This window comes from Staphylococcus simulans, from assembly GCF_002994445.1.
In the GTDB taxonomy this organism is placed as follows: domain Bacteria; phylum Bacillota; class Bacilli; order Staphylococcales; family Staphylococcaceae; genus Staphylococcus; species Staphylococcus simulans_B.
Genome location: NZ_MRZJ01000001.1, coordinates 56,797 through 172,139 on the forward strand (window position 1 = coordinate 56,797; position 115,343 = coordinate 172,139).

General features: G+C 36.9%; 101 protein-coding genes, 2 riboswitches and 2 other annotated features (2 of these 105 only partly in view). Of the genes, 80 read left to right on the top strand and 21 right to left on the bottom strand.

From position 1 onward, the window contains the following. On the top strand, positions 1-274 hold the end of the coding sequence (locus tag C7N65_RS00440; RefSeq protein ID WP_105992496.1) for a transaldolase. The gene continues 443 nt to the left of window position 1, outside the view; only the last 274 of its 717 coding nucleotides appear in the window; its start codon lies off the left edge, out of view; the stop codon is at positions 272-274. Between the two features lie 142 nt (positions 275-416). Continuing rightward, complete coding sequence (locus C7N65_RS00445) at positions 417-869, top strand: hypothetical protein (protein WP_105992497.1); 453 nt, start codon at positions 417-419, stop codon at positions 867-869. Here C7N65_RS00445 and C7N65_RS00450 read toward each other — a convergent pair. Next, positions 853-1,293 carry a hypothetical protein gene (locus C7N65_RS00450; RefSeq protein WP_105992498.1) on the bottom strand — a complete coding sequence of 147 codons (441 nt, stop codon included), beginning with the start codon at positions 1,291-1,293 and terminating at the stop codon, positions 853-855. The two genes, C7N65_RS00445 and C7N65_RS00450, sit on opposite strands and share 17 nt — an antisense overlap. Beyond that, the gene (locus C7N65_RS00455; RefSeq protein WP_158698087.1) at positions 1,290-1,790 is read right to left on the bottom strand and encodes a sigma factor; all 501 of its coding nucleotides are present in this window, start codon (positions 1,788-1,790) and stop codon (positions 1,290-1,292) included. Before C7N65_RS00455 ends, C7N65_RS00450 begins: the two co-directional genes overlap by 4 nt. 203 nt (positions 1,791-1,993) lie before the next feature. Between C7N65_RS00455 and C7N65_RS00460 the strand changes: the two genes are divergently transcribed. The 7 genes from C7N65_RS00460 to ribE all read left to right on the top strand — a co-directional run bounded on the left by C7N65_RS00460 (position 1,994) and on the right by ribE (position 8,753). Continuing rightward, positions 1,994-2,215 carry a hypothetical protein gene (locus C7N65_RS00460; protein WP_105992500.1) on the top strand — a complete coding sequence of 74 codons (222 nt, stop codon included), beginning with the start codon at positions 1,994-1,996 and terminating at the stop codon, positions 2,213-2,215. Between the two features lie 286 nt (positions 2,216-2,501). Beyond that, a complete protein-coding gene (locus tag C7N65_RS00465) occupies positions 2,502-3,347 on the top strand; it encodes an N-acetylglucosaminidase (protein WP_105992501.1) in 846 nt (281 codons plus the stop codon). Positions 3,348-3,477: 130 nt separating this feature from the next. Next, a complete protein-coding gene (locus tag C7N65_RS00470; RefSeq protein WP_105992502.1) occupies positions 3,478-4,959 on the top strand; it encodes an FAD/NAD(P)-binding protein in 1,482 nt (493 codons plus the stop codon). Between the two features lie 97 nt (positions 4,960-5,056). After that, a riboswitch (FMN riboswitch) is annotated at positions 5,057-5,192 on the top strand. A gap of 169 nt (positions 5,193-5,361) precedes the next feature. Further along, a complete protein-coding gene (ribD, locus tag C7N65_RS00475; protein ID WP_105992503.1) occupies positions 5,362-6,411 on the top strand; it encodes a bifunctional diaminohydroxyphosphoribosylaminopyrimidine deaminase/5-amino-6-(5-phosphoribosylamino)uracil reductase RibD in 1,050 nt (349 codons plus the stop codon). Between the two features lie 4 nt (positions 6,412-6,415). After that, positions 6,416-7,048 (top strand): riboflavin synthase, encoded by a 633-nt coding sequence (locus C7N65_RS00480; protein ID WP_105992504.1) that lies wholly within the window; start codon positions 6,416-6,418, stop codon positions 7,046-7,048. Positions 7,049-7,063: 15 nt separating this feature from the next. Continuing rightward, positions 7,064-8,245, top strand: coding sequence for a 3,4-dihydroxy-2-butanone-4-phosphate synthase (ribB, locus tag C7N65_RS00485; protein WP_105992505.1), 1,182 nt, complete (start codon positions 7,064-7,066; stop codon positions 8,243-8,245). Positions 8,246-8,288: 43 nt separating this feature from the next. Continuing rightward, positions 8,289-8,753 carry a 6,7-dimethyl-8-ribityllumazine synthase gene (gene ribE, locus C7N65_RS00490; protein WP_105992506.1) on the top strand — a complete coding sequence of 155 codons (465 nt, stop codon included), beginning with the start codon at positions 8,289-8,291 and terminating at the stop codon, positions 8,751-8,753. A gap of 92 nt (positions 8,754-8,845) precedes the next feature. Here the strand turns inward: ribE and C7N65_RS00495 are convergent, their stop codons facing one another. Beyond that, positions 8,846-9,838, bottom strand: a complete 993-nt coding sequence (locus C7N65_RS00495; protein ID WP_105992507.1) for a proline dehydrogenase family protein — start codon at positions 9,836-9,838, stop codon at positions 8,846-8,848. Between the two features lie 265 nt (positions 9,839-10,103). On the opposite strand from C7N65_RS00495, the gene C7N65_RS00500 reads away from it, so the two are divergent. Next, complete coding sequence (locus C7N65_RS00500) at positions 10,104-10,934, top strand: alpha/beta fold hydrolase (protein WP_105992508.1); 831 nt, start codon at positions 10,104-10,106, stop codon at positions 10,932-10,934. Positions 10,935-11,114: 180 nt separating this feature from the next. Then, positions 11,115-12,071, top strand: a complete 957-nt coding sequence (locus C7N65_RS00505; RefSeq protein WP_105992509.1) for an L-lactate dehydrogenase — start codon at positions 11,115-11,117, stop codon at positions 12,069-12,071. A gap of 90 nt (positions 12,072-12,161) precedes the next feature. Here the strand turns inward: C7N65_RS00505 and C7N65_RS00510 are convergent, their stop codons facing one another. Continuing rightward, complete coding sequence (locus tag C7N65_RS00510) at positions 12,162-12,719, bottom strand: class I SAM-dependent methyltransferase (RefSeq protein ID WP_105992510.1); 558 nt, start codon at positions 12,717-12,719, stop codon at positions 12,162-12,164. Then, positions 12,716-13,678 (bottom strand): TIGR01212 family radical SAM protein, encoded by a 963-nt coding sequence (locus C7N65_RS00515; protein ID WP_105992511.1) that lies wholly within the window; start codon positions 13,676-13,678, stop codon positions 12,716-12,718. Before C7N65_RS00515 ends, C7N65_RS00510 begins: the two co-directional genes overlap by 4 nt. 272 nt (positions 13,679-13,950) lie before the next feature. Here C7N65_RS00515 and C7N65_RS00520 point away from each other — a divergent pair, with 272 nt between their 5' ends. The 4 genes from C7N65_RS00520 to C7N65_RS00535 all read left to right on the top strand — a co-directional run bounded on the left by C7N65_RS00520 (position 13,951) and on the right by C7N65_RS00535 (position 19,033). Continuing rightward, on the top strand, positions 13,951-15,129 hold the full coding sequence (locus C7N65_RS00520) for an MDR family MFS transporter (RefSeq protein ID WP_105992512.1): 1,179 nt from the start codon (positions 13,951-13,953) through the stop codon (positions 15,127-15,129). Positions 15,130-15,274: 145 nt separating this feature from the next. Further along, positions 15,275-15,991, top strand: coding sequence for a sugar transferase (locus tag C7N65_RS00525; protein ID WP_105992513.1), 717 nt, complete (start codon positions 15,275-15,277; stop codon positions 15,989-15,991). Positions 15,992-16,040: 49 nt separating this feature from the next. Continuing rightward, positions 16,041-16,229, top strand: a binding site (T-box leader). 51 nt (positions 16,230-16,280) lie between these two features. Continuing rightward, positions 16,281-18,695, top strand: a complete 2,415-nt coding sequence (gene leuS, locus C7N65_RS00530) for a leucine--tRNA ligase (protein WP_105992514.1) — start codon at positions 16,281-16,283, stop codon at positions 18,693-18,695. Positions 18,696-18,715: 20 nt separating this feature from the next. Further along, positions 18,716-19,033, top strand: a complete 318-nt coding sequence (locus C7N65_RS00535) for a rhodanese-like domain-containing protein (protein WP_105992515.1) — start codon at positions 18,716-18,718, stop codon at positions 19,031-19,033. Between the two features lie 83 nt (positions 19,034-19,116). Here C7N65_RS00535 and C7N65_RS00540 read toward each other — a convergent pair whose 3' ends face one another. Then, positions 19,117-20,382: an NAD(P)/FAD-dependent oxidoreductase gene (locus C7N65_RS00540; RefSeq protein WP_105992516.1), complete on the bottom strand. Its 1,266-nt coding sequence runs from the start codon at positions 20,380-20,382 to the stop codon at positions 19,117-19,119. Positions 20,383-20,645: 263 nt separating this feature from the next. Here C7N65_RS00540 and C7N65_RS00545 point away from each other — a divergent pair, with 263 nt between their 5' ends. From C7N65_RS00545 to C7N65_RS00580, 8 genes are all read left to right on the top strand, one after another. Next, on the top strand, positions 20,646-22,280 hold the full coding sequence (locus C7N65_RS00545) for a polysaccharide biosynthesis C-terminal domain-containing protein (RefSeq protein WP_105992517.1): 1,635 nt from the start codon (positions 20,646-20,648) through the stop codon (positions 22,278-22,280). Further along, on the top strand, positions 22,280-22,975 hold the full coding sequence (locus C7N65_RS00550; protein WP_105992518.1) for a pseudouridine synthase: 696 nt from the start codon (positions 22,280-22,282) through the stop codon (positions 22,973-22,975). The genes C7N65_RS00545 and C7N65_RS00550 overlap by 1 nt, the downstream gene beginning before the upstream one ends. 28 nt (positions 22,976-23,003) lie before the next feature. Beyond that, complete coding sequence (locus C7N65_RS00555) at positions 23,004-23,420, top strand: YtxH domain-containing protein (RefSeq protein ID WP_105992519.1); 417 nt, start codon at positions 23,004-23,006, stop codon at positions 23,418-23,420. Between the two features lie 200 nt (positions 23,421-23,620). Further along, positions 23,621-25,030: a dipeptidase PepV gene (pepV, locus tag C7N65_RS00560; protein WP_105992520.1), complete on the top strand. Its 1,410-nt coding sequence runs from the start codon at positions 23,621-23,623 to the stop codon at positions 25,028-25,030. Positions 25,031-25,032: 2 nt separating this feature from the next. Continuing rightward, positions 25,033-25,881, top strand: coding sequence for a D-amino-acid transaminase (dat, locus tag C7N65_RS00565; RefSeq protein ID WP_105992521.1), 849 nt, complete (start codon positions 25,033-25,035; stop codon positions 25,879-25,881). Between the two features lie 269 nt (positions 25,882-26,150). After that, positions 26,151-26,942 (top strand): phosphotransferase family protein, encoded by a 792-nt coding sequence (locus C7N65_RS00570; RefSeq protein ID WP_162912131.1) that lies wholly within the window; start codon positions 26,151-26,153, stop codon positions 26,940-26,942. A 13-nt stretch (positions 26,943-26,955) separates the two neighbouring features. Continuing rightward, a complete protein-coding gene (gene trmB, locus C7N65_RS00575; RefSeq protein ID WP_105992523.1) occupies positions 26,956-27,594 on the top strand; it encodes a tRNA (guanosine(46)-N7)-methyltransferase TrmB in 639 nt (212 codons plus the stop codon). 107 nt (positions 27,595-27,701) lie between these two features. Continuing rightward, positions 27,702-28,526, top strand: a complete 825-nt coding sequence (locus C7N65_RS00580) for a YtnP family quorum-quenching lactonase (protein WP_105992524.1) — start codon at positions 27,702-27,704, stop codon at positions 28,524-28,526. 103 nt (positions 28,527-28,629) lie between these two features. Here the strand turns inward: C7N65_RS00580 and C7N65_RS00585 are convergent, their stop codons facing one another. Further along, on the bottom strand, positions 28,630-28,941 hold the full coding sequence (locus C7N65_RS00585) for a hypothetical protein (protein ID WP_105992525.1): 312 nt from the start codon (positions 28,939-28,941) through the stop codon (positions 28,630-28,632). Positions 28,942-29,025: 84 nt separating this feature from the next. On the opposite strand from C7N65_RS00585, the gene C7N65_RS00590 reads away from it, so the two are divergent. From C7N65_RS00590 to ccpA, 10 genes are all read left to right on the top strand, one after another. Then, positions 29,026-30,102, top strand: a complete 1,077-nt coding sequence (locus C7N65_RS00590; protein WP_105992526.1) for a M42 family metallopeptidase — start codon at positions 29,026-29,028, stop codon at positions 30,100-30,102. Between the two features lie 25 nt (positions 30,103-30,127). Then, a complete protein-coding gene (locus tag C7N65_RS00595) occupies positions 30,128-30,436 on the top strand; it encodes a thioredoxin family protein (protein WP_105992527.1) in 309 nt (102 codons plus the stop codon). A gap of 93 nt (positions 30,437-30,529) precedes the next feature. After that, on the top strand, positions 30,530-31,396 hold the full coding sequence (locus C7N65_RS00600) for a DUF1444 domain-containing protein (protein ID WP_105992528.1): 867 nt from the start codon (positions 30,530-30,532) through the stop codon (positions 31,394-31,396). A 12-nt stretch (positions 31,397-31,408) separates the two neighbouring features. Then, positions 31,409-32,008, top strand: coding sequence for a YtpR family tRNA-binding protein (gene ytpR / locus C7N65_RS00605; protein WP_105992529.1), 600 nt, complete (start codon positions 31,409-31,411; stop codon positions 32,006-32,008). Positions 32,009-32,031: 23 nt separating this feature from the next. Beyond that, complete coding sequence (locus C7N65_RS00610) at positions 32,032-35,634, top strand: DNA translocase FtsK (protein ID WP_105992530.1); 3,603 nt, start codon at positions 32,032-32,034, stop codon at positions 35,632-35,634. Positions 35,635-35,652: 18 nt separating this feature from the next. Beyond that, on the top strand, positions 35,653-36,966 hold the full coding sequence (murC, locus tag C7N65_RS00615; protein ID WP_105992531.1) for a UDP-N-acetylmuramate--L-alanine ligase: 1,314 nt from the start codon (positions 35,653-35,655) through the stop codon (positions 36,964-36,966). A 70-nt stretch (positions 36,967-37,036) separates the two neighbouring features. Beyond that, on the top strand, positions 37,037-37,477 hold the full coding sequence (locus C7N65_RS00620) for a DUF948 domain-containing protein (RefSeq protein WP_105992532.1): 441 nt from the start codon (positions 37,037-37,039) through the stop codon (positions 37,475-37,477). A 126-nt stretch (positions 37,478-37,603) separates the two neighbouring features. Continuing rightward, positions 37,604-38,764: a hypothetical protein gene (locus C7N65_RS00625; RefSeq protein WP_105992533.1), complete on the top strand. Its 1,161-nt coding sequence runs from the start codon at positions 37,604-37,606 to the stop codon at positions 38,762-38,764. Between the two features lie 230 nt (positions 38,765-38,994). Next, a complete protein-coding gene (locus tag C7N65_RS00630; protein ID WP_105992534.1) occupies positions 38,995-40,083 on the top strand; it encodes a bifunctional 3-deoxy-7-phosphoheptulonate synthase/chorismate mutase in 1,089 nt (362 codons plus the stop codon). A gap of 207 nt (positions 40,084-40,290) precedes the next feature. Then, entirely contained in the window at positions 40,291-41,280 is a 990-nt protein-coding gene (gene ccpA, locus C7N65_RS00635; protein ID WP_105992535.1) for a catabolite control protein A, read from the top strand. A 72-nt stretch (positions 41,281-41,352) separates the two neighbouring features. Here the strand turns inward: ccpA and C7N65_RS00640 are convergent, their stop codons facing one another. Both C7N65_RS00640 and C7N65_RS00645 read right to left on the bottom strand, forming a co-directional pair. Beyond that, positions 41,353-42,507: an acetoin utilization protein AcuC gene (locus C7N65_RS00640; protein WP_105992536.1), complete on the bottom strand. Its 1,155-nt coding sequence runs from the start codon at positions 42,505-42,507 to the stop codon at positions 41,353-41,355. 13 nt (positions 42,508-42,520) lie between these two features. Next, positions 42,521-43,153 carry a GNAT family N-acetyltransferase gene (locus tag C7N65_RS00645; protein ID WP_105992537.1) on the bottom strand — a complete coding sequence of 211 codons (633 nt, stop codon included), beginning with the start codon at positions 43,151-43,153 and terminating at the stop codon, positions 42,521-42,523. 213 nt (positions 43,154-43,366) lie between these two features. Between C7N65_RS00645 and acsA the strand changes: the two genes are divergently transcribed. Both acsA and C7N65_RS00655 read left to right on the top strand, forming a co-directional pair. After that, complete coding sequence (gene acsA, locus C7N65_RS00650) at positions 43,367-45,082, top strand: acetate--CoA ligase (RefSeq protein WP_105992538.1); 1,716 nt, start codon at positions 43,367-43,369, stop codon at positions 45,080-45,082. Between the two features lie 382 nt (positions 45,083-45,464). Beyond that, entirely contained in the window at positions 45,465-47,132 is a 1,668-nt protein-coding gene (locus C7N65_RS00655) for a formate--tetrahydrofolate ligase (RefSeq protein WP_105992539.1), read from the top strand. A gap of 67 nt (positions 47,133-47,199) precedes the next feature. Here the strand turns inward: C7N65_RS00655 and C7N65_RS00660 are convergent, their stop codons facing one another. Next, on the bottom strand, positions 47,200-48,105 hold the full coding sequence (locus tag C7N65_RS00660; protein ID WP_105992540.1) for a biosynthetic peptidoglycan transglycosylase: 906 nt from the start codon (positions 48,103-48,105) through the stop codon (positions 47,200-47,202). A gap of 363 nt (positions 48,106-48,468) precedes the next feature. Here C7N65_RS00660 and tyrS point away from each other — a divergent pair, with 363 nt between their 5' ends. Continuing rightward, the gene (gene tyrS / locus C7N65_RS00665; protein ID WP_105992541.1) at positions 48,469-49,731 is read left to right on the top strand and encodes a tyrosine--tRNA ligase; all 1,263 of its coding nucleotides are present in this window, start codon (positions 48,469-48,471) and stop codon (positions 49,729-49,731) included. Positions 49,732-49,797: 66 nt separating this feature from the next. Here the strand turns inward: tyrS and C7N65_RS00670 are convergent, their stop codons facing one another. Then, positions 49,798-50,979, bottom strand: a complete 1,182-nt coding sequence (locus tag C7N65_RS00670; RefSeq protein ID WP_105992542.1) for a S1C family serine protease — start codon at positions 50,977-50,979, stop codon at positions 49,798-49,800. A 198-nt stretch (positions 50,980-51,177) separates the two neighbouring features. On the opposite strand from C7N65_RS00670, the gene C7N65_RS00675 reads away from it, so the two are divergent. The 3 genes from C7N65_RS00675 (at position 51,178) to C7N65_RS00685 (ending at position 54,602) form a co-directional block, all read left to right on the top strand. Then, entirely contained in the window at positions 51,178-51,789 is a 612-nt protein-coding gene (locus C7N65_RS00675; RefSeq protein WP_105992543.1) for a lysophospholipid acyltransferase family protein, read from the top strand. Between the two features lie 110 nt (positions 51,790-51,899). Then, positions 51,900-53,369, top strand: coding sequence for an N-acetylglucosamine-specific PTS transporter subunit IIBC (gene nagE, locus C7N65_RS00680; protein WP_105992544.1), 1,470 nt, complete (start codon positions 51,900-51,902; stop codon positions 53,367-53,369). 111 nt (positions 53,370-53,480) lie between these two features. Then, positions 53,481-54,602 (top strand): HAD family hydrolase, encoded by a 1,122-nt coding sequence (locus C7N65_RS00685; RefSeq protein ID WP_105992545.1) that lies wholly within the window; start codon positions 53,481-53,483, stop codon positions 54,600-54,602. Positions 54,603-54,686: 84 nt separating this feature from the next. Here C7N65_RS00685 and serA read toward each other — a convergent pair whose 3' ends face one another. The 3 genes from serA to C7N65_RS00700 all read right to left on the bottom strand — a co-directional run bounded on the left by serA (position 54,687) and on the right by C7N65_RS00700 (position 58,048). Continuing rightward, positions 54,687-56,279 carry a phosphoglycerate dehydrogenase gene (gene serA, locus C7N65_RS00690; RefSeq protein WP_105992546.1) on the bottom strand — a complete coding sequence of 531 codons (1,593 nt, stop codon included), beginning with the start codon at positions 56,277-56,279 and terminating at the stop codon, positions 54,687-54,689. Then, entirely contained in the window at positions 56,272-57,429 is a 1,158-nt protein-coding gene (locus C7N65_RS00695; RefSeq protein WP_105992547.1) for a pyridoxal-phosphate-dependent aminotransferase family protein, read from the bottom strand. The genes serA and C7N65_RS00695 overlap by 8 nt, the downstream gene beginning before the upstream one ends. Before the next feature lie 178 nt (positions 57,430-57,607). Then, positions 57,608-58,048, bottom strand: coding sequence for an SACOL1771 family peroxiredoxin (locus tag C7N65_RS00700; protein WP_105993047.1), 441 nt, complete (start codon positions 58,046-58,048; stop codon positions 57,608-57,610). 70 nt (positions 58,049-58,118) lie between these two features. On the opposite strand from C7N65_RS00700, the gene C7N65_RS00705 reads away from it, so the two are divergent. Continuing rightward, on the top strand, positions 58,119-58,868 hold the full coding sequence (locus C7N65_RS00705; RefSeq protein ID WP_105992548.1) for a glycerophosphodiester phosphodiesterase: 750 nt from the start codon (positions 58,119-58,121) through the stop codon (positions 58,866-58,868). 280 nt (positions 58,869-59,148) lie between these two features. On the opposite strand, the gene C7N65_RS00710 is transcribed toward C7N65_RS00705, so the two are convergent. From C7N65_RS00710 to C7N65_RS00720, 3 genes are all read right to left on the bottom strand, one after another. Continuing rightward, a complete protein-coding gene (locus C7N65_RS00710; RefSeq protein ID WP_105992549.1) occupies positions 59,149-59,655 on the bottom strand; it encodes a hypothetical protein in 507 nt (168 codons plus the stop codon). 203 nt (positions 59,656-59,858) lie between these two features. Then, complete coding sequence (rpsD, locus tag C7N65_RS00715) at positions 59,859-60,464, bottom strand: 30S ribosomal protein S4 (protein WP_105992550.1); 606 nt, start codon at positions 60,462-60,464, stop codon at positions 59,859-59,861. A gap of 243 nt (positions 60,465-60,707) precedes the next feature. Next, positions 60,708-61,181 carry a GAF domain-containing protein gene (locus C7N65_RS00720; RefSeq protein WP_105992551.1) on the bottom strand — a complete coding sequence of 158 codons (474 nt, stop codon included), beginning with the start codon at positions 61,179-61,181 and terminating at the stop codon, positions 60,708-60,710. A gap of 173 nt (positions 61,182-61,354) precedes the next feature. On the opposite strand from C7N65_RS00720, the gene ezrA reads away from it, so the two are divergent. The 7 genes from ezrA to C7N65_RS00755 all read left to right on the top strand — a co-directional run bounded on the left by ezrA (position 61,355) and on the right by C7N65_RS00755 (position 69,386). Further along, positions 61,355-63,058, top strand: a complete 1,704-nt coding sequence (ezrA, locus tag C7N65_RS00725) for a septation ring formation regulator EzrA (RefSeq protein WP_105992552.1) — start codon at positions 61,355-61,357, stop codon at positions 63,056-63,058. Between the two features lie 138 nt (positions 63,059-63,196). Next, positions 63,197-64,336, top strand: a complete 1,140-nt coding sequence (locus C7N65_RS00730; protein WP_105992553.1) for a cysteine desulfurase family protein — start codon at positions 63,197-63,199, stop codon at positions 64,334-64,336. After that, positions 64,333-65,556 (top strand): tRNA uracil 4-sulfurtransferase ThiI, encoded by a 1,224-nt coding sequence (thiI, locus tag C7N65_RS00735; protein WP_105992554.1) that lies wholly within the window; start codon positions 64,333-64,335, stop codon positions 65,554-65,556. Before C7N65_RS00730 ends, thiI begins: the two co-directional genes overlap by 4 nt. Before the next feature lie 25 nt (positions 65,557-65,581). After that, on the top strand, positions 65,582-66,343 hold the full coding sequence (locus tag C7N65_RS00740) for a TSUP family transporter (RefSeq protein ID WP_105992555.1): 762 nt from the start codon (positions 65,582-65,584) through the stop codon (positions 66,341-66,343). A gap of 204 nt (positions 66,344-66,547) precedes the next feature. After that, entirely contained in the window at positions 66,548-67,048 is a 501-nt protein-coding gene (tpx, locus tag C7N65_RS00745; RefSeq protein WP_105992556.1) for a thiol peroxidase, read from the top strand. Between the two features lie 110 nt (positions 67,049-67,158). Then, positions 67,159-68,106, top strand: a complete 948-nt coding sequence (locus C7N65_RS00750) for a class I SAM-dependent methyltransferase (RefSeq protein WP_105992557.1) — start codon at positions 67,159-67,161, stop codon at positions 68,104-68,106. Positions 68,107-68,189: 83 nt separating this feature from the next. After that, positions 68,190-69,386, top strand: coding sequence for an acetate kinase (locus C7N65_RS00755; protein WP_105992558.1), 1,197 nt, complete (start codon positions 68,190-68,192; stop codon positions 69,384-69,386). Positions 69,387-69,530: 144 nt separating this feature from the next. Here C7N65_RS00755 and C7N65_RS00760 read toward each other — a convergent pair whose 3' ends face one another. Beyond that, positions 69,531-70,034 (bottom strand): universal stress protein, encoded by a 504-nt coding sequence (locus C7N65_RS00760; RefSeq protein WP_105992559.1) that lies wholly within the window; start codon positions 70,032-70,034, stop codon positions 69,531-69,533. Positions 70,035-70,229: 195 nt separating this feature from the next. On the opposite strand from C7N65_RS00760, the gene ald reads away from it, so the two are divergent. Continuing rightward, on the top strand, positions 70,230-71,345 hold the full coding sequence (gene ald / locus C7N65_RS00765) for an alanine dehydrogenase (RefSeq protein ID WP_105992560.1): 1,116 nt from the start codon (positions 70,230-70,232) through the stop codon (positions 71,343-71,345). Positions 71,346-71,529: 184 nt separating this feature from the next. Here the strand turns inward: ald and C7N65_RS00775 are convergent, their stop codons facing one another. Continuing rightward, entirely contained in the window at positions 71,530-72,585 is a 1,056-nt protein-coding gene (locus C7N65_RS00775) for a M24 family metallopeptidase (RefSeq protein ID WP_105992562.1), read from the bottom strand. 143 nt (positions 72,586-72,728) lie between these two features. On the opposite strand from C7N65_RS00775, the gene C7N65_RS00780 reads away from it, so the two are divergent. Continuing rightward, positions 72,729-73,418: a metal-dependent hydrolase gene (locus tag C7N65_RS00780; protein ID WP_105992563.1), complete on the top strand. Its 690-nt coding sequence runs from the start codon at positions 72,729-72,731 to the stop codon at positions 73,416-73,418. Positions 73,419-73,476: 58 nt separating this feature from the next. Here the strand turns inward: C7N65_RS00780 and C7N65_RS00785 are convergent, their stop codons facing one another. Next, positions 73,477-73,890: a universal stress protein gene (locus tag C7N65_RS00785; protein ID WP_105992564.1), complete on the bottom strand. Its 414-nt coding sequence runs from the start codon at positions 73,888-73,890 to the stop codon at positions 73,477-73,479. 222 nt (positions 73,891-74,112) lie between these two features. Between C7N65_RS00785 and C7N65_RS00790 the strand changes: the two genes are divergently transcribed. The 10 genes from C7N65_RS00790 to C7N65_RS00835 all read left to right on the top strand — a co-directional run bounded on the left by C7N65_RS00790 (position 74,113) and on the right by C7N65_RS00835 (position 89,004). Next, a complete protein-coding gene (locus C7N65_RS00790) occupies positions 74,113-75,408 on the top strand; it encodes a DRTGG domain-containing protein (protein WP_105992565.1) in 1,296 nt (431 codons plus the stop codon). 43 nt (positions 75,409-75,451) lie between these two features. Next, on the top strand, positions 75,452-76,390 hold the full coding sequence (locus C7N65_RS00795; protein WP_105992566.1) for a DHH family phosphoesterase: 939 nt from the start codon (positions 75,452-75,454) through the stop codon (positions 76,388-76,390). Positions 76,391-76,425: 35 nt separating this feature from the next. Further along, on the top strand, positions 76,426-79,626 hold the full coding sequence (locus C7N65_RS00800) for a DNA polymerase III subunit alpha (RefSeq protein WP_105992567.1): 3,201 nt from the start codon (positions 76,426-76,428) through the stop codon (positions 79,624-79,626). 281 nt (positions 79,627-79,907) lie between these two features. Continuing rightward, positions 79,908-81,137, top strand: coding sequence for an NADP-dependent malic enzyme (locus tag C7N65_RS00805; protein ID WP_105992568.1), 1,230 nt, complete (start codon positions 79,908-79,910; stop codon positions 81,135-81,137). A 65-nt stretch (positions 81,138-81,202) separates the two neighbouring features. Beyond that, entirely contained in the window at positions 81,203-82,075 is an 873-nt protein-coding gene (gene accD / locus C7N65_RS00810; protein WP_105992569.1) for an acetyl-CoA carboxylase, carboxyltransferase subunit beta, read from the top strand. Next, positions 82,068-83,015 carry an acetyl-CoA carboxylase carboxyltransferase subunit alpha gene (locus C7N65_RS00815; protein WP_105992570.1) on the top strand — a complete coding sequence of 316 codons (948 nt, stop codon included), beginning with the start codon at positions 82,068-82,070 and terminating at the stop codon, positions 83,013-83,015. Before accD ends, C7N65_RS00815 begins: the two co-directional genes overlap by 8 nt. A gap of 300 nt (positions 83,016-83,315) precedes the next feature. After that, the gene (pfkA, locus tag C7N65_RS00820; protein ID WP_105992571.1) at positions 83,316-84,275 is read left to right on the top strand and encodes a 6-phosphofructokinase; all 960 of its coding nucleotides are present in this window, start codon (positions 83,316-83,318) and stop codon (positions 84,273-84,275) included. A gap of 37 nt (positions 84,276-84,312) precedes the next feature. Continuing rightward, positions 84,313-86,073: a pyruvate kinase gene (gene pyk, locus C7N65_RS00825; RefSeq protein ID WP_105992572.1), complete on the top strand. Its 1,761-nt coding sequence runs from the start codon at positions 84,313-84,315 to the stop codon at positions 86,071-86,073. 288 nt (positions 86,074-86,361) lie between these two features. Continuing rightward, positions 86,362-87,729: an MDR family MFS transporter gene (locus C7N65_RS00830; protein WP_105993048.1), complete on the top strand. Its 1,368-nt coding sequence runs from the start codon at positions 86,362-86,364 to the stop codon at positions 87,727-87,729. A 33-nt stretch (positions 87,730-87,762) separates the two neighbouring features. Next, positions 87,763-89,004, top strand: a complete 1,242-nt coding sequence (locus C7N65_RS00835; protein WP_105992573.1) for an ArgE/DapE family deacylase — start codon at positions 87,763-87,765, stop codon at positions 89,002-89,004. 77 nt (positions 89,005-89,081) lie between these two features. Here C7N65_RS00835 and C7N65_RS00840 read toward each other — a convergent pair whose 3' ends face one another. Further along, on the bottom strand, positions 89,082-90,443 hold the full coding sequence (locus C7N65_RS00840; protein WP_105992574.1) for an amino acid permease: 1,362 nt from the start codon (positions 90,441-90,443) through the stop codon (positions 89,082-89,084). Between the two features lie 361 nt (positions 90,444-90,804). Between C7N65_RS00840 and C7N65_RS00845 the strand changes: the two genes are divergently transcribed. The 21 genes from C7N65_RS00845 to yihA form a co-directional block, all read left to right on the top strand. Continuing rightward, complete coding sequence (locus C7N65_RS00845) at positions 90,805-91,923, top strand: citrate synthase (RefSeq protein WP_105992575.1); 1,119 nt, start codon at positions 90,805-90,807, stop codon at positions 91,921-91,923. Positions 91,924-91,984: 61 nt separating this feature from the next. Beyond that, on the top strand, positions 91,985-93,250 hold the full coding sequence (gene icd / locus C7N65_RS00850; protein WP_105992576.1) for an NADP-dependent isocitrate dehydrogenase: 1,266 nt from the start codon (positions 91,985-91,987) through the stop codon (positions 93,248-93,250). A gap of 182 nt (positions 93,251-93,432) precedes the next feature. Beyond that, positions 93,433-94,149: a response regulator transcription factor gene (locus C7N65_RS00855; protein ID WP_105992577.1), complete on the top strand. Its 717-nt coding sequence runs from the start codon at positions 93,433-93,435 to the stop codon at positions 94,147-94,149. Next, positions 94,146-95,864 (top strand): two-component system histidine kinase PnpS, encoded by a 1,719-nt coding sequence (gene pnpS / locus C7N65_RS00860; protein WP_105992578.1) that lies wholly within the window; start codon positions 94,146-94,148, stop codon positions 95,862-95,864. Before C7N65_RS00855 ends, pnpS begins: the two co-directional genes overlap by 4 nt. A 92-nt stretch (positions 95,865-95,956) precedes the next feature. After that, positions 95,957-98,587: a DNA polymerase I gene (polA, locus tag C7N65_RS00865; RefSeq protein ID WP_105992579.1), complete on the top strand. Its 2,631-nt coding sequence runs from the start codon at positions 95,957-95,959 to the stop codon at positions 98,585-98,587. Between the two features lie 15 nt (positions 98,588-98,602). Continuing rightward, the gene (gene mutM / locus C7N65_RS00870) at positions 98,603-99,475 is read left to right on the top strand and encodes a bifunctional DNA-formamidopyrimidine glycosylase/DNA-(apurinic or apyrimidinic site) lyase (protein ID WP_105992580.1); all 873 of its coding nucleotides are present in this window, start codon (positions 98,603-98,605) and stop codon (positions 99,473-99,475) included. A 24-nt stretch (positions 99,476-99,499) separates the two neighbouring features. Then, complete coding sequence (gene coaE, locus C7N65_RS00875; RefSeq protein ID WP_105992581.1) at positions 99,500-100,114, top strand: dephospho-CoA kinase; 615 nt, start codon at positions 99,500-99,502, stop codon at positions 100,112-100,114. 160 nt (positions 100,115-100,274) lie between these two features. Then, positions 100,275-101,297 carry a glyceraldehyde-3-phosphate dehydrogenase gene (locus tag C7N65_RS00880; protein WP_105992582.1) on the top strand — a complete coding sequence of 341 codons (1,023 nt, stop codon included), beginning with the start codon at positions 100,275-100,277 and terminating at the stop codon, positions 101,295-101,297. A 144-nt stretch (positions 101,298-101,441) separates the two neighbouring features. Continuing rightward, positions 101,442-101,915 carry a transcriptional regulator NrdR gene (gene nrdR, locus C7N65_RS00885; protein WP_105992583.1) on the top strand — a complete coding sequence of 158 codons (474 nt, stop codon included), beginning with the start codon at positions 101,442-101,444 and terminating at the stop codon, positions 101,913-101,915. Positions 101,916-101,917: 2 nt separating this feature from the next. After that, a complete protein-coding gene (locus tag C7N65_RS00890; RefSeq protein WP_105992584.1) occupies positions 101,918-103,345 on the top strand; it encodes a replication initiation and membrane attachment family protein in 1,428 nt (475 codons plus the stop codon). Between the two features lie 2 nt (positions 103,346-103,347). Further along, positions 103,348-104,268: a primosomal protein DnaI gene (dnaI, locus tag C7N65_RS00895; protein ID WP_105992585.1), complete on the top strand. Its 921-nt coding sequence runs from the start codon at positions 103,348-103,350 to the stop codon at positions 104,266-104,268. A gap of 319 nt (positions 104,269-104,587) precedes the next feature. Further along, positions 104,588-106,531 (top strand): threonine--tRNA ligase, encoded by a 1,944-nt coding sequence (gene thrS / locus C7N65_RS00900; RefSeq protein ID WP_105992586.1) that lies wholly within the window; start codon positions 104,588-104,590, stop codon positions 106,529-106,531. Between the two features lie 58 nt (positions 106,532-106,589). Continuing rightward, positions 106,590-106,765, top strand: a riboswitch (Lysine riboswitch). Positions 106,766-106,858: 93 nt separating this feature from the next. Beyond that, positions 106,859-108,346: an amino acid permease gene (locus C7N65_RS00905; RefSeq protein ID WP_105992587.1), complete on the top strand. Its 1,488-nt coding sequence runs from the start codon at positions 106,859-106,861 to the stop codon at positions 108,344-108,346. 64 nt (positions 108,347-108,410) lie between these two features. Next, positions 108,411-108,549: a sequence feature (ribosomal protein L20 leader region), on the top strand. Between the two features lie 22 nt (positions 108,550-108,571). Continuing rightward, positions 108,572-109,099 (top strand): translation initiation factor IF-3, encoded by a 528-nt coding sequence (infC, locus tag C7N65_RS00910; RefSeq protein ID WP_105993049.1) that lies wholly within the window; start codon positions 108,572-108,574, stop codon positions 109,097-109,099. Positions 109,100-109,130: 31 nt separating this feature from the next. Continuing rightward, positions 109,131-109,331: a 50S ribosomal protein L35 gene (gene rpmI / locus C7N65_RS00915; protein ID WP_105992588.1), complete on the top strand. Its 201-nt coding sequence runs from the start codon at positions 109,131-109,133 to the stop codon at positions 109,329-109,331. A gap of 112 nt (positions 109,332-109,443) precedes the next feature. Beyond that, positions 109,444-109,800 (top strand): 50S ribosomal protein L20, encoded by a 357-nt coding sequence (gene rplT / locus C7N65_RS00920; RefSeq protein ID WP_105992589.1) that lies wholly within the window; start codon positions 109,444-109,446, stop codon positions 109,798-109,800. 134 nt (positions 109,801-109,934) lie between these two features. Then, the gene (locus C7N65_RS00925) at positions 109,935-110,546 is read left to right on the top strand and encodes an NUDIX domain-containing protein (RefSeq protein WP_105992590.1); all 612 of its coding nucleotides are present in this window, start codon (positions 109,935-109,937) and stop codon (positions 110,544-110,546) included. Positions 110,547-110,560: 14 nt separating this feature from the next. Continuing rightward, positions 110,561-111,499, top strand: coding sequence for a hypothetical protein (locus C7N65_RS00930; protein WP_105992591.1), 939 nt, complete (start codon positions 110,561-110,563; stop codon positions 111,497-111,499). Between the two features lie 163 nt (positions 111,500-111,662). Continuing rightward, positions 111,663-112,985: a trigger factor gene (gene tig / locus C7N65_RS00935; protein WP_105992592.1), complete on the top strand. Its 1,323-nt coding sequence runs from the start codon at positions 111,663-111,665 to the stop codon at positions 112,983-112,985. A 402-nt stretch (positions 112,986-113,387) separates the two neighbouring features. Next, on the top strand, positions 113,388-114,650 hold the full coding sequence (gene clpX, locus C7N65_RS00940) for an ATP-dependent Clp protease ATP-binding subunit ClpX (protein WP_105992593.1): 1,263 nt from the start codon (positions 113,388-113,390) through the stop codon (positions 114,648-114,650). Between the two features lie 147 nt (positions 114,651-114,797). Continuing rightward, positions 114,798-115,343, top strand: partial view of a ribosome biogenesis GTP-binding protein YihA/YsxC gene (yihA, locus tag C7N65_RS00945; RefSeq protein ID WP_105992594.1) — the 5' portion only. The gene runs 42 nt beyond the window's last position; 546 of the gene's 588 nt are visible here — the first part of the coding sequence; it begins with the start codon at positions 114,798-114,800; the stop codon falls past the right edge of the window.

Consider the following 115,343-nt stretch of genomic DNA (forward strand, 5'->3'; position numbering starts at 1 on the left):
CCGTATCGCTGATACAGGTGTAGATCCATTACCGCTTATGAAAGAATCAGTAGAAGTTACTCATTCTAAAGAAGGTGTTAAATTATTATGGGCTAGCTGCCGCGAATTATTTAATGTCATTCAAGCAGACGAAATCGGTACTGATATTATTACTTGCCCAGCAGGTGTTATCAGCAAAATTCCTAATATCGGAAGAGATATCAATGAGTTATCAGTAGATACTGTTGAAGGATTTGCGAAAGATATTAAAAAATCAGGACTTTCAATTCTTTAATTCTATCAAAATTTAAGGTATCGAAACCTTTTAAGGTAGTATAAAATAAAGGCAGAAATAATCTTTTCATAAGGTAGATTCCCTTATTAAAAGTTATTTCTGCCTCTTTTTTAAATAAGATTCGGGCAGGTGTATAGGTGTAGTGAAAAAAGAGCATTTTGAAACAAAAGTAAAAAAGCAGCTTTGGTTCTTGAATAATAAAGAAAAAGCACAGCTGAATCAAATTTTATCTGAAGTAGAACAAAATCAGGATCCTCAAGCAATTTACAAGAAGCCGATTAAGTTTTCTAATCAGTTTTTGCGTACGCACATTTTTCGTGAACGCAACCAAGGAACAGCCTCATTCTTCTTAATTATTGCAGGAATGCTGTTAATCAATGCATTATTACTTGGTTTGTTTTTATTCGGCTTATTATCAAGCCTGAATGTTGTTCAATATTTTGTACATCCTCAAGTTGATTTATCGATGCTGCAACTTATATTGATTTTAACAGGCGGAATATTAGCAATCATTGTATCTAGTATTTTAATGAAGAAAGTTACTGCGTACTTTACCAAAAAGCTGCTTGAATGTCGTTTTAATCAGCAGCATTAAAAGTAAGGTTATATAGAAAGATACATTCTAACCACTTACGGTGAATCAACGCATAATGGGCATCCACTATGAGTTGTTCGCCATTTTTGAAAATCAATCGTGTCATAGAGTAATGGCACTGCACACCAGAAATTTCCAGTCCGTTAATAAAGTGCTGGATAGGAGAGCGTTTATTACGGATTGGGAACAGAATGGTTTGCTGATTAATGATCAAAGGCAAATGTTTACGTATGTTCAGCATACTTTTGAGTTCATGAGATGAATATTTCGGAGTGTAATGATAGTGTCTGAGCAGCGCATTCATATATGAACTCAATGGAACTTTCGTTAATTCATGAAACAAATTATAAGCACATTCGATTTGAAACGTTTGATGCGGATAAGATGTGAAATATAAAATTTTTGGTCTGCGATAATTGTTCATGCATGCGACGCTCCTTTTAGAAATTTTTTCAAAGGTGCTAATTTAGTGCGTGCCTGTGTTTGATATTTGCGGATGCTTGTCGCAGATTTTTTCATCAGCGTTTGAATTTCGAATTGTTTATAACCGCAAAGTTTTAGGTTCAGCCACATTCTTTCGCAATCATTCAACAATGCATAATACTCAGATGTAATGAGTTGCGATAAGTGATTTTTAGTAGCGTTAATTGCGCCATGATTTTCAATAAGAGTAAAGTCTCCAATCGTATCCTCCAGGCATTTTCCTTTCTTTCGGAACTGGTCTACTAAATAAAAATTAAGCCTTTGAAATAAATATCCGCTCATGCTATTATGAATAGACATGTCGAATTGTCGCAATAATGACCACATTTTAATGGAAAGTAATTGGGCATATTCATCGACATCATACTTGATATTATATTGCTTCAACAATGTGTAAATAATCCCTTGGTTACGGATGATTAATGTCTCTATATTCATCTCGTACCTATTCAATCTATGTGCATAACATGTTATTTCCAGTTGAAATAAGTTTAACGAAGTTTATAAATTATTTCATTTGCTTATTGTACAAAATAAGTGTTAAATAGAAGGGTAGAAATAAATTTTTAACTGAATTTGATTGCAGAAATGAACCGAAACATAACGATAAAGCATAATTCACTATAAGACGGGAGGATTCTATGGATTACGCACATTTAAATTTGGAACACTTTTTTGCACGCCATGATGAATTGGACATGATTAAAGATAGTTCAGATTTTGTAATGATTAATAATATGACGAATGAAATGATGTATCGCGATGGAAAAATAGAAGGAACGATTGATTTGAATCGTTACTATTATAAGAATAGATCAGAAGCAGCCAGCTTTATTATGATGGAGTATAAACGTCCGGAATAATAAACGTGCTTTTATAGAATTCTGCCTGTTTATTACAGTTTCACTGTAGATAAATAGGCTGTTTTTATTTTGTAATGTTATATTGCACTTAATTATTACTGACGTTATAAAAATATTATATGAAGACTACAGCAATATTACATTCTGACTTCATTCCAGTCACATTTCAAAAGGTATGATAAAATGTGGAGTGGACAACTTTGAATTGTTATACACTTAAAAAAGTGTTAAGATTTAGAATCAATACGCATCAACTTTAATTTAACTTGACCTAAGAGGTGTAATTATGACAAAGCACAAGAAGGGCTCTATCTTCGCTATAATAGGGCTGCTTGTTATTTTGGCTGTTACCGGCTTTATTTTCTTTTCAATGATTTCAGATCAAGTATTATTTAAACATGTTAAGAAAGTAGAGACAGTTGAACATTTAGATGTAACATTAGAAAAAGCAGCTAAAAAACAAATTGATAACTATACAAGCCAGCAGGTTTCTGACAAGAATGATAGATGGCATGATGCTACTGGTACAGAAATTAAAAGAGCGATGGATAGTAAAAACTTCATAGACGATGATATTCAAAAATATCAATTTTTAGATTTATCTAAGTATCAAGGTATTGATAAGAATAGAATTAAGCGTATGCTTGCGGATCGACCTACCTTGCTATCACACACAGAAGACTTTATACATGCAGCGAAAAAACGCCAAGTAAACGAAGTCTACTTGATTTCGCATGCAGTCTTGGAAACAGGTGCTGTTAAGAGTGAATTATCAAAAGGTGTTGAGATAGACGGTAAGAAATATTATAACTTCTACGGTGTAGGCGCATTAGATAAAGACCCTGTGAAAACAGGTGCAGAATACGCTAAGAAACATGGATGGGATACACCAGAAAAAGCCATAGACGGCGGTGCAGAATTCATTCATAAACATTTCTTATCCAACCCAGATCAAAATACATTATACAGCATGAGATGGAATCCTAAGAATCCAGGTGAACATCAATATGCGACAGATATAAAATGGGCGGAAAGCAACGCATCATTGATTGCGAACTTCTATGAAAAAATCAACACTGAAGGCAAATACTTCAAATTATTTGTTTATAAAGACGATAAAAAACACCAATAATTGTTTAATATTAAATAAAGTTAAAGCGGAATGATTAAATGTTTGAGATTTAATTGTTTCGCTTTATTTTTGTTTATAGCATAATAGACAGTGAATAAGAAAAAGTGTTGTTAAGAGGAGGTTATCAACGATGCGCGTTGCAATTATAGGAATGGGTACGGCAGGTGTCAGTATCTTAAGACAATTAGAGCAGCATTCATACTTTAAAGAACTAGAAATAGATGTGTATGATAATGCGAAAAATATGGGGCAAGGTGTGCCTTTTCAAAACGACAGTTCGCAATTATTAATCAACTTGCCGAGTAAAGATATGTCTTTGAATTTAAAAGACCAAGAAGAATTTTATAAATGGTATGAAAGCCAAGATGAATTTAAATTCGACAACGCTGCGTATTTGCCGAGATTTGTATTCGGCCATTACATGAAAAGCTATTTGGAACGTTTCAGCAATCAGTATGACAACATAAATATCATTACTGAAAAAGCGACTGAAATGTTTTTAGAAAAAGGATTTGAAAAAGATGCACAGATTCAATATTTTGTGTGTACGAATCATCAGCATGAAGCATGCCGACAATATGATTATGTCTTCTTGACTGTCGGAACGATGTCGTATCATGACCCATACCAACTTAAAGGACTAAAAGGATTTATCAAATCACCGTATCCGACATATGAAACACTGAATACAGTTAATGATACAGATGATATCGCAGTTATCGGTACAGGTTTATCCAGTTTAGATGTTATTCGTTATGTTGTTAAACATCATCCAAACTTGCCTTTAACGGCTGTAAGCAGAAAAGGAGAGTTGCCGAGTGTCAGGGGTGAAATGCCTGATATTACATTGAAATATGTAACAAAAGACAACTTTAACAAGATCATCAAATCTCATTTTGGCGTAGTACCGTTAGAATCTGCCATTCAATTGTTTAAACAAGAGTGCGAAGAATTGAATATTCCGTTAGAACAACTCGTACATCGTCGTGTCGGAGATCCAATCAAAGATTTGAAATATGATTTGGCGCATCCTGAAATATTAGGCGTTTTCCAAAGTTTGTTAGAAACTATCAAAGAAAATATGAACTGGATTTGGAATAGTTTGAGCATCGAAGATCAAAAGATTTTCATGAAAGAATACATGCCGATACTTAAAGCCAATTCTAATCCGATGCCGCCGCGTACTGCGAGATTATTAATTGAAGAGATTGAAAATGGTCATTTAATTATTAAAAAAGATTTAGCAGAAGTGACACAAGAAAATGATACGTTTATCTTCAAATATAATGATGATACTAAAACAGAACAATACAATGTTGTGATTAATGCGACAGGACCGCGCACACAACTGAAAGATTTAGATGAAGATGATGCGTTCTTAATTGATATTGCGAATAGACAAATTGTTCAAGCACATCCTATGGGCGGGATTCAAATTGTGCCTGAGACCAATCAAGTAATTAGCCCAAGATACGGGACTTTGCCGCACTTAATTGCGATCGGTCAAATCACTAACGGTATCAACCAAGCACGCAACGGTGTCAATATGATAGTGCGTCAATCTGTACAGGCTGTTGAGAGTCTGTATGAATATCATGCTGAAAACAGATAACAAATAAGTTAAAATTATTGTCATATAAAATAAAGTAAGCTATGATATTCTTATGAGCACAAAATACATGCTCGATCGATTCAGAAACAATTTCATAATATTCTTTCGGGGCAGGGTGAAATTCCCAACCGGCAGTAAATTATAAGCCTGCGACCTGTACTCATTTGTTGAGTATGGCTGATCTAGTGGAAATCTAGAGCCGACAGTTAAAGTCTGGATGGGAGAAAGAATCAAGACGTCATTAAATATTAATTTTAATTGGTATTTAAGTGGGGTCTAGTTCGCTATACAGAAATCAGCTTTCTTATTATAGGGACTGGTCTGCTTAATTATCCAACGTTGATATATTCTAATCCGCTGCCTCTTTATTTGAGACAGCGGATTTTTTAATGAGGTGATTGTTTGAATCGTTTTTTACAAAATGCTATACAATTAGCAAAAATGGCTGAAGGCCAAACAGGTGTTAACCCTGCAGTCGGTTCCGTGGTTGTCAAAGACGGCAAGATTGTCGGGCTCGGCGCACATTTGAAGCAGGGAGAAAAACATGCTGAAGTACAAGCATTAGATATGGCTGGATATGCAGCAAAAGGTGCAACAATTTATGTATCTTTAGAACCTTGTACACATTTTGGATCTACACCGCCTTGTGTCAATAAAATTATTGAAGCGGGGATTAAAAAAGTTGTCTATGCTATGAAAGACATTACTTTGGATTCTCCTGGAGATGATATTTTAGCAGCGGCAGGTATTGAAGTGGATTATCAGCATCAACCTGAGGCAGAAGCAATGTATACAGACTTTTTTAAAGCTAAACAAGCACAAATACCAAAAGTAACATTGAAGGTGAGTGTGAGTTTAGATGGCAAACAAGCTACGGATGAAGGTCAAAGCAAATGGATTACCAATCCTGGTGTTAAACAAGAAGTGTTTTTGCAGCGTGCACGTCATGATGCAATTTTGACAGGTGCAGGTACTGTTGCTGCGGATAACCCGAGTTTAACGGTGAGGTTAGAAGGTGAACGCCAACCCGTTCGCGTGATATTAGCGCGCAGCGGTAATTTGGATTGGAACCAGAAAATATTTCATGATCCGATTTCGCCTGTCTATGTATACACAGAAAATAACCAAATAAAAGCAGATGAACTTCAATCTCATGTACAGGTGATTGTACTTGATGATTGTTCAATTGAAACTGTTTTAAAAGATTTATATAAGAAAGGTATCGGCTCAATCTATGTTGAAGCCGGTCCTAAAGTGACTTCCCAATTTCTCCAATCACAGTGTGTACAAACACTGATTATTTACTACGCCCCGAAAGTAATTGGAGGTTCCGGCGCTTATCAGTTTTATCAAACTGACAGCATTTTACCGCTGGAACAAGTTCCTCAATTTGAAATTGACCATTCTGAAATCATTGATCAAAATATCAAAGTTGTATTAAGAAAGAAGTGATTTCATGTTTACCGGTATTGTAGAAGAAATCGGTACCATTGACCGAATGACTACAGAACAAAATGTCATCAAAATGACGATAGCATGTCAAACTATCATAGAAGATATGCATATCGGTGATTCAATCAGTGTGAATGGTGCATGTTTAACAGTAACTTCCTTTGATTCATCTACCTTTGATGTCAATGTCATTAAAGGAACCGAAGACAAAACTTATTTATCGCAGCTGACTAAAGGCAATCACGTGAATTTAGAGCGTGCTATGCACAGTCAAGGCAGATTTGGCGGACATTTTGTGTTAGGACATGTAGATGAAGTGGGGTCGATTATCAAAATCAGACCTTCTTCAAACTCTAACATCGTAACTGTACAATGTCCTGCATCGATTACAGATCAAATGGTTCAGCAAGGTTCTATCACTGTTGATGGAACAAGTTTGACGATTTTCAGACTTGACCATGGACAATTTGATATTCATTTGATTCCTGAAACTAAACGATCAACTGTTTTAGGTCAGAAACGTGTGGGCGATAAAGTTCATTTAGAAGCGGATATGTTATTTAAATATGTACAAAAAGCAATTTCAAATGACAAGTCGGAATTGACTAAAGAGAAACTTATGCAATTCGGCTTTTAAGAGGAGTGTTGATAAATGCAATTTGATTCTATAGAAAGTGCTGTTGAAGCACTTAAACAAGGTGAAAGTATCATTGTTGTCGATAATGAAGATCGTGAAAATGAAGGTGATTTAGTTGCGATTACAGAATTAATGCATGATAATACCGTGAATTTTATGGCACAAGAAGGCCGCGGATTAATTTGTGCACCGATTTCACTATCATTAGCTAAATCATTGAATCTAGAGCCGATGGTTAAAGAAAATAGCGATGAGTTCGGTACTGCGTTTACTGAAAGCATTGATCATATTCATACTACAACAGGTATCAGTGCTAATGAACGAATGATGACAGCTCGTGCATTGATTGATGAGAACAGTACCGCAAGCGACTTCAATCGACCAGGGCATTTATTCCCGTTAATAGCAAGAACGGGCGGAGTGCTGGTTAGACAAGGACATACAGAAGCAGCTGTAGATTTAGCTGAAATGACAGGTTCGAAACCTGCAGGGTTAATATGCGAAATTATGAATGAAGACGGCACAATGGCAAAAGGCGAGCAGCTGCAAGCATTTAAAGAAAAACATCAGTTGAAAATGATTTCCATTGAAGCCTTGATTCATTACCGCAAAGTACATGAAACGCATATGCATGCTAAAGCAAAAGTTAAGATGCCGACAGATTTCGGTATGTTTGATATGTATGGCTTTGAATCTGATTATTCGCATGATGAAATTGTAGCTATTGTAAAAGGCGATGTTCAAAATGTAGAAAATGTACGGATTCATTCCTCTTGTTTAACAGGCGATATTTTCCATAGTCAGCGATGTGACTGCGGAGCGCAATTAGAAGCAGCAATGAAATACATCAATGAGCATGGCGGTATGATTATTTATTTACCGCAAGAGGGCAGAGGTATCGGTTTAATTAATAAATTAAAAGCTTATGAATTGATTGAAAAAGGTTACGACACAGTCACTGCCAATTTAGCTTTAGGATTTGATGAAGACTTGCGTGACTATTACCATGCGGCTGAAATTTTAAAACATTTCGATATAGAAAAAGTCAATTTACTCAGCAATAACCCTGAGAAATTCAAAGGTTTAAAACATTACGGAATTGATGTGGAAAAACGTATTGAACTGATTGTTCCTGAATGTGAACATAACCATGATTATATGCATACTAAGAAAATCAAAATGGGACATATGATTTAAGTAAATGAATCAATCAATCATTAAATAATTGGAGGAATTAACAATGAACTTTGAAGGAAAATTATTAGGACAAGATTTAAAAATCGGTATCGTTGTGAGCCGATTCAACGACTTTATTACAGGACGTTTATTAGAAGGTGCAAAAGATGTTTTGGTACGTCATGAAGTAGATGGCGACCAAATCGATGTAGCTTATGTACCAGGTGCATTTGAAATTCCGTTGGCAGCGAAAAAATTAGCACAAACCGGCAAATACGATGCAGTGATTACATTAGGATGTGTCATCAGAGGGGCAACTTCTCACTATGATTATGTCTGCAACGAAGTAGCAAAAGGTGTATCTAAAGTAAGCGATACAAGCGGATTACCAGTCATTTTCGGTGTATTAACAACTGAAACAATTGAACAAGCTGTTGAACGTGCTGGAACTAAAGCAGGTAATAAAGGTGCTGAAGCGGCTATGGCAGCAATTGAAATGGCTAACTTATTAAAATCAATTGAAGGCTAAGGCTGATACAAAAGATAATTAAATAGGATACAGCAACAAATGAAAAGCAAGGACGCGCGTCCTTGCTTTCTTTAATGATGTTTGAGTCTTAATTATTTCTTTTTTAAACCTTTGAATAGGAAACTTAAACCGATACATACAGATAAGATGCCTGCACCTACAGCAAGTGTTCTTGGTTTTACGAATTCTTTAAAGGCTAAATTCAAGTTTTGCGGTCTTTCTGCTAAACGGCGCATGAAGTAACCAAACCAATCTTCGCCATAGGGTACATAAATACAGAAGTTGTAACCTTCATCTGCAATTTCATAGGCTAAGTCAGAGCGGAAGCCGTATAACATTTGGAACTCGAATTTATCTCGATCGATATGATTGTCCTTCACAAACTGCTTTACATGGTCGATGATTTTGTCATCATGTGTCGCAATAGATGTTATATTCTTCGCACTTTTCAGTCTTTTTTCGATAAGACGAATATAGTTTTCATCAATATCTTCTTTCGTTTGATAAGCAATTGATGCATTTTCTTTATAAGCACCTTTTACTAAACGCAAGCGGATATGTGGATAGTTTTCAATCATATTATCTGCAGAATATAAATATGCTTGAACAACAGTTCCGATATTGTCATATTCTTCAGATAATTTGTCCAATACATATAGAATATTGGATAGCCCTGCAAACTTTTCAGTGTCGATATTAATATGGATATTGCCTAAATCTTTTGCTTTTTTTGCAATTTCTCTTAAATTCTCTTCAGCTAAGCCTAAATCGAATTCAGCCCCCAATTGACTGATTTTAACTGAAAGGTGTGCTTTTAAATTATTGTCGTAAATATTTTGAAGCACAGTTAAAATAATGTTTTTCTCTTTAAGACTTTGCTCCTTTGAATCTACAAATTCACCAAGACAATCGACAGTCACTGTAATCCCCTTATCGTTTAGTGTCTTGATTGTCTCAATGACTTCATCAATGGAATTGCCGACAACAACTTTGTGCGCCCCAAGTACAGGTCCGTATTTTCTAGCTGCATTGTTCAAAAAAGTGTTATTTGACAAACCTATAAAAAAATCTTTGACTAGTGACATGTAAATTCCTCCCATACAACTCTGTTTCAATTAGTGTATCATGTTTCTTTAAGGTATGAAAACGTTAACAATATATAATAATACACATTATAATAAATAATTACATAATGAGGAAACAATGTAATTATACTTTCTGTAGTTATTGTGTTTGAAATCTATTCAAAAATACTTCTTTCATATTTTGGCGTGAGTTCTAAATAGATTTTAGATGTCTGCTTTTGATACAATAAAATAAACTAATTTTATTAGAAGGGTAGTCGTTGATATGTGGAAGTGGGAAACAGAAAGCGAAGCAAAAGGCGTTATAGTCATTGCTCATAATTTATTAGAACATACAGGTAGATATGCATATGTCATTACATCTTTAAGACGTAACGGTTATCATGTCATCATGGGAGATTTGCCTGGACAAGGTCAGACATCAAGATCTAATAAAGGTCAAATCGACAACTTTGAAATTTATCACGAACATATCTTAGAGTGGCTAAGAATCGCGAGTGAATATAAACTTCCGACATTCTTGATGGGCGTCGGTCTGGGTGGACTGATTACCTTGAATTTAATGGAGCGTACAGAACTGCCGATTGAAGGCATCATTTTAATTTCACCTTTAACAGCATTCCAAAAAAATGCTAAAACGCGCAAAAACATGTTTACATCTAATATCGGTTCAAATGTTAAAGATATGCGCTTCAATCTAGGGATTGAACCCGAACATTTAACAAGAAATGAAGAAGTGATTAAAGAAACTAAAGAAGATGGATTGATGTTGACAAAGGTTTCATACCATTGGTACAAAGAAGTTGTAAATATAATGAAACAAACTATGGAACACTTAGAAGATATTCAAAGTATTCCGATGTGTTTGATGTATGGTACAGAAGATCAAATCGTTGACACAGAAACAATCATAGATATAAAGAAACGTGTTAAAACAGAAGAATTATATTATAAAGCTTGGGAAGGTTTATACCATGAAATTCATAATGAGCCGGAACGTCCATTAGTAATGCGTTATGTCCTAAGTTACTTGAATAATAAAGTTAATGCATTAGGGTTTATTCCAAATGATATTGATGATCAAATTGAAATTTAAAAACGCTTGAGGTTGAGATACAAATTGTATCTTGACCTTTTTTGATTCACATTGTAAAAATTTGTTCACTTGTATGAAGATTTTTGAGTTCAACACATTGCAATTATGCAATGAAGTTGGTATGTTTAATATGTGAAATATATCACATGAAGATATTCCATAATGGAGAGGGTAAGTAATATGAGTAATGTAAAAGCTAACAAAGTAGTTTTAGTAGGCGATGGTGCAGTAGGTTCTAGTTATGCATTCGCCATGGTAGCACAAGGTGTTGCTGATCAATTAGTCATCATCGACTTAGTTGAAGAAAAAGTAAGAGGTGACGTTTTAGATTTAAATCATGGTATGCCATACGGTGAATCACCAACTCAAGTTTCTGCAGGTACTTATGCTGACTGTTCAGATGCTGACTTAGTAGTCATCACTGCAGGTGCACCTCAAAAACCAGGTGAAACACGTTTAGATTTAGTTGAAAAAAATACTAAAATCTTCAAATCAATCGTAGGTCAAATCATGGATAGCGGTTTCGATGGTATTTTCTTAATTGCTGCAAACCCAGTTGACGTACTTACTTATGTCACTAAAAAAGTATCAGGCTTACCAAAAGAACGTGTTATCGGTTCTGGTACAATCTTAGATACTGCACGTTTCAAATATGAATTAGGTGCAGAATTCGGAGTTTCACCAGACAGCGTAAACGCAAGCATTATCGGTGAACACGGCGACTCTGAATTAGCAGTTTGGTCTCAAGCAAGTATTGCTGGTCAAAACTTATATGATATTTTAAACAATGATCCAGAAAGAGCAAAACGTATTGAAGAAATCTTCTTAAACACACGTGATGCTGCATATGACATCATCAAAGCTAAAGGTGCTACTTACTACGGTATCGCTATGGGCTTATTACACATTTCTAAAGCGATTTTACGCAACCAAAACCTTATATTAACTGTATCTAGTTATTTAGAAGGCGAATATGGTCAAAAAGATGTGTACATTGGTGTACCAACATTAGTAAACCGTGCCGGCGCTGTTAAAATTTATGAAACACCTTTAAATGAAAAAGAAACTGAAGAGTTCAATCACTCTGCAAGTGTATTAAAAGAAACAACTAAAAGTGTAGATAAATTATTCAACTAATTATATATAAAACAAGAGCCATTGCCGCTTCAACACGGTAATGGCTCTTGTTTTTTGAATTTTTTCTAGATTGCTTTGCTCAATACTTGTTTATCGCTTTTCAATTGCACAAATATAAGGCGGATTATTTTGCTGATTAATAAATCCGTACTGCAATATATGTGCTTTTTGCTGATCGAAGTTTTGAAGATACTGAAAAACTGTCTCGCTTTCTACTTGTCCTTCTGGATGGCCAGGATAGATGACTAAGACAATAATACCTTCTGTTGAAAGCATTTCAAATATCGCTTCAATTGCTTGAATCGTAGTTTCTGAAGTTGTCACGATATGTTTATCGCCTTTAGGCAAGTAGCCGAGATTAAAGATAGCCGCATCTACAGGCAAATCAGCTGCTTTAATATGTTTCGCAACGTTTTCATGACCATCATGAATCAATGTTGTATTATCGAAATCTGCGACTTTTTCTTTGGCTGCTTCAATTGCTTCGGCTTGGATATCAAACCCGTAAACATGTCCATTCGGTACATGCTGAGCTAAAAACAACGTGTCATGTCCGTTGCCGCATGTTGCATCAATGACTGTACTCTTACTATTGATATGAGACTGAATCAAGGACTTTGCAAACGGCAAAATACGTTCTACTATCATGATTGATGCGCTTCCTTTGCAGGTTGGTAGTGCTGACCTTGTGCTGAATTTCTTCGTGCTAATTCAGCATCAATCGCATTCAATACTTCCCACTTATTGACACTCCACATAGGTCCGACCATCAAATCGATAGGGCCGTCGCCGGTAATTCGGTGAATAATCATTTCAGGCGGCAGTATTTCTAATTGATCGCATACTAAGCTGACATATTCTTCTTGCGACATAAAGTTCAGCATGCCTTTTTCATATTGCTTGACCATCGGTGTTCCTTTAAGCAAGTGCAGCAAATGAATTTTAATTCCTTGTACATCCATTTGTGCCACTGTTTTGGCAGTTTCCATCATCATGTCGTAATCTTCGCCCGGCAGTCCGTTAATAATGTGCGAACATACATTAATGTTGTGCTTTCTTAATTTAGCCACACCATCATAATACGTCTGCATGTCATGTGCGCGGTTGATTAAATCTGAAGTTTCTTGATGCACTGTCTGTAATCCAAGTTCTACCCATAAGTAAGTACGTTCGTTTAAATCTGCTAAATATTCAACGACATCGTCCGGCAGACAGTCTGGTCTTGTTCCGATAGATAAACCGATAACACCAGGTTCTTTTAAAACCGGTTCGAATTTCTCTTTTAGTACTTCTACTGGCGCATGAGTGTTAGTAAAGGCTTGGAAGTATGCGATATATTTGCCTTCATGCCATTTCTCATGCATACGTTCTTTGATTTCTTTGAATTGTACTTCAATAGGATCTGCACGATTGCCCGCGAAATCACCGCTGCCGGCAGCAGAACAGAATGTACAACCGCCATGTGCAACAGTACCGTCTCTGTTTGGGCAATCGAAACCTCCATCTAATGCGACTTTAAAAATTTTATGTCCGAATTTATTTTTTAAATGGTAATTCCATGTATGATAGCGTTTATCTTCAAATGCATACGTAAAATATCGACCCATATGACATTTTCCTTTCTTAAATTAATCCATTGTAAGATTTTACCATAATTTAAGGTAACTTGTTGAGAAGAAAATCCGAAATAGGTCTTTTCTTAATATAGAAATTATAGTAAGATTGTCTGGTTGCAAAATCTAAGTACTAAATAAATAGATGTAAAATGTGTTTTCGCTTCGCTCATTTTGATGAGTAGGCGAAAATTTTTAATTGGCAAAAAAGCAGAGGTTATAAACTTGAATCTGAAAAAAAGAAAAGAGAAAGCAGGTGTATAAGTATGAACATTCCCAAATCAATTTGGTGGCTTGTTGTAGGAATGGCAATCAACATTATGGGTGCCAGTTTTTTATGGCCTTTAAATACAATTTATATGAGTCAGGAATTAGGTGAAAGCTTAACAACTGCCGGGTTAGTTTTGATGATTAATTCATTAGGAATGGTCATCGGCAACTTGCTTGGCGGTTTATTATTTGATAAGTTAGGCGGCTTTACAACAATTATCAGCGGTGCAGTCATTTGTTTATGTGCTACAACTTTATTAAATTTTTATCACGGCTGGCCGTTATATGCGGTGTGGCTTGTTATGTTAGGTTTCGGCGGGGGTGTAATCGTACCTGCGATTTATGCGATGGCCGGAGCAGTGTGGCCGAATGGCGGACGTCAAACCTTTAATGCGATTTACTTAGCACAAAACTTAGGTGTGGCTTTCGGGGCAGCCATGGCCGGTTATGTAGCAGAACTTAGTTTCAATTATATCTTTATCGCAAACTTATTAATGTATGTCGTGTTCTTCATAGTAGCTGTGACACAATTTAATGTGCAATATCGCGGTAAAGTCAGAATCCCAGAGACGAATCAATGGGCACAAAAGAAATATCGCAAACGCTTTGTTGCATTATTACTGTTATGTGTAATGTTTGCGATATGTTGGATTGCTTATATTCAATGGGAGAGTACAATCGCATCATTTACGCAGCAAATGAACATTTCGTTATCGCAATATAGTGTATTATGGACTATCAACGGGATCATGATTTTAGTTGCACAGCCTTTGATTTATCCTGTTATACGCTTATTAAGAGGCAATTTAAAGAAACAAATGTTTGTCGGTATTTGTATTTTTATTTTATCGTTCTTTGTTACAAGTTTTGCGCATCAATTCTCTGTCTTTGTAATCGGTATGATTATCCTTACATTAGGGGAGATGTTTGTATGGCCGGCTGTACCTACGATTGCGAACCAGTTGGCACCTGAAGGGAAACAAGGTGCATATCAAGGTATTGTTAATTCAGCGTCAACGGTCGGTAAAGCGTTCGGCCCGTTAATCGGCGGTATTTTAGTTGATACTTTCAACATGCAAGTGATGTTCTTGTCAATGATGGGCTTATTAATCATTTCAATGTTCTTTTTATATATTTATGATAAACATTTAACACCAAGTGAATTTGATGTTTAAACAAGATATGGTTACCATGTCTTGTTTTTTTACACTTCTAAAGTATTTCGCAACATTTAATTGTTTATTAATAGTATTGTATTAAATGAGTTGAAGTGTTAAGCTACTTTTAGGAAATATTTATTACAACTTAGAGGTACACAACATGACAAAAACAACTGAAGAATTTAACAGCGACGTGCTGCATACGCCTTTAAAAATTAATAAAGGCGAAATCACACTGGATTTAGGTGTTTATGAGTATCAATTTCAAAAGAAATTGAATTTGCAACATCCGGTTGAAAAACCATACTTTGCATTAAAAAGAATCGTAGACATTGTATTGAGTTTCACTTTGATTCTCATCACTTTGCCGATTATGATTTTATTTTCGATTATCATTTGTTTGGATAGTTTCGGCAGTCCGATTTATTCGCAGATGCGTGTGGGTAAAATGGGGAAACTATTTAAAATATATAAATTAAGATCCATGAAGAAAAATGCGGAATCAAACGGCATGCAGTGGGCGGAAAAAGACGATCCGAGAATCACACGTGTCGGCCACTTTATCCGAAAAACAAGAATTGATGAATTGCCGCAATTATTTAACGTGTTAAAAGGTGAAATGAGTTTTATCGGTCCTAGACCTGAACGGGCTGAATTTGTGGAACTTTTCAGTTCTCAGTATCAAGGATTTGAACAACGCTGTTTAGTTTTGCCTGGTTTAAGCGGCTGGGCACAAGTATGCGGCGGTTATGATTTAAAACCGAATGAAAAGCTGAAATACGATATGAGTTATATCCGCCATGCATCTATTCCTTTGGAGTTATTTATCGCTTTCAAAACAATAGGTGTGTTGTTCACAGGTTCTGGTTCTAGATAGTATTGGCAAAGTATTTAGGACTTGCATAAAAGGTTAGAATAAAATATAGTTATAGATGTATATGGAGTAGTAATTTAAATTGCTTATTAAGAGAGCTGGTGGTCGGTGCGAACCAGTTTAGGAATTTAAGTGAACTTACCAACGAATAATATTAAGAATAAGTACAGCTCGAGCTATTATGTATGAGGTGCGTAGAAATACGAATGAAGGTGGTACCGCGGCGTCAGTCGTCCTTCATAAAGCAATCATAATAGTTTGAGTTGTATTTTTTTATTAGGAGGAAAGCAAAGTGAGTTTTAATCATCAAGAAATTGAGAAGAAATGGCAAAATTATTGGGCTGAACACAAAACGTTTAAAACTAGCGATAATTTAGGTCAAAAGAAATTTTATGCATTAGATATGTTCCCGTATCCATCAGGTGCAGGTTTGCACGTAGGACATCCTGAAGGCTACACAGCAACAGATATTATTTCACGCTACAAACGTATGCAAGGGTATAATGTCTTACATCCGATGGGATGGGACGCTTTTGGTTTGCCGGCTGAACAATATGCATTGAACACAGGTAATGATCCGCGTGAATTTACTAAAGAAAATATCAAAACATTCAAGCGTCAAATTCAAGAGCTTGGTTTCAGTTACGATTGGGATAGAGAAATCAGTACAACAGATCCTGATTATTATAAATGGACACAATGGATTTTCATTCAACTTTACAACAAAGGCTTAGCTTATGTGGATGAGGTTGCGGTGAACTGGTGTCCTGAATTAAAAGCGGTATTATCTAACGAAGAAGTTGTAGACGGTGTTTCTGAACGTGGCGGATATCCTGTTTATCGCCGCCCGATGAGACAATGGGTATTGCGTATTACTGAATATGCTGATCGTTTGCTTGAAGATTTAGATGACTTAGATTGGCCTGAATCTATCAAAGATATGCAACGTAACTGGATTGGCCGTTCTGAAGGTGCGAAAGTTACATTTGATATCGAAAATAATGACGGCAAAATCGACGTATTCACTACAAGACCGGATACGATTTACGGTGCAACTTTTGCGGTATTAAGTCCAGAACATGAATTAGTAGATCAAATTACAACAGAGGATCATAAGGCAGAAGTTGAAAATTATAAAAAAGAAGCATCTATGAAGTCTGATTTGGAACGTACAGACTTAGCAAAAGATAAAACTGGTGTATTTACAGGCGCATATGCGATTAATCCATTATCTGGCGAAAAACTTCCGATTTGGATTGCGGATTATGTATTGTCTACTTATGGTACAGGGGCTGTAATGGCTGTACCGGCACATGATGAACGTGACTATGAATTCGCACAAAAATTCGACTTGCCGATTAAAGAAGTCATCGAAGGCGGAGACATTGCGAAAGAAGCATATACAGGCGACGGCCCGCATATCAACTCAGGTGCATTAGATGGCTTAAACAATGCAGAAGCGATTCCTAAAGCAATCCAATTGCTTGAAGAAAAAGGTGCCGGCGAGAAAAAAGTCAATTATAAATTACGCGACTGGTTATTCAGCCGTCAACGTTATTGGGGCGAACCTATTCCAATCATTCATTGGGAAGACGGTACAATGACAACTGTTCCGACAGAAGAATTACCATTGTTATTACCTGAAACTGATTCAATCGAACCATCAGGTACAGGCGAATCACCGCTTGCTAATATTGATGAGTTTGTGAATGTAGTTGATCCTAAAACAGGTATGAAAGGCCGCCGCGAAACAAATACAATGCCGCAATGGGCAGGCAGCTGCTGGTATTATTTAAGATATATTGATCCGAAAAATGATGAAATGTTAGCGGATCCTGAAAAATTAAAACACTGGTTGCCGGTTGATTTATATATCGGCGGTGTAGAACATGCGGTACTTCACTTGCTTTACTCAAGATTTTGGCATAAAGTACTTTACGATTTAGGCGTTGTACCTACGAAAGAGCCATTCCAAAAATTATTCAACCAAGGTATGATTTTAGGTGAAGGTAATGAAAAAATGAGTAAATCTCGCGGTAACGTAGTCAACCCTGACGATATCGTACGTTCTCACGGTGCAGACACATTACGTCTATATGAAATGTTCATGGGACCTTTAGATGCGGCAATCGCATGGAGCGAAAAAGGTTTAGACGGTTCTCGTCGTTTCTTAGACCGTGTATGGAGATTGTTCGTAAATGAAGATGGCACACTATCTTCTAAAATTGTAGATAATGATGATAAATCATTACAAAAAGTTTATAACCAAACTGTGAAAAAAGTAACAGAAGACTATGACACATTAAACTTCAATACTGCTATCAGTCAATTGATGGTGTTCATTAATGAAGGTTACAAAGCAGATCAGCTTTACAAACCTTATGTTGAAGGATTTGTGAAAATGTTATCACCGATTGCACCGCATTTAGGTGAAGAATTATGGTCTAAACTTGGACATGATGAAACAATCAGTTACCAACCATGGCCAGATTTCGATGAATCATTACTTGTTGATGATGAAGTTGAAATTGTTGTTCAAGTCAACGGCAAAGTCAGAGCGAAAGTCTTCATTCCAAAAGATGCGTCAAAAGAAGAAATGGAAGACATTGCTTTAAAAAATGAAAATGTTAAATTAGATATAGGGGAAAAAGACATCAAGAAAGTCATCGCTGTTCCGCATAAATTAGTGAACATTGTAGCTAAATAATTAAGGAAGGTGATTAAGTGATGGAATCAATTACAACAGATGAACTTAAAAAGAAAATGCTAGAACATTCACCTGTTCATATTGTTGACGTCAGAGAAGATGAGGAAACAGCTACAGGTATCATTCCTGGAGCAACAACAATTCCTATGAATCAAATTCCTGACCATGTCAAAGACTTTAATGAAAATGATACGTACTATATTATTTGCGCAGGCGGTGTACGCAGTGCAAATGTAGTCAATTATCTTAAGCAGCAAAACCCTAACATTCATGCTGTAAATGTAGAAGGCGGTATGAAAGCATGGGGCGATGAAGGTTTAGAAGTCGATAGTATTTAATAAGTTTTTAACATAGTAATAGCCGAAACAGGGCACTTTATCAGTGTGCTGTTTCGGCTATTTTCATTATGTGTGTGATGTTATTACAATGTGTTGTTGTAGATGCCTGCGTTAAGACCTGAAACACGTCCGGTTACTAAAGCGCTGGTAATATTATAGCCGCCAGTATAACCGTGTATATCAAGTACTTCGCCGCAAAGGAAAAGGCCAGGTGTAATTTTAGACATCATCGTATGCGGTTCGATTTCTTTAATAGAGACACCGCCACCTGTGACAAATGCTTTTTCTATCGGCAAAGTGCCATTTACAGTAAACGTAAATGTTTTGAACAGATGTGCGATTTCCAAGATTTGCTGATTAGAGATATGATGTCCGGTTGTGTCTTCAGCTACGCCAGCTTGTTCTAAAATAAAATTCAGATAGCGTTCTTCAATGATGCCGCGCAAACTGTTCTTTATAAATTTATCCGGTGCATCCTTAATTAATTTCTTAATACGTGCTTGCACTTCATTTTCTTTTTCTTCAGGGAAGACATCTAGCTGCATTTTGATGTCTTGTCTCTTTTGAGATTTTTGTTCTTTGTATACAAATTGGCTGCAGCGTAAAGCAGCAGGTCCGCTGACGCCGAAGTGTGTGAAAATCATATCCATTTGATGGGTGATACGCGGCTTCTCGTTTTTTCTTAATACAGATAAAGCGACATCTTTTAGGCTGAGGCCTTTGAGTGTCTTTCTGATTATAAAGGGTTCTTTAGAAGTAATCGGAACTTCTGTCGGGAACAGTTCTGTAATGGTATGGCCTAAACTTTCCGCAAATGCATAACCATCACCAGTTGAACCTGTGTGCGGTACACTTGTGCCGCCTGTAGCGATAACTACTGATTTGGCTAGGTATTCGCGGTTGTCTTGATCTGTAACGCTAAAGCTTCCGTCATCATTCTTTTGGATGTGTTTGACTGCTGTTTCTTCTTTAACTTCAACATGATTTTGAGCAAGTTCTTGAATCAAGGTATCCACGACATCTTGTGCGCGGTTAGAAACCGGAAACATTCGGCCGTGATCTTCTTCTTTAAGTTTTACGCCTCTTGATTCAAAGAATTCTATAATAGACTCATTGTCGAAAACTGAAAAGGGACTGTAAAGAAATTTTCCGTTGCCTGGAATATGACGGATAATTTCATCATAAGGCAATCGATTGGTGACATTGCATCTGCCTCCTCCTGAAATTTTAAGTTTTCTGCCGAGTCCTTTTTTCTTTTCTATCAGCAAAACCTTTTGTTTGTCTTGGCTTGCGGCTGCTGCGGACATTAAACCGCTGGGACCGCCGCCTATGATTATTGTTTGGTACATATCGATTATCACGCAATAAATTATGCGTGATTACCTCCTTTAATTTGATTTGAAATAAGTATTTAGGTTATTGTGAATGCTTAGACTAGTATTCCGTTTACTTTCGTAAGATTATATGGCATAGTCTACTCTGTTGTTAAATTCTTTATAATATCTTTCCTGTTAACACAATTTTAAGCTATAATACTAATGAAAAAAAGTAACTGCTAATGAATGTTGGTAGTGGGATAAGATTAAATTAATTTTCAGATAGGAAGAGTGTTATGAATGAAAGTCAAGAATTAGTGAGAGGGACCTTTCTCTTAACAGTAAGTATTTTGATTACCAAAATACTGGGTGTGCTGTTCATTATACCGTTTTATGCAATTATCGGCGGTGAGGAGAATTTGGCCCCATTCAACTATGCATATGCACCTTACAACATTGCGATTGCTGTAGCAACCGCTGGTGTTCCGCTGGCTGCTTCTAAGTATGTAGCAAAGTATAATGCAATCGGTGCATATCATGTAAGTCAAAAGCTTTATAAATCAAGTTTTATTGTCATGTCGATCAGCGGTATTATCGGGTTTATTATCTTATATACTTTATCTCCGTTTATCGCTAATGTCACATTGGCACATAAATCAAACGTAAAAGGCGGATGGACTGTTGATGATATTACATGGATTATCCGTATTATCAGTACAGTTGTTATCTTCATTCCGCTATTAGCGACTTGGCGAGGGGTATTCCAAGGTTTCAAATCTATGGGTCCTACAGCTGTTTCAGAGGTAACTGAACAAGTAGCTAGAATTATCTTTATTTTAGGCGGCAGCTATGTTGTCTTGCACGTGATGAACGGTACAGTCTTAATGGCCAATGGTGTAGCTACATTTGCGGCAGCAATCGGTGCAATTGTAGGTATCTTTACACTATGGTATTATTGGCGCAAGCGTAAACCATATATAGATGAAATGGTTGCGTCTGATACAACCGGTTTGGATGTTCCGTATTCAAAAATGTATAAAGAAATTATTTCGTATAGTATTCCTTTTGTAATTGTCAGCTTAAACTTCCCGCTTTTCAACATTGTGGATCAGCTGACGCATAATAATGCTTTAGGCATTGCAGGCGTACCGCAGCAATTACATGACTATTTCTTTACAATATTGAATATGACAACAAACAAAATTGTGATGATCCCCACTTCATTAGCAGCAGGCTTTGCGATCAGCTTGATTCCTTATATTACAAAGACATATGAATCAGGCGAGCTAAGCGAAATGCACAGACAAATCAGAACATCGCTTGGTGTATTAATGTTTATTACAGTTCCTGCAAGTTTAGGGATTATGGCGTTAGCCTCTCCGTTATATACTGTGTTCTACAGTAATAACTTTGACGGCAGCCGTTTGTTATTCTTCTATGCACCCGTGGCAATGCTGATATCTTTATTAAGTATTACTGCATCAATGCTGCAAGGTATAGATAAACAAAAACTGACAGTATTCGTTATTTTAGCGGCAGTTGTATTGAAAATTGTATTAAACTTCCCGCTTATTGTTATGTTCCATACAGCAGGTGCAGTACTAAGTACGGGTATCGCTTTATTATTCGCGAACATCTGCAACTTCTATATCTTGAAGAAATATGCGAAGTTCACATTTACAGAAACTTGGATTCAATTTGCGCAAATCTTTATCTACGGCTTCATCATGATGATTTGTGTCGAAATCGGTTATTGGTTGATGCAAATGGTTGTATCGCCGCAAACAAAATTCGGCAGTTTAATTATTTTAATCGTAGGAGTTGTGATTGGTATGGCAGTTTATGGCGGTATCACGCTGAAAACAAGACTTGCGGATCAATTCCTTGGTGAATTGCCAAGCAAATTACGCAGAAAGTTGAGAATCTCATAATGAGATTAGATAAATTTTTATCAAATATGGGTGCAGGTACACGCAGCGAGGTCAAACAACTGTTAAAGAAAAATGCAGTGATGGTCAACGGAAAGAAAGAAAAACAAAGCAAGCGTCAAATCAATCCAGAAGCAGATGAAATCAGCGTTAACGGTGAAGTCATTGCTTATATTGATAAAATCTATTTAATGCTGAACAAACCTGCCGGCTATGTTTCTGCGGTTGAGGATGCAGAACATAATACAGTTATTAGCTTGATTGAACAATATCAATATTTAGACCTTTTTCCTGTTGGAAGATTAGATAAAGATACAGAAGGGTTGTTGTTGATTACAAACGATGGGCAATTCAACCACGATGTAATGAGTCCGAATAAGCATGTTTCAAAAGTATATCAAGTCCAAGCAGCACAACCAGTGACGCAAGATGATGTACAAAGATTCGAAGAAGGTATAGAATTATCGGATGGTAAAGTCAAACCGGCAAAACTCGAAATAACAGAAGATCCTCAAGTTGTATTTGTAACAATTCATGAAGGTCGCTATCATCAAGTAAAAAGGATGTTTCATGCGATTGATAATGAGGTAACTAAGTTAAAGCGAGTTAAAATCGGAAATTTAAAACTAGATGACAATCTGTTAAAAGGCGAGTATCGCGAATTAACCGAAACAGAATTGGAATTAGTTAAAAACTAAAATTTTAAAAAGGACAAGGTGATTATTTATGGCTAAATCAAATAACTTCTTAAAAGCAGTACTAGGAATCGGCGCAGCAGCAGTTGCTGTAGTGTTAAGCAGAAAAGAAAGCAGAGATCGTTTAAAACAAGAATATGATAAATATAAAGAAAACCCTGAATCATATAAAGAAAATGCTAAAGAATTAGCAAACCAAGTTGCATCAAAAGCAACTGAAACTTTCAACGAAGTAAAACAAGATCCTAAAAATTATGCTGAAAAAGTAAAACAAGACCCTAAAGGCTTCTTGCAAGAACAAAAAAATCGTTTCTCTAATTCAGGAGATGCGCCATCACCAACATTAAAAGATGTTAAAGGTTCAGATGAAGCGCAAAACAACATCAGAATCGTTACTGATGAAGATTTAAAACAAAACGAAAACAAAGATTCTAACGACAACAAATAAGATAGTTTTCATTTTAAGTACCTTAGCGGATTCGCTAAGGTGCTTTTTTAGTACCAAAAATTATTTTGGCGTTTTAAGGCTTGCAATGACAACACTTTTGAAAAGTTGACAGAAAATTTATGGGGTTCCCACTGTTGTTTAAGAATCAGTTAGGGTAAAATAAATAGTGAACTAAAAAATGAGAAGGAAGTTGATCACGAATGTGGAAAGAAAAAGTGCAAGAATATGAAGATCAAATTATTGCTGATTTAAGCGGCTTACTATCCATTGAAAGTGTAAGAGACGATAGTAAAGCAACATCTGATGCACCAGTCGGTCCGGGTCCAAGAGCGGCACTTGATTATATGTATCAAATTGCTGAACGTGATGGATTCACTGTCCACGATGTCGATCATATTGCAGGCAGAATCGAAGCAGGTAAAGGAGAAGACTTATTCGGTGTATTATGCCATGTCGACGTAGTACCTGCAGGAGAAGGTTGGGATACACCGCCGTTTCAACCTACTGTAACTGATGATGCAATTATCGCACGTGGTACTTTAGATGATAAAGGACCTACAATCGCAGCTTATTATGCTGTTAAAATCTTAAACGAGATGAATGTAGATTGGAAAAAACGTGTGCATATTATCATCGGTACGGATGAAGAATCTGATTGGAAATGTGTCGACCGTTATTTCAAAACTGAAGAAATGCCGGTATTAGGTTTTGCACCTGATGCTGAGTTCCCAGCAATTCATGGTGAGAAAGGGATTACTACTTTCGACATCAAGTTTAATGCTGATGCTGCTTCTGATGATGACGCAGAAGTGACACTTTTATCACTTGAATCAGGCCAACGATACAACATGGTTCCTGATGAAGCAGTAGCAAAACTTAGCGTTAAAACAAGCAATTCTGATGTAACAGAACGCTATCAGCAATACCTGGAAGCGCATGAATTAACAGGCACAAGCGAATTAGAAGGAGATACATTAGTATTACGTTTAAAAGGTAAAGCCGTACACGGTATGGACCCTTCAATCGGACTTAATGCAGGGTTATATTTAATTCACTTTTTAAACGGCTTGGAATTAGATGCTAACGCCTCACAATTTGTGTATTTAAGTGAACGTTATTTATTTGAATCACACTTCGGCGAAAAAATGGGCATGAAATTCCATACCGATAAAATGGGAGACTTAACAACTAATATCGGTATTATTTCTTATGAAAAAGGCAAAGGCGGCGAATATGGTATTAATTTGCGCTACCCAGAAGGATTTGAATTTGATGAAGCTATCGAAGGCTTTAAACACGAAGTAAATGAATTAGGATTTGAACTTGAATTAGGCAAAGTACAACGTCCTCATTATGTGGATAAAGAGGATCCGTTTGTACAATCTTTAGTTCAAGCATATCGCAACCAAACAGGCGATATGACTGAGCCATACACAATCGGCGGAGGTACTTATGCACGTAATCTAGATAAAGGCGTAGCATTCGGAGCGATGTTCAGCGACTCAGAGGACTTAATGCATCAAAGAAATGAATACATCACTAAAAAACAATTATTTAATGCTACAAGTATTTATTTAGAAGCGTTGTACGCATTATGTGTGGAGGAATGACTATGACTAATAAAGTGTTGCTAAACGGCCGATTTGTAGAGGAACAAGAGGCACTTGTGCCTTATAATGACAGAGGTTATAACTTCGGGGACGGTATTTATGAATACATCCGAATTTATGATGGTCACTTCTTTACTTTACAAGAACATTTTGAAAGATTTTTAAGAAGCGCATCTGAACTGAATATTGATTTAGATGAAACGATCGAATCACTAACAGAAAAAGCAGAAGCACTTGTTAAAGAAAACAACGTAGAAAACGGCGGCGTTTATATGCAAGTGACACGCGGTGCTGCACCGCGCGACCATGCGTTCCCTGGTCCGGATGTCAAACCGCAAATGATGGCATTCACAAGAAGTTACGGCAGACCGTTAGAAGCATTAGAAAACGGAATCAACGCTGTAACAGTTGAAGATATCCGCTGGTTGCGCTGTGATATCAAAAGCTTGAATTTGCTTGGTAATGTATTATCAAAAGAATATGCTGTGAAATATAATGCTTCAGAAGCAATCCAACATCGCGGCGAAACTGTCACTGAAGGAGCATCAAGCAACGTATATGCAATTAAAGATGGTGTGATTTATACTCATCCGACTGATAATTTCATCTTGAATGGTATAACTAGAAAAGTAATCAAACGTATTGCAAATGAGCAAAATATTCCATTTAAAGAAGAAACATTTACTGTAGATTTCTTGAAACAAGCGGATGAAGTTATTGTTTCAAGTACTTCAGTTGAAGTCATGCCGGTAATTAAATTGGATGGAGAAGCGGTTGGAAACGGACAAGTCGGTCCGATTACTCGCCAATTGCAAAAAGGATTTGAACAAAAAATAAATGAGAGTCATTAATTTAATGATTTTTACCAACTGACATTAAATTTATGGTATAATTTTTAATTGTCGCCGCTAAAAAACTGAAATGTTTTCATTAGCGAATAAGAAAGTAAAATGTGTCTTTTTGTTTCTCATTTTTGGTTGAAAAGAAATGTTAAAAATTATAGAATTAACAATGAGTGCTACGAACGGATAATTGTTAAAAATTGGTAAAAGAAATGTAAAATATGGCTCTTGATCTACGATTCTAGAGCCATTTTCTAATTGAAAGCGAGGTGAACGTGTTGGAGCAGTTCTATCAGTTAGGATGGACTTTAGATTCTGCTGGAGGAGCTTCCGGAGAGGCTTACATGGCTGAACAAGATGGCCAAAAGCTGTTCTTGAAAAGAAACTCAAATCCATTTATAGCAGCATTGTCTGCTGAGGGTATTGTCCCTAAGCTAGTTTGGACGAAACGAATAGAAACAGGGGAAGTTGTCACAGCGCAGCATTGGAAGAATGGCAGAGAATTAACATTCGAAGAAATGACGCAAACAAGAGTTGCCAAGCTGTTGAAGAAAATTCACAGCTCAAAAACATTGTTAACAATGTTAAAAAGAATGGAAATGGAACCAATCACACCTGACATTCTTTACAATAAAATCAATACCTCGCTTTCAAGACAAGTGCTTTCGCATCATGTCATACGAAAAGCTTTGACTTATCTTGAAGAACACAAGCCTCATTTGGACCCTCGCTTTTATACAGTTGTTCATGGTGATGTGAATCATAATAATTGGTTATTATCAGATCGAGATGAACTTTATTTAGTAGACTGGGAAGGCGCAATGTTAGCAGATCCGGCCATTGATATTGGAATGCTGCTTTACAATTACGTTCCTCACAGTGAGTGGTCAGAGTGGCTTGAAAAATACGGCTGTAAAGAGTCTATTGATTTAAGCAAGAGAATGAAATGGTATACAGTGATACAAGCAATCGGTCTTGTAGAATGGTCTGAAGAACAAAAACGCTTTAAAGATATGAATATTTGGCTGAAATTCTTAAATGAAGTTATGAACAGCAACGTATTTATTTGAGGAGACAAATTAAATGAGATTAAGAAATAAACCTTGGGCAGAGGATTATTTGCGCAAACATGATAATGTGGTAGATATAGACGGCGCACATGCTGGCGAGATGTCTGCTTGGTTCGATAAAGAACAGCCGATTTATATCGAAGTCGGTTCTGGAATGGGGCAGTTCATTACTGAACTTGCTGCGTTGCATCCAAACATCAATTTTGTTTCTTTAGAAAGAGACAAGAACGTAATGATTCGTGTTTTAGATAAAGTACTGGAAAAAGGCTTAACTAATATTAAATTGATTTGCAATGATGCAATGGAACTGACAGACTACTTTAAAGAAAGCGAAATTGATCGCATTTATTTAAATTTCTCAGATCCATGGCCTAAGAAACGTCATGCAAAGCGCAGATTGACGTATCACACATTTCTAGCGTTGTATAAAACAATTTTGAAAGCAGAAGGCGAAATTCACTTTAAGACAGATAACAGAGGATTATTTGCTTATAGTTTAGAAAGCATGTCCCAATTCGGCATGTACTTTACAAAAATCAACTTGAATCTTCATGATGAAGACGATGAAGATAACATTGAAACTGAATATGAAAGAAAGTTTGCGGACAAAGGTTCTCGTATTTACCGAATGGAAGCAAAATTTCATCAATAAGCACTGCATTCTTATGAATGCAGTTTTTTTGTGCGTTGATAAAGTTTGAAAATACGCAATAATCGCCCTATACTTATACTATATAACTGAACGTAAGGGTGATGCAGGTGAAATTAGGTAAATACGAATTGCATTATTTAAATGGCGGAATGACAAATATGGATGGTGGTACGATGTTCGGACCTGTACCAAAACCATTATGGGAAAGAAAAATACCGGTTAATGATAAGAATCAAGTTCCAATGACAACACATCCTATTTTAATCCGTACCGGCGAACAGAATATTCTTATTGATACAGGACTTGGAGAAGGAAAGCTTACGGACAAACAAAAACGCAATTTCGGGGTTGAGAATGAAAGCCTCGTTGCGCAAGATTTGAATGAGCTGGGTCTTAAGCCGGAAGATATTGATATTGTATTAATGACGCATTTGCATTATGATCACGCTTCAGGATTAGCGGATTTAGACGGTAATGCAATATTTAAAAATGCAATACATTATATTCAACAAGATGAGTGGCATGAATTTTTAGCGCCGAATCTTAGAAGTAAAGCTACATATTGGCCGATGAATCAAGGTGATTACCAAAAACGCATGATTTTATTTGAAGATGATATTGAAGTTGTACCTGGTATTCATATGTATCATACAGGCGGACACAGTTTTGGCCATAGTATTATCACGATTGAGAGTGAAGGAGAAAAGGCGGTACACATGGCTGATATTTTCCCATCTCATGCGCATTTAAACCCGTTATGGGTAACTTCTTACGATGATTATCCGATGCAGTCTATAAGAGAGAAAGAAAGATGGCTGCCTTGGTTGATAATGCAGGATTATTGGTTCTTATATTATCATGATGCTGCGTATTTTGCGGTAAAATTTGATAAAGACGACCATACCATCAAAGCAGCGGTTGAGCGAAATTAGTGGAAAAGCATTTAAAGGGTGGAAAGGTTAGAAAAGGGCATAAAAAAACAATGTTTCCGTTTTTTCGGAAACATTGCAGTAATAAGTATGCATACCAATATCATTAAACTTCTTTTATGTTAATGATTTTACCATTTGCGGCATCGGCGATGAATTCATAATTACTAACTTTGCCGCGGTTTTCAGTTGTTACACCGCCGCGATAGATTTCGTACTGAATCCCGTCTTGTTCAAATGGTTGAGGTTCTGAGACAATGTATGACCCTGTGACATTCATGAAGTAGCTTTTCACTTCTTCAATCAGCTTTTGAGGGTTATACTTTTTAGTGCCTAAAATAGTGAGGTAAGCTATTACACTGCCCAATAAAACTGTAATTGGTAATACTATCAATAACAAAATTTTTCTTCGAGACATCTCAATTTATACCTCCACTTACGTTATATAAGTATTCTACCATAACATAAGGGAGATAATGAATTATTAAGGAGCGATGACATAATGGAAATTGCAAGACAAGATACTTTAAAACATATTAAAGCTTTAACAGAATTTCATGGTGCCCCAGGTTTTGAACAAGACCTAAAAGCGTACATAAAAGAACAAATGGAACCCTATGCAGATACATTTATTTATAATCATATGGGCGGATTTTATGCGGTTAAAAAATCTAAAAAAGAAAATGCGAAAAAAGTTATGGTCGCAGCACATATGGATGAAGTAGGTTTCATGATCACTGATATTACGAAAAACGGTATGCTGCACTTTACCAATTTAGGCGGCGTTGCTGCTGATATTTGGCAAGGACAACGTTTAAAAGTCAAATCACGCAAGAATGAAATCATTACTGGTGTAGTTGCGAGTATTCCAAAACATTTCAGAACGGGAAATGAAGGACAGCCGCAGATCAAAGATTTAATGTTAGATATCGGCAGTGATTCAGCTGATGAAGTCAGAGCGAGAGGTATCGAAATCGGAGATTCAATCGTACCTGATACTGAATTTATTCAATTATCCGAGCATCGCTTTGCAGGAAAAGCATGGGATAATCGTTATGGTTGTTTATTGGCTATTGAAATTTTAAAATTATTTAAAGACCAAGAACTAGATGTAGATTTATACGTCGGCGCAAATGTTCAAGAAGAAGTCGGTTTAAGAGGTGCCCGTGCAGCAGCGGAACAAATCAATCCGGATATCGCATTTGTGGTGGATTGTTCGCCAGCGAATGATATGAAAGGTGTACAACAGCTGTCAGGCCAATTAGGCGGCGGTACTCTAATTCGTATCAAAGACGGTACAATGATTCTTAAACCGGCATTTAGAGACTACTTATTAGAACAAGCTCAGCAAAATGATATCAAAACACAATATTACATTTCTCCTGGTGGTACTGACGGCGGTGAAATTCACAAAGCCAACATTGGTATCCCGACTGCAGTTATAGGTGTGTGTGCAAGATATATTCACAGTTCTGACTCTGTATTTGATATCAGAGATTATTATTCTGCCAGAGCGTTGCTCAAAGCATCTATTTCTGCATTAAATGATGAAACAATCGAACGTTTACAATATTCATAAAATATAAGAAAGAAGTGAAGGATTTATGAAACAATTAGAATCAGTAGAAGCGTTTAATAATCTTAAAGAAGGTAAAACAGTCTTTATGTTTACAGCAGATTGGTGCGGCGACTGTCGTTTTATCGCACCGAGACTTCCAGAATTAGAAGAAAAACATCCTGAGTATACATTTGTTTCTGTAGACCGTGACCAATTTATTGATTTAGCTGCAGAACTCGGTATTATGGGTATCCCAAGCTTTTTAGTTTATGAAAATGGCGAACAAGTGGGCAGCTATGTAAGTAAAGACAGAAAAACAATCGAACAAATAGATGAATTTATCGCGAATATTTAAATAAAAATACCCTTAGGAAATTAACATTTTTTCTGTTCCTAAGGGTATTTTTACGGTAAACTATAAAAAGGTATGTAATTAGGAGTGTTAATTATGAATGTCTTTCAAATGAGAGATAAATTAAAAGAACGTTTAAACCATTTAGACGTAAACTTTACATTTAATAGAGAAGAAGATACCTTGCGCATTGCACGTAAAGATAATGGGAAAGGTGTAACGATTAGATTAACACCCATCGTTGCAAAATATAACGATCACAAAGAGAAGATTGTAGATGAAATTGTTTATTATGTTAACGAGACAATTCATCAAATGAGCGATCAAGCACATCAAGATATGAAAGATTTAAAAATTATGCCTGTCATACGTGCAGCAAGCTTTGAAAAAGAAACAAAAGAGGGCCATCCGTTTGTAATCGATAAACATACAGCAGAAACCAATGTTTATTACGCATTAGATTTAGGGAAGTCCTATCGATTAATCGATGAATCAATGTTAAAACAATTAAATGTCACTGCTCAACAAATTAAAGAGATGGCATTATTCAATATCAGAAAATTAGATACGCCTTATAAAACTGATGAAGTTAAAGGCAACATCTTCTATTTCATTAATACCAATGATGGATATGATGCAAGCCGCATTCTCAATACACCATTGTTGAATCAATTTGAAGAAAAATGCGAAGGCGAAATGTTAGTGGCCGTTCCGCATCAAGATGTTTTGATTATTGCTGATATCAGAAACAAAACAGGCTATGACGTCATGGCGCATTTAACTATGGAATTCTTCACAAACGGTCTTGTACCGATTACTTCATTGTCCTTAGCTTATGAAAAAGGACACTTTGAACCTATCTTTATTCTTGCGAAAAACAATAAAGACAAAAAAGGAAAAAGTCCTAATGTGGTTCAAGAATTAAGCGCAGTTAAAGATAATAAGAAAAATGACAAGAAATAAGGAGATCATACTATGAATTTATTTTATAACTTAAACGGTGTTGGAGATGTAGCATTTTTACAAGTTGAACCTGCAGAAGGCGACTTTGAATATACGACACATGGCGATGTTGTCAGAATTACTTTAGACAATAAAGCGGTCGGTTATAATATCTTTAATGCTTCTAAGCATTTATCAATTGAAGGCAACGGCTTTATTAAATTAACACCTGAATTATTAGAAAGTCTTCAAAAAGTTCTATCAGATGCAGGTGTTGAAGATCAATTAGATTCAGATTTATCACCTAAATTTGTAGTAGGTTATGTTAAAACAAAAGAAAAACATCCGAATGCGGATAAATTAAGCATCTTAAAAGTTGATGTCGGAGACGAAACACTGCAAATCGTCTGCGGTGCACCAAACGTTGAAGCTGACCAAAAAGTGGTTGTAGCTAAAGTAGGTGCAGTAATGCCGAGCGGTATGGTAATCAAAGATGCTGAGCTTCGCGGTGTACCATCAAGCGGTATGGTGTGCTCAATGAAAGAATTGAATCTGCCGAATGCACCGCAAGAAAAAGGTATTATGGTTTTATCTGATGATTACCAAGTTGGGCAACCATTTTTCGAAGAATAAAATGATTGGAAGGAAGTGACATTATGAACTGGTTTGATAAATTATTCAGCGATGAAGACGAAGAAGAAGTCTATCAAAGAAAATACAGCCAACGCAGACAAAAGTTAGAAGAAAAAGAACGTCGCCGTCATGCATTGCTGCCAGAAAATAATGATATTTACGAACGTCCAAAAGGTAATTTCAGATTTCCGCTGCATGTCAATGATGACGATAATCAAAGTGATGAATCAGAGACAGCATCCAATCATTCTGAACCAGGTTATGAACAAGCAGCACATACTGAAGAAGCTGCTTATCAAAAGCCCGACCATCGCCGTCATAGAAGACGACGTACATTTCATGATGATACACAAGAAGATAGTTCATTTCGAACTACACGCAGTTCACGTAAGGCATCACAAGCATCTGCACAGCGCACACAACCTGCATCAGAACCACCGAAAAGAGAAAACCAAAGCAGACGTGTGCAAAATTATTCTACGCGCTATAATACTAAAGATATCTATTATAAAAGCGGAGAATTTAAAGCAGAAGAAGTGCCTTCGGCTATTTTCGGTACGAAAAAGCGTCATCCATTAGAAAATGGTGTGATTCAACGTTCAAATCAACCATCTGAAGAAACACCAAAACAACATGGCAAGATTCCGACAGATCCTTTAAATGGTATGAGAAAATCTCAAGTTGATGCACAGACTGAAATGCATGAATCTAAAGATGAACAGCATGAGTCAGTGAATACACCGACTAACAATGCGAAAACAAATCGTACACCTAATTATTCTAAGGCAGATAATACGATTAACATCAATAACATTTATGCGTCTCAAATCGTTGAAGAAATCCGCCGTGAACGTGAACGTAAAGTCTTGCAGCGTAAAAAGTTCAAAGAAGCACTGCAGCAAAAGCGTGAACAAGAAGATACAAGTTCGATTCAAAAAGCAATTGATGATATGTATGCTGAACAAGCAAAACAGTATGTTCAAGATCCTGTTTTCCAAGAAAACGGCTTTGAAAAAGAGATGGAAGCCGAATCATCTCAACAAGAAACACCAGCTGAAACTGAAGAAACTAATCAATCTGAAACATCAATTGACACTAATGTATCAGCATCACAGTCTTCAGATGAAAATACTGTGTCAGAAGAACCGCAAGAAGCTTTTGATTATGAAGAAGTTGACTTGAACCAAGTTCAGAGTGTCCAAACATTGAATGAAGAAGATGTTAAAGTGGTGGATGATGAAACATTTGAAGCACAAAATGTTTCAGACGAAGTGTTAGCAGAATCTGATGCATCATCTGAAACTCAAGAAACAGAGTCTCAAGTCCAACCAGAAGTAGCAGATGCACAATATACTGAGTTAGCAGAATCTGATAAGGATAGTGACGCAGAAACACAAGCGGCTGCAGAGGCAGAAGCTGAAACTGCGGAACTTGAGGATGAAACAGAACCAAAAACATCTTCAGACGAAGACGATATTGATACAACGGAAACTTCAAATGCTGAGTATGCAGCACATGAAGATGAAGAAGTAACGCATGAACCTGTGTTAGCACCTGACAATAAAGAAGATCAATCGCAATCTATTTCAAACACGGATGAATCAGAAACAGAGTCAGAACATAAAGAAGAAAAAACAAATTATGAACCGCAGCTTAAACCAGATACTGTATCAAATGAGGCAGAAGCACAGCCGAAAGCAAATGCTGAAGATGTTTTAGAGTCAGAACCATCAGACGATGTACAAGAAAATCAAGATGATACTGAAACATCATCTGGTAACTCGACATCGCAAGCATCAGAACAAGTTTCAAAAGCTGAAGAAAAGCCGAAGGTTTCAAAACCAATTCGTAAAGGTGCAAAACCATTCAACGTGATGATGACGCCTTCAGACAAACGCAGAATGATGGATGCACGTAAAAGAAAGGCTGAACCTGTATTAAGACCTGATGACAAGGATAAGACACCTCAACAGCAATCAGCACCAACAGAAGCATCACAAGCTGCACAATCGTCTTCTGAAACGCAAACGCATCAAACGGAAGACAATGACCAGCAAGGTGAACAAGGTCACATCACAACAAGTGTGAATACCCAAAGAACAACACAAAATGGTGAACGTCATGATCAAAGCAAAGCACAAGCTGCTCAACAAGAAAATGCACATGTGCATGACCCTAAAGCAGTTTCAGTAAATGCGCCTAATGAACACCATCACGAAGGTATTCGCAGAGGACCTAATCTGAAATTACCGAGCCTAGACCTTTTAGACGAACCGGAAGTGCATGAAGTCGACCAAGAGTGGATTGATGAGAAGAAACAAGAACTTAATGATGCGTTCTTCTATTTCAATGTACCGGCTGAAGTTAAAAATGTTACGGAAGGTCCAAGTGTGACACGCTTTGAATTATCAGTAGAAAAAGGTGTGAAAGTTTCAAGAATCACTGCTTTGCATGATGACTTGAAGATGGCGCTTGCGGCTAAGGACATCCGTATAGAAGCACCGATTCCTGGTACAAGCTTAGTAGGTATTGAAGTGCCGAATGTATCTCCTACAAAGGTCAACTTAAAATCAATCATTGAAAGTTCTAAATTCAAGAACGCGGAATCAAAATTAACCGTAGCAATGGGTAATCGTATAAATAACGAGCCATTATTAATGGATATTGCGAAAACACCGCATGCCTTGATTGCAGGGGCAACAGGTTCAGGTAAATCAGTATGTATTAATAGTATTTTATTATCATTACTGTATAAAAATCACCCTGAAGAATTGAAGTTGCTGCTGATTGATCCGAAAATGGTTGAACTTGCACCTTATAACGGATTACCGCATCTGGTTTCACCGGTTATAACTGATGTCAAAGCAGCTACACAAAGTTTAAAATGGGCAGTAGATGAAATGGAAAAACGCTATAAATTATTTGCGAAATATCATGTGCGCAATATTACAGCGTTTAATAAAAAAGCACCATATGAACACCGATTGCCGAAAATCGTCATTGTCATCGATGAGTTAGCAGACTTAATGATGATGGCACCGCAAGAAGTAGAACAATCTATAGCAAGAATTGCGCAAAAAGCACGTGCTTGCGGTATTCATATGCTTGTCGCAACACAACGACCGTCTGTAAATGTAATTACAGGATTAATCAAAGCGAATATTCCAACTCGTATCGCATTTATGGTATCATCTAGTGTGGATTCTAGAACGATACTTGACAGCGGAGGCGCAGAACGTCTGCTTGGTTATGGCGATATGCTATATTTAGGTAATGGTATGAATAAACCAATCCGTGTACAAGGCAGCTTCGTTTCGGATGAAGAAATAGATGCAGTCGTTGATTTTATTAAAGAACAACGCGAACCTGAATATTTATTTGAAGAGAAAGAATTACTAAAACAAACAAAAGCGCAGCCGAAAGACGATTTGTTTGATGATGTCTGCAGATTTATGGTTTCAGAAGGCAATATCTCTACATCATCTATCCAACGCCACTTCCAAATCGGATATAATAGAGCGGCACGTATTGTTGACCAATTAGAAGAATTGGGATATATCTCAGGTCCAAACGGTTCTAAACCACGAGAAGTTTATTTAACTGCAGCTGAAATTAATGAGGAATAAGAAAGAAGGAGTTTAAGTATGACACACTATCATTTTGTCGGAATTAAAGGATCTGGTATGAGTTCGTTGGCTCAAATCATGCACGATTTAGGCCACGAAGTTCAGGGCTCCGACATCGACCAATATGTGTTCACCGAAGAAGCATTAAGAAATAAAGGGATTAAAATCTTACCTTTTAATCCAGATAACATTCAAAAAGGCATGGTTGTTATTCAAGGCAACGCCTTTTCAGATAAACATGAAGAAATTGTACGTGCAAAAGAATTAGGACTGGAAATTATCGACTATCCGACATTCTTAGGACATGTGATTGAACAATATACATCTGTTGCTGTGACAGGGGCACATGGTAAGACTTCTACAACAGGATTGCTTTCGCATGTGATGAATGGAGATAAAAGAACTTCTTTCTTAATCGGAGATGGCACAGGCTTAGGAATTCCTCAAAGTGAATATTTTGCATTTGAAGCTTGCGAATACAGACGTCACTTCCTAAGTTATCATCCTGATTATGCGATTATGACGAATATTGACTTTGATCATCCTGATTACTTTAAAGATGTTGATGATGTTACAAGTGCTTTCCAAGAAATGGCGCATAATGTTAAGAAAGCTATTATTGCGTGGGGCAAAGATGAGCACTTGCGTATAATTAAAGCAGATGTACCGATTTATTACTATGGATTAGAAAAAGATGAAGATATCTATGCAGATAATATCCAAATTACTGAACATGGTACACAATTCGATGTATATATAGATGGAAAATTTTATGATCAATTCTTATCACCGCAATATGGCGATCACAATATTTTAAACACACTTTCTGTAATCATGGTTTGCCATTTAGAAGGTTTAGATGTTCATAACATCAAAGAAGCATTAGAAACATTCGGTGGTGTAAAACGTAGATTTAATGAAACAAAAGTTAATAATCAAGTAATAGTAGACGATTATGCCCACCATCCTAGAGAAATTAATGCTACAATTGAAACAGCAAGAAAAAAATATCCGCATAAAGAAGTAGTTGCTGTTTTCCAACCGCACACTTATTCTAGAACGCAAGCATTCTTAAATGAATTTGCTGAAAGTCTGAATAAAGCGGACCGTGTTTACTTATGTGATATTTTCGGTTCAATTCGTGAACATGAAGGCAGCTTAACGATTCAAGATTTAATTGATCGCATACCAGGTGCGCAATTAATCGGGGAAGATAACGTTAATATCTTAAAATCATTTGATGGCGCAGTTATATTGTTTATGGGTGCAGGAGATATCCAAAAAATCGAACGTGCATATTTAGACAATCACGGCGTTACTAGTGAATTTTAATATGTTTATGTTAGAATATGTTTGGGTATTATGAAAAAATAAGACATAAGCAATTTAGGAGGCGTTTTTAATGGATTGGATTTTACCTGTAGCTGGTTTAGTTGCAGCTATAGCATTTTTAGTATTAGTAATCGGTATTGTAGCTGTCCTATTCTCAGTTAAGAAAAACTTAGACTATGTGGCTAAGACTCTTGACGGAATTGAAGGGCAAGTACAAGGTATTACAAGAGAATCAACTGATTTACTTCATAAAGCTAACCGCTTAACTGAAGATATTCAAGATAAAGTGGATCGCTTAAACTCTGTAGTTGACGGAGTGAAAGGCATCGGTGACTCTATCCAAGACTTAGATGGATCAGTGGACCGAGTAACTAACTCAATTGCACATAACATTTCTCAAAACGAAGACAAGATTTCACAAGTCATCCAATGGTCAAATGTTGCAATGGAAATTGCTGATAAATGGCAATACAGAAAGCAACGCAGAGAAAGTGCAAACTACAGAGGCTAATAAGATATTATTGAATTGATATCTTATCAGTCAGCTCACATTATCAATTAATAGACGAACAAATTGCACTTAAATGAGGTTAATCAACTTTGTTTAAGTGCTTTTATTTTACTAGGAGGCAAATACATGAGAAAGAAAAACGATGAGGCAAAATTAGAGATTTATGAAGTCGAAGCAATGTCTGACACAGTGCGCAAAGACTTTGTATACGGATTTATTGCAGGTGCATTTATCGGTACAGCAGCAGGATTCGTCATCAATCAAGTGAAACGACGCAAAGCAATCGAAAAACAACAAGAACAGCAAGTACAACAAGAATCTGATGAAAACAAAGCATCTGTCAAAGAGAAAGTTGCAGCTCAAACTAACGCATTAAAAGCGAATGCGCAAAACCAATTGCAAGATATTAAGGATAAAGCGCAGCAGCTTAAATCAGATGTTAGACAGAAATTCAACAAAGATGAACAAGAAACAGATCCGAAAGCTTTAAGAGCTGAAAAACAAGCGATTCGTAATGAAGCAGCTGCACATGATTTATCTGATGTGTCTCCAAAAGCTCAAGAAGCACAAGTGGATAACAATCCATTAAAATCATCACAATCAGTAACAACGCCTGCACACGAGTTCACAGCAACAGGCATTGCAAAAGCAGCACATGACAAAGCAAAATTAATTGAAAATGATAACACAGTGGCAGCAAAAGTCGCTGAACTGTTCAAAGCAAGCCCAATTAAATCAAGTGCTTATGCAACAGTTCCGGTATTAGTTTCAGCAGCCGCAGCAACAGTTGCAGTTAAAAAAGCAGACGATAAAGATGCTAAGAAAGCAGACAAAGCAGTTTCAAAACCAAAAGATGCTGAAAAACGTACCAACCAAACACATGAAAAAGCATCATTTGATAAAGGTGTTATCACGCATGATAAAGCAACAGCTAATCATTCAGCGGATGAATCTAAAGCACCAAAAGCAACAGGCAAAGTAGAAACTAAAACAGTCAACAATACAACAACTACAAAATCAGAAACAACAAAAACAACAAACACACCTAAGAAAAAACCATCATCAACAACTAAAACTGCGAAAGCAGCTTCAGCAAAAGATGCTACAAAAACAACTACAAAGACAACAAAGCAGCCTGCAGCAAAAGGCAGCAAAACAACAACACAAAAAACAACTACGAAAACAACTAAGTCAGCAAGCAGCAAACCAAATACAAAATCAAGCAGCCAGCCAAAAGGTGAAACAACAAAGAAAAAAATAGAAAAGAAAACATTCGATAATAAATAATGTCTCTCAAGAAGGTCAACCTTGTTCTTTGAGGTTGATCTTCTTTAATTATTAATGAACTTGGTAACATTATTGTAAGAAAATTAAAAATAGTCAAAAAAGTTAAGAAAATTGGATGAACCTACTTGATAAATTCGTAACTTCTTGCTAGAATTACTGATAAATTCAATTTTTTATCGCTTTAAAGTGTAATAAGTTGGATGCAAATAATTACATAGAGGTGACCAGTAATGAATAAATTAGAACAGTACAGAAATGAAATTCAAGACATTAACGAACAAATTTTAGATTTACTAGAAAAGCGTGGTAATTTAGCGCAAAAAATCGGTGAAGAAAAGCGTAAACAAGGAACAAAAGTTTATGATCCTGAACGTGAAAAAGAGATGTTGAATGCTTTAATCGAGAAAAATAATGGTCCATTTAACGACAATGTAATTAAACAATTATTCAAAGAAATATTTAAAGCATCCACTGACTTACAAAAATCAGAAAACGAAAAACATCTTATTGTTTCAAGAAAACTAAAACCGGAAGATACAATCGTTCAATTTGATAACGGCGGTATTATCGGCGACGGCAATAAATCATTCATCTTCGGTCCATGTTCAGTTGAATCACAAGAACAAGTAGACGCTGTAGCACAAGACTTGCAAAGCAAAGGCTTGAAATTTATCCGAGGCGGCGCATTCAAACCGCGTACTTCACCTTATGATTTCCAAGGTTTAGGTTTAGAAGGCTTGAAAATCCTTAAAAATGTGAAAGATAAATACAACTTGAATGTTGTAAGTGAAATCGTAACACCTGCAGATTTCGAATTAGCAGATCAATACTTAGATGTGTTCCAAATCGGAGCGCGCAACATGCAAAACTTCGAATTATTAAAAGAAGCAGGGCGTACTAACAAACCAATCTTATTAAAACGCGGAATGTCCGCAACAATTGAAGAGTTCATTTTTGCGGCTGAATACATTGCATCGCAAGGTAATCAAAATATTATCTTATGCGAACGTGGTATCAGAACTTACGAAAAAGCTACACGTAATACATTAGATATTTCTGCAGTACCAATTTTAAAACAAGGTACACACTTACCAGTAATGGTAGATGTTACACACAGTACAGGACGTAAAGACATTATGCTTCCGACAGCTAAAGCTGCTTTAGCTGTTGGCGCAGATGGGGTTATGGCAGAAGTACATCCAGACCCTGCAGTAGCATTAAGCGACAGCGCACAACAAATGGATTTAGAGCAATTCGATAAATTCTATAATGAGTTGAAACCATTAGCTGATATGTACGATAATAATCAATTACGCTAATCAGATGATTGAAATCAAGCCTTCTCGGTCAATGTAAGTTTTGTTGACCCAGAGGGCTTTTTGATGTGGTACAATAAATATTCAGTGACAAAACAGTGACATCAGAAACTTTTATTTTGAGTTTTTAACGATTTATGGTAAACTTTGAAAATGTTATGAAAACTTATTATAATAGTGTTTGAAACGCTTTCAGAAAGGGTGAATCATATGACCGTTACGATTTATGATGTTGCAAGAGAAGCACGTGTTTCTATGGCAACAGTCTCTCGTGTAGTGAATGGCAACCAAAATGTAAAACCGGAAACAAGGGATAAAGTAAACGCAGTCATTAAAAAGCTGAACTATAGACCGAACGCAGTTGCCAGAGGTTTAGCAAGTAAGAAAACAACAACCGTCGGAGTTATCATTCCAGATATCTCAAATGTCTATTATTCTCAATTAGCTAGGGGCCTTGAGGATATTGCGACGATGTATAAATATCATTCTATTATTTCAAACTCAGATAATGATACTGAAAAAGCGAAAGAGATCTTTAATAATCTTTTAAGCAAACAAGTAGATGGTATTATTTTCCTTGGCGGCACATTAGATGAAGAATTAGAATCAATGATTGAAAAATCTTCGATTCCTGTAGTTGTTTCAGGTACCAGCGATGACGACAACAAAGTTGCTTCTGTCAACATCGATTATAAACAAGCGGCTGCTGAAGTAACAAATCACTTAATTGAATCCGGTGCTGAAAAATTTGCCTTTGTGGGCGGCAATAACTCAGAAAAAGCTGAGAATGATGTATTATCCGGATTAAAAGATACATTGTCAGAACACGGCTTAAATTTAGATGACAACCTTACTTTCAGAGGTAAAGAAACGTATAAAGACGGACTTAAAGCTTTTGAGGAAATCAAAGACTTAAAACCAGATGCAGTATTGTCTATCAGTGACGAACAAGCTATTGGTATCGTTCATGCGGCTGAAGATGCGAATGTTAATGTGCCTTCAGACATGCAGATTGTCAGCTTTAACAATACACGTCTTGTAGAAATGGTACGTCCGCAATTATCAAGCGTGATTCAACCGCTTTATGATATCGGGGCAGTAGGTATGCGTTTACTTACTAAATACATGAATAATGAAACAATTGAAGATTCAACGGTCATTTTGCCATATCGCGTAGAATATCGTGGAACAACGAAATGATAATTAAAAATGTCTGGAAAAGCAGCGCAATTTGCAGCGTGCCTCCAGACATTTTTGTTTTGTCTCAAGTCTTTAAAACCAGCTGGCGACTTGATTGGCATGTTTTAAATTTTTCTCAGTAATTTCTTTAGTTCTTGGTATTTCCATATAATCTAAGCGCTGATCATCCCATGTCGTCGGCAGTTCGGTCGGACAATATTGTTTCCATTTATCTACCCAATCTTTCGGCAAATCACCATGTTGAATAGGAACATCCATTAAACTTAAAAAGACATGGCTCCATGCTCTCGGCACAACACGCCAGATATTATAACCGCCGCCGCCGAACATTAAAACTTTGCCATCTGTATATTTATCAGCAAGTGACTTAATGTAATAGGGAACAGCGTTTAGAGAATCAAGTGTACAATTCATATGCGTAAGCGGATCTAAGTAATGTATATCCACACCATGCACGCTTAAAATAATATCAGGCTGATATGACTGAATCACAGGAGTAACTGTGCGCTTGAAACAATCGATATAAGAATCGTCTTCTGTATAAGGTTCTAACGGTACATTAACAGAATAGCTGAAACCTTGTTCTTTACCGCGTTCTGTATAATGGCCAGAACCAGGAAAGAGAAATTTGCCTGTTTCATGAATAGAATAATTCAAGATTTCATTTTGTGTATAAAAGCTCCATTGCACACCGTCCCCATGATGCGCATCTGTATCAATGACCATGACTTTCATCTGATATTTCTCTGAAAGATACTTTGCGGTAATTGCGACATCATTGTAGATACAAAATCCGTTAGCACGCCCAGGCAATGCATGATGCAGACCGCCCCCTAAATGACAGCCGTTTTTGACTTCGCCATTGACTATCATATCTGCTAATTTCAATGCACCGCCTACAATGCGTGCACTGTGCTGATGCATATGTTTGAATTGTGAAGTATCTTCGTTCGCAAATCCATATTTTTTAGATTCAACTTCGCTGAGAATACCGCGAGATGCATGTTTGATTGCATTGACATAATCATATGTGTGAATCAATGTAAGTTCTTCATCTGTGGCGATTCTTGGTGTGATAATTTGGCTTGAATGCAGCAAGCCGGCATCAATCAAGAGTTCCGTCGTCAGCTTTAAGCGCATCTGATTGAAAGGGTGGTCACTGCTGAAGCGGTACTGCATTAATTGATTGGAATAGACATACCCCGTTTGTTTATAATTTTGACTCATATCATTCTCCCCTTTAGTAGAAGAAGCGGTTCATGAAGCGAATATCATCAAACGCTTCCATCTGGTCTAGTGTAATGCGCGAACCGATTCTTGCCATTAAACAGTTTGCAGGATGACCTGTAATTTCAGGATCATCTGTCGCAAAGATTTCTAAACCTCCGTGCGACATCAGTTTCTGCATTAATTTCTTATATTCGTATACATCTAATTTCGAATTTTTTAAATCCCAATGCCAATAATATTCTGTTGTGAGGACGATATAGTCTTCGAATTCATCCTCACTCAGACTGAGTTTAATCAAATCATTGCCTAAACCTGTGCCTCTGTGCGGCAAGGCGATTTCAACTGCTCCGAGTTCGATTAAATAGGGCAGATTACCTGTCGACCATCGCTCTAACGGATCAGGATAATGGTAAGTAACATAGCCTACAATTGTGTTATCTAAGCGCAAAACATAAATACGTCCTTCAGGCAGTTCACTGATTTCTTGAATGGCTTCAAATTGTTCAATCGGCCGTCTGAACGCATCTAACCCGTCATCATAATACATTTGTTCTAGTTGTTTGCGTGGTACAGGGCCTTCAATGACATACGTAGTATCGTTGCGTGTATAGGTATTTTTGACATACGTTTTGACATGTTCCATATTGCCACATCCTTTTTAATATTCTTCTTAGTTGTAATGTGTAATTCCGATTTTGAAGTAAATTGATATAAATCTACGTATTAATTCTTATTATAATAGTTTTAAGCAGTAATTTACACACAAATCAGAATTATCGCAATAATTTTTGAATAATGGGTATAACTTTTGTATAATGGTTTTTGAAAACGATTTCAAACGAAGGGGGCAATTCAAATGAAAGTCGATATTTATAAAGGGGGAGAAGGTAATTACAACCTTCAAAACTACGAAGAAACATATAATAATTTTGACTGGAAAGAAGTAGAGAAAGCATTCTCTTGGTACGAAACTGGAAAGGTCAACATGGCTTATGAATGTATTGATCGCCATGTAGATAATGGTCTCGGGGATAAAACGGCCTTAAACTACAAAGATGCAAAACGTAAAGAAAGTTATACATTCAAAGAAATGCAGGCACTGACAAATAAAGCAGCCAATGTCTTAAAAGATGAAGCCAACGTAGAAAAAGGGGATCGTGTCTTTATCTTTATGCCGAGAACACCGGAACTTTATTTCGCATTCTTCGGGATTTTAAAATTGGGTGCGATTGTTGGTCCATTATTTGAAGCGTTTATGGAAAAAGCAGTCGCAGACCGTTTAGACAATAGTGATGCGAATGTAATCGTTACAACCAAAGATTTAAAATCCAGAATTCCGAAAGATGATTTACCGAAGTTAGAAAAAATCGTCGTTGTTGATGAAAATGGCGATGTTGAAGAAGAAGATGTAGATTTCAACAAAGCACTTAAAGATGCAAGCGATGAATTTGATATCGAATGGTTGGACCGCGAAGATGGTTTAATCTTGCATTATACTTCTGGTTCAACTGGACAGCCAAAAGGGGTATTGCATGTTCAAGATGCAATGATTGTACATTATATTTCTGGTAAATATGTATTAGACTTAAAAGAAGATGATGTTTACTGGTGTACTGCAGACCCAGGCTGGGTAACAGGCACATCTTACGGTATTTTCGCACCATGGTTAAACGGTGTTACAAATTGTATCGCAGGCGGACGTTTCTCACCAGAAGCTTGGTATGGAATGATTGAAGAATTCGATGTTACGATTTGGTATACTGCACCGACTGCACTGCGTATGCTTATGAGTGCGGGTGATGATATCGTGAAGAAATACGATTTATCATCATTACGTGAAGTATATTCAGTAGGTGAACCGCTTAACCCTGAAGTTATCAAATGGGCAAAAGAAGTGTTAGGCCATACTGTACTTGATACTTGGTGGATGACAGAAACAGGCGGTCATATGATTGTCAACTATCCTTCTATGGATGTGAAACTTGGTTCAATGGGTAAACCATTGCCAGGTATTGAAGCAGCGATTGTAGATGATCAAGGCAACGAGTTGCCGCCGAATCGCATGGGTAACTTAGCTATTAAAAAAGGCTGGCCGTCAATGATGCGTAAAATCTGGAAGAACCCGGAAAAGTATGATTCTTACTTCATCGGCGACTGGTATGTTTCAGGCGACTCTGCATACCAAGATGAAGATGGCTACTTCTGGTTCCAAGGCCGTGTAGATGATGTCATTATGACAGCAGGCGAACGTGTCGGACCATTCGAAGTAGAATCTAAGTTAGTAGAACACCCAGCAGTAGCAGAAGCAGGGGTAATCGGTAAACCTGATCCGGTCCGCGGTGAAATTATCAAAGCCTTTGTCGCATTAAATCATGGTTATGATCCAAGCGATGAAGTGAAGGAAGACATCAGAAAGTTCGTTAAAAATGGATTATCTGCACATGCAGCACCAAGAGAAATCGAATTTAAAGAAAAATTACCTAAGACACGTTCTGGTAAAATCATGAGACGTGTATTAAAAGCTTGGGAACTTGATTTGCCTGAAGGCGATTTAAGTACTATGGAAGATTAATTCCCTTTTCTGCCATAATATATTTCTAATTGAATAGGCAATAAATCAAAGCGGTATCGAAATGTGGTTTAAAGCATTTCGGTACCGCTTACATTGTTGCAATATAAAGGGTTTTCATAAAATAATATCTACGATTTTTGTAAAATTACCAAAAAAGTATGAATACTAAAAAAATATAGATGAATATGTTCGACATTAAATCTATATTTCGATATGATTGATGATGTAAAAGGTTTTCATGCAGTTGAAACAAGGTCTGTTTGTGATGCTTCATTGAAAAGTGCTTTCGTTTATGAGGGAGCTTGAGTACTACTGCTATGAAATAAAACAAAGAGACTGTTGCGCAACTGTAAATAAAATACTTAATAAGGGGCTGAATGAATTGAGTCATTTATCAGATTTGGATATTGCTAATCAAGCAACATTACAACCAATTAAAGAAATTGCGGAAAAGGTTGGTATTCCAGAAGATGCTTTAGAACCTTACGGTCATTATAAAGCTAAAATTGACATCAACAAATTAGAAGATAAAGGGGAAAAAGGTAAAGTAGTTCTTGTTACTGCAATGAGTCCTACACCAGCAGGTGAAGGTAAATCAACAGTTACAGTTGGTTTAGCGGATGCATTCCACGAATTAGGCGAAAATGTCATGATGGCATTACGCGAACCTGCATTAGGTCCAGTCTTCGGTATTAAAGGCGGTGCAACAGGCGGCGGATATGCACAAGTATTGCCGATGGAAGATATCAACTTGCACTTCAACGGCGACTTCCACGCAATCACTACAGCAAACAATGCTTTATCAGCATTCATCGACAACCATATTCACCAAGGTAATGAATTAGGTATCGATCAACGCCGTATCGAATGGAAACGTGTTCTAGACATGAACGACCGTGCTTTAAGACAAGTTGTTGTAGGTTTAGGCGGCCCGACACAAGGTGTACCTCGTGAAGACGGCTTCAACATTACAGTAGCATCAGAAATCATGGCAATTCTTTGCTTAAGTACAGGCTTGAAAGACTTAAAAGAAAGCATTGCGAATATTACAATTGCTTATACTCGCGATCGCAAACCAGTTACAGTTAAAGATTTGAAAGTTGAAGGTGCAATTGCAATGATTCTTAAAGATGCAATCAAACCTAACTTAGTACAATCAATCGAAGGTACGCCTGCATTAATCCACGGCGGACCATTCGCAAACATTGCACACGGCTGTAACTCAATCTTAGCTACTGAAACAGCACGTCAATTAGCTGATGTAGTTGTGACAGAAGCTGGTTTCGGATCTGACTTAGGTGCTGAGAAATTCATGAACATCAAGTCACGCAAAGCTGGTTTCGAACCTAGCGCTGCAGTAGTTGTTGCGACAGTTCGTGCATTGAAAATGCATGGCGGCGTAGCAAAAGACGACTTGAAAGAAGAAAATGTACAAGCAGTTAAAGACGGACTAGAAAACTTAGCACGTCACATCAGAAACATCCGTTCATTCGGTGTTGAACCTGTAGTTGCATTAAACGCATTCGTTAATGATACAGATGCTGAAACAAAAGTTGTTGAAGACTGGGCAAAAGAAAACAACGTACGTATCGCTTTAACAGAAGTATGGGAAAAAGGCGGCAAAGGCGGCGTTGAATTAGCTAAACAAGTGAAAGAAGTTATTAATGAAGACCAAGACTTCAAAAACACTTATGATCTTGACGAACCAATCGAAGAAAAAATCGAAAAAATCGTTAAGAACATTTATGGCGGTAATAAAGTAACATTCACAAGCAAAGCCCAAAAACAATTAAAACAAATCAAAGACAACGGCTGGGACAACTATCCAGTATGTATGGCTAAAACACAATACTCATTCTCTGACGACAAAGACTTATTAGGTGCACCAAAAGACTTTGAAATCACAATCAGAGAATTACAACCGAAAACAGGTGCCGGCTTCATCGTTGCATTAACTGGTGCAATTATGACAATGCCTGGACTTCCTAAAAAACCAGCTGCATTAAACATGGACGTAACTGAAGACGGACATGCTAAAGGATTATTCTAATTCACACCAAATATTAAAATAATCTAAAAAAACGACCCTAAAGTTGTGCGTGATGATACGCTCAGCTTTAGGGTTTTTTCGTCATTAAATGTGAAACAATATCGTATTTTTCTGCTTTTTTAAATGTCTTTTCGGAAATTTCGCCTTCAACACGCATTCTCCATAAAACATAATGCTGACGACGTAATCCGATTTTCAGTTCGTCTTTTGGTTTTAACGTCCCGTCTGCTTCATAAGGTGTATATGTGTAAGGACTTTGGACTAAGCCGACTAAATAAGCAGCTTCAGGCAGGTTGACCTCACTCGGCGGTTTGCCGAACAAGCTGAAAGAAGCTGATCCGATACCTGTAATATTATCGCCGTTATAGTCGCGGCCGAACGGGACGATGTTTAAATACGTATACATGATTTCTTCTTTGGTCAAGATACGTTCAAGTTTTAAAGCCAGAACAATTTCATTAGCTTTGCGGTTATAAGTTTTATCATTGTTCAGTACTTGATTTTTAATGACTTGCTGTGTGATAGTACTGCCGCCTGAAGAAACTTCTGTTTCGAAAATATCTTGATAAATTGCACGAAGCAATGCTTTAGGCAAGATACCGTCATGCTTTAAATACAAAGAATCTTCTGATGCGATTAATGCTTTCGGTATCACAGCATTCACGCTTTTCGGTCCCACAAGCAGCGGGTTATTAGATGCATCATATTGTGTTAAAAAATCCTTTTGACTATAATCTATGTGTTCATCGCCAGGTACGTTTAAAACAGCACGTTTCAATTCAGTGTCTGATAAATTTTCTGAGTCAGAGGTCATGCTCATAAAGAAGCCGATTAAAAGACCGATCGATAAACTAATTATTAAAAGAATGATAACAAATAGGATGACAAAGAAATGTTTGGTCCGCTTATACCATTTCTCAAAGTAATGTAATGGGGGAGAAGCGGTTGTATGTGTTGTTTGAGAATGTTTCATAATTTGCCTCCAATAATTAACAATAGTATAGCATAATTGTATTCAAGTTGACTTTTAAAAAACTGTTGATTATAATGAAATCAAATTAATAAGTTTTGGATAAGGAAAAGTAACTGATTTGATTGTTTTTAGAGAGCTGGTGGGTGCTGGGAACCAGTAACAACAAATAAGCGAATACACCTGCTGCCTTATATTTAAGTATCCAACGTTTGACTTGATGAACGTATCATTAATGATAGAAACCTTTAAGTATGGTGGTACCGTGCAATAGATGCGCCCTTACAGTGAATGCTGTAAGGGTTTTTTTATTTCCTTAAATTTCCAAAGCAAAATATTAACAACAATTCAGAGGAGGAACAATAGATGACAAATGAATTATTAAATGACTTAGAATGGCGTGGACTTGTTTATCAACAAACAGATGCAGAAGGATTAGAAGCATTACTTAACAAAGAGAAAGTCACTTTATACTGTGGTGTAGACCCGACTGCAGACAGTATGCATATCGGACACTTATTACCGTTATTAACATTACGCCGTTTCCAAGAACACGGTCATAAACCGATTGTATTAATCGGCGGCGGTACAGGTATGATTGGCGACCCTTCAGGCAGAACGGATGAACGTGTATTGCAAACTGAAGCACAAGTAGAAGATAATGTTCGCGGCATCGGTGCGCAAATGGATAAAATCTTTGATTTTTCCGGAGAAGAAGCAGCACAGCTTGTAAACAACAAAGATTGGTTAAGCCAAATCTCATTAATTGATTTCTTAAGAGACTACGGTAAACACGTAGGTGTTAACTACATGCTGGGTAAAGACTCAGTACAATCTCGATTAGAAAAAGGGATTTCATACACTGAATTCACTTACATGATTTTACAAGCTATCGACTTCGGTCATTTAAACCGCGAATTCAACTGTAAAGTTCAAATCGGCGGATCAGACCAATGGGGCAATATCACAAGTGGTATCGAATTAATGCGTCGTATGTACGGTCAAACTGAAGCATTCGGTTTCACAATTCCGTTAGTCACAAAAGCAGATGGTAAAAAGTTCGGTAAATCTGAATCAGGTACTGTTTGGTTGGATGCAGATAAAACAAGCCCATACGAGTTATACCAATTCTGGATTAATACATCAGATGCCGATGTAATCAAGTTCTTGAAATACTTCACTTTCTTAGACAAAGCTGAAATTGAAAAACTAGAACAATCTAAAGAAGAAGCACCGCATTTACGTGAAGCACAAAAAGCTTTAGCTGAAAATGTTGTACGTTTCATTCATGGTCAAGCAGCTTTAGATGATGCAATTCGTATTTCAGAAGCATTATTCAGCGGGGACTTGAAATCATTAAGCAGCGAAGAATTACGCCAAGGCTTTAAAGATGTACCGCAAGCTTCTGTCAGCAATGACACTACAAACATTGTAGACTTCATTGTAGAAGCAGGCATTTCATCTTCTAAACGCCAAGCACGCGAAGATGTTTCAAATGGTGCGATTTACATTAATGGCGAACGCCAACAAGATTTGAAATATGAAATCAGCGATGCAGATAAAATCGATAATGAATTTACAATTGTCCGCAGAGGTAAAAAGAAATACTTCATGGTGAAATACCAATAATTCAATATACATTAAAAAATGCTTGTGCTAAGGAATGAATCCAAAGCACAAGCATTTATTTTTATGTTATCTCTTACCTAAGTGAACAGAAACTTCTTTTTCTTTGCCATCGCGAATGACTTTGACTTTCAATGTTTCATCTGGTTTTTTATTGGAGTAAAGATATGATCTTAATTCAGAGTCATCTTTAACTTTTTGTCCGTCTGCTTCAATGATAATATCGCCTTCTTGTAAAGCACTATCACTTTGCGCTTTTGCGACGTATACACCGTCATTACGGTCTGTGTGCAATTCTTTCTTATAGCGTTCAGGAATATCACTTAAATTGATTGTGCCGATTCCGATAGAAGGGCGTTCGACTTTACCATGTTTTACAAGCTGTTCGATGATAATCTTCGCTTCGTTGCTTGGTATGGCAAAACCGATACCTTCAACTTGAGGCATTGAAATCTTCATAGAGTTGATACCTACTAAATCACCGTTCAGGTTGACTAAAGCACCGCCAGAGTTGCCGGGGTTGATAGCGGCATCCGTTTGCAGCACAGAAACTTTATTTGAGCCGGCTGAAGTTTGTGTATCAATTGTTCTTTCGTTTGCTGAAATAATACCTGATGTCACTGTATTAGCAAACTCTAAGCCTAATGGATTACCAATCGCAAATACACTGTCGCCGGTTTTGACTTTTGAAGAATCCGCAAATTGAATTGTTTTGATACCAGGCGCATTTTCAATTTTTAATACGGCTATATCTGTTAAAGCATCTTTGCCGACAAGTTCTGCTTTTACTTGTTTCGTATCATGTAATTGGACTTTGATTTCACTCGCACCGTCTACAACGTGGTTATTCGTAACAATATAAGCATTGCCGCCGGATTTTTGATAAATCACACCAGAACCGATACCCGCTTCTTGTGACTTTCCAGCATTGCCACTAAAGAAATCTTCTAAGCTTTGTGCCTTCTGCATATTGATAACACCCACAATAGAAGGTGAGACATCTGTAATCATTTGATTGACAGATTTATATTTTGAACTTTTGCCATCTAAGACATTTCCGCCTTTGCTGTCTTTTGCTTGCTGTACTGTGGCACCGTCATTAGATTGCTCTATCAGCTTGCCGACACCTAATATAAGCAGCCCGCCGATAATACCAGCAAGCAAGGCAAGTAAAATGACGCGCAGCCAAGGGAATGACCTTCTAGGCGGCTGTTGACGTCGTTCTTGATTTTCATTATAGTATTCAGTCATTGAATTCCTCCCAGAATGTTTCTTTCTATTATTATCATATGTTTTGTTAATATTTTCTAGCATTTTGCTATGTTTCAATATAAAACAAATCAAAATCTGAACTATCAGACATATATAATGCACTGAAATAGGCTTGTTGACAGAGGTGGGAAGTGATAAACTTTGGATAGTTAAATAAACAATTGAGTAGGTGACCCAATGTATAAATTTATCAGTAGTATTCTATACGGAATCATTGTAAAGCTGAGTCATTCGCTTAAGGTATATGGTAAAGAAAATGTACCGCAGCTTAATCGTTATGTCGTGACATGCAACCATGAGAGTTATAACGAAGTTATTATGCTTGGCATGGCAATGTATCCTAACCAAATTCATTATATGGCTAAAAAAGAATTGTTCTATAATAAAGCGTTCGGCAGCTTTTTAAAATCATTAAATGCCTTTCCGGTTGATCGTGAAAACCCAGGTCCGAGTACGATTAAAACACCGGTGAATTTATTGAAGAAAAACAAAACAATCGGCATGTTCCCAGCAGGGCATCGTACAGCAGAAGAAACACCTTTGAAACGCGGTGCTGCAACGATTGCTATGATGGCAAAAGTACCGATTGTACCAGCTGCTTATGAAGGACCAGACAAAATATTAGGTATGGTAACTGGCAAAGCGAAAATTATCTTCGGTGAACCGATTGATACTGCCGTTTTACCTGAACATTTGAAAAAACGTCATGAAAAAGTTGATTATATTACGCAAGAGCTTACAAAACGCACAAGAGCACTTCAAGAAGAATTAAAGCATTTGCCTAAGTAATGTACGGAGATAAAGTGAGATGAAATAAAGAGAAACAATAAAGTCATCTGGCTTTATCTCTTTTTCATGCCGTTTTTTATAGATCCATAGAGAGAAAGAAGGATAAGCATATGTATAATTTTTTACAACGCTTAGGGCGTTCTTTAATGCTGCCGGTTGCTGTATTGCCAGCAGCTGCCATCATTATCGGAATTGCTAACGTCTTAAAAGCAATGAATACAGCACCGACTGCGGCCGAATTCATCTTCCAATGCGGTTTGGCTGTTTTAGAACAGCTCGGTTTACTCTTTGCTATCGGTGTTGCTTTAGGGATGGCGAAGAAGAATGACGGCTCTGTTGCTTTAGCAGCAGTTGTCGGTTACTTTGTGGTAACGTCAGTATTAAAACCAGAAAAGCTTGCAGGTATCCTGCGAATCAAAGAGGACGCAATCAACATCGGTTTTGATCAAATGAATAACCAAAATGTGTTTGTCGGTTTATTAATCGGTTTAATTGCAGCATTCTGTTATAACAAATTCAGTGCTACAGAATTGCCGACTGCATTATCGTTCTTCAGCGGTAAGCGTTTAGTTCCGATTATGACAGCATTTTTATCAGTATTGTTGTCTCTTGTTTTATTTTTTGTATGGCCATTCGTTTATGATGGCATTGTTGCTTTTGGTAAATGGATTATTAATTTTGGCCCATTTGGAGCATTTTTATATGGTGTATTTAACCGTTTGCTGATTCCAACAGGTTTGCATCACGCATTAAATGCTGTCTTTTGGTTTGATTTAGGAGGTATAAATGATATCGCTAAATTCCAATCAGGCGATGGCGCTATTAAAGGGATTACAGGCCGTTACATGGCTGGTTTCTTCCCGGTCATGATGTTTGGTGTACCGGCAGCAGCTTTAGCGATGTATCAAACAGCTGTTTCTAAACAAAAGAAACGTGTAGCTGGTTTAATGTTAGCAGGTTCAATTTCAGCATTCTTTGTCGGTGTAACTGAACCGATTGAATTTGCCTTTATGTTTGCGGCACCAGTATTATTTGTGATTCATGCCTTATTAACAGGTTTATCACTCTTTATTGCTGCATTATTCCATTGGACAGCAGGATTCTCATTCAGTGCAGGACTGATTGATTTCCTATTATCACTCGTTAATCCTGTGTCGAATTATCCATTGATGTTAATGGTTCAAGGAATCGTATTCTTTGTGATTTACTATGTAGTTTTCAGAGCTGCGATTCAATTCTTTAACTTGAATACACCAGGCCGCGGTGATGAAGAAATTGCAGACCCTGTCGCAGATCCTTCTGAATCTGATGAGAATTCAGCGAAACCAGCAGGAAAGTATACTGCAATGTCTTCACAAATTATTGATGGGTTAGGCGGAAAAGAAAATATTACTACGTTAACCAATTGTGCAACAAGACTTCGATTAGAAGTGGATGACATTGAAAAGCTGAATAAGAATCAAATCAAGCAAGCAGGCGCAGCTGGTGTCACTACGAGCGGTAAACATAATGTTCAGGTTATTATAGGAACACATGTTCAACAAGTGGCGGATGAAGTAGAGAAACAAATGGAGTCATGATAAACTTAAAGAGCGGAAGCATTCTTTAGAGTGTGCTTTCGCTCTATTGCTTATTTGTGTATAAATTTGTATAATATTAATTATTCTGAATTTTCCGAAGTAGGTGGAGAAATGAAAGCAGTATTATTTGATGTTGATGGTGTATTTTTAAGTGAAGAAAGATGTTTTGACGTTTCTGCTTTGACTGTCTATGAAATGTTGATGAGTCAGCATTTCTTGAAGTTGATGCCGTCAGTTAAATTCAACACGATTAATGACAGTGAAATTAATCTTATTCGTCAAGTTGTGTTTGAGCAAGATCAGATTTTGAATGCGATGAAGTCGCGCGGATTGAATTCTAACTGGGATATGTTGTTTATTGTGTTATCGATTCATTTGATTGATTTGCTTAAAACACTCTCAGCAGAAGACAGAGAAGCATTTTTAACGGCACATCCTTTTACAGATGTCACGCTTCAAGAGGTTGGAGATTTAGTCTCAAAACAGCAAGTTGATTTTATTAAACCGCTGCATTTTATTGAAAATGCGGAATCTGGTAAAACTCAAATTTATCGTGATTTGCGCAATTATGCAGCAGAACAGCTAGATACAGAACATACAGAGCTGTTTGAAATCCGCAGTCCTTTATGGGAAATTTCACAAGAGGTCTTCCAAGAATGGTATTTAGGCCATCGTTTATATCGCAAAGTAGAAGAAAAAACACCGAGAAGCGATTTTAAAACAGGTTATATCTATCAAGAAGAAGAATTGGCTGATGCTAAAGAAATTCAAGGCTTGCTGAAAGATTTAGAAGAAGCGGGTTATAAACTAGCAGTAGCTACTGGCCGTCCTAGAACAGAAACGCTCGTACCGTTTGAGGACAAAGGCTTCTTAAAGTACTTTGATGAATCGCATATCGTATCAGCTTCTGAAGTATTGAAAGCTGAAGAGCAGTTTCCTGAATTAAAACCTTTAGGCAAACCGAATCCGTTTTGCTATATTGCAGCATACAACGGTAATCAGCTAGATCAGTACCAAAATTATGCACAACAGCAAGATCAAGTATTCCGAGATGAAGAGATATACATAGTAGGAGATTCTCTCGCAGACTTATTCAGTGCAGAAACAACAGGTGCTACATTTATCGGAACGCTGACAGGTTTAAAAGGTAAAGCAGCGCAATCAGAACTTGAAGCGCATCATGCAGATTATATTGTTGATAATGTCTTAGATATTCGTAAAATCATATTATAAAATACATCAAAATAAAACGACCAGCAAACTTAGATATCAGAATCTGAGTCAGCTGGTCTTTATTTATGTGTTGCTTTTATAATTTTATTTGTTTAAGTCAACGAATTGAATAGATTCAAATCCATCGATTTTGTAAAGTGCATCAATAACTTCTTCTGAGACAGGCATATCTACAGAGATAATCATCATGGCATTACCGCCTTGAGTTGTACGGCCTAAGTGCATTGAGGCAATGTTAATATCATATTCGCCTAAAATTTGACCTGTACGTCCTACAATACCTGGACGGTCTTGGTGATGGATGACAAGTTGATATTTTTCAGGTTTGAAATCAACAGGGTAGTCATTGATTTGAACAATGCGCGCACCATAACCGTTTAAGACAGTTGCGCCGACAGTGACTTTACGGTCTCTGTTGACCATTGTTAATTCAATGTAGTTGCTGAAAGAACGAGACTTCGCATCTTTTTCAACATTGTAAACTACATTTTGTTCGTTAAGAAGGAAGAGGGCATTGACTAAGTTGACACGATCGCCTAAGTCTTGAGATAAAATACCTTTAGCGATTGTACGTGTCAAAATGTTTGTATCTTCTTTAACCAATTCCCCGCTGAATTTAATTTTTAATTCACGCGGTGCTTTGCCTAATAATTGAATACATACTTTGCCGACCATGTCGCAAAGGTTCAAGTATTCTTGAAGTTCTTCCGCTTCTTCTCCAAAAATCATTTTCGGCGCATTGACAGCGTGGCGCACATTGCCGGTATGGAAGAATTCTTCAATTTCATTCGAAACGGATACGGCTACTTTTTCTTGTGCTTCAACAGTAGATGCACCTAAGTGCGGTGTCACAACGATTTTATCATGTTTTGTTAAAGGTGAATCTGTAGCAGGTTCATTTTCGAATACATCAATGGCTGCACGTGCAATCAAACCATTATCTAATGCTTCAATCAACGCTTCTTCATCAATGATACCGCCGCGTGCTACGTTGATAATTTGAAGGTTAGGTTTAGCTTGAGCAAAGAATTCTTTGCCTATCATACCTTTTGTTTTCGGTGTCAACGGTGTATGCACAGTTACAAAGTCTGCTTTTTGTGCGATTTCTTCCACTGTTGCACGTTCAATATCTAATTCTTTTGCTTTTTCAGCTGTTAAATAAGGGTCAAAAGCAATGATTTTCATACCGAAGCTTTTAGCACGTTTAGCTACGCCTAAACCGATACGTCCTGTACCGATGATACCTAATGTTTTATGGTATAATTCTGTACCTTTAAATGATGAGCGGTTCCATTTGCCTGCTTTAAGTGATTGGTTGGCATCTGGAATTTGACGTGCCATGGCTAAAATCATAGCCATTGAGTGTTCTGTTGCTGAAATAGTATTGCCGTCAGGGGCGTTGATTACCAACACACCGCGTTTTGTAGCTGCATCGCGATCGATATTGTCGACGCCGACACCAGCACGAGCAATAATTTTCAAGTTGTCAGCTGCTTCAATGACTTCAGGTGTTACTTGTGTTTGGCTTCTTACAATAAGCCCATCATAGTCTTTGATTTTATCGATTAAAGCTTCAGGAGCAAGCCCTGTATCAATATCGACTTCAAAGTCTGGATCATCTAAAAGTGTTTGCAAACCGTCTTTTGCGATTGGATCTGATACTAGAATTTTATACATATGCTTTTACCACCTCTAAGTATGCTGTAGTTCCTTTTCCGACATATGATTCGTGACGTAATTCAGAAAGGATAATTTCAAGTGCGCTGACACATTGTAAAATATCAGCTGTATCGATTTGTCCTAAATGACCGATACGAAGGATTTGGCCTTTTAATTTGCCTTGTCCGCCGGCGATTGTAATGTTGAAGCGGTTAAGTAATTCATTTTTGATTGTTGAAACTTCAGTAGGTGAAGTCGGTACAAATGCAGTTACTGTAGGAGATGCATATTCGTCTTTAACAAGTAAAGGCAAGTCTAAAGCTTTTAATGCAGCTCTTAAGCCGTCTCTGATAACATAATGACGTTGAATTACATTCTCAAAACCTTGTTCAGCAACAAAATCTGCATACGCAGCTACGCCTTTATAAAGGCTGACATTCGGTGTGAATGGTGTTGAATTGTTTTCTGCTGAAGCAATGTATTTATTAAAGTCTAAATAGAAACGCGGTGTTTTTACTTCAGCAAAACGTGCTTTTGCACGGTCTGAATATGCTGCAAATGCCAATCCTGGCGGTAGCATAATTGCTTTTTGGCTTCCTGAAACCAATACATCGATATGATCGCGTTCTAAGTCAGCATCTACGGCACCGACACAACTTACACCGTCAACGACAAAATAAGTTTCCGGATAGTTTTCGTGCAATGCATGACCTAATTCGTGAATAGGGTGGAGTACTGATGTAGATGTTTCGCAATATTGACTATATACTGCAGTCACTTGTTCTGGCAGTGATTTTAAGAAATCAATAAAGGCATTCACATCAACTGCTTCTCCCCATGGGACATCAAAGACATGAACGTTGTGGAAGTATGTTTGAGCAATTTGTTTGTAGCGATTGCCGAACGCTCCTGAAACAATGACAGCCACATGGTCATCTGGATTTAAGATATTGACCATACTTGCTTCAAGTGCGCTTGTACCGCTGGATGTAAAGATCATGACTTCGTTTTTGGAACCGAAAACAGGTTGCAGCCCTTTATAAGCTTTTTCAGCAATAGCTTCAAATTCTTTTGTGCGGTGACCAATCATCGGTTCTTGAATGACGCGTTGAATGCGTTCAGGAATTGGAGTTGGTCCGGGTGTTAATAACAATGGATGATGATACATATAGATTTCCCCCTAACGTAAGATTTCTTAATTTTATCAAATATTCTGAAAATAAGAAAGGGTATTTCAGTGTTATTTCACTGATTTTACGATAATTTAACAAAATATATGAATTGTAAGCGTTTTTAAAGAAAAAATACTAAAAATAATTACCCAACTCAAAAAGTTGGGTAGAAGATTATAAAATGTATGGTTCAATCTTGATGTCGACATTACCGCGAATAGAGTTAGAAATCATGCAATTGTTATCTGCGATTTTTAAAAGTTTATCTAATCTCTTTTCGAGCGCTTCTTTTTGGGACGCTTCTACTGAGATTTTAGGCTGATGTTTGATTTGCTCCATTTTAAATTTACCATTGGTTAAAGAGGCTGTTCCAACCGATTCCTGGTTAATAGAAATGTCGTTGAAATGTGCACGTTCAAGCGTCGCAGCAAGTGAAATAATATAACAAGATGAAGCTGCTGCTACTAGCATTTCATCTGGATTGGTTCCTTCTCCGACACCGCCAAGTGATGATGGAATAGAAATAGATTCATTAATCACATCGCCTTTAGCAAGGCCGACTTCATCTCTGCCGCCACTCCATTGCGTCGTAACTATAAAATCGTGGTTTGTCATATTTCTTTGACCTCCGTTTTGAATATGATAGATTAATTCTGAAACTAAAAATTGATAAAGGGTGAATACCATGGAAAAAGTAATCCCAAGCGAAGACTTGCAAGTTATTGCACATCGCGGATTTTCAATCGATTATCCCGAAAATACTTTATTAGCATATAAAGCAGCACTCAGTGCACATGTAGATATGCTTGAAATTGATGTGCATTTAACAAAAGATCAGCAACTTGTTGTTATCCATGATGATAAAATAGATAGAACCTCTAATGGATCAGGTTATGTAAAAGATTATACGCTAGATGAATTAAAAAGCTATGATTTCGGTTCATGGAAAGACAGTACATTTGCGGGTGCACGTATTATGACATTTAAAGAAGTGGCACAACTTGTAAAACCCTATAAAACAACACTATTAATTGAAATCAAAAAGCCGAGCAAATATCCTAATATTGAAGAAATACTGCTAAAAGAAATAGAAGAAAATCGTTTGGATGCGGATAAAACAATTATTCAATCGTTTGATGATAAAAGTATTCAAAAAATAGCACAGTTAACAAACAAATTTAAATTAGGCGTGCTGCTGAGCAAGAAGAAATATCTATTTAGAATGCCGAACTTTAACAAGTTGGCTAAGTTTTGTGATTATGCGAACCCGAATTTCGAATTGGTCAACAAAAAGTTTGTTGAAAGAGCACATATTCATAAATTAGAAGTAATGCCATATACAGTTAACGACATCAATGATATACGGAAATTAATCATTGATGGGGTAGACGGTATTATTACAGATGGTCCGAACTACTACTTTGATTTAGATTGAAATCAAAACAACACAACTGTATAATTAAATTATCTAAAATGCAGAAGGGAAGGCAAGAGGGAACATCATGACTGTCATCAGCAACGGGCTTTCCTCAATTATTTATGAAACTTAATTTTGATATTCAACCATTGCAACGTATCCGACAAATAGACAAAAGAGAATTGTTAAATTGGATTGTTGTGATAATCGGTGTAACCATTTATAGAGTGATTAAAAGGAAAAAAGCGCAGAAAACGAAATAAGATTAAGTGGTTTGTTAATATTTAAGAAAATGAAATTAAAAAGAACAAAAATAAAGGGGTTTGTGTGATTCAAACGCCTTTATTTTGTTCTTTTTGATAGGTTGCTTTTTAAAGTAATTATTGATGAGGTTGTAAGCCCAAGGCAAGTACTTGGTGAATCCATAGATGAATCCAAATAGTGCAAAAATAGCTTCACCATTATCAGTTGTGATTGAAAGCAAAGCTAAAGTGCAAATGAATACATAAACGTTAATAACAACTACCACAAATGCAAATTCTTTAATAACATTTTCTACGTTATCATTCTTAAAATACTGATAAGTCATGACGATGACAGAAAGTACAAAAGAAATACCAAGTGATAAAGACAACGCAAATCCAACATTAGCCACAAATGAATCTATAATGACTTTTAGTATGGAGTGTTCAAAATAGCTTTTATTAAAATAGTCTCCCAAACTCGGCAATAATAAAAAACCTCCGGTGATATACAACACAACAAGTAACATAATGAATCTATTATTTTTCAACCAATTCTTCAATATTGATTTTCTCCCTTACATTAATAGTTTTATTATGCCGTAATTACATCGATAAAACTAGGTTTTTCACAACACAAAAATGGAATAATCGGATACATGATGAATGTTAGAAGGTGAGGGATAAAGTTGTAGTAAAAAAGGGATAAAACAAAAAATACTGCATCCTTGAAAACAAGGCATGCAGTATTGAAATAATAAATCTATTATTTACCTGAGTAGTACTCAACGATAAGTTGTTCGTTGATTTCAGCTGGTAATTCGCTGCGTTCTGGAACACGTACGAAAGTACCTGATAATTTTTCTTCGTCGAATTCTAAGTATTCTGGTACGAAGTTGTTGATTTCTACAGATTCAGCAATGATATCTAGTTTTTGAGATTTTTCTCTAACTGAGATCACTTGACCTGGTTTTAATGAGTATGATGGGATGTCTACGCGAGCGCCATCAACTTCGATGTGACCGTGGTTTACTAATTGACGTGCTTGACGACGAGTACGTGCTAAACCTAAAGCATATACAACAGCGTCTAAACGACGTGCTAATAAACGCATGAAGTTTTCACCGTGTACACCAGATTGTTTACCAGCAGCAAGGAATGTATTGTGGAATTGTCTTTCAGTTACGCCATATAAGTAACGTAATTTTTGTTTTTCACGTAATTGAATTGCATATTCTGATAATTTTTTTCTTTGGTTAGGACCATGTTGACCTGGTGCGTAAGGGCGTTTTTCTAATTCTTTACCAGTACCGCTTAATGAGATACCTAAACGACGAGATTTTTTCCAGTTTGAACCTCTGAATCGAGCCATGTTAAGACTCCTCCTTTTGTTTTTAGTTGTTATGAAAAAACAAAAAAGAGTGTTGTATACTTATTAAGATATGTTATTTTATGTGTCCTCGCCTCATAGCTCCGGTTACACGGCACGTCCGCATTGGGAATAACATAGCGCCTAATAATATACAACTGCTACTTTCGTTAATTCACACAAAGAGTATTCTACCATTCTGGCAGATAAAGTCAAGCTTTTATCTCTTTTTCTTCAAATAAATAATTATTTCACTGTTTGTGCAATTTGTTTTTCTAATACTTTCATTAATCGAATCAAGCCATCTTCATCTTCTTGTGAGAAGCGCGACTTGATCGGTGCATCAATATCCAATAGTCCGATGACTTTATTGTCTTGATGCAGCGGAATAACAATTTCAGATTGGCTGCGTGCATCGCATGCAATATGACCAGGGAAAGCATGTACATCATCCACACGCTGAACAATATCTTGTTGTGCGGAAGTACCGCATACGCCGCTGCCTAATTGAATAGGGGTACAAGCAGGACGGCCTTGGAAAGGACCTAAAATAAGCTGGCCGTCTTCCATAAGATAGAAACCAATCCAATTGATGTCAGATAAATTTTCATTTAATAAAGCAGATGTGTTGCTGAGTAAAGTAATTAAATAGCGCTCATCCGCATTCAAACCTTCTAATTGCTGAAGGATGGCGTTGTAATTTGTAGTATTGCTGCCCATATATAATTGACCTCTTTTCTCTCTTGCATTTTCCATATTATAATATGTTCTATTAAGAAACTTCAATTTAGAGTACTTTCATCAAAGTTTGTATAAAGAAACTTAATATTTTTATTTTAATGAGACCCAAAATTACGCTATAATGAGAAGTGATTAAATAGGAGGAGAAAACAATGGCATTGTATATCATTTTAGCAATTATAGTTATTGCACTTATAATTGTCGGTATCATGTTCTATCTCCGTTCTTCAAAACGTCAGGTGGTCGAAAAAACCGAAGAGCGCAAGATAGAGGTTGAGAAACTAACACTAAATGATCGTCTGAAAGCGTTGGACGATTTAACCCTGCAGGGTGAAACACAACAAGAATATGACCGCTTAAAGCGCGAATCATTAAAGAATACTAATGATAATTTAAGTCCGGTTGAAGAGAAAATTCATAATGCTGACGAATATTTCGATAAATTCAAATTTACTGCTGCTCAAACTGAGTTAGATGATGCGAACGCATTATTAGATCGTTATGAAGAACGTTATGCACAACTTGGTGAAGAAGTTGAGGATATTTTGGCGCTTCATAAAGAAAGCGATCGCTTGTTTGAAGACAGCAAAGTTTCATATCGCGAAATGAAGCGTGATGTGCTGGCTAACCGACATCAATTCGGAGAAGCAGCTGCACCGCTTGAAAAAGAAATTGAATCATTCGAACCTGAGCTTGTTAAGTACACAGAGCTAAGAGAAGAGGGGAACTACAAACAAGCACATGAGCATATTAAAACGCTCAACGAAGATATCAATTATCTGCAAAAAGATATGAAAGAAATCCCTGAATTGATTCGCGAAGCGCAAAAAGAACTTCCAGGGCAATTCCAAGATTTGAAATACGGCTGCCGCGACTTGAAAGTCGAAGGGTACGACTTAGATCATGTTAAAGTCGACAGCAATCTTCAATCTATGAAAACGGAATTAAGTTTCGTTGAACCGATGATTAGTCGTTTGGAATTAGAAGAGGCGAACGATAAGCTCATCGCGATTAATGATCAGTTGGATGAAATGTATGATTTAATCGAGCATGAAGTCAAATCTAAAAACAAAGTGGATGAAACGAAAGAAGTCATTACTAATGATTTATTCCGTGCGAAAGATACCAATTATACATTACAAACAGAAATCGAATATGTACGTGAAAATTACTACATCAATGAAACAGATGTTCAAAATGTACGTCAATTCGAAAATGAAATTCAAAACTTGATTTCAGTCTACGATGAAATCTTAAGAGAAATGGCAAAATCTACTGTACGTTACAGCGAAGTACAAGATAATCTTGCGTATATTGAAGAACATGTCAAAGTAATTAATGATAAACAAGAAAAATTACAAAACCACTTAATTCAATTACGTGAAGATGAAGCGGAAGCTGAAGATAATCTTCTGCGTGTTCAAAGCAAAAAAGAAGAAATTTATCGTAAGTTATTAGCTTCTAACTTAACAAGCGTACCTGAACGCTTCATTATCATGAAAAATGAAATTGATCATGAAGTGCGTGAAATCAATGCACAGTTTGATCAACGTCCGATTAATGTCAAACATCTTAAAGATAAAGTGACGAAAGTTGTACTTCATATGAACAACTTTGAAAATGAAGCAATGGACGTTTTAGTGAACGCAGTGCTTGCTGAAAAACTGATTCAATACGGCAACCGTTACCGTAAAGACGACAGCAGCATTGATAAGAGCTTGAATGAAGCAGAACGCTTATTCAAGAATAACCGCTACAAACGTGCGATTGAAATTGCAGAGCAAGCTTTAGATTCAGTCGATCCTGGCATTTCTCAACGCATTGAAGATGAAGTTGTATCTCAAAGCAAAATATAAGTGTTATACAAAAGACAAGGGCATTCGTTGTTCTTGTCTTTTTTTGCGTATTGAGAATTTAGACAGATGTGGTAAAATATTAAAATTGGAAGAAAAGACTCAAAAAGAGAGAATCAAATAAGTGGAAGTGACATAAAAGTGATTTATTTAGATAATGCGGCGACAACTCGACCAGCACAAGATGTACTGGATACTTATGTCAAAGTGAATCAGAATTTATATTTTAATCCAAATAGTCCGCACCAAGCCGGCTTGCAAGCAGAGCAATTGTTAAATCAAGCCAAAGCACAGATTAATCAAATAATGAATCTTGAAGACAGATACGATATTATTTTTACAAGCGGCGCTACGGAATCTAATAATATGGCGTTAAAAGGTGCAGCGTACAACCGCAAACCATATGCTGATGAAATTATTGTATCAGTGCTTGAACATCCATCTGTATTAGAGGTAATGCGTCATTTGGAAACAGAAGGATTCAAACTTCGTTATGTGAATGTGACGAAGGAAGGCAAAATCGATCTTGAGCATTTTGAAAGTTTAATGAATTCGAACGTAGGATTAGTGACGTGTATGCACGTGAATAATATTACAGGACAAATCCAGCCGATTGCGGAAATGGCTGAAATTTTAGAAGCATTTCCAAAAGCGCATTTTCATGTTGATGCAGTGCAAGCCATCGGTAAAATACCTTTAACATTCAAAGGTATCGACAGCATGAGTTTCAGTGGGCATAAATTCAACGGTTTAAAAGGTCAAGGTTTGTTGCTCGTGCATAATATCCATAATTTAGAGCCTGTAATTCATGGCGGAGGGCAAGAATATGGATTGAGAAGCGGTACTGTTAATTTACCGATTGATATTGCGATTGTTAAAGCTTTAAAACATGCAGTACATCAACAAGAAGATTTACACCAGCGTTTAACAGAATGGAATCAGCAATTGCGCCGATTTTTCAATGACTATCCGGGTGTGAAAGTGAATTCTCCGGATACCAGTGCACCTCATATTTTAAATGTCGGTTTTGACGGCGTAAAAGGCGAAGTATTAGTCAATGCCTTTTCTAAACAAGATGTCATGTTATCTACTACAAGTGCATGTTCATCAAAACGCGGACATTTGAATGAAGTCTTGCTGTCAATGGGTGTCAGCGAATCGAGAATTGAAGGCAGTATTCGTATTTCAATGGGTGCTGTAACAACAGAAGAGGATATCAAAGGATTTAAAGCAGCTTTTAAAGCAGTATATGAAGAAATGAAGGAGTTGTTGAAGAAATGATCTATGATCATATTTTAGTGCGTTACGGCGAATTGACGCTTAAAGGTGCTAACCGTAAAATGTTTGTGAGCAAACTGCGTTCTAATGTGAAACAAGCGTTAATGCCGCTTCAAGGCTATCACGTTAAAGCGAACAGAGACAGAATGTATATAGAAGTTACGCCAGAAGCGGATATTGAAGAAATTATGCAGCGTATCAGCAAAGTCTTCGGTGTAAAATCTATCAGTCCTGTTATGAAATTAGACAAAGACTTAGAACATGCAAAAGCGCAAGCAAGCGAATTTGCAAAAGCTTATGATGAAGGCGATTCATTTAAAATTGATGTGAAACGTTCTGATAAACAGTATCCATATGATACTTACCAATTACAGCGTATTTTAGGGGGCGCTGTATTAGAAAGCAACCCGCAAGTCCACGTTAATGTGCGACAACCTGACCATGTCATCAAAACAGAAGTTCGTTTAGATGCGATTTATATCTATGACCGTGTGATAGATGGTGCAGGCGGGTTACCAGTAGGTACTGGCGGCAAAACATTATTAATGCTTTCAGGCGGTATTGATTCGCCTGTAGCAGGCATGGAAATCATGCGCCGAGGTGTAACAGTCGAAGCGATTCATTTCCATAGTCCTCCGTTCACAAGTGAAAAAGCGAAAGAAAAAGTGATTGAATTAACACGAATTTTAGCTGAACATGTCGGACCGATTAAATTGCATATCGTGCCGTTTACAGAAGTACAAAAACAAATCAATAAAGTAGTACATGAACGCTATACAATGACATCTACACGACGTATGATGATGCGCATCGCAGATAAAGTCGTGCATAATGTCGGTGCGGATGCCATCGTAAACGGTGAAAACTTAGGACAAGTTGCGAGCCAAACACTTAAGAGTATGTATGCGATTAACCATGTGACTTCAACACCTGTCTTGCGTCCGTTATTAACGTTAGATAAAGAAGAAATTGTCATCAAAGCGAAGGAATACGGTACTTTCGAAACATCAATTCAGCCATTTGAAGATTGCTGTACTATCTTTACACCGAAAAATCCGGTTACAGAACCTAACTTTGAGAAAGTAGAAAAATACGAAAGTGTATATGATTTCAGCGACATGATTGATCGTGCTGTTGAAGGTATCGAAACTATCGAAGTAACAAAAAATTATCAAAGTCAAAAAGATAAAGCGACTGAAGCATTAATGGAAGATTTATTCTAATAGCACAAGAAAAGGGGACAACATCGTGGAATGGGATCTGACACTTATTATTATTATCATTGTATTTGGCTTTTTAGCTGCTTTTATTGATTCTGTAGTAGGCGGCGGCGGTCTGATTTCAACACCTGCTTTATTAGCAATCGGATTACCGCCCGCAACAGCTTTAGGCACAAACAAACTTGCAAGTTCATTCGGTTCTTTAACGAGTGCTGTTAAGTTTGTACGCTCAGGCAAAGTGGATTTGAAAATAGTCGGCAAACTCTTTCCGTTTATTTTCATCGCTTCTGTCGGCGGTGCAAGTTTAGCATCATTTCTGCCGGCTGCTGTATTAAAACCATTAGTAATTGTGATTTTATCCATTGTAATGATTTATACGCTGATCAGAAAAGATTGGGGTAGCATCCGCACGTATAAAAAACTTTCAAAAGGCAAAGCTGTTATCTTTGTTGCAGTATTATTGCTCATCGGTTTTTATGATGGCTTTTTAGGCGGCGGAACAGGCTCTTTCTTCTTGTTCGCATTATTGATTGTAGGGTTTGATTTTTTAAGTGCGGCAGGCAATGCGAAAGTGTTAAACTTTGCGTCTAATATCGGTGCATTAATCTTGTTTATGATTTTAGGGAAAGTCGATTACGGCATTGGATTGATTATGGCAGCAAGTATGGTTGCTGGTTCATATGCAGGGGCACAATTTGCGCTTAAGCAAGGTGTCGGATATGTCAGAGTATTGTTTGTGGTCGTTACAAGCGCGTTGATTATCAAGAATATCTATGATTGTCTGCAATAATGAATACTGTGTTGAATAAGCTGCGATGCAAATCGCGGCTTATTTGTAATTTATGGATAAATATTACATTTCTTTGTAATTTCTATCAAAAATGAGTTAAAAAAATAATGTATCTTAAGGATTATCATTGGAGTTGAAGTGTTGATATCGGTATAATGGGGTAGAGATAAATAGTAACAGAATCTTAGGAGGTTGTTTATTTATATGGTACAAATTACATTTGGCGGAGATCCCGTAACATTAGTAGGTAATGCAGTAGAAGAAGGGCAAACAGCACCAGATTTTACAGTTGTAAATAATGATTTAGAAGAAGTAACACTTGCTGACTATGACGGCAAGAAAAAATTAATCAGTGCAGTACCTTCAATTGATACAGGTGTTTGTGATAAACAAACTCGTAAATTCAACGAAGAAGCTGCTTCAGAAGAAAACGGCGTAGTATTGACTATTTCTCAAGACTTGCCATTCGCTCAAAAAAGATGGTGCGCAGCAAGCGGTTTAGATAATGTTATCTTACTAAGCGACTATCAAAAACATTCATTCGGTAAAAACTACGGTGTGTTAATGGACGGCTTACAATTATTAGCACGTTCAGTATTTGTTTTAGATAAAAACAACAAAGTAGTTTATACAGAAGTTGTAAATGAAGGCACTGATTTCCCTGACTTCGAATCTGCATTAAAAGCATATAAAGAATTAGACTAATCAATGCGTTTAAAGTTATTTTTAAATTAATATAAAGACAAGACTGCTCATAATTAGTGTAAGAAAGTGAATCATTGATTATGAGCAGTCTTTTTAGGAAGGATTTTATTATGGCTGAAGAAAAAACTATAATGGAGCGTTTATTCCACGAACTAGATAGTAAAACTAAGGAACTGAATAAAGAAAACGGACAAAGCTTTATCGAAAACTTAGGGCTTGCGATGGAACAGATTTATCAAAATAATCGTGATTTACTGGAACAGGCAACATTATCAGATCGACGCAAAGCCTTTCAATTTGCATACTTAAGTTTATTGCAAGAACAAGAGATTCAAGCGAATCACCAGATTACACCAGATTCAATTGGCTTAATTCTTGGTTTCTTAGTACAGCAGTTTACACAAGATAAGAAAGAATTGAACATTGTAGACTTAACGAGCGGCAGCGGACATTTAAGTGCGACAGTGCATGAAGTATTGACTGAACAAACGCTAATGCACCATTTAGTAGAAGTTGATCCAGTGTTATCTCGTGTCAGTGTGCACTTAGCGAATTTCTTAGAAATTCCGTTTGATGTCTATCCTCAAGATGCTATTCTGCCATTACCGTTTGAAGAAGCAGATGTGGTTATCGGTGATTTGCCGGTAGGCTATTATCCAGTAGATGAACGCAGTCACGAAATGAAATTAGGGTTTAAAGAAGGACATAGTTATGCCCATTACCTTTTAATCGAACAAGCGGTTGAGGCATTAAGGGGAGCTGGATTCGCATTCTTAATTGTGCCGAGCAATATTTTTGAAGGTGAAAACATAAAACAGCTCAAAAATTTCATTGCAACAGATACAGAAATGCAGGCATTCCTCAATTTGCCTAAAACGTTATTCAAAACCGAACAATCACGCAAATCTATCTTGATTCTTCAGAAAAAAGAACGTGATGTAACCCACTCTGTTGAGGTATTGCTTGCCAATATACCAGATTTCAAATCTCCGCAACAATTTCAAGGATTTTTACGAGAATTGTCAGAATGGCTGCAACAAAATCATCACAAAAAATAAACTGTAATAATCTTGAAATTAAACTGTATTAATGGTTAAATAGAATTGGTAAAAGAAAATGTAAATATTGGAGGCATAGTTTTATGTCAAAATTAGTGTTAGCGATTAACGCAGGTAGTTCATCACTGAAATTCCAACTTATAGAGATGCCTGAAGAAAATCTAGTATGTAAAGGTTTAATCGAAAGAATCGGACTTAAAGGTTCAAAATTAACAGTTGAATTCAATGGTCGCAAATTTACAGATGAAAGAGAAATCAACGATCATGTACAAGCTGTTGACTTAATGTTGGACAACTTAATCGATCATGGTATCATCCGCGATATCAATGATATCGATGGTACAGGACACCGTGTCGTACATGGTGGTGAATTATTCCCAGAATCTGCGTTAGTTACCAACGAGGTAGAAAAACAAATAGAATCATTAACTGAACTGGCACCGCTTCATAACCCAGCAAACTTAATGGGTATCCGTGCGTTCCGTAAATTATTGCCGAACATTCCGCATGTGGCAGTGTTTGATACATCATTCCACCAAACAATGCCGGAACAAGCTTACTTATACAGTTTGCCTTTCCATTATTATAAAGACTATGGTATTCGTAAGTACGGTTTCCACGGAACAAGCCATAAATACGTATCTCAACGTGCGGCAAAAATTTTAGACCGCCCAATTGAAGAATTACGTATTATTTCTTGTCATATCGGTAACGGTGCATCTATCGCTGCAATCGACGGCGGCGAATCTGTAGATACATCTATGGGCTTCACACCATTAGCAGGTGTAACAATGGGTACACGTTCAGGTGACATTGACCCTGCATTGATTCCATATATCATGGAGAAAACAGGCAAGAGTGCTGAAGCTGTATTAGATATCTTAAACAAAGAGTCAGGTTTATTAGGTATCTCAGGAACTTCAAGCGACTTGCGCGACTTAGAACAAGATGCTGAAGAAGGCAAAACTCGTGCGCAATTAGCATTAGATGTTTTCGCTTCTCGTATTCATAAGTATATTGGTTCTTATACAGCAAAAATGCACGGTGTAGACGTAATTGTCTTCACAGCAGGTGTAGGCGAAAACTCTGATGAAGTACGTGCACGTGTATTAGAAGGACTAGAATTTATGGGTGTATATTGGGATCCTAAGAAAAACGAACAAATTCATGGTTCAGAAGGATTCATCAACTATCCGCATTCACCAGTAAAAGTTTTAGTTATTCCAACAAACGAAGAAGTTATGATTGCAAGAGACACAGTAAAATTCGGTAGTCTGTAATCATTAAAAAAATCCGGTTAGAAGGGCAGTTGCCTTTCTAGCCGGATTTTTTTATGCATGCAAATTTGAAAAAGTATTTTAAAAAAAGAAAACCGATTAGAACAAGTCTAATCGGTCTCAATTGAAAGATTGATTGTGCAAAAATTATTTTGCTTGATATTGTTTGCGTAATTCTTCTGTTGCAACTTGAGGTTGGAAATCTTCAGGCATTTCTTCTGTACGAACCACTAGAACATCACAAGGTGAATGACGTACAATAGCTTCAGATACAGAACCTACAATGAAGCGTTCCACAGCATTCAAACCAGAAGTACCGCAAATAACTAAGTCTGCATTGACTTCTTGCGCAATTTTTTTAGGAATGATTGCTTTAGGTGAACCAAACTCAAGCAATGTTTCAACGTCTTTAACGCCTTCTTTTTGGGCAAATTCTTTATACCCTCTAAGTAATTCTTCAGCGAATTGTTTAGATTTTTCAGTGAATTGAACATCATAGACTTCGTATGAAGTATAAGTTCTAGAATCAATAACGTTTGTAATGATAAGTTTTGAATCGTTACGTTTTGCTACATCCACTGCTTTGTTGAATGCCCATTCAGCTTCTTGTGATCCATCTACAGCGATTAAAATATGTTTGTAAGTTAACATCGTACATGACCTCCTTCTACTCTTCACTTATATTTTACCATAGTTAACTGAATATTAGAAATTAAAATAGTATGCTTAATATTACAATTTTTTGAAAATACAAAATTCTTATCTTCAATGATAACTTAAACTTATCATTGAAATGATTGCGCTTTCATTGCTTTCGCGTTACGATAAGCGTGGGAGGTGTACGGAATGAAAATAGGTATTCCAAAAGAGATAAAAAATAATGAAAACAGAGTAGGTTTATCACCAAGCGGTGTTCACGCATTAGTTGAGAAAGGGCACACAGTTAATGTAGAACAAAACGCTGGTGAAGGTTCATTCTTTACAGATGAAGATTACAAAGCAGCAGGTGCAACAATTGTTGCCGGACCTGCAGAGGCTTGGGATGCAGAAATGGTGATCAAGGTTAAAGAACCTATTGAGCCAGAATACAAATACTTCAAAAAGGATTTAATCTTATTCACTTATCTGCATTTAGCAAACGACGAAACATTAACTAAAGAATTAGTTGATAATGGCGTTGTTGCGATTGCATACGAAACAGTGCAATTACCAGATAATTCATTACCATTATTAACGCCAATGAGTGAAGTTGCAGGAAGAATGGCGGCACAAATCGGTGCACAATTCTTGCAAAAATTCTACGGTGGTATGGGTATCTTGCTAGGAGGTATTCCTGGTGTACCTAAAGGTAAAGTAACAATTATCGGCGGTGGCCAAGCAGGTACAAATGCTGCGAAAATCGCTTTAGGTTTAGGCGCAGATGTCACAATCTTGGATGTTAATCCAAAACGTTTACAAGAACTTGAAGATTTATTTGATGGACGTGTACACACAGTTATGTCTAACCCATTAAATATCGAAGAAAATGTTAAACAAAGTGACTTAGTTATCGGCGCTGTATTAATTCCAGGTGCTAAAGCACCGAAACTTGTTACAGAAGACATGGTTAAAAATATGAAAGACGGTTCTGTTTTAGTCGATATTGCTATTGACCAAGGCGGTATTTTCGAAACATCTGATCGTGTAACAACACATGATGATCCGACTTTCATTAAACATGGCGTAGTACACTATTCAGTAGCAAATATGCCAGGTGCAGTACCACGTACTTCTACAATCGGTTTAAATAATGCAACTTTACCATATGCATTGCAAATCGCTAACAAAGGCTATTTAAATGCATTACGCGACAACCAACCATTATCTTTAGGTTTAAACGTATTTGACGGTAAAGTTACAAATGAAGGTGTAGCTAAAGCGTTTGAACTTCCGTATACACCAGTAGATCAAGCATTAATTTAATTTTGAATGTGTTAAATTAATGGGATGTAAAGGGAACTATGGTTTCCTTGAAAACATCAAAATTTTAGCGCCATCGGGCAATCTGTTTTGGGGTTTAACAGAGCTTGATGGCGCTTTTTGTGTACTGAAAAAGACGAAGCCGCAAGACTTCGCCTTTGAGCAATTACCAATATTAATATATAGATTATTTTTCGTAGTGTGTTAATACTTTATGTCCGTCTTCAGTAACTAAAATATCATCTTCAATACGTACACCGACTTCTCCAGGTACATAAACACCTGGTTCAACTGTAACAACCATACCTGGTACGAATTTGTTTGTATTGAATCCGGCAACATCTTGATATTCATGTTCTTCTAAACCTAAACCATGGCCTAATCTGTGAACGAAATATTCGCCGTAACCAGCATCAGAGATGATGCCGCGTGCTTTTCTGTCTACGTCTCCGATGACTACGCCTGGTTTAATCATTTCAATAGCTGCTTTTTCTGCTTCAAGCACTACATTATAAACTTCTTTTGCTTTATCGCTAGGGTTGCCGAAAGCAACAGTTCTAGTCATGTCGCTGCAATAGTTTTCATAGATAACACCTAAATCAAATAAGACATATTCGTCTTTTTGAAGTTGGCGGTCTCCAGGAATACCGTGAGGTGAAGCTGCATGATCTCCGAATAATACCATTGTAGGGAAACTCATGTCAGTAATACCGTAGTTTGTTTGGATTTCATATTCGATATGGCGTACAACTTGTCTTTCAGTTACGCCTTCTTTTAAGAAATCTACGCCGATTTCAATGCATTTATCTGCAAGTTCAGCAGCTTTTTGGATTTTTTCGATTTCTTCTGGTGTTTTCACATTACGTAATGCTTTGATAGTGTCGTCAATCGGACCGAATTCTTTTGCGCCGAAGCCTTCGACTAATTCTTTTTGACGTTTCAATGTTAAGTGATCTTCTTCGACTAAAATTTTGTCGAATTGATAATCTACTAATTTGAATGGGTCTTCGCCATCAGCATTACCTACAACTTTGCCTTTGAATGGTGATGCTTTGACTTCTTCTACTTCTAATTTAGGGCAGAAGAGTACTTCTTCACCTTCAGCAGTAATTAATAAGGCTAAAAGGCGTTCATGCGGATCGCTTAAGTAACCTGAAAAGTAGAATACGTTAAGCGGAGTTGTAATCCAAGCAGCCCCAGCATCTTGATTACGTATTTCTTTAACAATTTCTTCTGTTTTCAAAATCCTCAACCTCCATTTACTTGTTTAACTATATTTTAAGCTAAATAAATTGAGAATTCAAAAGTACTGGGGGAATGATTTCGACTAAATTAGGGAAGATGTTATACTGTAACTAAGATTAAGATGCATAGGGGGCATAAAAAATGAAATTATCTTTTCATGGACAATCAACAATCTATTTTGAAGCAAACGGTAAGAAAGTCATTGTAGATCCGTTTATCACAGGTAACGAATTATCTGATTTAGATGCAGAAAACCTAGAGGTCGACTATATCGTGTTAACACACGGCCATGCGGATCACTTTGGTGATACTGTTGAAATAGCTAAAAAGAATAATGCAACAGTAGTGGGATTAGCAGAAGTTGCAGATTATTTATCAACAGCAAAAGGTGTTGAAAATGTACATCCGATGAATATTGGAGGTAAATGGAAATTTGATTTCGGTACAGTGAAATATGTTCAAGCATTCCATAGTTCAAGTATTACAAACGAAGAAGGCATTCCTGTTTACTTAGGTTCTTCAACAGGATTGATTTTAGAAGTAGAAGGCAAAACAATTTATCATTGCGGCGACACTGGTTTGTTCAGCGACATGAAATTAATTGCTGAACGTCATCCAGTCGATGTATGCTTCGTACCAATCGGCGACAATTTCACAATGGGTATCGAAGATGCAAGTTATGCAATCAATGAATTGATTAAACCGAAAATTTCTGTACCTGTACATTACAATACGTTCCCTTATATCGAACAAGACCCAGAAGAATTCAAATCACTTGTAAAAGAAGGGGAAGTACAAATCCTTAAACCAGGTGAAGCTGTTCAATTCTAATTAAATGAGAGATAATAAAAATGCTTGTACAAACAATCTGTACAAGCATTTTTTCTAATTATTTTACGATTAATACAGGGATATGAGCACGTTTCGCTACTTTATGGCTGACACTGCCAAGTACGAATTTTTTTCTTGCTTGTGCTTTTCGGTTACTTACTACTAAGATGTCGTAATCACCGCTGTTCGCAAATTTTACTAATTCTTCTTTCGGATTGCCTCGCACGATAATCTCATCGTATTCAATACCATAGCCGTCAAGAATATCACGCGTAGGTTGTAATTCTTTGCTGCGCGCTTTTGTTAATTCATTTAGATGTGTGCCGCCTTTGATTGATGCTTGCGCATCTTGTTCTGAAATAGCATTTAATAAAGTGACAATTGTGCCTTCACCAGATAACTTTTTAATGTTTTCTAGTGCTTTTTTGTTTTCTAAATCTGTATCAACGCCAAGTAAAATGTTTTTATACATTCTCTATCCCTCCTTAATACTTATTCTAATAAAAATGTGTCAACATTTCCAATTAAATTTATATTCAACAAATTAAAGTGATTTTAAATTACAAATTCTCAAATAATGCGTTAGGTACAGCAACGAATACATGTTAAAATTCAATAGAGGTTAGCTTCGATTTTTACTTCAAAGAAAGTTATAATTAAAAGAAGAGTAAGTAGAGAATGAGGGAAGTAAGTAATGACAAAACATGAACAAATTCTTGCACATATAGAATCACTTGCGGTAGGACAGAAAATATCAGTCCGCAAAATAGCTAAAGATTTAGAAGTATCTGAAGGTACTGCATATCGCGCAATCAAAGATGCAGAACAGTTAGGTCTTGTTGCTACGATAGATCGTGTAGGAACTGTGAGAATTGAAAAGAAAACGAGAGAACAAATAGAACAATTGACTTTCGGAGAGATTGTCAAAATTATAGATGGGCAAGTGTTAGCGGGACGCAACGGCTTGCATAATACATTGTCAAAATTTGCGATAGGCGCAATGAAGCTTGAGAACGTTGTTAAATATTTAACAAAACATACATTACTTATTGTCGGAAACAGAACAGATGTGCAGCTTGAAGCTTTGCGCCACGGAAGTGCTGTATTAATTACAGGCGGATTCAATACGACGCCTGAAATCAAACGTTATGCAGATCAGCACAATTTGCCTATTTTATCTTCGAACTATGATTCGTATTTAGTTGCAAATATGATTAACCGTGCGATGTATAATCAAATTATCCGAAAAGAAATTCTTATTGTTGAGGACATCGTTAAACCGGTAACAGAAGAGACTGTTGTTAAAGAATCGATGACAGTGGCTGACTTAAAAAAGCGTTCACAGCAATCAGGACACTCCAGATTTCCTGTGGTTGATGACGACTTTAAACTCGTAGGCATTGTGACAAGCAAAGATATTATTTCTAAAGACTCTGATGAATATGTGCATAAAGTTATGACAAAGCCTGTGCTTAACGTACAATTGTCTACTACAGTAGCAACTTGTGCACATATGATGATTTGGGAAGGTATTGAATTGCTTCCGGTTACAACTCTCAATAAAAAGCTTTTAGGTGTTGTTTCCCGCGAAGACGTATTAAGAGCGATGCAATTATTAGGCCGTCAGCCGCAAGTCGGTGAAACAATCAATGACCAAGTAGGCAAATACATTTCTGTTAATAAAGATAAAATCACAGTAGATGTTGCACCGCAATTAACAAGCCAATACGGGACTTTAAGTAAAGGCGCCTTTGTTGCGATCATTGAAGAAACGATACGTTTTAAAATGAGACAATTGAAAAAACAAGAAGTCATGATTGAAAGTCTCAGTATTATCTATATGAAAACTGTGTCGATTGAAACGGAACTTGAAATCCAATACAACATGCTAGATGTAGGGCGTAATTTTGCTAAAATAGAAGTAAGCATGCAAGCCAATCAGCAAGATGTCGCAAAAGCATTGATTATTTGCCAAATGCTTGAAAGCTGATAGGCGAACGCACCTGGAATTTGAAAATGAAGGAGTAACTCAGATGAACACGTTTAATGAAATTATGGAACAAATTGAAAAAGCAGATACGATTATTATTCACCGTCACGTACGTCCGGATCCTGATGCGTACGGTTCGCAGCTTGGATTAAAATCCTACTTGCAATTGAAATTTCCGAATAAACAAATTTATGCAGTAGGGGAAAGCGAACCTTCGCTTGATTTTATGGGAACTTTTGATGCGGTGGATGATGCTGTGTATCAAAATGCACTTGTAATTGTGTGCGATACAGCAAATGCACCGAGAATCGATGATCAACGTTATAATACCGGCAAAGGCTTGATTAAAATCGATCATCATCCGCCTATTGATCAATATGGTGATTTGAACTATGTCGATACTGAAGCTTCTTCTACAAGTGAAATCATCTTTGATATCATTCGTCATTTTAACGATACGTCTGTAATTAATGAAGAGACTGCACGCTTGCTATATTTAGGAATTGTCGGCGACACTGGCAGATTCTTATTCAATAACACAACGCCGCATACAATGAAGTCAGCGGCACAGTTATTGGAATATCCGTTTGAACATAATGCGGAATTAAATAAAATGGCAGAAAAAGACCCTAAATTAATGCCGTTCCAAGGCTATGTGCTGCAACATTTCGAAATGAATGAAAACGGCTTTGCGAAAGTGCAGATTACAGATGAAGTATTAAAAGAATACGGCTTAGCGCCAAATGAAGCTTCACAATTTGTCAACACTATTTCAGATTTGCGCGGATTGAAAATCTGGGTATTTGCAGTAGATGAAGGCAGTGAAATCCGTTGCCGTATCCGTTCGAAAAATATTGTAATCAATGATGTTGCACAAGCTTTCGGAGGAGGCGGCCACCCGAATGCATCTGGAGTTTCAGTAGACAGCTGGGAAGCGTTCGACCGCTTAGCTGAAGCTTTAAACCAAAAGTTGATTGATTAAGACATTGAAATCTAAGAAAGGAGGGATTGTCAGACATGAAAGCACATCTTAATATTCATACTGCTTACGACTTGTTAGAGTCGAGTTTGCGTATTTCAGACATCATTAAAAAAGCACAAACAGAAGGCTATCAAGCACTAGCGATGACAGATCAGAATGTCTTATATGCAGTCCCTCAATTTTTTGATGCATGTCACGCAGCAAATATCAAACCTATTATCGGCATGACGGTCGTTTTAAGCGATGGACTGACAGAGATAGAAACAGTCTTATTAGCTAAAAACGACGATGGTTTGAAATCACTTTATCAATTGTCATCTGCGATTAAAATACAAGATAAACGCACAATTTCTATTGAATGGCTAAAACATTATCAAAATGATTTAGTCATTATTTTTAAGCGTGCAAACGCTGAGCAGTTGAATTTGATTGAAGCTTTCAAAGCACATGATGAAGTATATACAGACCATTTAAGCAGCGGCGCAGCTGAACAGTTAGATTTAGGCAGGGTGTGGATGCAAGAAGCCAAATATTTAGATGAAAAAGATGCAGATTCAGTCAGTGCATTAAATGCGATTAAAAATAATAATGCCTTGGATTTAGTGAATACCGGCAGTGAGCAGCATGCACATTTCTACAGCCAGCAAGATATCGACAATCTAAGTCTGTCAGAAGATATCATTGAAACAACAGAAGCTGTCGCAAGCAAATGTAATGTCAACCTTCAATATCATCAATCATTATTACCGCAGTATGAAACACCTGATCAATCCTCATCAAAAACATATTTATGGAATTTATTAGAGCAGGCACTGACGAAGATGGATTTAGATCGACCGCAATATCGAGAACGTTTAGAGTATGAGTTCAAGATTATTACAGAAATGGGCTATGAAGACTATTTCTTAATTGTCAGCGATTTAATACATTATGCGAAAACACATGATGTCATGGTAGGGCCTGGACGTGGTTCTTCTGCTGGTTCACTCGTCAGCTACCTACTAAATATTACTACGATTGATCCGCTTCGCTACAACTTGCTCTTTGAGCGTTTCTTAAACCCTGAACGTGTCACGATGCCGGATATTGATATCGACTTTGAAGATACAAGACGTGAACGTGTCATTCAATATGTACAAGAAAAGTATGGGGAATACCATGTTTCAGGTATTGTCACATTTGGTCATTTATCCGCAAAAGCTGTAGCACGCGATGTAGGACGTATCATGGGATTTGAAGAAAAGACATTAAGCGAAATATCACGATTGATTCCTTCAAAATTAGGGATTACCTTAAATGAAGCTTATCAAGAACAAAACTTTAAAGACTTTGTACACAGAAATCATAGGCATGAACTATGGTTCGAAATCTGTAAAAAGTTAGAGGGTCTGCCGCGTCATACGTCTACACACGCAGCTGGGATTATTATTAATGACCGACCTTTGTATCAGCATGTTCCGCTATTAATGGGGGATACAGGTTTATTAACCCAATGGACAATGACTGAAGATGAAAAGCTAGGCTTGTTGAAAATCGACTTCTTAGGATTAAGAAACCTTTCCATTATCCATCAGATTATCAACCAAGTTAAAAAAGATTTGAATCAATCAATCGATATGGAAAAGATTCCGTTTGATGATAAAAAAGTATTTGCAATGCTGTCAAAAGGCGATACAACCGGATTATTCCAATTAGAATCCGATGGTGTCAGACAAGCATTAAAACGTTTACAGCCTCAGCATTTCGAAGATATTGTGGCGATGACTTCTTTATACCGTCCAGGTCCGATGGAAGAGATTCCGACTTATATAGCAAGACGCCATGATCCTTCTAAAGTTCGTTATCTGCATCCGGATTTAGAACCAATCTTAAAACAAACCTATGGTGTTATTATCTACCAAGAACAGATTATGCAGATTGCAAGCAAGTTCGCAGGATTCAGTTATGGTGAAGCGGATATCTTGCGACGTGCCATGAGTAAGAAAAACAGAGCGGTACTCGAAAGCGAACGTCAGCACTTTATTGAAGGTGCGAATCAAAATGGTTATTCAGAACAGCTCAGCAAGCAGATTTTTGATTTGATACTTAAATTTGCAGATTATGGCTTCCCGCGTGCACACGCGGTAAGTTATTCTAAAATTGCATATACTATGGCTTATTTGAAAGTCCATTATCCAAATTACTTTTATGCCAATATCTTAACGAATGCGGTAGGCAGTGAGAAGAAGACAGAACAAATGATTGCGGAAGCAAAATCAATGGATTTAAAAATCTTGCCGCCAAATATTAATGAAAGCCATTGGTATTATAAAGCAACTCCAAATGGTATTTATCTTTCTTTAGGTGCAGTAAAAGGTGTTGGATATCAAAGTGTGAAAACCATTGTCGATGAACGTTTTCAAAACGGACCTTTTAAAGACTTCTTTGATTTTACCCGTCGTTTATCCGGCCGTGTCAAAACACGCAAACTTTTAGAAGCTTTAATTCTTGTCGGAGCATTTGACCAATTCGGTGAAACCCGTGCGACTTTATTAGGAACACTTGACCAAGTATTAGATGGTGTCAGTCAAGTAGAACAAGATGAAATGCTGCTGGATTTTGTGACACCAAAGGCAGAATATGAGAAAAAAGAAGAATTGCCAGATCAGGCACTCAGTGATTTTGAAAAAGAATATTTAGGCTTTTATATTACCAAGCATCCTGTAGAAAAATTATTCGAAACTAAACAATATTTAGGGATTTTCAAGCTGGACAATGCGGTGAATTATCAACCTGTTTTGGCACAAATCGATACACTGAGAAGAATTCGTACAAAAAATGGACAACCTATGGCATTTGTTACGCTGAATGACGGCAATAAAAACATGGATGGTGTAATATTCCCAGATGCGTTCCAAAAATATGAACTTGAACTCAAAGAAGAAGTACCCCTAATCGTACAAGGGAAGTTCGAAGTCAGAAATAACCAAGATCAATTGATTATCAATACGGTACAAACGTTAGAGGTATTTGAAGATATGCGCTTCAAACAAGCGAAAATGATTGTACTGAGAAACGTGGCGCTTGAAGATTTAACTTTTGATAGAGGGGACAGTTCCGATTATCAGCAACTGCCAATCTATGAATTCCATGAGCAATCTCAAAAAATGGAAAGAGTGGGACAAATTAATAGAAATCATGAAACCATTGCGGCTCTCATCAGCCAGATATCACCAGAAAATATCAGACTGATGTAATAGCTTATAAAGTAAAACGCTATAGAATCACCTTATCTGAAGTTTTAGAAAGCTGATGCGTAAAACTTGCAAATTTTAAGGATTTCATGCATGTGAATCAGTGAAAGTTCTGTTTCTGTGTTATAATCAGTACATATTTTCAAAGTGATACTAAAATTGGGATAGCAATGGTTAAATTTCAATATAAAGAACAAGACAGCTATTGCATCATTGAAGCATAAAAATCACAGAACTCATATCGATAATATGCAACAATTTTATTGAACAAAGGAGCGATCAGTTTGTCATTAAGAGATGAAGCTTTAGAAATGCACAAAAGAAATCAAGGTAAAATAGACATAGCACCTAAAGTTAAAGTAACGAATAAAGAAGAGTTGAGTTTGGCTTATTCGCCAGGTGTTGCGGAACCATGTAAAGAAATCTATGAAGATCCGCGTAAAGTCTATGACTATACATCAAAAGCCAATACAGTAGCTGTAATTACAGATGGTACAGCAGTATTAGGTTTAGGCAATATCGGACCAGAAGCCAGTATTCCGGTAATGGAAGGTAAAGCTGTATTATTCAAGAGCTTTGCTGGCGTGGCAGGCGTTCCGATTGCACTGGATACGACAGATACTGAAGAATTTATCCGTACTGTTAAATTATTGGAACCGAATTACGGCGGTATCAACTTAGAAGACATTTCAGCACCGCGCTGTTTTGAAATTGAAAACCGTTTGAAGAAAGAAACTAAAATTCCGGTTTTCCATGATGATCAGCATGGTACAGCTATTGTGACTATGGCAGGTTTAATCAATGCATTAAGAATCACAGGCAAATCATTATCAGATATTAAAGTTGTATTAAATGGTGCTGGTGCTGCGGGTATCGCAATTGTGAAATTGCTTTATTCTTATGGTGTCAGAGATATGATCATGTGCGACTCAAAAGGGGCAATCTATAAAGGTCGTCCGCATGGTATGAATGAAACTAAAGAATTTGTTGCGGAATGGACGAACAAAGATAAGCAAGAAGGCAAACTTTCTGATGTGATTAAAGGCGCAGATGTCTTTATCGGTGTATCTGTTGCTGATGCTTTATCTCAAGATATGGTAAAATCAATGAATAAAGATAGTATTATCTTTGCGATGGCAAACCCTAATCCGGAAATCAACCCGGATGATGCGAGAGCAGCAGGAGCCAAAGTTGTAGGAACGGGACGTTCTGATTATCCGAACCAAATTAATAATGTGCTTGCATTCCCTGGTATTTTCAGAGGAGCATTAGATGTGAGAGCGACACATATTAATGAAAAAATGAAACAAGCTGCAGTTGAAGCGATTGCTGACTTGATTAAAGAGGACGAATTATCACCTGAGTACTGTATTCCTGCACCGTTTGATAAACGTGTTGCACCTTCAGTAGCCAGAAATGTAGCAAAAGCAGCAATGGAATCTGGAGTTGCAAGGGTTGAAGTTGATCCAGATGATATATACAATAAAACGATGAGATTAACTGATATTAAATAAGTTATTTTTTATAAAGCGCTGTTATGCGGTAGAATTCAGCATAATAGTGATGTGGAGGTTGACCAATGTTTAAAGATTTTTTTAATCGCGGCAGTAAAAAGAAAAAATATGTTACTGTTCAAGATTCAAAACAGAATGATGTTCCATCAGGTATCATGACTAAATGCCCTAAATGCAAAAAGATCATGTATACTAAAGAACTTTCTGAAAATCTCAATGTATGTTTCAATTGCGATCATCACTTATCATTGACCGCATATAAACGAATTGAAGCAATTTCAGATGAAGGTACATTTAAAGAATTTGATAAAGGCATGACGTCTGCGAATCCATTAGACTTCCCTGGATATGAGGAAAAGATTCAAAAAGACCAAAGCAAAACGGATTTGAAAGAAGCGGTAGTTACAGGGACAGCTGAATTAGATGGCGTTGCTTATGGTGTTGCAGTTATGGATTCGCGTTTCAGAATGGGCAGTATGGGTTCTGTAGTCGGAGAAAAAATCTGCCGTATTATAGATTATTGTACTGAACATAAATTACCTTTCATTCTTTTCTCAGCCAGCGGCGGAGCAAGAATGCAAGAAGGTATTATTTCATTAATGCAAATGGGTAAAACAAGTGTGTCTTTAAAACGACACGCTGATGCAGGCTTATTATATATTTCTTATATTACACATCCGACAACAGGAGGCGTTTCTGCAAGTTTTGCATCTGTTGGCGATATCAACTTATCAGAACCGCAAGCTTTAATCGGATTTGCGGGCCGCCGTGTCATTGAACAAACGATTAATGAGAAATTGCCGGATGATTTCCAAACGGCTGAATTCTTATTAGAGCACGGTCAATTAGACAAAGTGGTACACCGTAAAGAAATGAAAGCTACATTAAGCCAGTTATTAAGAATGCATACAGGACAAGGGGTGAAAAAAGATGCTTGATTTCGAGAAGCCGTTATTTGATATTAAAAATAAAATAGAAGCTTTGAAAGAATCTCAGGAGAAAAATGATGTGGATTTACAAGAAGAAATCGAAATGCTCGAAGCTTCTCTTCAAAGGGAAACTGAAAAAATCTACAAGCATCTTAAACCTTGGGACCGTGTCCAATTAGCAAGACTGCAAGAGCGCCCGACAACTTTAGATTATATTCCGTATATTTTCGATGACTTCATCGAATTACATGGTGACAGAAACTTTAGAGATGACCCGGCTATGATCGGCGGATTGGGTTATTTAAATGGTCAACCTGTTACAATCGTAGGACAACAGCGCGGTAAAGATACGAAGGATAATATTTACCGTAACTTCGGGATGGCACATCCTGAAGGATACAGAAAAGCTCTGCGTTTGATGAAACAAGCTGAAAAGTTCAATCGACCTATCTTTACATTTATCGATACAAAAGGTGCATATCCTGGTAAAGCAGCCGAAGAACGCGGTCAAAGCGAATCGATTGCCAGAAATTTAATTGAAATGGCAAGCTTGAAAGTACCGGTAATTACATTGGTAATTGGTGAAGGCGGAAGCGGCGGTGCTTTAGGTATCGGTATTGCGAACAGAGTATTGATGCTAGAAAACAGTACGTATTCTGTTATTTCACCTGAAGGTGCAGCAGCATTATTGTGGAAAGACAGCAATCTTTCTAAAATTGCGGCTGAAACAATGAAAATTACTGCGCCTGATTTAAAAGAATTAGGTGTCATTGATGAAATGATAACTGAACCTTTAGGCGGCGCGCACAAAGATATCGAAGAACAAGCAAAAAATATTAAAAAGGCATTTACAGCGCAATTGGCTGAACTTGAAAAGCTAGATGGCCAAGCGCTTGCTGACGATAGATTTAATAAATTCCGCCAAATGGGTGAATTTAAGGAACAATAAGGGAAAAGGATTCTATACTTCTTTTTAACGAAGTAGTATAGAATCCTTTTTTGTATCAAAAATGCGTTTGATTTTCACTTTAAGGGCAATGGCATAATACATTAAAAATGGTACGAATAATGAGTAGATTTTCTCCGTATCGATTCGATATTTAATAAAAAGTGTGGCTATATTTCGAAATGATAAATATAAAACGTTTACATTATAGATTGCATTGTATTTTTATGGATAACCACGCTATTTTATGGTATTTTTAATGTAAATCATACAAGTTAGGAAGGTCAGTTGTCATGAAAAAAAATTGCAGTTTTGACTAGTGGTGGAGACGCACCGGGAATGAATGCTGCCGTTCGAGCAGTTGTGCGTACAGCCATCTATAATGGGATTGAAGTTTACGGTGTGTATCAAGGCTATCTCGGATTGATAAATGATGATCTTAAGAAGCTTGAATTAGGATCAGTGGGAGATACAATCCAAAGAGGCGGTACATTCCTTTACTCAGCACGTTGCCCAGAATTTAAAGATAAAGAAGTACGTGCGAAAGCAATTGAAAATCTTAGAAGCCATGGAATTGACGGATTAGTAGTAATCGGCGGTGACGGAAGCTACCGCGGTGCACAACGTATCAGTGAAGAGTGCCCTGATATTCAAACTATCGGTATACCGGGAACAATTGATAATGATATTCCAGGTACAGACTTTACAATCGGTTTTGACACAGCGCTCAATACAATTATTGAATCTGTCGATAAAATCCGTGATACTGCATCAAGTCATGCGAGAACATTTATTATCGAAGTCATGGGTAGAGATTGCGGTGACCTAGCTTTATGGGCTGGTTTAGCTGTTGGTGCAGAAACAATTCTAGTGCCAGAAGTAAAAACTGATATCAAAGATATCGCAGAAAAAATAGAAGCCGGTATTAAACGAGGTAAAAAACATTCAATCGTAATGGTTGCTGAAGGTGTTATGTCAGGACAATCTTGCGCTGATGAACTTGCCAAATACATCCATGTTGATGGACGCGTATCTGTATTAGGCCATATCCAACGCGGCGGAAGCCCAACTGGTCAAGATAGAGTATTGGCATCAAGATTAGGCGGTCATGCCGTTGAATTGTTAATTGAAGGTAAAACAGCATTGGGAGTAGGTATTAAACAAAACCAATTAACTCAAACACCATTTGATGATATCTTCAATAATAAAGGTAATAAATTTGATTTAAACATGTATGAGTTAGCACAAGAATTATCAATTTAATGATAAATTTAGTGAATTTTTTTAGGAGGCTTTTATAATGAGAAAAACTAAAATCGTTTGTACGATTGGACCTGCATCAGAATCTGAAGAAATGTTAGAAAAATTAATGAACGCTGGGATGAACGTTGCCCGCTTAAACTTCTCACATGGTGATCATGCGGAACACAAAGTACGTATTGACCGTATCAGAGAAGTTGCGAAACGTTTAGATAAAACAATTGCAATCATGTTGGATACTAAAGGACCTGAAATCAGAACACACAACATGGAAAACGGTGTGATCAACTTAGAAAAAGGTAAAGAAGTTATCGTCAGCATGACTGAAGTACTTGGAACAGCCGACAAATTTTCTGTAACTTATGAAGATTTAATCAATGATATCGAACTTGGTTCATACATCTTGTTAGACGATGGTTTAGTTGAATTAGAAGTTAAAGAAATCAACAAAGATAAAGGCGAAGTATTATGCGAAATCTTAAACTCTGGTGAAATCAAAAATAAAAAAGGTGTTAACTTACCAAACGTTAAAGTAAACTTACCTGGTATCACTGATAAAGATGCGGACGATATCCGCTTCGGTATCGACGAAAACGTTGACTTCATCGCAGCAAGTTTCGTACGTCGTCCTAGCGACGTGTTAGATATCCGTAAAATTTTAGAAGAAGAACGCAACACTAACATCAGCATTCTTCCTAAAATCGAAAACCAAGAAGGTATCGACAACATTAAAGAAATCCTTGAAGTTTCTGACGGTTTAATGGTAGCTCGTGGTGACATGGGTGTTGAAATTCCACCTGAAAATGTACCAGTTATCCAAAAAGACCTTATCAGACAATGTAATAAATTAGGCAAACCAGTTATCACAGCAACTCAAATGTTAGACTCTATGCAACGTAACCCACGTGCTACAAGAGCCGAAGCAAGTGACGTAGCAAACGCTATCTATGATGGTACAGACGCAGTAATGTTATCTGGTGAAACTGCTGCTGGTTTATATCCTGAAGAAGCAGTTAAAGCAATGAGAAATATCGCAGTTGCTGCTGAAGCTGCTCAAAACTACAAAAAATTATTAAACGATCGTACTAAATTAGAAGAAACTAACTTAGTAAACGCAATCGGTGTTTCTGTTGCACATACTGCACTTAACTTAAAAGTTAAAGCAATCGTTGCAGCAACAGAAAGTGGTTCAACTGCTAAAACAATTTCTAAATTCCGTCCGCATTCAGACATTATCGCAGTTACACCAAGTCCTGAAACTGCACGTCAATTAGCATTAGTATGGGGCGTATTCCCAGTTGTTAAAAAAGGCCGCAAAACAACTGATGCATTATTAAACAATGCAGTGGCTACAGCAATCGAAACTGGTCGCGTACAAAACGGTGACTTATTAATTATCACTGCTGGTGTACCAACTGGTGAAAAAGGTACTACTAACATGATGAAATTACATTTAGTAGGCGACGAACTTGTTAAAGGTCAAGGCGTTGGCCGCAACTCTGTTGTAGGTAATGCTGTAGTAGTTAACGAAGCTTCTGAATTAGAAGGCAAAGACCTTACTAATGCAGTAATCGTAACACACTCTACTGACGAAACATTCGTACCTTATGTTGAACAAGCTGCTGGTTTAGTTGCAGAAGAAGGCGGTATTACTTCTCCAAGCGCAATCATCGGTTTAGAACAAGGTATCCCAACAATCGTTGGCGCAAGCAACGCAACTAAATTAATCCATGATGATGCGGTTGTTACTGTAGATGCGAACACTGGTCGTGTTTATGACGGTTACGCAAACGTACTTTAATTAAAAGTATTAAAATTTCATATTAAATAATATAAGCTGTCTGTTTCTTTTTGAAGCAGGCAGTTTTTTTGTTAGATGTATGAAAGATAGAATAATTCATGTAATGATACATAAACTAGGAAATATTAATAACTTTAAGGTAATTTTTATTATTATTTAATAAGTAAATTGGTTTGCTAAGCTAACTATTTATGATAAAGTTTTTTCTGTAATTTATTTCAGAAGGGAGGTTTAATATTGGAGGTTAAGCACGCTTCTCATCAAAAGAGAAATGTGATTGTAGTGATCATGCTGATCAGTGCCTTTGCGGCGATGTTGAATCAAACGATTCTAAATACAGCACTGCCTGCAATCATTAAAGATTTGGCTGTGCATGATACAACAGCACAATGGCTGATTACCGGCTTTATGCTTGTGAACGGTATTATGATTCCGCTCACTGCATATTTGATGGACAAGTATTCAACGAAGACGCTGTATATCTTTTCCATGGCAGTATTTCTAATAGGTTCTGTCATTGCGGCACTTTCGCCTGTCTTTGCGATTTTAATGGCAGCACGTGTTATTCAAGCTATCGGTGCAGGGATACTACTGCCGCTGATGCAGTTTACAGTATTCACATTGTTCCCAGTTGAAAAACGGGGCTTTGCGATGGGATTGACCGGCATCGTTGCACAAACAGCGCCTGCAGTCGGTCCTACATTAACAGGTCTGCTGATTGACCATTTTACTTGGCGCATACCGTTTTTTGTTGTCGCAGCGATTTCAGTCGTTGTATTTATCTTCGGTATCTTCTTTGTAGAGCGTCAAAATCAACCTAAAGCAGCACATCTGGATAAAATTTCAGTGGTTTATTCTACATTTGGTTTCGGACTCATTTTATATGCATTCAGTACTGTGGGGAAATTAGGTGTGACTTCACCAGTTGTAATTTCAGCATTACTGATTGGTATTATTATTATCGTTGTTTTTAGTTTAAGACAGTTGAAATTAAAACATCCTCTACTGGATATGCAGGTGTTTAAAAGCAGAACTTTCTCCTTGTCCGCATTTGCGTCTATGGCACTGTTTATCGGAATTGTCGGACCTGCTTTATTAATTCCGATGTATGTGCAGACAGGTTTAGGATTATCAGCGCTTTTATCAGGTTTGGTTATCTTGCCTGGAGCCGTATTCAATGCCATGATTTCGGTTTATACAGGAAAAATATACGATCGCTTTGGAGCACGGATATTAATTATCCCTGGTTTCCTTCTACTGATTGTGATGACAATCTTACATGCCATGTTAACGGTAGATACGCCGTTTTGGTACGTAGTAGTGATATACGCGATACGAATGTTCTCTGTAGGCTTATTGATTATGCCATTGAATACTGCTGGTTTAAATGCATTGCAAGATCATGAAATTTCGCATGGGACTGCAATTATTAATGCTTTACGTATAATTGCAGGTGCTATGGGCACAGCAATCAGTATCACAATTATGTCAGCCGTCGCAAAACATTTTACTGATTATGGACACCACCATGTTTCATCGCAAATGCTTGCGAGAATGGCGACAGTCAAAGGGATAGATGCCGCATTTGTTTTTACTACTATTATTATGATTATCGGTTTTGTATTAAGTCTGTTCATTAAAGAGCAGCGAACATAAAACAAGTTATTTATTGAAAGGAAGGATTTCTGAATGTCAGTATTAACTAATGAAGAACGCGTTGATATTTTGAGCAATATCGTCAATATTAATTCTGTGAATGATAATGAGATAGAAGTGGCTCAATATTTGAAAGGGCTGTTTGAAGCGCATGGAATTGAAACTGAAATAGATGAGATAACACAGACACGTGTGAATTTAATCGCTAAAATCGGAAGCGGTTCACCTGTAGTGGGTATTTCTGGTCATATGGATGTCGTATCAGAAGGGGATCGCGATGCATGGAAATATCCTCCGTTCGAATTAACTGAAGCAGACGGCAAGCTTTATGGGCGCGGTGCCTCTGATATGAAATCAGGTTTAGCAGCACTGGCGATTGCTTTAATTGAAATCAAAGAACAAGACTTATTGAAACAAGGTACCATTAAATTCATGGCAACCAGCGGTGAAGAAATGGAACAATTAGGTTCTAAACAGTTGTATGAAAAAGGATACATGGATGATGTCGATGCATTGATTATTGCGGAACCGTCAGAAACAAACATTGTATATGCACATAAAGGTTCTATGGATTATCGCATTACGTCTTATGGTGAAGCAGCACACAGTTCTATGCCGATAATCGGACGCAATGCGATTCAGCCTTTAATGCACTTTGTATTGAATATAGATAAAGCTTATCAAGAAGCACTCCGTACATTGAATACAAGTCAATTAGACTTCAAGCAAATGGTTAATCATTTAGGACACCGCTTTGGAGATAAAGTAGATTTAAATGAAGCGCAAAAAGTATTATCTGGTCTTGTCATCAGTAATACGATTTTCAACGGCGGCAATCAAGTCAATTCTGTACCAGATCGCGCAACAGCTGAATTTAATATCAGAACGGTACCTGAATATAACAATGACGATGTTAAAGCACTCTTCAACCATCATTTAAAAACCGCTAACAACAACGGGGCAGATTTAAAAGAAGATTTATATTTAGATTTAGATCCTGTTATTACAACGGGTCAAAACACTTTAATCGAAACAGGTTACCAAATCGCAAAAGATATGTTTGATAAAGATATTTTAATTACACCAATGCCAGGGGTTACAGATGCATCTAACTTATTAAAAGACAAAGATGAAAACTTCCCATTCTTAATGTATGGTCCTGGCAGTACAGCACATCAAATCAACGAATATGTAGATAAAAAGACATATTTGGAATTCATTGAATATTTCACTTCGCTTTTAACACAATATACTAATAAAAACGCTGAAAAATAAGCGTAAAAAGATACGCCTGCACAACATAAGCTGTGCAGGCGTTTGATTTGTTTTTTGGGTGCTTTTTATTTTTGGTTTTATGATTGATGTTTCTTAAGTTGTTGTGTGTATCTCCAATACATTAAACCTAAAATGATAAACCAAATCGGTGATAAGAAAATCGCTGTTCTTGTGACAGGGTTAACAAATAATAATCCGAATACAAAAATGAAGAAGATTAAAATTGCATAACCAGAATACTTACCGCCCGGCAATTTGTAAATTGCATTTTTATGGTTTTTAGGTTCGCGTCTATGGTAATTAATATACGCGATAGTAATTAATGACCAAACGACTAAGAATAATACTGTTGATACCGTTGTTACGTAAGTAAATACTAAAGTAGCATCCGGAACAATATAGTTTAATAAAGCTGCGACAAGTAATAGGGCACATGAGACGATAATCGCAATGTGCGGTACACCATTTCTATTTGTTTTATGGAAAATAGGCGGTGCTTGTTCTTGTCTTGATAATCCGAATAGCATACGGCTGTTTGAGAAAATACCGCTATTACAAGATGAAGCAGCTGCTGTTAGTACCACAAAGTTGATGATACCAGCCGCAAATGGTATTCCGACCAATGCGAATAATCGAACGAACGGACTATCTGACGGGTCGACTTTATACCAAGGAATAATAGACATAATCACTGCAAGTGCACCAACGTAGAAAATCAAAATACGTGCAGGTACACTGTTGATTGCTTTTGGAATCGTTTTTTCAGGGTCTTTAGTTTCACCCGCTGTTACACCGATTAATTCGATTCCAACGAATGAGAACACTGCCATTTGGAATGACATGAAGAAACCTGAAATACCTTTAGGGAAAATACCGTGATTATAAAGGTTAGCCACATTCGCATGACCGAATTTCGTTTCATACGCTACGAAAATCATGCCAAGACCAACGACAATTAAAACGATGATAGTTGTCACTTTGATGATCGCAAACCAGAACTCTAATTCCCCGAAAATTTTCGCACTTAATAAGTTGAAGGCCATTAAGATAATGACACAAAACAGAGCGCTGACCCAGTTAGGAATCTGCGGCCACCAGAAGCTGACATATTTTGCGACTGCTGTAACTTCTGCCATCCCTGTAATAATCCAACATAACCAATATGTCCAGCCGGTTACGAACCCTGCAAAAGGTCCTATGTACTCATTTGTTACATCGGCGAAAGACTTGAAGTTAGTATTTGAAATCAAAATTTCACCTAAGCCCCTCATGAACATAAATAACATCAAACCGATAATGATGTAGGTTAGTAAGATGGAAGGTCCTGTCATCGCTATCGTCTGTCCTGCCCCCAGGAACAATCCAGTACCGATCGCGCCACCAATCGCAATCAACTGAATGTGACGATTGCTCAGTTCTCTTTGTAAATTGTTTGCCATAGTTTAAAAACAACTCCCTTTTTGCACCTTAATAATATTATGCACATATCCTTTCAAGATGACAAATATTTTTTGGAAATAATGAGAATTTTCATGCAATTCTCAATGAAATATAGTTATTATGAATGATAATAATTTAAAATGGATGGCTGAAATCATGATGATTTCGTTACTTTAAGCTATAAAAATGTAATATATTACCAAAATTAAGAGGAGAAATTGCATTTTTCGCTGTGTACGGGTAATTACAATAGTATCAATGCACAATTTAAAGTTTCTAAATTGTTCACAAAAGCGTTCATATTGGATATAATACTAAATGAAAGCCATTTCAATTTGTTATAGAAAAGGGGAAATTAATATGGCAGAATTGCATAAAGGTTTAGAAGGGGTAATTGCAGCTGAAACAAAGGTAAGCTCAATTATCGATAGCCAACTGACATATGCTGGTTACGACATCGATGATTTAGCAGAAAACGCATTATTTGAAGAAGTCATTTTCTTATTATGGAACTATAGACTTCCAACACAAGATGAATTAAATGAGTTGCAAGAAAAACTATACGAGTATAAGAAGTTAGATCAAAGAGTTTATGATCATTTCGAAGACTATGCAACGGACAACGTTCATCCAATGACAGCACTAAGAACTTCAGTTTCTTATGTTGCGCATTTTGACGAAAATGCTGAAAGCGAAACAGAAGAAGAAAAGTATGACCGTGCGATCAGAATCCAAGCGAAAATGGCATCATTAGTCGCTTCATTCGAACGCGTAAGACAAGGCAAAGAGCCTGTTTATCCTAAAAAAGGCTTAAACTATGCGGCAAACTTCTTATATATGCTGCGCGGTGAAGAACCAAGCGACATTGAAGTAGAAGCGTTTAACAAAGCATTAGTATTGCATGCTGACCATGAATTAAATGCTTCAGCATTCACTGCACGTTGTGCTGTATCATCACTATCTGATATGTATTCAGGTATTGTAGCAGCAGTAGGTTCATTAAAAGGGCCTTTACATGGCGGAGCAAACGAACGTGTAATGAATATGCTGTCTGAAATTCATTCAGTAGATGAAGTAGAACCATATATTGATAATAAATTGAAAAACAAAGAAAAAGTAATGGGCTTTGGTCACCGCGTATATAAAAACGGCGACCCTCGTGCTAAGTATTTAAAAACAATGAGTAAGAAAATCACTGATGAAACAGGTCAAAAACACTTGTATGATATCTCAGTGAAAATTGAAGATTTAATGAAGGAACGTACAGGCATTATCGCAAACGTTGACTTCTACAGTGCAACTGTATATCACAGCATGAATATTCCTCATGATTTATTTACACCGATTTTCGCAGTCAGCCGTACTTCAGGCTGGTTAGCTCATATCTTCGAACAATATAGAGATAACCGTATTATGAGACCGCGTGCACAATATATCGGCGAAACAAATCGTGAGTATGTACCTATCGAAGATCGCTAATATTAAATAAAGAGACGACTTGGAATCATCACAATAATTTATATTAACGGAGGAATTTAGAATGGCACCAGAAAAAATTGTAAAACAAGAAGACGGTTTATTAGTACCTAACAATCCTATCATCCCTTATATCATCGGGGATGGTATCGGACCAGACATTTGGAGAGCAGCAAGCCGCGTATTAGACGCTGCTGTTGAAAAAGCTTATAACGGCGAAAAACAAATTGAATGGAAAGAAATCTTAGCAGGTCAAAAAGCTTATGATGAAACAGGCGAATGGCTGCCTCAAGAAACTTTAGATACAATTGAAGAATATCTTATCGCAATTAAAGGGCCTTTAACAACACCAATCGGCGGAGGTATCCGTTCATTAAACGTAGCATTGCGTCAAACATTAGATTTATATGCATGCTTACGTCCTGTACGTTGGTTCAAAGGTGTTCCATCACCAGTTAAACGTCCAGAAGATACTGACATGGTTATCTTCCGTGAAAACACTGAAGATATTTATGCAGGTATCGAATTTAAAGAAGGTACACCAGAAGCTAAGAAATTAATCGATTTCTTACAAGATGAAATGGGTGCTAAAAATATCCGCTTCCCAGAAACATCTGGTATCGGTGTAAAACCTGTATCTAAAGAAGGTACTGAACGTTTAGTACGTTCTGCAATCCAATATGCGATTGATAACAACCGCAAATCAGTAACATTAGTACACAAAGGGAACATCATGAAGTTCACTGAAGGTGCTTTCAAACAATGGGGTTACGATTTAGCTGAAAGTGAATTCGGCGACAAAGTATTCACTTGGCAGCAATATGATCGCCTAGTTGAAGAAAAAGGCAAAGATGAAGCAAACAAAATCCAAGATCAAGCTGAAGCAGACGGCAAAATCATCATTAAAGATTCAATTGCGGACATCTTCTTGCAACAAATCCTTACACGTCCAGCTGAATACGATGTAGTAGCAACTATGAACTTAAATGGTGACTATATCTCAGACGCATTGGCTGCACAAGTCGGCGGTATCGGTATTGCACCAGGCGCAAACATCAACTATGATACTGGTCATGCTATCTTCGAAGCGACACATGGTACTGCACCTAAATACGCTGACCAAGATAAAGTAAACCCTTCATCTGAATTATTAAGTGCAGTGTTAATGTTAGAACACTTAGGTTGGCAAGAAGCTGCTGACTTAATCACAGATTCAATTGAGAAAACAATTGCATCTAAAGTTGTAACTTACGACTTTGCACGTATGATGGAAGGCGCTAAAGAAGTTAAAACTTCTGAATTCGCTGATGAATTAATTAAAAACTTATAATCCATTCATAATAGATGGAAAGCTATACTGCTCTGTGGGGAGCGGTATAGCTTTTATTTTTACCTTTCAAATTATTTTGTTATTAACCTAATGTTAAGATTGTGTAAAGTTAATACATAGTATGTTATCTTTATGAAAATATAAGTTATAATTAGGTTGAAAAATACACAGGGGGTACTACCATGACTCAGAAAATTTTAGTAGTCGATGATGAACAATCAATTGTAACGTTGCTGAAATATAATTTGGAAACAGCAGGTTATTTAGTAGAAGTGGCCTATGATGGAGAAGAAGCGCTCCAAAAACTAGACGCTGTTCAACCTGATTTGGTCGTATTAGATGTAATGCTGCCTAAATTAGACGGTATCGAAGTCTGCAAATCGATTCGTTCAGATAAAAATCTTGTTCCGATTTTAATGTTGACTGCGAAAGATGATGAATTTGACCGTGTTTTAGGTCTGGAATTAGGTGCAGATGACTATATGACAAAACCGTTCTCTCCTAGAGAAGTCGTCGCACGTGTTAAAGCAATTTTACGCAGATCTAAACAAGTGCACAGCCAAAAAGAAGATGAAACAGATAACGAAGATGTTATTATAGGTTCAATCAAAATCAGACCTGAATATTTTGAAGTATATAAAAACAACGAATTATTAGAATTAACCCCTAAAGAATTTGAATTATTATTATATTTAATCGAGCGTCAAGGACGTGTGATTACAAGAGAGCATATGTTGAATTCTGTATGGAATTATGAATTTACAGGAGATTCAAGAATTGTTGATGTGCACATCAGTCACTTAAGAGATAAATTAGAAGAAAATCCTAAGCAGCCGAAATTGATTAAAACTGTCCGTGGTTTAGGCTATAAATTAGAAAGACCGAAGTCAGCTAATTGAAGTTCTACACACGCTTACTGCTTACGTTAGCCGTACTGATTATCTCTTGTCTCATTGCGTTGGGGTTATTAATCAATCATGCGATTTACACGACTATCTCGCAAAGGGATGCGGAAAGTTTAAAGCATGATGCCGAACGCATCAATGAGTCATATGAAAAGCATCACGAACAGACCATCAAAGAATTTGCACATTTAAATAATTTTGCAGTATCCATACATAATAATGATGGAGGCAAAACATTATTTAAGGCAGGAAATGATGTCCCGCCTAACAAGAACATCAATGTTGTCGGCAACCCGTCGAATCTTTTATACGATACGCATAAAGGCAACCACAGATTTACGTATAAATTTATTGCAAATGATCACTTTGTCATCATTACAGGGTATAACAACGAGATTACGCAGCTTCAATTTGAAGCATGGAAATATATTGCGATTATCGGATTGTTTATCATTGTGCTTGTCTTTTTAATTGTCAGAAATATCAATCGTACGTATATCAGACCTATCAACGATGTGACATATGCGACGAAATTGCTTGCACAAGGGCATTACCATATTCGTGTCCCTGAAAGCAATGTCAAAGAGACACGTGATTTATTCGTTACGACGAATGAGTTGGCGCGCCGTTTGCAGAAAATGTATAACGAACAAAAAATTCAGTCGAATCGTTTAAAAACAACACTTGAGAATATTCCAAGTTCTGTATTGATGATTGATAAGTATGGCAAGATTGTAATTGCGAACACTGCTTATTACGATATGTTCAATCCGGAATCAAGTGTAGTAAACAAAAACTATAATAGAGTGATTAAAGGTAAACTCAATACGTTGATTATCGATGCATTCAAAACTGAAAAAACAATTAATGATCAAGTTAAAATATACTTGAACAATGTACATGAAAGATACTTTGATACAGTGTGTGTACCGATTTTGTCGCGTAAGAAAAAAAGACTTCAAGGCATGGTTGTTGTGCTGCATGATATTACCAGCTTGAAGAAACTTGAAAATCTGCGCCGCGAATTTGTCGCAAATGTATCGCACGAGTTAAAAACACCGATTACATCTATTAAAGGTTTTGCGGAAACATTGATAGACGGTGCGAAAAATGATGAAACTACGTTGGATGAATTCTTAAATATTATCTTGAAAGAATCGAACCGCATTGAATCATTAGTAGAAGACTTGCTTGATTTGTCTCACATTGAGCAGCAGACAGAAATTACGACAGAGCCAGTTGATTTATCTGAAGTGACAAGAAATACTGTCAAAACGCTGTATGCGAACGTCAAAAAGAAAAATATCAGGTTAGATACTGAAATTGAAGATTATGTGTTGATTGATGCACAAGAGTCTAAAATTGCACAAGTTGTCGTGAATATCGTCAGTAATGCGATCAACTATTCGCCAAAAGACAGTGTTGTCCATGTGAGAGTGTACAAAGATAAAGAAAAATGTGTCCTAGAAGTGGAAGACTATGGTATTGGTATTGCGCCTGAAGATCAAAAGCATGTGTTTGAACGTTTCTATCGCGTAGACAAAGCACGCAGCCGAGATTCTGGCGGTACAGGTCTTGGTCTTTCTATCACAAAACACATTGTTGAGGCTTATCATGGCCGTATTCAAATTGAAAGTGAAGTCGGTGTCGGAACAACGTTCAAAGTTATCTTTTTCGACAATAAAAATAAATCTAATAAAATCTCATAATCTTTGCGCCGGATGAATTTCCGGCGCTATTTTTATGAGTGGCATACAGACATATGATAAAATAGAACCAAACCAATTCTGGAGGTTATAGTGTGGAAAAATTAGTGTTAATTGATGGAAATAGTTTAAGTTTCCGTGCATTTTATGCATTGCCTCTATTAACGAATCGCGCTGGAATTCATACGAATGCGACTTATGGATTTGCGATGTTATTAGAAAAAATTATCAAAGAAGAAAATCCGACGCATTTCTTAGTCGCGTTTGATGCGGGCAAAACAACATTCAGACATCAAACATATGGTGATTACAAAGGCGGAAGACAAAAGACGCCACCAGAATTAAGCGAACAGTTCCCGCTGATCAGACAACTTTTAGATGCTTATCATATTAAACATTATGAGTTAGAGAATTATGAAGCTGATGATATTATCGGTACATTAAGCAAAGCAGCTGATGAAGCAGGGATGCAGACGATTATTGTAACAGGCGATCGCGACTTAACGCAGCTTGCGACAGATAATGTAACAATTTATTATACGAAAAAAGGTGTAACAGATGTGGACCACTATACACCTGCATTTATTGCTGAAAAGTATAATGGGCTAAAACCTTCTCAAATTATTGATATGAAAGGTTTAATGGGTGATTCATCAGATAATATCCCTGGTATTGCAGGTGTAGGTGAAAAAACAGCGATTAAATTATTGAATCAATTTGATTCTGTTGAAAATCTTTACGACCATTTGGATGAAGTATCTGGCAAGAAACTAAAAGAAAAACTTGAGCATGGGCATGAAGATGCATTAATGAGCAAACAGTTAGCAACTATTAATGTAGAGAGCCCGATTGAAGTTTCATTGAAAGATACTAAACGTCCTGAAGATACAGATCAATCACAAAAAATCGAACTCTTTAAAGAATTAGATTTTAAACAAATGCTGAATCAAATCGATGTGGACGCTGATATTGAAAGTGAAAGTGCTAAAGAATATAAAGTAGAGACAGATTTTGATGCTATCGACTTTGAACAATTAGACGCTGCTGCGATTCATTTTGAAGTGGATGAGGGCGATTATTTAACAGCAGATATTTTAAAATTCGGTCTGCATACAGATGACCATTATGTGGTGATAGACGGGTCAGAAGTGACACAGCACTCTGCACTTGTTCAATGGTTAGAAAATAAAGATACGAAAAAACATGTTTACGATGCGAAAAAAACATATGCACAAGCACATCGTTTGAACATTGATATTCAAAACATTACCTTTGATATCATGCTTGCAAGCTACATTTTAGATCCGTCGCGTTCGATTGATGATGTACATTCAGTAGTCAGCCAATATGGACAAAATTATGTGGCTGAAGCAGTACATGTTTACGGCAAAGGACGCAAACGCCAAATTCCAGAGGATGAAGTCCTTAATCCATATATTGCGGCGATATTAGATGCTATTAATCAATGTGTGCCGATTATGCATGACCAATTAAAAGAATACAATCAACTAGATTTATTCAAAGACTTAGAACTGCCATTAGCACGTATTTTAGGTAAAATGGAAGAGTTGGGTGTTTATACGGACGTTGAAGAGCTCAAAGAGATGGAAAGCGAAATTCAAGGCAAACTTGATACATTGATTGAACGTATTCATGAAGCAGCCGGCGAATCATTTAATTTAAACTCGCCGAAACAACTGGGTGTAGTCTTGTTTGAAAAGTTAGAACTGCCTGTAATTAAAAAGACAAAGACAGGTTATTCTACTGCAGTAGATGTACTTGAACAGTTACAAGGTGAACATCCGATTATTGAAGATATTTTAGAATATCGCCAACTCTCAAAACTGCAATCAACGTATGTTGAAGGCTTGCAAAAAGTAATTCAAGACGATCATCGTATTCATACACACTTTAACCAAACACTTGCACAAACAGGCCGTCTATCTTCAGTTGATCCTAACTTGCAAAATATTCCTGTTCGTTTAGAAGAAGGCAGACGTATCAGAAAAGCATTTAAACCTGCAGAATCAGGCAATGTGATACTTTCTGCGGACTACTCTCAAATTGAATTACGTGTATTAGCACATATCACTAAAGATGAAAGTATGATGAAAGCATTCAGAGAAGGACATGATATTCATACTGCTACAGCGATGAAAGTCTTTGGTGTCAAAGCGGAAGATGTCGACGGTTTAATGCGCAGACAAGCTAAAGCTGTCAACTTCGGAATCGTGTATGGTATCAGTGACTACGGTCTCAGCCAAAGTTTAGGAATCACAAGAAAAGCTGCTAAACAATTTATTGATGACTATTTAGATAGCTTCCCAGGTGTGAAACAATATATGAGCGATATTGTAAAAGATGCGAAAGCGAAAGGTTACGTAGAAACATTATTGCATCGCCGCAGATATATACCTGATATTACCAGCCGTAATTTCAACCGACGCAGTTTCGCAGAACGTACAGCCATGAATACACCGATTCAAGGCAGTGCTGCAGATATTATCAAACTTGCAATGGTCAATTATGACAAAGCAATACAAGATACAGACTTCAATGCGCATTTATTACTACAAGTACACGATGAGTTGATCTTTGAATTGCCTGAAAGTGAAGTTGAAGCATTCAGTGCCTTTATCGAAGAAATTATGGATAATGCGATAGAACTTGAAGTTCCTTTACAAGTAGATACGAATTACGGACCTACTTGGTATGATGCAAAATAGAAAGAGGTTACAAGATTGCCAGAATTACCAGAAGTTGAACACGTAAAAAGAGGAATAGAACCTTTTGTGGTGAATCAAACCATAGAAGATGTTGTATTCTCTGATAAAGTTATAACGGGAAAGAAAGAGAACAGAGATACAATTATTAAACAAATGGACTTATCTATGTTTAAAAATCGTACAAAGGGATATAAAATTACACGTGTTGAACGTAGAAGCAAATATATCCTGCTCTATCTAGAAAATGATAGTGACAACAGAGTAATTGTCAGTCATTTAGGTATGACTGGCGGTTATTTTGTGGTGAATCATTTAGATGAGATTATTGTGCCGAATTACAAAAAACACTGGCATGTCAATTTTAAGTTGAGTAATGGCAAGCAATTGATCTTTTCAGATATCAGACGGTTCGGTGAAATCAGAAATGTAGATGACATTACGGCATATGCGTCATTTAAAGATATGGCACCTGAACCTTTTGATGAAAATGCGTTGGCACATTACCAGCAACAGTTAAAATTGGGTAAATATAAGAATAAACCGATTAAACAAGTCATATTGGATCATAAAGTCATAGCAGGCTGCGGCAATATTTATGCTTGCGAAGCTTTATTCAATGCACGTATTCATCCAAAACGCACGGTACAATCTTTAAGTCAAAAAGAACAAAAGCGTGTGTTTGAAGCAGTTGTGGATGTTTTAGCACTGGGCATTGAACAAGGCGGTACAAGTATATCTGATTATCGACACGCAGACGGAAAAACCGGCCACATGCAAGATTATTTGAATGTGTATAAGAAAAAGGTATGTCCGGTATGCAGCGGTCCAATTGAAACAGAAGTGATTGCAGGAAGAAACAGTCACTTTTGTCCAAACTGTCAAAAATAAATTGTGAACGAGGGAGATTTTAATATGCAAAAGGTAATAGGTCTAACAGGCGGAATCGGAACTGGAAAATCTACGGTTTCCGAGTTGTTAGCAGTACACGGCTTTAAAATTGTAGATGCCGATATTGCGGCGAGAGAAGCGGTAGAAAAAGGTTCTGAAGGTTTAGAACAAGTCCGTCAAACTTTCGGAGATGAAGCAATAGATGAAAACGGTGAAATGAATCGTAAATACGTAGGCGAAATTGTGTTTAATGACGAAAAAAAACGTGAAGCACTCAACCATATCATTCATCCTATTGTGAGAGAGCTGATGGAAAAACAAAAAGAGGCATATCTGGAACAAGGCTATAATGTCATTATGGATATCCCATTGTTATTTGAAAATAACTTGCAAGATACTGTAGATGAAACTTGGCTGGTATATGCATCTGAAAGTATTCAAGTGGAGCGTTTAATGGAACGTAATGATTTAACACAAGAAGAAGCTAAAGCGCGTGTGTATAGTCAGATTTCAATAGATAAAAAACGCCGCATGGCTGATCATGTAATTGATAATCGCGGCACGCTATTGGAATTAAAACAAAACTTAGAAGCATTGCTTGTACAAGAAGGCTATATTAAGAGCTCTGAAGAGGTTTAATTCAGTTTCAATAACAATGTAAATATGAAATCAAAAATTGCTTATCATTAATGATAAGTAATTTTTTTGTTAATTTTGATAAAACGCTTTCATTTTTACGTAAATATGCTATACTTATTCCATAAAGTATAACACATATAAAAATCGAGGGGTGCTTTTTATGACAACGAATATTGCAATTAATGGAATGGGACGCATTGGGCGCATGGTTTTGCGTATTGCTTCTAAAAATGATGACTTAAATGTGGTAGCAATCAATGCGAGTTATCCTCCAGAAACAATTGCACATTTAGTAAAATACGATACAACACATGGAAAATATGACGGTGAAGTTGAACCGACAGAAAATGGTATCCGTATTGATGGTCATGATATTAAATTAGTTTCAGATCGTAATCCAGAAAATTTACCTTGGAAAGATTTAAATATTGACATTGTCATAGAAGCAACAGGAAAATTCAATCATGGCGACAAAGCAGATGCGCACATTAAAGCAGGTGCTAAAAAAGTATTATTAACAGGTCCTTCAAAAGGCGGCCATGTACAAATGGTTGTTAAAGGTGTAAACAACGAAGACTTGGATGTTGAAGAATACGACATCTTCAGTAATGCTTCTTGTACAACGAATTGTATCGGTCCAGTAGCTAAAGTATTAAACGACAGCTTCGGAATTGAAAATGGTTTAATGACAACTGTTCACGCGATTACAAACGACCAAAAGAATATTGATAATCCGCATAAAGATTTACGTCGTGCGCGTTCATGCAACGAAAGTATTATCCCGACTTCAACAGGTGCTGCAAAAGCATTGAAAGAAGTTTTACCTGAATTAGAAGGTAAATTGCATGGTATGGCATTACGTGTGCCGACTAAAAACGTTTCACTTGTTGACTTAGTTGTAGACTTAAAACAAGATGTTACAGCTGAAGAAGTTAACAAAGCATTTGAAGATGCTGACTTAGACGGTGTATTAGCAGTTTCAGACGAGCCGTTAGTATCAGTAGACTTCAATACAAACCCTAACTCAGCAATCGTTGATTCAATGTCAACACTTGTTATGGACGACAAGAAAGTTAAAGTTATCGCTTGGTACGATAACGAGTGGGGTTATTCAAACCGTGTCGTTGATATTGCAGTTCAAATTGGTGAATTGTTAAAGACTAAAGAAACAGCAACAGCTTAATTGATACTGCTGTCATAAATTTTTGACCAGTTAATTGGAAGTAGGGCTCCAATTAACTGGTTTTTTCATGTCTTAGTTTCCTTTCTTTTGTGACAACAATTTTTATAGTATAATAGGCCTAATCAATAAAAGAGGTGAAAATGAATGAAATGCCCTAAATGTAATTCGACACATTCTCGTGTAATAGATTCCAGACATGCTGATGAAGCTAATGCCATTCGCAGACGCCGTGAATGTGAAAATTGCGGGACTCGTTTTACCACATTCGAACATATTGAAATGAGTCCATTAATCGTTGTGAAGAAAGATGGTACGCGTGAACAATTTTCACGTGATAAGATTTTAAATGGGCTAGTTCGTTCATGTGAAAAAAGACCAGTAGGCTATCAGCAACTTGAGGATATTACCAATAAAGTTGAGTGGCGCCTAAGAGATGAAGGTCAAGCAGAAGTTTCTTCAAGAGAAATAGGCGAACATGTGATGAACTTATTAATGCACGTAGACCAAGTATCTTATGTACGGTTTGCATCTGTTTATAAAGAGTTTAAAGATGTCGATCAATTACTTGCGTCGATGCAAGGTATTTTGCAAGAAAAGAACAAACGGAGTGAATCATAATCATGATGCGTCAAAGCGATTTCGGTTTACGACCTCAAGATCCTTTTAAAGTATTGCAAGCTGAAAAACTATCTGAAGCACAATTAGAAGTGCTTAATCGCTTATTTACGCCGTTAATCGGCACAACAGCAATCGGTGTATATCATTATCTGTCTCAGTTTGCGTCATATCCTGCTGAAAGCAATAAAACCCATTATGTGATTATGAGTGAACTGAAGATAAACTTAGGCGATTTCAGAGAAGAGATGAATCGTCTAGAAGCGATAGGGTTAGTCAAAACATTTGCCAAACATAACGAGCAATATTCACAGTTTGTCTATCAATTAATAGAACCTCCCACATCTAAGAAATTCTTTAATGATCCTATGTTGTCTGTCTATTTGTATAAAGAAGCAGGCGGTAAAAGATTCCATGAATTAAGACGCTATTTTGAAAGCACTCCCATTGATTTAGATGATTATCATGAAGTGACACGCAATTTTACAGATGTATTTAAAGTACCGAATCATGTATTTGAACAGATGGATACAACCAATTCGATTACGGAAACTCCGCGATATGAAGGTATGAATTTAGACCGGATTCAGTTTGATTTCGAACTGCTGTATCAATTGCTGAGTAATCATTTTGTCAGTGCTGAAATTGTCGAAGAAAAATCTAAGCATCTCATCACACAATTAGCAGTATTATATGGCATCACTCCTGAAGGTATGAAGAACTTGATTTTAAAATCGCTGACAAGTGCACAAAAGATTTCGTTTGAAGAGTTGCGTAAACAAGCACGTGCTTATTATGCAATAGAGCATGAAAATCAATTGCCTTCATTAGAAGCTAAGGCAGATATGCCGAATGTTGCACCAGCAAAAGAAACTACGGTTTCGCTGACGACAATGCCTAAAACAGACGAAGAGTTTGAAGCGTGGTATCAACTGTTAGATGAAACCAGCCCGGTAGATATGTTAACCAGCTGGTCAGATTCAGAACCGACACCAAGTCAAAAGTATTTGATTGAAGACTTGATTGTTCGTGAACAGCTGCCGTTTGGTGTGATTAATATCTTGCTGCAATACGTAATGCTGAAAAATGATAGTCAGCTGCCTAAAACTTATATCTTGGAAATAGCTTCGAATTGGAAGAAAAAAGGCTTCAGTTCGGCAAAAGAAGCCTTTAAGCATGTCAAGTCGATGCAGCAAACGCAAAAAGAGAAAGCGCAGCAGCCGCAAACTTACAATAACCGCAGTAAGTACAATAATTATATAAAGCAAACGGTATCAAAAGAAATCACACCGGATTGGTTGTTAAACAGACAGCATGAAAAACGCCGCAAAAAAGGTGAAAAACGAAAAGTAGATACACATGATGAACAATTCTTAAAAGATAGAGAAGCCTTTTTAAAACAATTAAATGAAACATGGAAGGAGGATGAATAAACATGAAACGATTCAGCAATATTATGCAGACATCACCGGATTTTCAAAAGCGCTTTGAAAAGATAAAAAAGGATGTTGTCAATGACCCGGATGTCAAAAAATTTCTAGAAGAACATCAGTCAGAGGTCACTAATCGTATGATTGAAGAAGATTTGAATATTTTGCAAGAATATAAAGATCAGCAAAAACATTATGACGGTCACGAATTCAAAGATTGTCCTAATTTTGTAAAGGGTCATGTCCCTGAACTTTATATTGAAAATGGCAGAATCAAAATCAAATACCTTCCATGTCCATGTAAAATCAAACATGATCAAGAGCAAAAAGAAGCACATTTGATTACGTCGCATCATATGCAGCGAGATACGCTGGATGCGAAATTAAACGATATTTATATGGATAACCGTGAACGTTTGGATGTCGCAATGGCAGCCAGTCGATTATGTGATGATATCGTGAAAGGCAAAAGGGTCAAAGGTTTATACCTATACGGCTCATTCGGCACAGGTAAATCTTTTATATTAGGTGCAATTGCCAATCAGCTGAAATCTAAATTGATTCCGTCTACCATTGTTTACTTGCCGGAATTTATCCGTACATTAAAGAACGGTTTTAAAGATGGTTCTTTTGAACGCAAGCTGCAAGTAGTCAGAGAAGCTGAAATTTTAATGCTTGATGATATCGGGGCTGAAGAAGTCACACCATGGGTGCGTGATGAAGTGATCGGTCCATTGCTGCATTACAGAATGGTTCAAGAATTACCGACATTCTTCAGTTCAAACTTTGATTTTAAAGCATTAGAACATCATCTTTCGATTACAAGAGATGGATCTGAGCAGACAAAAGCTGCACGAATTATGGAACGTATTAAATCGTTAGCGGAACCTTACGAATTAGTAGGAGAGAATTTACGTGACGATTGATATTTTTAGAAAATAGGTTATAATGGAATTAAATCTAAATCAACGTAAACATAAGAGGATATGACAATTTATTCCCTGCTATACAGAAAGCCGCTGGTGATGAGAATGCGGCTATCATAATAAAGTGTTACTCCCTTTTAGATATGATATTCGTAATGAATATCCGGCTCAAGACCGTTATCTTATGCAGAGATGAGAAGCAGTTATATGGGAATGTTCCTGTTTCTTAAACTAGGGTGGTATCACGAGAACCTCGTCCCTTTACAGGGCGGGGTTCTTTTTGTTTTTACGTGAGATTAAAAAATGGAGGCGTTTTTAAATGGATAAAATTAACATTACTTTTCCAGATGGAAATAGTACTGAATTCGACAAAGGTATTACAACTGAAGAGATCGCACAATCAATCAGTCCGGGATTAAGAAAGAAAGCAGTTGCCGGCAAAATCAATGGACAAATGGTAGATTTAACACGTCCGCTAGAAGCAGACGGCACAATTGAAATTGTGACACCTGGCAGCGATGAAGCTTTAGAAGTATTGCGTCATTCAACAGCACATTTAATGGCGCAAGCACTTAAACGTTTATACGGAGATGTAAAATTCGGTGTAGGCCCTGTCATTGAAGGCGGTTTCTACTATGACTTTGATACAGATGCTAAAATTTCTTCAGAAGATTTCCCTGAAATCGAAAAAACAATGAAACAAATCGTGAATGAAAATCATAAAATCGAACGCAAAGTAGTCAGCCGCGACGAAGCAAAAGCATTCTTCAGCGATGACCCTTACAAACAAGAGTTAATCGATGCGATTCCTGAAGGTGAAAATGTGACACTTTATACACAAGGCGAATTTACTGACTTATGCCGCGGTGTACATGTGCCATCAACTTCTAAAATCAAAGAGTTTAAATTGCTTTCTACAGCTGGTGCATATTGGCGCGGCGACAGCAACAACAAAATGCTGCAACGTATTTACGGAACTGCATTCTTCGATAAAAAAGATTTAAAAGCACACTTGAAAATGCTGGAAGAACGTAAAGAACGCGATCACCGTAAAATCGGTAAAGAACTTGAATTGTTTATGAACAGTCAATTAGTAGGTGCAGGTTTGCCGTTATGGTTGCCGAACGGTGCAACTATCCGTCGTGAAATCGAACGTTATATTGTGGATAAAGAGGTCAGCTTAGGCTATGACCACGTTTATACACCAGTAATGGCGAACGTAGATTTATATAAAACATCAGGCCACTGGGATCACTATCAAGATGACATGTTCCCACCGATGAAATTGGATGAAACTGAAGAAATGGTTATGCGTCCGATGAACTGTCCACATCATATGATGATTTATAAAAACAAACCGCATTCATATAGAGAATTGCCGATTCGTTTGGCTGAATTAGGTACAATGCACCGTTATGAAGCAAGTGGTGCTGTATCAGGCTTGCAGCGTGTCCGCGGTATGACTTTGAATGATGCGCATATCTTCGTACGTCCAGACCAAATCAAAGAAGAATTCAAACGCGTTGTACAATTAATCTTAGACGTGTATGATGACTTTGGTTTCGAAAACTACAGCTTCCGTTTAAGCTATCGTGATCCAGAAGATACTGAAAAATATTTCGATGACGATGAAATGTGGGATAAAGCAGAAGCAATGCTTAAAGAAGCAGTAGATGAAATGGAATTGCCTTATGAAGAAGCAATCGGCGAAGCGGCATTCTACGGTCCTAAATTGGATGTTCAAGTGAAAACAGCAATGGGTAAAGAAGAAACTTTATCAACTGCACAACTTGACTTCTTGTTGCCAGAACGCTTTGATTTAGCTTATATCGGCAAAGACGGAGAAGAACACCGCCCAGTTGTTATTCACCGCGGTGTAGTATCAACTATGGAACGTTTCGTAGCATTCTTAACTGAAGAAACAAAAGGTGCATTCCCAACTTGGTTAGCACCAATGCAAGTTGAGATTATTCCTGTAAATGTTGATTTGCATTATGATTATGCGCGTCAAATTCAAGATGAATTGAAATCACAAGGTGTTCGTGTTGAAATTGATGACCGCAATGAAAAAATGGGTTACAAAATCCGTGAAGCGCAAATGCATAAAATTCCTTATCAATTAGTAATCGGTGATAAAGAAATTGAAAATAATGAAGTCAACGTACGTCAATATGGTTCAAAAGAACAAGAAACAGTTGAAAAAGATGAATTCATTTGGAATTTAGTAGACGAAATCCGATTGAAAAAACAAAGACAAAATTAACTCCTTGATATTACAGAAGAAATAATGTATATTACAATGTAGTTGAATAAATATTAAAAAAAGTGTTAGAGGTTGCATCTTTGAAGAGTTGCTTATCAGAAGCTTTATCGGAGCGTATGTTGAATAAGTTAAAGGCAAAGATGCCGAAATTTACAATAGCCGTAACTATTGTATTTTGGGACAGTTTCCTAATAGGAGCTGGACTGTCACATAATGTGATGTGCTACCGTATATTATAAAGTTCTAATGATGGTCGCATATCAAATAAGATAGCGGCCATCATTTTTATATTCATGCAAGCCTCTATACTAAAGAAAGGAATCGATTATGAACAATCAATCTAATCAGGATGCAGGCATCCAAAGAGGTCTAAAAGACCGACATATTTCCATGATTGCAATCGGCGGATGTATCGGAACAGGTTTATTCGTAACATCAGGCGGCGCAATTCATGATGCTGGGCCTTTAGGAGCGCTATTAGCGTATGCTGTTATTGGTATTATGGTTTTCTTCCTAATGACTTCATTAGGTGAGATGGCAACGTATTTACCTGTTTCTGGTTCATTCAGTACGTATGCCACTCGATTTGTAGATCCGTCATTAGGCTTTGCTTTAGGATGGAACTATTGGTTTAACTGGGTTATCACTGTCGCAGCAGACGTAACTATTGCTGCACAAGTAATTCAATATTGGGACCCGATGAAAAGTATTCCAGCTTGGGCATGGAGTGTTTTATTCCTTATCATTATCTTCGCACTGAACTCATTGTCAGTTCGTGTCTATGGTGAAAGTGAATATTGGTTTGCATTAATTAAAGTTGTAACAGTAATTGTCTTTATCGCCATCGGGCTGCTTACAATTGTCGGAATTATGGGCGGAAAATTCATTGGATTTGAAACCTTTACTTCAGGCGACGGTCCAATCCTAGGCGGTAATTTAGGCGGAAGCTTATTATCTATCTTAGGTGTATTCTTAATTGCTGGTTTCTCATTCCAAGGGACTGAGCTGATCGGTATCACAGCAGGGGAATCTGAAAACCCTGAACGTGCTGTACCAAAAGCAATCAAACAAGTATTCTGGAGAATTTTGTTATTCTATATTTTAGCGATTTTTGTTATCGGTATGATTATCCCTTATACTCATCCAGCATTGATGGGCGGGGAAGATAACATTGCGACATCTCCATTTACATTAGTATTTAAAAATGCCGGTTTAGCATTCGCAGCTTCATTCATGAACGCAGTTATCTTAACTTCTGTATTATCTGCCGGAAACTCAGGTATGTATGCATCAACACGTATGCTGTACTCTATGAGTAAAGATAAACTTGCTGCACCGGTGTTCGGCAAAACATCTAAACAAGGTGTGCCATTCATCGCATTAGTTGCGACAGGCGTAGTTACAGTTGCTATTTTCTTATTACAAAAATTAAGCGGCGGCGCTTATGAATATATTGTTGCTGCGAGCGGTATGACTGGATTTATTGCTTGGGTAGGTATTGCAATCAGCCATTATCGTTTCAGACGTGCATTCACTGCACAGCATCATCATAAATATGAATTGAAATATAAAGCAAAATGGTTCCCATTCGGACCTATCTTTGCAGGTATCTTATGTGTGATTGTTATTATCGGACAAGATGTCGACTTCATTAAAACAGGCGACTTTGATCCAAACAGATTCTTAATCACATATATGGGTATCCCAGTATTCTTAGCTTTCTTCTTGTATCATAAAATCAGATACAAAACGAAAAAAATTCCATTGAAAGACGTAGATTTGCGTCAAGACGTGGATATGAGCCAATTTAAATAAAGTTTCAAATTTTAATTGACTTTATCTCTTAATGTTGATATGATTGTATACGTTGAATACGAAACGAACCAAGTAGAAGCTTCCCGCTTCTCACCTGTAGCGACGCTTAAGGCTGTTGGCAGGTCCAAAACAACGTTGCAATGAGATAACGTTGACTTTATGGAAAAGAGCGGGCACTTCTGTGTCCGCTCTTTTTACTTGGGATATTTCGTAAATATAACGGAGGTGTTAACCATAGCAAAGGATCAAACGCAAGTTAACGAAAGAATTCGTGCAAGAGAAATTCGTGTCATTGGTCAAGACGGTGAACAAATCGGTGTTAAACAAAAACGTGAAGCTTTAGAAATGGCTGATCGTGTAGGTTTAGATTTAGTCGTAGTCGCGCCTAATGCTAAACCTCCTGTTGCTCGTATTATGGATTACGGTAAATACAAATTCGAACAACAGAAAAAAGAAAAAGAAATGAAGAAAAAACAAAAAGTTATCAACGTTAAAGAAATTCGTTTAAGTCCAACAATTGAGGAACATGACTTCCAAACTAAGTTGAAACAAGGACGCAAATTCTTAACTAAAGGCGATAAATGTAAAGTTTCAATTCGTTTCAGAGGACGTGCTATTACGCATAAGGAAATTGGTCAACGTGTATTAGAGAAATTTGCAGGCGAATGCAAAGACATCGCTACAGTTGAACAAAAGCCTAAAATGGAAGGCCGTCAAATGTTTATCATGCTAGCACCACTAGCAGAAAAATAATTTTTAAAGATATTATAGGAGGAATTTCATTATGCCAAAAATGAAAACACACCGCGGAGCAGCTAAACGTGTTAAAAGAACTGCTTCTGGTAAATTAAAACGTTCAAGAGCTTTCACATCTCACTTATTCGCAAACAAAAGCACTAAACAAAAACGTAAATTACGTAAAGCAAGCTTAGTATCACCAAGTGATATGAAACGTGTAAAACAATTATTAGCTTACAAAAAATAATTGACTAGAAACAAAACGATAAACCAGTTCTGCTTTAGCTTTGATGAAAAGATTGCAGACTGAACCAAATTAAAATAATCAAGTTATAGATATAACCAAGGAGGAATTCAATATGCCACGTGTTAAAGGTGGAACAGTAACAAGAGCACGTCGTAAAAAAGTAATCAAATTAGCTAAAGGTTACTTCGGCGCAAAACGTACTTTATATAAAACAGCTAAGCAACAAGTAATGAAATCAGGTCAATACGCTTTCCGTGACCGTCGTCAAAGAAAACGCGACTTCCGTAAATTATGGATTACTCGTATCAATGCGGCTGCACGCAACCACGGTTTAAGCTACTCTAAATTAATGAACGGCTTAAAACAAGCTGACATCGATATCAACCGTAAAATGCTTTCTGAAATCGCAATTTCAGACGACAAAGCTTTCGGTGAATTAGTAGAAAAAGCTAAAGCAGCTTTAAAATAATCAACTTACAATACTCAATCATTGGTAATCTTTATACTGATGATTGAGTTTTTTAATAGAAGCAGCTTTACTCAGATTTCTGATTTTTGATAAAATAGCAACGAGTACATATGTAAATAGTAAAGGAGAAAACCATGTCAAAATTTGATGAGAAAATCATTGTAGTACCAAGAGATATTGTGTTTAATCATGAAAAAAATGCATTCAACGGCTTTTTACCGCAAAATGATCCGACTGGGGAAGCGATTTTTGAAACTTTAGATAAATATGAAGTAAAACGCCGCGGAGATATGGAAGAAGATCCTGCGTATAAACAACTTATCTCATATTGCTTGCTAGAAAATGAAAAAGGAGAAACGCTCGTTTATGAACGTTTATCCGGCGGCGGCGAAGACCGCTTGCATGGTCAATCTTCTATTGGTGTAGGCGGACATATGAATGATGTAATGGACGCACAAACAATTAATGAAGTATTGCGTGTGAATGCACAACGTGAATTAGAAGAAGAAGTCGGTTTAAGTACAAGCAAAACACAAAATATGGAGTATATCGGTTTCATTAATGATGATACGAATGAAGTGGGCGAAGTACATTTAGGAATCGTATTTAAAATCAGAGTGGATTCTGAAAATGTAGAAGCAAAAGAAACAGATACACTTAAAATCAAATGGGTGAATCAAGGCAGAATCGAAGATTATGATGATTTTGAAACTTGGAGTGCGCTCATCTTAAAAGCATTGAATTAGAAGCGGGTGTTAACATGTCTGATGTAATTCCATTCCCTCAAAACAAAGCAAAACTGACGAAAGATATTAAATCGCATTTTGAACATGAAAATTACGATGAGATGTACGATGCATTTATGAAATTCGAAAAAAGTTTTGAATTAGATACTGAATTAGCTTTATTAAAATGTGAGATGCTTCTAAGAATGGAACAATATTTGGAATTGAGAGAAGAAGCAATCATCCTATTGAAACAAGGTTTTGATGCCTATAATCGCTTAATGGTTTATTATATGACCAGCTTGCATGGGTTAGGACAGTACTATGAATGTGTGGAAGTCTTTAATCAGATTATAGATCAAGTGAATGATCATGATATCCGCATGCAGCTGTTTCCGATTAAAGAAGATGCCCAAATGCAGCTGAATGAAAACAAAAAGCATTATATCAGCAGGATGAAACAATTTACCGAATTGCAAGTCGATCAGCAGTTGTATTTATTGTTCGATATGATGCATGAAGGACAGTATGGTTTTTCAGATACGTTCGCAGAAATCATCAACCAAACAACATTACATGCACATGTTCAAACCATTATTTTAGAATACTTGAAAAAAGCACAGTACCAACATCATGTGAGGTTCATTAAAAATAAGACAGCGTTCGATGTCGTACCTAAAGACTTGCCCGGCTTAGAGTATGCACCTTTTACGCAAAAGGTGATTCCTGAAGTGATGCAGCGGTTTGAGGATGCTTTCGGAGATCAAATGAGACCGGAAATTTCTCAGATGCTTCAAGGGTTTGCCATTGGGATTTATCCGCTTGAAATTGAAACATACGCACCTATTGACGAGTGGATTACGACCTACTTCAATTATATACAGTCAATGTTGAATCTATCAGCATCTGATGAATTGAAGTTGAATGATGAGGTTCTTAAATGGATCCATCTGATTGAACAGAATATCACATAATGATTAGGGTATTATGATAGTATTACAACATTTAAGAGAAAAGAATAAATTGCAGCAGCAACTCGCAATACACTAATCACAAGGTTTGTAACCGTATTGTACGTATGCTATAATGAAAAAGTTGAAAAATTAAAATTACGATTATCATGGAGGTTTTTATATCATGACAGCAACATGGGAAAAAAAGGAAGGTAACCAAGGCGTTTTAGAAGTTACTGTTCCTGCTAAAAAAGTAGATCAAGCAATTGATCAAGCATTCAAGAAAGTAGTTAAACAAGTAAATATTCCTGGTTTCCGTAAAGGGAAAGTACCTCGCCAAATCTTTGAACAACGTTTTGGTGTAGAAGCACTTTACCAAGATGCAGTTGATCTTTTATTACCAGAAGCTTACGGTGAAGCTATCGAAGAAACAGGTATCAAACCAGTTGATCAACCTGAAATCGAAGTTACACAAATTGAAAAAGGCAAAGACTTGACTTTCAACGCTACTGTAACTGTAGAACCAGAAGTTAAACTTGGAGACTACAAAGGTCTTGAAGTTGAAAAGCAAAATGCTGAATTAACAGATGAAGAATTACAAGAACAAATTGATCACAGCTTAGGTCACTTAGCTGAAATGGTAATCAAAGAAGAAGGTGCAGTTGAAGAAGGCGATACTGTAAACTTAGACTTCGATGGTTATGTTGACGGGGAACAATTCGAAGGCGGACAAGCTGAAGGCTACGATTTAGAAATCGGTTCAGGTATGTTCATTCCTGGATTTGAAGAGCAATTAGTAGGCTTGAATACTGGCGACGAAAAAGACGTTAAAGTTACATTCCCGGAAGAATACCACGCTGAAGAATTAGCGGGTAAAGAAGCGACTTTCAAAGTTAAAATCAACGAAGTAAAATACAAAAACGTTCCTGAATTAGACGATGAAATCGCTAATGAATTAGATTCAGATGCGGATAACGTTGAAGAATACAAACAAAATCTTCGCAAACGTCTTGAAGAAGAGAAAAAAGTCAACGCTGAAAACGTTGAAAAAGAAGAAGCAATCAATAAAGCTGTTGAAAACGCTGAAGTAGATATTCCTGAAGCAATGATCAACACTGAATTAAACCGTATGATGCAAGAATTCGAACAACGTATTCAACAATCAGGTTTAAACTTAGAAACTTACTTCCAAATCTCAGGTCAAGATGAGTCTCAATTAAGAGAACAAATGAAAGACGATGCTGAAGCACGTGTTAAAACAAACTTAACATTAACTGCAATCGCAAATGCTGAAGACATCGAAGCATCTGATGAAGATATCGATAAAGAATTAGAAGCAATGAGCGAACAATTCGGCATCTCAGCTGAAGATATCAAGAAAACATTAGGCAACACTGACTTAATCAAAGGTGATGTACGTGTTAAAAAAGTTATCGACTTATTAGTGGATAATGCTAAATTTGTTGAAGCTTCTGAAGATAAAAAAGAAGAAAAAGAAGACAAATAATCAATTCATTTCCAATTGAATAAATGAATGGGTAGAGGGTGAAGTTGCATTTCTAATGTGTCAATCAGCTTGAGATATTCAAGGTGTTTGAGTTGCAGAATGTAGTTTCATCCTCTACAGTGATTTATAATCGTAATTATTTCGTTTTGATAAACCCTATGCTATATTGTTTGTAAGCAACATTGTTGCATAAACTTTACAAAATGATATATTCGATATACAAGTTCAATAAAGTAAAAATCTCATCATAGATATAATCAATACAATCATCAATAATTCTTAACCTGATTTAAGGAACTGTAATGATTGGTTTAAAAGTAACGATAAAGTCTATAAACAAATTCATTGCATAGTTTAAAGTGTTTGCGTATAGTCTTTATGGAATAGAGGTGTAAATAATAAATGTTTAAATTCAATGAAGATGAAGAAAAATTGAAGTGTTCTTTCTGTGGTAAGGACCAAGATCAAGTTAAGAAACTTGTGGCAGGCAGCGGTGTCTACATTTGTAACGAATGTATCGAATTATGTTCTGAAATCGTAGAAGAAGAACTTGCCCAAAATGCTACAGAAGAATTTACAGATTTACCAACTCCAAAAGAAATTATGGATCAACTAAATAATTATGTCATTGGTCAAGAGAAAGCGAAAAAATCATTATCAGTGGCGGTATACAACCATTACAAACGTATCCAACAATTAGGACCTAAAGATGATGAAGTAGAATTACAAAAAAGTAACGTCGCTTTAATCGGGCCAACTGGTAGCGGTAAAACATTACTTGCACAAACATTAGCGAAAACATTGAACGTGCCATTTGCGATTGCGGATGCGACAAGTTTAACTGAAGCTGGTTATGTAGGTGAAGACGTAGAAAATATCTTATTACGTTTAATCCAAGCAGCTGATTTCGATATCGATAAAGCTGAAAAAGGTATTATTTACGTGGATGAAATCGATAAGATTGCACGTAAATCTGAAAATACTTCAATTACACGTGATGTTTCTGGTGAAGGTGTACAACAAGCATTGCTTAAAATCTTAGAAGGTACAACAGCAAGTGTACCGCCTCAAGGTGGACGTAAACACCCTAACCAAGAATTCATCCAAATCGACACGACTAATATCTTATTCATCCTAGGCGGTGCCTTTGACGGAATCGATGATGTTATCAAACGTCGTTTAGGTGAAAAAGTGATTGGATTCGCTAGTAATGAAGCTGCAAAATATGATGAAAGTGCATTACTAGAACATATCCGTCCTGAGGACTTGCAATCTTACGGATTGATTCCTGAATTTATCGGACGTATTCCAATCGTAGCGAACTTAGAAACATTAGATATTTCAGCATTGAAAAATATCTTAACACAACCTAAGAACGCTTTAGTAAAACAATACAAGAAAATGCTTGAGCTTGATCATGTAGAACTTGAATTTACAGAAGAAGCCTTATCAGCAATTGCTGAAAAAGCAATCGAACGTAAAACAGGTGCACGTGGTTTACGCTCAATTATCGAAGAATCATTAATTGAAATCATGTATGATATCCCATCTACTGAAGAAGTAGCAAAAGTGGTTATCACTGAAAAAACAATTAATAACGAGTCTACGCCTGAATTATATGACGAAGACGGTAATGAAGTTAACTTAGAAAAAACTTCTGCATAATCGTATTGCATATTGCATTCTCAGCACTGATTAGGTGCTGAGAATGCTTTTTTTATACTTTTCTTTCGAAATTGGTGCACTTTCGAATTTGTTATCTGATATAATGAAACGCGAATCAATCTATAATGGATAGAAAAGAGGTCGAAAATGGATATCAACCCGAATAATATAGAACTATTGATCAGTGCAGTAAAACCTGAACAGTATCCAGAATCAGGACTAGATGAGGTTGCTTTAAGCGGACGCTCTAATGTAGGGAAGTCCACATTTATTAATAGTATGATTGGCCGTAAAAATATGGCCAGAACATCACAACAACCCGGTAAAACACAAACACTTAACTTTTATGATATTGATAACCAATTGATCTTTGTCGATGTGCCTGGATACGGCTATGCGAAAGTCAGCAAAAAACAAAGAGAACAATTCGGTAAAATGATTGAAAAATACATTACTCAGCGTGAACAGTTGAAGCTTGTGATTCAATTAATTGATATCAGACATGCGCCGACACAAGATGATGTGTTAATGTATGATTTCTTAAAGTATTATGATTTGCCTGTCTTAATCATTGCGACTAAGCAAGATAAAATTGCTAAAGGCAAAATTCAAAAACATCTTAAGGTAATCAGAGAAAAATTAGAGATGGAAAGTGAAGACACGATTATCAGTTACTCTTCCATTAACAATAAA

Coding starts and splice junctions, on each gene's coding strand:
- C7N65_RS00450 (WP_105992498.1), bottom strand. CDS start 1,293: ATGAACAATTATCGCAGACCAAAAATTTTATATTTCACATCTTATCCG.
- C7N65_RS00455 (WP_158698087.1), bottom strand. CDS start 1,790: ATGAATATAGAGACATTAATCATCCGTAACCAAGGGATTATTTACACA.
- C7N65_RS00460 (WP_105992500.1), top strand. CDS start 1,994: ATGGATTACGCACATTTAAATTTGGAACACTTTTTTGCACGCCATGAT.
- C7N65_RS00465 (WP_105992501.1), top strand. CDS start 2,502: ATGACAAAGCACAAGAAGGGCTCTATCTTCGCTATAATAGGGCTGCTT.
- C7N65_RS00470 (WP_105992502.1), top strand. CDS start 3,478: ATGCGCGTTGCAATTATAGGAATGGGTACGGCAGGTGTCAGTATCTTA.
- C7N65_RS00480 (WP_105992504.1), top strand. CDS start 6,416: ATGTTTACCGGTATTGTAGAAGAAATCGGTACCATTGACCGAATGACT.
- ribB (WP_105992505.1), top strand. CDS start 7,064: ATGCAATTTGATTCTATAGAAAGTGCTGTTGAAGCACTTAAACAAGGT.
- ribE (WP_105992506.1), top strand. CDS start 8,289: ATGAACTTTGAAGGAAAATTATTAGGACAAGATTTAAAAATCGGTATC.
- C7N65_RS00495 (WP_105992507.1), bottom strand. CDS start 9,838: ATGTCACTAGTCAAAGATTTTTTTATAGGTTTGTCAAATAACACTTTT.
- C7N65_RS00500 (WP_105992508.1), top strand. CDS start 10,104: ATGTGGAAGTGGGAAACAGAAAGCGAAGCAAAAGGCGTTATAGTCATT.
- C7N65_RS00505 (WP_105992509.1), top strand. CDS start 11,115: ATGAGTAATGTAAAAGCTAACAAAGTAGTTTTAGTAGGCGATGGTGCA.
- C7N65_RS00510 (WP_105992510.1), bottom strand. CDS start 12,719: ATGATAGTAGAACGTATTTTGCCGTTTGCAAAGTCCTTGATTCAGTCT.
- C7N65_RS00515 (WP_105992511.1), bottom strand. CDS start 13,678: ATGGGTCGATATTTTACGTATGCATTTGAAGATAAACGCTATCATACA.
- C7N65_RS00520 (WP_105992512.1), top strand. CDS start 13,951: ATGAACATTCCCAAATCAATTTGGTGGCTTGTTGTAGGAATGGCAATC.
- C7N65_RS00525 (WP_105992513.1), top strand. CDS start 15,275: ATGACAAAAACAACTGAAGAATTTAACAGCGACGTGCTGCATACGCCT.
- C7N65_RS00535 (WP_105992515.1), top strand. CDS start 18,716: ATGGAATCAATTACAACAGATGAACTTAAAAAGAAAATGCTAGAACAT.
- C7N65_RS00540 (WP_105992516.1), bottom strand. CDS start 20,382: ATGTACCAAACAATAATCATAGGCGGCGGTCCCAGCGGTTTAATGTCC.
- C7N65_RS00545 (WP_105992517.1), top strand. CDS start 20,646: ATGAATGAAAGTCAAGAATTAGTGAGAGGGACCTTTCTCTTAACAGTA.
- C7N65_RS00550 (WP_105992518.1), top strand. CDS start 22,280: ATGAGATTAGATAAATTTTTATCAAATATGGGTGCAGGTACACGCAGC.
- C7N65_RS00555 (WP_105992519.1), top strand. CDS start 23,004: ATGGCTAAATCAAATAACTTCTTAAAAGCAGTACTAGGAATCGGCGCA.
- pepV (WP_105992520.1), top strand. CDS start 23,621: ATGTGGAAAGAAAAAGTGCAAGAATATGAAGATCAAATTATTGCTGAT.
- dat (WP_105992521.1), top strand. CDS start 25,033: ATGACTAATAAAGTGTTGCTAAACGGCCGATTTGTAGAGGAACAAGAG.
- trmB (WP_105992523.1), top strand. CDS start 26,956: ATGAGATTAAGAAATAAACCTTGGGCAGAGGATTATTTGCGCAAACAT.
- C7N65_RS00585 (WP_105992525.1), bottom strand. CDS start 28,941: ATGTCTCGAAGAAAAATTTTGTTATTGATAGTATTACCAATTACAGTT.
- C7N65_RS00590 (WP_105992526.1), top strand. CDS start 29,026: ATGGAAATTGCAAGACAAGATACTTTAAAACATATTAAAGCTTTAACA.
- C7N65_RS00595 (WP_105992527.1), top strand. CDS start 30,128: ATGAAACAATTAGAATCAGTAGAAGCGTTTAATAATCTTAAAGAAGGT.
- C7N65_RS00600 (WP_105992528.1), top strand. CDS start 30,530: ATGAATGTCTTTCAAATGAGAGATAAATTAAAAGAACGTTTAAACCAT.
- ytpR (WP_105992529.1), top strand. CDS start 31,409: ATGAATTTATTTTATAACTTAAACGGTGTTGGAGATGTAGCATTTTTA.
- C7N65_RS00610 (WP_105992530.1), top strand. CDS start 32,032: ATGAACTGGTTTGATAAATTATTCAGCGATGAAGACGAAGAAGAAGTC.
- murC (WP_105992531.1), top strand. CDS start 35,653: ATGACACACTATCATTTTGTCGGAATTAAAGGATCTGGTATGAGTTCG.
- C7N65_RS00620 (WP_105992532.1), top strand. CDS start 37,037: ATGGATTGGATTTTACCTGTAGCTGGTTTAGTTGCAGCTATAGCATTT.
- C7N65_RS00625 (WP_105992533.1), top strand. CDS start 37,604: ATGAGAAAGAAAAACGATGAGGCAAAATTAGAGATTTATGAAGTCGAA.
- C7N65_RS00630 (WP_105992534.1), top strand. CDS start 38,995: ATGAATAAATTAGAACAGTACAGAAATGAAATTCAAGACATTAACGAA.
- ccpA (WP_105992535.1), top strand. CDS start 40,291: ATGACCGTTACGATTTATGATGTTGCAAGAGAAGCACGTGTTTCTATG.
- C7N65_RS00640 (WP_105992536.1), bottom strand. CDS start 42,507: ATGAGTCAAAATTATAAACAAACGGGGTATGTCTATTCCAATCAATTA.
- C7N65_RS00645 (WP_105992537.1), bottom strand. CDS start 43,153: ATGGAACATGTCAAAACGTATGTCAAAAATACCTATACACGCAACGAT.
- acsA (WP_105992538.1), top strand. CDS start 43,367: ATGAAAGTCGATATTTATAAAGGGGGAGAAGGTAATTACAACCTTCAA.
- C7N65_RS00660 (WP_105992540.1), bottom strand. CDS start 48,105: ATGAAACATTCTCAAACAACACATACAACCGCTTCTCCCCCATTACAT.
- tyrS (WP_105992541.1), top strand. CDS start 48,469: ATGACAAATGAATTATTAAATGACTTAGAATGGCGTGGACTTGTTTAT.
- C7N65_RS00670 (WP_105992542.1), bottom strand. CDS start 50,979: ATGACTGAATACTATAATGAAAATCAAGAACGACGTCAACAGCCGCCT.
- C7N65_RS00675 (WP_105992543.1), top strand. CDS start 51,178: ATGTATAAATTTATCAGTAGTATTCTATACGGAATCATTGTAAAGCTG.
- nagE (WP_105992544.1), top strand. CDS start 51,900: ATGTATAATTTTTTACAACGCTTAGGGCGTTCTTTAATGCTGCCGGTT.
- C7N65_RS00685 (WP_105992545.1), top strand. CDS start 53,481: ATGAAAGCAGTATTATTTGATGTTGATGGTGTATTTTTAAGTGAAGAA.
- serA (WP_105992546.1), bottom strand. CDS start 56,279: ATGTATAAAATTCTAGTATCAGATCCAATCGCAAAAGACGGTTTGCAA.
- C7N65_RS00695 (WP_105992547.1), bottom strand. CDS start 57,429: ATGTATCATCATCCATTGTTATTAACACCCGGACCAACTCCAATTCCT.
- C7N65_RS00700 (WP_105993047.1), bottom strand. CDS start 58,048: ATGACAAACCACGATTTTATAGTTACGACGCAATGGAGTGGCGGCAGA.
- C7N65_RS00705 (WP_105992548.1), top strand. CDS start 58,119: ATGGAAAAAGTAATCCCAAGCGAAGACTTGCAAGTTATTGCACATCGC.
- rpsD (WP_105992550.1), bottom strand. CDS start 60,464: ATGGCTCGATTCAGAGGTTCAAACTGGAAAAAATCTCGTCGTTTAGGT.
- C7N65_RS00720 (WP_105992551.1), bottom strand. CDS start 61,181: ATGGGCAGCAATACTACAAATTACAACGCCATCCTTCAGCAATTAGAA.
- ezrA (WP_105992552.1), top strand. CDS start 61,355: ATGGCATTGTATATCATTTTAGCAATTATAGTTATTGCACTTATAATT.
- thiI (WP_105992554.1), top strand. CDS start 64,333: ATGATCTATGATCATATTTTAGTGCGTTACGGCGAATTGACGCTTAAA.
- tpx (WP_105992556.1), top strand. CDS start 66,548: ATGGTACAAATTACATTTGGCGGAGATCCCGTAACATTAGTAGGTAAT.
- C7N65_RS00750 (WP_105992557.1), top strand. CDS start 67,159: ATGGCTGAAGAAAAAACTATAATGGAGCGTTTATTCCACGAACTAGAT.
- C7N65_RS00755 (WP_105992558.1), top strand. CDS start 68,190: ATGTCAAAATTAGTGTTAGCGATTAACGCAGGTAGTTCATCACTGAAA.
- C7N65_RS00760 (WP_105992559.1), bottom strand. CDS start 70,034: ATGTTAACTTACAAACATATTTTAATCGCTGTAGATGGATCACAAGAA.
- ald (WP_105992560.1), top strand. CDS start 70,230: ATGAAAATAGGTATTCCAAAAGAGATAAAAAATAATGAAAACAGAGTA.
- C7N65_RS00780 (WP_105992563.1), top strand. CDS start 72,729: ATGAAATTATCTTTTCATGGACAATCAACAATCTATTTTGAAGCAAAC.
- C7N65_RS00785 (WP_105992564.1), bottom strand. CDS start 73,890: ATGTATAAAAACATTTTACTTGGCGTTGATACAGATTTAGAAAACAAA.
- C7N65_RS00790 (WP_105992565.1), top strand. CDS start 74,113: ATGACAAAACATGAACAAATTCTTGCACATATAGAATCACTTGCGGTA.
- C7N65_RS00795 (WP_105992566.1), top strand. CDS start 75,452: ATGAACACGTTTAATGAAATTATGGAACAAATTGAAAAAGCAGATACG.
- C7N65_RS00800 (WP_105992567.1), top strand. CDS start 76,426: ATGAAAGCACATCTTAATATTCATACTGCTTACGACTTGTTAGAGTCG.
- accD (WP_105992569.1), top strand. CDS start 81,203: ATGTTTAAAGATTTTTTTAATCGCGGCAGTAAAAAGAAAAAATATGTT.
- C7N65_RS00815 (WP_105992570.1), top strand. CDS start 82,068: ATGCTTGATTTCGAGAAGCCGTTATTTGATATTAAAAATAAAATAGAA.
- pyk (WP_105992572.1), top strand. CDS start 84,313: ATGAGAAAAACTAAAATCGTTTGTACGATTGGACCTGCATCAGAATCT.
- C7N65_RS00830 (WP_105993048.1), top strand. CDS start 86,362: ATGCTGATCAGTGCCTTTGCGGCGATGTTGAATCAAACGATTCTAAAT.
- C7N65_RS00835 (WP_105992573.1), top strand. CDS start 87,763: ATGTCAGTATTAACTAATGAAGAACGCGTTGATATTTTGAGCAATATC.
- C7N65_RS00840 (WP_105992574.1), bottom strand. CDS start 90,443: ATGGCAAACAATTTACAAAGAGAACTGAGCAATCGTCACATTCAGTTG.
- C7N65_RS00845 (WP_105992575.1), top strand. CDS start 90,805: ATGGCAGAATTGCATAAAGGTTTAGAAGGGGTAATTGCAGCTGAAACA.
- icd (WP_105992576.1), top strand. CDS start 91,985: ATGGCACCAGAAAAAATTGTAAAACAAGAAGACGGTTTATTAGTACCT.
- C7N65_RS00855 (WP_105992577.1), top strand. CDS start 93,433: ATGACTCAGAAAATTTTAGTAGTCGATGATGAACAATCAATTGTAACG.
- coaE (WP_105992581.1), top strand. CDS start 99,500: ATGCAAAAGGTAATAGGTCTAACAGGCGGAATCGGAACTGGAAAATCT.
- C7N65_RS00880 (WP_105992582.1), top strand. CDS start 100,275: ATGACAACGAATATTGCAATTAATGGAATGGGACGCATTGGGCGCATG.
- nrdR (WP_105992583.1), top strand. CDS start 101,442: ATGAAATGCCCTAAATGTAATTCGACACATTCTCGTGTAATAGATTCC.
- C7N65_RS00890 (WP_105992584.1), top strand. CDS start 101,918: ATGATGCGTCAAAGCGATTTCGGTTTACGACCTCAAGATCCTTTTAAA.
- dnaI (WP_105992585.1), top strand. CDS start 103,348: ATGAAACGATTCAGCAATATTATGCAGACATCACCGGATTTTCAAAAG.
- thrS (WP_105992586.1), top strand. CDS start 104,588: ATGGATAAAATTAACATTACTTTTCCAGATGGAAATAGTACTGAATTC.
- C7N65_RS00905 (WP_105992587.1), top strand. CDS start 106,859: ATGAACAATCAATCTAATCAGGATGCAGGCATCCAAAGAGGTCTAAAA.
- rpmI (WP_105992588.1), top strand. CDS start 109,131: ATGCCAAAAATGAAAACACACCGCGGAGCAGCTAAACGTGTTAAAAGA.
- rplT (WP_105992589.1), top strand. CDS start 109,444: ATGCCACGTGTTAAAGGTGGAACAGTAACAAGAGCACGTCGTAAAAAA.
- C7N65_RS00925 (WP_105992590.1), top strand. CDS start 109,935: ATGTCAAAATTTGATGAGAAAATCATTGTAGTACCAAGAGATATTGTG.
- C7N65_RS00930 (WP_105992591.1), top strand. CDS start 110,561: ATGTCTGATGTAATTCCATTCCCTCAAAACAAAGCAAAACTGACGAAA.
- tig (WP_105992592.1), top strand. CDS start 111,663: ATGACAGCAACATGGGAAAAAAAGGAAGGTAACCAAGGCGTTTTAGAA.
- clpX (WP_105992593.1), top strand. CDS start 113,388: ATGTTTAAATTCAATGAAGATGAAGAAAAATTGAAGTGTTCTTTCTGT.